General features: G+C 35.5%; 104 protein-coding genes, 3 tRNA genes and 1 pseudogene (1 of these 108 running past the window's edge). 51 read left to right on the plus strand and 57 right to left on the minus strand.

The features are described 5' to 3' along the window. Together ACZIX2_RS00005 and ACZIX2_RS00010 are read right to left on the minus strand one after the other, a co-directional pair. Nucleotides 1–2,646: pseudogene (locus tag ACZIX2_RS00005) on the minus strand (hypothetical protein); the annotation flags it as partial. Nucleotides 2,647–3,426: 780 nt separating this feature from the next. Further along, on the minus strand, nucleotides 3,427–5,340 hold the full coding sequence (locus ACZIX2_RS00010) for an ABC-F family ATP-binding cassette domain-containing protein (protein WP_463338022.1): 1,914 nt from the start codon (nucleotides 5,338–5,340) through the stop codon (nucleotides 3,427–3,429). Nucleotides 5,341–5,403: 63 nt separating this feature from the next. On the opposite strand from ACZIX2_RS00010, the gene ACZIX2_RS00015 reads away from it, so the two are divergent. Then, complete coding sequence (locus ACZIX2_RS00015) at nucleotides 5,404–5,781, plus strand: DUF983 domain-containing protein (protein ID WP_463338023.1); 378 nt, start codon at nucleotides 5,404–5,406, stop codon at nucleotides 5,779–5,781. Between the two features lie 8 nt (nucleotides 5,782–5,789). Here ACZIX2_RS00015 and ACZIX2_RS00020 read toward each other — a convergent pair whose 3' ends face one another. The 7 genes from ACZIX2_RS00020 to topA all read right to left on the minus strand — a co-directional run bounded on the left by ACZIX2_RS00020 (nucleotide 5,790) and on the right by topA (nucleotide 15,430). Beyond that, the gene (locus ACZIX2_RS00020) at nucleotides 5,790–6,836 is read right to left on the minus strand and encodes an NAD(P)/FAD-dependent oxidoreductase (RefSeq protein WP_463338024.1); all 1,047 of its coding nucleotides are present in this window, start codon (nucleotides 6,834–6,836) and stop codon (nucleotides 5,790–5,792) included. 76 nt (nucleotides 6,837–6,912) lie between these two features. Further along, on the minus strand, nucleotides 6,913–7,905 hold the full coding sequence (gene porN / locus ACZIX2_RS00025) for a type IX secretion system ring subunit PorN/GldN (protein WP_463338025.1): 993 nt from the start codon (nucleotides 7,903–7,905) through the stop codon (nucleotides 6,913–6,915). Nucleotides 7,906–7,947: 42 nt separating this feature from the next. Next, nucleotides 7,948–9,486, minus strand: coding sequence for a type IX secretion system motor protein PorM/GldM (gene porM, locus ACZIX2_RS00030; RefSeq protein ID WP_463338026.1), 1,539 nt, complete (start codon nucleotides 9,484–9,486; stop codon nucleotides 7,948–7,950). Between the two features lie 52 nt (nucleotides 9,487–9,538). Further along, the gene (gene porL, locus ACZIX2_RS00035; RefSeq protein WP_463338027.1) at nucleotides 9,539–10,183 is read right to left on the minus strand and encodes a type IX secretion system motor protein PorL/GldL; all 645 of its coding nucleotides are present in this window, start codon (nucleotides 10,181–10,183) and stop codon (nucleotides 9,539–9,541) included. 50 nt (nucleotides 10,184–10,233) lie between these two features. Then, nucleotides 10,234–11,634, minus strand: coding sequence for a T9SS ring complex lipoprotein PorK/GldK (gene porK, locus ACZIX2_RS00040; RefSeq protein WP_463338028.1), 1,401 nt, complete (start codon nucleotides 11,632–11,634; stop codon nucleotides 10,234–10,236). Between the two features lie 121 nt (nucleotides 11,635–11,755). Next, nucleotides 11,756–12,907 (minus strand): formimidoylglutamase, encoded by a 1,152-nt coding sequence (locus tag ACZIX2_RS00045; RefSeq protein WP_463338029.1) that lies wholly within the window; start codon nucleotides 12,905–12,907, stop codon nucleotides 11,756–11,758. 6 nt (nucleotides 12,908–12,913) lie between these two features. Continuing rightward, nucleotides 12,914–15,430 (minus strand): type I DNA topoisomerase, encoded by a 2,517-nt coding sequence (gene topA / locus ACZIX2_RS00050; protein WP_463338030.1) that lies wholly within the window; start codon nucleotides 15,428–15,430, stop codon nucleotides 12,914–12,916. A 309-nt stretch (nucleotides 15,431–15,739) separates the two neighbouring features. On the opposite strand from topA, the gene miaB reads away from it, so the two are divergent. From miaB to groL, 7 genes are all read left to right on the plus strand, one after another. Continuing rightward, nucleotides 15,740–17,185 carry a tRNA (N6-isopentenyl adenosine(37)-C2)-methylthiotransferase MiaB gene (miaB, locus tag ACZIX2_RS00055; RefSeq protein WP_463338031.1) on the plus strand — a complete coding sequence of 482 codons (1,446 nt, stop codon included), beginning with the start codon at nucleotides 15,740–15,742 and terminating at the stop codon, nucleotides 17,183–17,185. A 76-nt stretch (nucleotides 17,186–17,261) separates the two neighbouring features. Beyond that, nucleotides 17,262–18,515, plus strand: coding sequence for a sigma-54 interaction domain-containing protein (locus tag ACZIX2_RS00060; protein ID WP_463338032.1), 1,254 nt, complete (start codon nucleotides 17,262–17,264; stop codon nucleotides 18,513–18,515). A gap of 80 nt (nucleotides 18,516–18,595) precedes the next feature. Next, complete coding sequence (locus ACZIX2_RS00065) at nucleotides 18,596–19,099, plus strand: LptE family protein (RefSeq protein WP_463338033.1); 504 nt, start codon at nucleotides 18,596–18,598, stop codon at nucleotides 19,097–19,099. 26 nt (nucleotides 19,100–19,125) lie between these two features. Beyond that, entirely contained in the window at nucleotides 19,126–19,953 is an 828-nt protein-coding gene (locus ACZIX2_RS00070; protein WP_463338034.1) for a tetratricopeptide repeat protein, read from the plus strand. Between the two features lie 2 nt (nucleotides 19,954–19,955). Continuing rightward, entirely contained in the window at nucleotides 19,956–20,285 is a 330-nt protein-coding gene (gene secG, locus ACZIX2_RS00075; RefSeq protein ID WP_463338035.1) for a preprotein translocase subunit SecG, read from the plus strand. 141 nt (nucleotides 20,286–20,426) lie between these two features. Continuing rightward, complete coding sequence (locus tag ACZIX2_RS00080; RefSeq protein WP_073241214.1) at nucleotides 20,427–20,702, plus strand: co-chaperone GroES; 276 nt, start codon at nucleotides 20,427–20,429, stop codon at nucleotides 20,700–20,702. A gap of 84 nt (nucleotides 20,703–20,786) precedes the next feature. Then, nucleotides 20,787–22,418 (plus strand): chaperonin GroEL, encoded by a 1,632-nt coding sequence (groL, locus tag ACZIX2_RS00085; protein ID WP_463338036.1) that lies wholly within the window; start codon nucleotides 20,787–20,789, stop codon nucleotides 22,416–22,418. A gap of 123 nt (nucleotides 22,419–22,541) precedes the next feature. Here the strand turns inward: groL and ACZIX2_RS00090 are convergent, their stop codons facing one another. From ACZIX2_RS00090 to xrtF, 8 genes are all read right to left on the minus strand, one after another. Then, nucleotides 22,542–23,225 (minus strand): DedA family protein, encoded by a 684-nt coding sequence (locus tag ACZIX2_RS00090; RefSeq protein ID WP_463338037.1) that lies wholly within the window; start codon nucleotides 23,223–23,225, stop codon nucleotides 22,542–22,544. 145 nt (nucleotides 23,226–23,370) lie between these two features. Then, the gene (locus ACZIX2_RS00095; RefSeq protein ID WP_463338038.1) at nucleotides 23,371–23,712 is read right to left on the minus strand and encodes a heavy-metal-associated domain-containing protein; all 342 of its coding nucleotides are present in this window, start codon (nucleotides 23,710–23,712) and stop codon (nucleotides 23,371–23,373) included. A gap of 25 nt (nucleotides 23,713–23,737) precedes the next feature. After that, nucleotides 23,738–25,747, minus strand: a complete 2,010-nt coding sequence (locus ACZIX2_RS00100) for a TonB-dependent receptor plug domain-containing protein (RefSeq protein WP_463338039.1) — start codon at nucleotides 25,745–25,747, stop codon at nucleotides 23,738–23,740. A gap of 70 nt (nucleotides 25,748–25,817) precedes the next feature. After that, on the minus strand, nucleotides 25,818–26,225 hold the full coding sequence (locus tag ACZIX2_RS00105) for an HYC_CC_PP family protein (protein WP_463338040.1): 408 nt from the start codon (nucleotides 26,223–26,225) through the stop codon (nucleotides 25,818–25,820). Between the two features lie 51 nt (nucleotides 26,226–26,276). After that, nucleotides 26,277–27,632: an MBL fold metallo-hydrolase RNA specificity domain-containing protein gene (locus tag ACZIX2_RS00110; RefSeq protein ID WP_463338041.1), complete on the minus strand. Its 1,356-nt coding sequence runs from the start codon at nucleotides 27,630–27,632 to the stop codon at nucleotides 26,277–26,279. A 90-nt stretch (nucleotides 27,633–27,722) separates the two neighbouring features. Continuing rightward, nucleotides 27,723–28,550 carry a restriction endonuclease gene (locus ACZIX2_RS00115; RefSeq protein ID WP_463338042.1) on the minus strand — a complete coding sequence of 276 codons (828 nt, stop codon included), beginning with the start codon at nucleotides 28,548–28,550 and terminating at the stop codon, nucleotides 27,723–27,725. A 60-nt stretch (nucleotides 28,551–28,610) separates the two neighbouring features. Continuing rightward, nucleotides 28,611–29,054, minus strand: a complete 444-nt coding sequence (locus tag ACZIX2_RS00120) for an exosortase F system-associated membrane protein (protein ID WP_463338043.1) — start codon at nucleotides 29,052–29,054, stop codon at nucleotides 28,611–28,613. Beyond that, nucleotides 29,029–29,577, minus strand: coding sequence for an exosortase family protein XrtF (xrtF, locus tag ACZIX2_RS00125; RefSeq protein ID WP_463338044.1), 549 nt, complete (start codon nucleotides 29,575–29,577; stop codon nucleotides 29,029–29,031). Before xrtF ends, ACZIX2_RS00120 begins: the two co-directional genes overlap by 26 nt. Before the next feature lie 73 nt (nucleotides 29,578–29,650). On the opposite strand from xrtF, the gene ACZIX2_RS00130 reads away from it, so the two are divergent. The 6 genes from ACZIX2_RS00130 to rpe all read left to right on the plus strand — a co-directional run bounded on the left by ACZIX2_RS00130 (nucleotide 29,651) and on the right by rpe (nucleotide 36,180). After that, the gene (locus ACZIX2_RS00130) at nucleotides 29,651–30,106 is read left to right on the plus strand and encodes a GAF domain-containing protein (protein WP_463338045.1); all 456 of its coding nucleotides are present in this window, start codon (nucleotides 29,651–29,653) and stop codon (nucleotides 30,104–30,106) included. A gap of 34 nt (nucleotides 30,107–30,140) precedes the next feature. Next, the gene (locus tag ACZIX2_RS00135) at nucleotides 30,141–31,085 is read left to right on the plus strand and encodes an energy transducer TonB (RefSeq protein ID WP_463338046.1); all 945 of its coding nucleotides are present in this window, start codon (nucleotides 30,141–30,143) and stop codon (nucleotides 31,083–31,085) included. Nucleotides 31,086–31,243: 158 nt separating this feature from the next. Beyond that, nucleotides 31,244–31,513: a 30S ribosomal protein S15 gene (gene rpsO / locus ACZIX2_RS00140; protein WP_463338047.1), complete on the plus strand. Its 270-nt coding sequence runs from the start codon at nucleotides 31,244–31,246 to the stop codon at nucleotides 31,511–31,513. 247 nt (nucleotides 31,514–31,760) lie between these two features. After that, entirely contained in the window at nucleotides 31,761–33,893 is a 2,133-nt protein-coding gene (locus tag ACZIX2_RS00145) for a polyribonucleotide nucleotidyltransferase (RefSeq protein ID WP_463338048.1), read from the plus strand. A 320-nt stretch (nucleotides 33,894–34,213) separates the two neighbouring features. Next, nucleotides 34,214–35,077, plus strand: coding sequence for a sigma-70 family RNA polymerase sigma factor (locus tag ACZIX2_RS00150; RefSeq protein WP_112113433.1), 864 nt, complete (start codon nucleotides 34,214–34,216; stop codon nucleotides 35,075–35,077). 395 nt (nucleotides 35,078–35,472) lie between these two features. Beyond that, nucleotides 35,473–36,180, plus strand: coding sequence for a ribulose-phosphate 3-epimerase (rpe, locus tag ACZIX2_RS00155; protein ID WP_463338049.1), 708 nt, complete (start codon nucleotides 35,473–35,475; stop codon nucleotides 36,178–36,180). 54 nt (nucleotides 36,181–36,234) lie between these two features. Here the strand turns inward: rpe and ACZIX2_RS00160 are convergent, their stop codons facing one another. The 16 genes from ACZIX2_RS00160 to mraZ form a co-directional block, all read right to left on the minus strand. Next, on the minus strand, nucleotides 36,235–36,654 hold the full coding sequence (locus tag ACZIX2_RS00160; protein ID WP_463338050.1) for a CBS domain-containing protein: 420 nt from the start codon (nucleotides 36,652–36,654) through the stop codon (nucleotides 36,235–36,237). A gap of 144 nt (nucleotides 36,655–36,798) precedes the next feature. After that, a tRNA-Arg gene (locus ACZIX2_RS00165) sits at nucleotides 36,799–36,872 on the minus strand. Nucleotides 36,873–36,888: 16 nt separating this feature from the next. Next, nucleotides 36,889–37,338: a GatB/YqeY domain-containing protein gene (locus ACZIX2_RS00170; RefSeq protein WP_463338051.1), complete on the minus strand. Its 450-nt coding sequence runs from the start codon at nucleotides 37,336–37,338 to the stop codon at nucleotides 36,889–36,891. A gap of 192 nt (nucleotides 37,339–37,530) precedes the next feature. Next, the gene (ftsZ, locus tag ACZIX2_RS00175; RefSeq protein ID WP_463338052.1) at nucleotides 37,531–39,483 is read right to left on the minus strand and encodes a cell division protein FtsZ; all 1,953 of its coding nucleotides are present in this window, start codon (nucleotides 39,481–39,483) and stop codon (nucleotides 37,531–37,533) included. 75 nt (nucleotides 39,484–39,558) lie between these two features. Continuing rightward, nucleotides 39,559–40,953, minus strand: a complete 1,395-nt coding sequence (gene ftsA / locus ACZIX2_RS00180; RefSeq protein WP_463338053.1) for a cell division protein FtsA — start codon at nucleotides 40,951–40,953, stop codon at nucleotides 39,559–39,561. Between the two features lie 6 nt (nucleotides 40,954–40,959). Beyond that, entirely contained in the window at nucleotides 40,960–41,682 is a 723-nt protein-coding gene (locus ACZIX2_RS00185; protein WP_463338054.1) for a cell division protein FtsQ/DivIB, read from the minus strand. Then, on the minus strand, nucleotides 41,669–43,018 hold the full coding sequence (murC, locus tag ACZIX2_RS00190) for a UDP-N-acetylmuramate--L-alanine ligase (RefSeq protein ID WP_463338055.1): 1,350 nt from the start codon (nucleotides 43,016–43,018) through the stop codon (nucleotides 41,669–41,671). Before murC ends, ACZIX2_RS00185 begins: the two co-directional genes overlap by 14 nt. 31 nt (nucleotides 43,019–43,049) lie before the next feature. After that, on the minus strand, nucleotides 43,050–44,141 hold the full coding sequence (gene murG / locus ACZIX2_RS00195; RefSeq protein ID WP_463338056.1) for an undecaprenyldiphospho-muramoylpentapeptide beta-N-acetylglucosaminyltransferase: 1,092 nt from the start codon (nucleotides 44,139–44,141) through the stop codon (nucleotides 43,050–43,052). A 42-nt stretch (nucleotides 44,142–44,183) separates the two neighbouring features. Further along, on the minus strand, nucleotides 44,184–45,473 hold the full coding sequence (locus ACZIX2_RS00200; RefSeq protein WP_463338057.1) for an FtsW/RodA/SpoVE family cell cycle protein: 1,290 nt from the start codon (nucleotides 45,471–45,473) through the stop codon (nucleotides 44,184–44,186). 61 nt (nucleotides 45,474–45,534) lie between these two features. Continuing rightward, nucleotides 45,535–46,866, minus strand: coding sequence for a UDP-N-acetylmuramoyl-L-alanine--D-glutamate ligase (murD, locus tag ACZIX2_RS00205; protein WP_463338058.1), 1,332 nt, complete (start codon nucleotides 46,864–46,866; stop codon nucleotides 45,535–45,537). Nucleotide 46,867: 1 nt separating this feature from the next. Then, nucleotides 46,868–48,097 (minus strand): phospho-N-acetylmuramoyl-pentapeptide-transferase, encoded by a 1,230-nt coding sequence (mraY, locus tag ACZIX2_RS00210; RefSeq protein WP_463338059.1) that lies wholly within the window; start codon nucleotides 48,095–48,097, stop codon nucleotides 46,868–46,870. Between the two features lie 5 nt (nucleotides 48,098–48,102). Beyond that, complete coding sequence (locus ACZIX2_RS00215) at nucleotides 48,103–49,566, minus strand: UDP-N-acetylmuramoyl-L-alanyl-D-glutamate--2,6-diaminopimelate ligase (protein ID WP_463338060.1); 1,464 nt, start codon at nucleotides 49,564–49,566, stop codon at nucleotides 48,103–48,105. Next, nucleotides 49,563–51,569 carry a penicillin-binding protein gene (locus ACZIX2_RS00220; protein WP_463338061.1) on the minus strand — a complete coding sequence of 669 codons (2,007 nt, stop codon included), beginning with the start codon at nucleotides 51,567–51,569 and terminating at the stop codon, nucleotides 49,563–49,565. The genes ACZIX2_RS00215 and ACZIX2_RS00220 overlap by 4 nt, the downstream gene beginning before the upstream one ends. Continuing rightward, entirely contained in the window at nucleotides 51,560–51,907 is a 348-nt protein-coding gene (locus ACZIX2_RS00225) for an FtsL-like putative cell division protein (protein WP_463338062.1), read from the minus strand. Before ACZIX2_RS00225 ends, ACZIX2_RS00220 begins: the two co-directional genes overlap by 10 nt. Before the next feature lie 3 nt (nucleotides 51,908–51,910). Beyond that, the gene (rsmH, locus tag ACZIX2_RS00230; protein ID WP_463338063.1) at nucleotides 51,911–52,807 is read right to left on the minus strand and encodes a 16S rRNA (cytosine(1402)-N(4))-methyltransferase RsmH; all 897 of its coding nucleotides are present in this window, start codon (nucleotides 52,805–52,807) and stop codon (nucleotides 51,911–51,913) included. Beyond that, nucleotides 52,794–53,267 carry a division/cell wall cluster transcriptional repressor MraZ gene (mraZ, locus tag ACZIX2_RS00235; RefSeq protein WP_463338064.1) on the minus strand — a complete coding sequence of 158 codons (474 nt, stop codon included), beginning with the start codon at nucleotides 53,265–53,267 and terminating at the stop codon, nucleotides 52,794–52,796. The genes rsmH and mraZ overlap by 14 nt, the downstream gene beginning before the upstream one ends. Before the next feature lie 367 nt (nucleotides 53,268–53,634). Between mraZ and ACZIX2_RS00240 the strand changes: the two genes are divergently transcribed. After that, complete coding sequence (locus ACZIX2_RS00240) at nucleotides 53,635–54,408, plus strand: alpha/beta fold hydrolase (protein ID WP_463338065.1); 774 nt, start codon at nucleotides 53,635–53,637, stop codon at nucleotides 54,406–54,408. A 17-nt stretch (nucleotides 54,409–54,425) separates the two neighbouring features. Continuing rightward, the gene (gene yihA, locus ACZIX2_RS00245) at nucleotides 54,426–55,046 is read left to right on the plus strand and encodes a ribosome biogenesis GTP-binding protein YihA/YsxC (protein WP_463338066.1); all 621 of its coding nucleotides are present in this window, start codon (nucleotides 54,426–54,428) and stop codon (nucleotides 55,044–55,046) included. Between the two features lie 83 nt (nucleotides 55,047–55,129). Here the strand turns inward: yihA and gldC are convergent, their stop codons facing one another. Together gldC and gldB are read right to left on the minus strand one after the other, a co-directional pair. Beyond that, nucleotides 55,130–55,465, minus strand: a complete 336-nt coding sequence (gldC, locus tag ACZIX2_RS00250) for a gliding motility protein GldC (RefSeq protein WP_463338067.1) — start codon at nucleotides 55,463–55,465, stop codon at nucleotides 55,130–55,132. Then, nucleotides 55,465–56,421: a gliding motility lipoprotein GldB gene (gene gldB / locus ACZIX2_RS00255; RefSeq protein ID WP_463338533.1), complete on the minus strand. Its 957-nt coding sequence runs from the start codon at nucleotides 56,419–56,421 to the stop codon at nucleotides 55,465–55,467. Before gldB ends, gldC begins: the two co-directional genes overlap by 1 nt. Nucleotides 56,422–56,659: 238 nt before the next feature. Here gldB and nadE point away from each other — a divergent pair, with 238 nt between their 5' ends. After that, complete coding sequence (gene nadE, locus ACZIX2_RS00260) at nucleotides 56,660–57,460, plus strand: NAD(+) synthase (RefSeq protein ID WP_463338068.1); 801 nt, start codon at nucleotides 56,660–56,662, stop codon at nucleotides 57,458–57,460. A gap of 90 nt (nucleotides 57,461–57,550) precedes the next feature. Further along, nucleotides 57,551–58,180 (plus strand): LuxR C-terminal-related transcriptional regulator, encoded by a 630-nt coding sequence (locus tag ACZIX2_RS00265; protein WP_463338069.1) that lies wholly within the window; start codon nucleotides 57,551–57,553, stop codon nucleotides 58,178–58,180. Between the two features lie 52 nt (nucleotides 58,181–58,232). On the opposite strand, the gene dnaG is transcribed toward ACZIX2_RS00265, so the two are convergent. From dnaG to ACZIX2_RS00290, 5 genes are all read right to left on the minus strand, one after another. Then, nucleotides 58,233–60,209 carry a DNA primase gene (gene dnaG / locus ACZIX2_RS00270; RefSeq protein WP_463338070.1) on the minus strand — a complete coding sequence of 659 codons (1,977 nt, stop codon included), beginning with the start codon at nucleotides 60,207–60,209 and terminating at the stop codon, nucleotides 58,233–58,235. 113 nt (nucleotides 60,210–60,322) lie between these two features. After that, entirely contained in the window at nucleotides 60,323–61,366 is a 1,044-nt protein-coding gene (locus tag ACZIX2_RS00275) for a hypothetical protein (protein WP_463338071.1), read from the minus strand. A 39-nt stretch (nucleotides 61,367–61,405) separates the two neighbouring features. Then, nucleotides 61,406–62,038 (minus strand): hypothetical protein, encoded by a 633-nt coding sequence (locus tag ACZIX2_RS00280; protein WP_463338072.1) that lies wholly within the window; start codon nucleotides 62,036–62,038, stop codon nucleotides 61,406–61,408. After that, nucleotides 62,025–62,585: an RNA polymerase sigma factor gene (locus tag ACZIX2_RS00285; protein WP_463338073.1), complete on the minus strand. Its 561-nt coding sequence runs from the start codon at nucleotides 62,583–62,585 to the stop codon at nucleotides 62,025–62,027. Before ACZIX2_RS00285 ends, ACZIX2_RS00280 begins: the two co-directional genes overlap by 14 nt. A 134-nt stretch (nucleotides 62,586–62,719) precedes the next feature. After that, the gene (locus tag ACZIX2_RS00290; RefSeq protein ID WP_463338074.1) at nucleotides 62,720–63,697 is read right to left on the minus strand and encodes a polyprenyl synthetase family protein; all 978 of its coding nucleotides are present in this window, start codon (nucleotides 63,695–63,697) and stop codon (nucleotides 62,720–62,722) included. A gap of 250 nt (nucleotides 63,698–63,947) precedes the next feature. On the opposite strand from ACZIX2_RS00290, the gene ACZIX2_RS00295 reads away from it, so the two are divergent. Then, nucleotides 63,948–64,829 carry a hypothetical protein gene (locus ACZIX2_RS00295; protein ID WP_463338075.1) on the plus strand — a complete coding sequence of 294 codons (882 nt, stop codon included), beginning with the start codon at nucleotides 63,948–63,950 and terminating at the stop codon, nucleotides 64,827–64,829. A 48-nt stretch (nucleotides 64,830–64,877) separates the two neighbouring features. Here ACZIX2_RS00295 and rlmN read toward each other — a convergent pair whose 3' ends face one another. Next, nucleotides 64,878–65,921 carry a dual-specificity RNA methyltransferase RlmN gene (rlmN, locus tag ACZIX2_RS00300; protein WP_463338076.1) on the minus strand — a complete coding sequence of 348 codons (1,044 nt, stop codon included), beginning with the start codon at nucleotides 65,919–65,921 and terminating at the stop codon, nucleotides 64,878–64,880. A 328-nt stretch (nucleotides 65,922–66,249) separates the two neighbouring features. Here rlmN and ACZIX2_RS00305 point away from each other — a divergent pair, with 328 nt between their 5' ends. The 8 genes from ACZIX2_RS00305 to ACZIX2_RS00340 all read left to right on the plus strand — a co-directional run bounded on the left by ACZIX2_RS00305 (nucleotide 66,250) and on the right by ACZIX2_RS00340 (nucleotide 73,722). Beyond that, a complete protein-coding gene (locus ACZIX2_RS00305; protein ID WP_463338077.1) occupies nucleotides 66,250–66,816 on the plus strand; it encodes a YceI family protein in 567 nt (188 codons plus the stop codon). Nucleotides 66,817–66,827: 11 nt separating this feature from the next. Beyond that, on the plus strand, nucleotides 66,828–68,252 hold the full coding sequence (locus ACZIX2_RS00310; protein WP_463338078.1) for a hypothetical protein: 1,425 nt from the start codon (nucleotides 66,828–66,830) through the stop codon (nucleotides 68,250–68,252). 4 nt (nucleotides 68,253–68,256) lie between these two features. Continuing rightward, nucleotides 68,257–68,808, plus strand: coding sequence for a hypothetical protein (locus ACZIX2_RS00315; protein ID WP_463338079.1), 552 nt, complete (start codon nucleotides 68,257–68,259; stop codon nucleotides 68,806–68,808). A gap of 601 nt (nucleotides 68,809–69,409) precedes the next feature. Continuing rightward, nucleotides 69,410–69,976, plus strand: coding sequence for a YceI family protein (locus ACZIX2_RS00320; protein WP_463338080.1), 567 nt, complete (start codon nucleotides 69,410–69,412; stop codon nucleotides 69,974–69,976). Nucleotides 69,977–69,988: 12 nt separating this feature from the next. Continuing rightward, nucleotides 69,989–71,353, plus strand: a complete 1,365-nt coding sequence (locus ACZIX2_RS00325; protein WP_463338081.1) for a hypothetical protein — start codon at nucleotides 69,989–69,991, stop codon at nucleotides 71,351–71,353. Nucleotides 71,354–71,360: 7 nt separating this feature from the next. Beyond that, a complete protein-coding gene (locus ACZIX2_RS00330) occupies nucleotides 71,361–71,912 on the plus strand; it encodes a hypothetical protein (protein WP_463338082.1) in 552 nt (183 codons plus the stop codon). 217 nt (nucleotides 71,913–72,129) lie between these two features. Then, a complete protein-coding gene (locus tag ACZIX2_RS00335; RefSeq protein ID WP_463338083.1) occupies nucleotides 72,130–72,885 on the plus strand; it encodes a LamG-like jellyroll fold domain-containing protein in 756 nt (251 codons plus the stop codon). A 195-nt stretch (nucleotides 72,886–73,080) separates the two neighbouring features. Beyond that, nucleotides 73,081–73,722: an O-methyltransferase gene (locus ACZIX2_RS00340; protein WP_463338084.1), complete on the plus strand. Its 642-nt coding sequence runs from the start codon at nucleotides 73,081–73,083 to the stop codon at nucleotides 73,720–73,722. Nucleotides 73,723–73,776: 54 nt separating this feature from the next. Here the strand turns inward: ACZIX2_RS00340 and ACZIX2_RS00345 are convergent, their stop codons facing one another. The 3 genes from ACZIX2_RS00345 to ACZIX2_RS00355 form a co-directional block, all read right to left on the minus strand. After that, the gene (locus ACZIX2_RS00345; protein ID WP_463338085.1) at nucleotides 73,777–74,346 is read right to left on the minus strand and encodes a phosphatase PAP2 family protein; all 570 of its coding nucleotides are present in this window, start codon (nucleotides 74,344–74,346) and stop codon (nucleotides 73,777–73,779) included. Then, on the minus strand, nucleotides 74,346–74,750 hold the full coding sequence (locus tag ACZIX2_RS00350) for a twin-arginine translocase TatA/TatE family subunit (RefSeq protein WP_463338086.1): 405 nt from the start codon (nucleotides 74,748–74,750) through the stop codon (nucleotides 74,346–74,348). Before ACZIX2_RS00350 ends, ACZIX2_RS00345 begins: the two co-directional genes overlap by 1 nt. Nucleotides 74,751–74,930: 180 nt before the next feature. Continuing rightward, nucleotides 74,931–76,217, minus strand: a complete 1,287-nt coding sequence (locus tag ACZIX2_RS00355; protein ID WP_463338087.1) for an acetyl-CoA hydrolase/transferase family protein — start codon at nucleotides 76,215–76,217, stop codon at nucleotides 74,931–74,933. 194 nt (nucleotides 76,218–76,411) lie between these two features. Here ACZIX2_RS00355 and ACZIX2_RS00360 point away from each other — a divergent pair, with 194 nt between their 5' ends. The 5 genes from ACZIX2_RS00360 to ACZIX2_RS00380 are packed head-to-tail and all read left to right on the plus strand — an operon-like array spanning nucleotide 76,412 to nucleotide 82,192. Beyond that, a complete protein-coding gene (locus ACZIX2_RS00360; RefSeq protein WP_463338088.1) occupies nucleotides 76,412–77,035 on the plus strand; it encodes a leucine-rich repeat domain-containing protein in 624 nt (207 codons plus the stop codon). A gap of 56 nt (nucleotides 77,036–77,091) precedes the next feature. After that, nucleotides 77,092–77,769, plus strand: a complete 678-nt coding sequence (locus ACZIX2_RS00365; RefSeq protein WP_463338089.1) for a TetR/AcrR family transcriptional regulator — start codon at nucleotides 77,092–77,094, stop codon at nucleotides 77,767–77,769. Continuing rightward, nucleotides 77,769–79,427 carry a peptidase domain-containing ABC transporter gene (locus tag ACZIX2_RS00370; protein WP_463338090.1) on the plus strand — a complete coding sequence of 553 codons (1,659 nt, stop codon included), beginning with the start codon at nucleotides 77,769–77,771 and terminating at the stop codon, nucleotides 79,425–79,427. The genes ACZIX2_RS00365 and ACZIX2_RS00370 overlap by 1 nt, the downstream gene beginning before the upstream one ends. A gap of 3 nt (nucleotides 79,428–79,430) precedes the next feature. After that, complete coding sequence (locus tag ACZIX2_RS00375) at nucleotides 79,431–80,786, plus strand: HlyD family secretion protein (RefSeq protein ID WP_463338091.1); 1,356 nt, start codon at nucleotides 79,431–79,433, stop codon at nucleotides 80,784–80,786. Beyond that, nucleotides 80,786–82,192 (plus strand): TolC family protein, encoded by a 1,407-nt coding sequence (locus ACZIX2_RS00380; protein WP_463338092.1) that lies wholly within the window; start codon nucleotides 80,786–80,788, stop codon nucleotides 82,190–82,192. Before ACZIX2_RS00375 ends, ACZIX2_RS00380 begins: the two co-directional genes overlap by 1 nt. A gap of 50 nt (nucleotides 82,193–82,242) precedes the next feature. On the opposite strand, the gene ACZIX2_RS00385 is transcribed toward ACZIX2_RS00380, so the two are convergent. Then, nucleotides 82,243–83,472 carry a DUF445 domain-containing protein gene (locus ACZIX2_RS00385; RefSeq protein WP_463338093.1) on the minus strand — a complete coding sequence of 410 codons (1,230 nt, stop codon included), beginning with the start codon at nucleotides 83,470–83,472 and terminating at the stop codon, nucleotides 82,243–82,245. 191 nt (nucleotides 83,473–83,663) lie between these two features. Here ACZIX2_RS00385 and map point away from each other — a divergent pair, with 191 nt between their 5' ends. The 6 genes from map (at nucleotide 83,664) to pruA (ending at nucleotide 91,880) form a co-directional block, all read left to right on the plus strand. Further along, nucleotides 83,664–84,482: a type I methionyl aminopeptidase gene (gene map / locus ACZIX2_RS00390; protein ID WP_463338094.1), complete on the plus strand. Its 819-nt coding sequence runs from the start codon at nucleotides 83,664–83,666 to the stop codon at nucleotides 84,480–84,482. Nucleotides 84,483–84,627: 145 nt separating this feature from the next. After that, nucleotides 84,628–85,392: a class I SAM-dependent methyltransferase gene (locus tag ACZIX2_RS00395; protein WP_463338095.1), complete on the plus strand. Its 765-nt coding sequence runs from the start codon at nucleotides 84,628–84,630 to the stop codon at nucleotides 85,390–85,392. A gap of 89 nt (nucleotides 85,393–85,481) precedes the next feature. Next, complete coding sequence (locus ACZIX2_RS00400) at nucleotides 85,482–88,388, plus strand: DEAD/DEAH box helicase (RefSeq protein WP_463338096.1); 2,907 nt, start codon at nucleotides 85,482–85,484, stop codon at nucleotides 88,386–88,388. Nucleotides 88,389–88,433: 45 nt separating this feature from the next. Beyond that, the gene (locus ACZIX2_RS00405; RefSeq protein ID WP_463338097.1) at nucleotides 88,434–89,681 is read left to right on the plus strand and encodes a type IX secretion system plug protein; all 1,248 of its coding nucleotides are present in this window, start codon (nucleotides 88,434–88,436) and stop codon (nucleotides 89,679–89,681) included. A 62-nt stretch (nucleotides 89,682–89,743) separates the two neighbouring features. Further along, nucleotides 89,744–90,130, plus strand: a complete 387-nt coding sequence (apaG, locus tag ACZIX2_RS00410) for a Co2+/Mg2+ efflux protein ApaG (RefSeq protein ID WP_463338098.1) — start codon at nucleotides 89,744–89,746, stop codon at nucleotides 90,128–90,130. A gap of 121 nt (nucleotides 90,131–90,251) precedes the next feature. Further along, complete coding sequence (pruA, locus tag ACZIX2_RS00415; protein WP_463338099.1) at nucleotides 90,252–91,880, plus strand: L-glutamate gamma-semialdehyde dehydrogenase; 1,629 nt, start codon at nucleotides 90,252–90,254, stop codon at nucleotides 91,878–91,880. 216 nt (nucleotides 91,881–92,096) lie between these two features. Here pruA and rsmG read toward each other — a convergent pair whose 3' ends face one another. Continuing rightward, entirely contained in the window at nucleotides 92,097–92,726 is a 630-nt protein-coding gene (gene rsmG, locus ACZIX2_RS00420) for a 16S rRNA (guanine(527)-N(7))-methyltransferase RsmG (protein WP_463338100.1), read from the minus strand. A gap of 108 nt (nucleotides 92,727–92,834) precedes the next feature. Between rsmG and ACZIX2_RS00425 the strand changes: the two genes are divergently transcribed. Together ACZIX2_RS00425 and ACZIX2_RS00430 are read left to right on the plus strand one after the other, a co-directional pair. Next, nucleotides 92,835–93,929: a fatty acid desaturase family protein gene (locus ACZIX2_RS00425; RefSeq protein WP_463338101.1), complete on the plus strand. Its 1,095-nt coding sequence runs from the start codon at nucleotides 92,835–92,837 to the stop codon at nucleotides 93,927–93,929. Nucleotides 93,930–93,965: 36 nt separating this feature from the next. Then, nucleotides 93,966–95,153 (plus strand): pyridoxal phosphate-dependent aminotransferase, encoded by a 1,188-nt coding sequence (locus ACZIX2_RS00430; RefSeq protein ID WP_463338102.1) that lies wholly within the window; start codon nucleotides 93,966–93,968, stop codon nucleotides 95,151–95,153. Between the two features lie 118 nt (nucleotides 95,154–95,271). Here ACZIX2_RS00430 and ACZIX2_RS00435 read toward each other — a convergent pair whose 3' ends face one another. Next, entirely contained in the window at nucleotides 95,272–96,402 is a 1,131-nt protein-coding gene (locus ACZIX2_RS00435) for an ATP-binding protein (protein ID WP_463338103.1), read from the minus strand. A gap of 402 nt (nucleotides 96,403–96,804) precedes the next feature. On the opposite strand from ACZIX2_RS00435, the gene ACZIX2_RS00440 reads away from it, so the two are divergent. The 5 genes from ACZIX2_RS00440 (at nucleotide 96,805) to ACZIX2_RS00460 (ending at nucleotide 101,144) form a co-directional block, all read left to right on the plus strand. Continuing rightward, complete coding sequence (locus tag ACZIX2_RS00440) at nucleotides 96,805–98,682, plus strand: peptidase U32 family protein (protein WP_463338104.1); 1,878 nt, start codon at nucleotides 96,805–96,807, stop codon at nucleotides 98,680–98,682. A gap of 156 nt (nucleotides 98,683–98,838) precedes the next feature. Beyond that, nucleotides 98,839–99,159, plus strand: coding sequence for a DUF6370 family protein (locus ACZIX2_RS00445; RefSeq protein WP_463338534.1), 321 nt, complete (start codon nucleotides 98,839–98,841; stop codon nucleotides 99,157–99,159). Further along, nucleotides 99,160–99,735 (plus strand): Crp/Fnr family transcriptional regulator, encoded by a 576-nt coding sequence (locus ACZIX2_RS00450; protein ID WP_463338105.1) that lies wholly within the window; start codon nucleotides 99,160–99,162, stop codon nucleotides 99,733–99,735. A 125-nt stretch (nucleotides 99,736–99,860) separates the two neighbouring features. Further along, nucleotides 99,861–100,577, plus strand: coding sequence for a pirin family protein (locus ACZIX2_RS00455; protein ID WP_463338106.1), 717 nt, complete (start codon nucleotides 99,861–99,863; stop codon nucleotides 100,575–100,577). A 42-nt stretch (nucleotides 100,578–100,619) separates the two neighbouring features. Beyond that, the gene (locus tag ACZIX2_RS00460; protein ID WP_463338107.1) at nucleotides 100,620–101,144 is read left to right on the plus strand and encodes an NADPH-dependent FMN reductase; all 525 of its coding nucleotides are present in this window, start codon (nucleotides 100,620–100,622) and stop codon (nucleotides 101,142–101,144) included. A gap of 132 nt (nucleotides 101,145–101,276) precedes the next feature. On the opposite strand, the gene ACZIX2_RS00465 is transcribed toward ACZIX2_RS00460, so the two are convergent. Both ACZIX2_RS00465 and ACZIX2_RS00470 read right to left on the minus strand, forming a co-directional pair. Further along, the gene (locus tag ACZIX2_RS00465; RefSeq protein WP_463338108.1) at nucleotides 101,277–101,834 is read right to left on the minus strand and encodes a hypothetical protein; all 558 of its coding nucleotides are present in this window, start codon (nucleotides 101,832–101,834) and stop codon (nucleotides 101,277–101,279) included. A 404-nt stretch (nucleotides 101,835–102,238) separates the two neighbouring features. Further along, complete coding sequence (locus tag ACZIX2_RS00470) at nucleotides 102,239–102,790, minus strand: sugar O-acetyltransferase (protein WP_463338109.1); 552 nt, start codon at nucleotides 102,788–102,790, stop codon at nucleotides 102,239–102,241. 330 nt (nucleotides 102,791–103,120) lie between these two features. Between ACZIX2_RS00470 and fabD the strand changes: the two genes are divergently transcribed. Continuing rightward, the gene (fabD, locus tag ACZIX2_RS00475) at nucleotides 103,121–103,993 is read left to right on the plus strand and encodes an ACP S-malonyltransferase (RefSeq protein WP_463338110.1); all 873 of its coding nucleotides are present in this window, start codon (nucleotides 103,121–103,123) and stop codon (nucleotides 103,991–103,993) included. Between the two features lie 141 nt (nucleotides 103,994–104,134). Next, nucleotides 104,135–104,386, plus strand: coding sequence for a hypothetical protein (locus ACZIX2_RS00480; protein ID WP_463338111.1), 252 nt, complete (start codon nucleotides 104,135–104,137; stop codon nucleotides 104,384–104,386). A gap of 39 nt (nucleotides 104,387–104,425) precedes the next feature. Here the strand turns inward: ACZIX2_RS00480 and ACZIX2_RS00485 are convergent, their stop codons facing one another. From ACZIX2_RS00485 to ACZIX2_RS00500, 4 genes are all read right to left on the minus strand, one after another. Further along, nucleotides 104,426–104,743, minus strand: coding sequence for a hypothetical protein (locus tag ACZIX2_RS00485; RefSeq protein WP_463338112.1), 318 nt, complete (start codon nucleotides 104,741–104,743; stop codon nucleotides 104,426–104,428). Beyond that, nucleotides 104,731–104,928 carry a hypothetical protein gene (locus ACZIX2_RS00490; protein WP_463338113.1) on the minus strand — a complete coding sequence of 66 codons (198 nt, stop codon included), beginning with the start codon at nucleotides 104,926–104,928 and terminating at the stop codon, nucleotides 104,731–104,733. Before ACZIX2_RS00490 ends, ACZIX2_RS00485 begins: the two co-directional genes overlap by 13 nt. Nucleotides 104,929–105,047: 119 nt before the next feature. Then, nucleotides 105,048–106,061, minus strand: a complete 1,014-nt coding sequence (gene galE / locus ACZIX2_RS00495) for a UDP-glucose 4-epimerase GalE (RefSeq protein ID WP_463338114.1) — start codon at nucleotides 106,059–106,061, stop codon at nucleotides 105,048–105,050. A gap of 99 nt (nucleotides 106,062–106,160) precedes the next feature. After that, entirely contained in the window at nucleotides 106,161–107,291 is a 1,131-nt protein-coding gene (locus ACZIX2_RS00500; RefSeq protein WP_463338115.1) for a DegT/DnrJ/EryC1/StrS family aminotransferase, read from the minus strand. Between the two features lie 142 nt (nucleotides 107,292–107,433). On the opposite strand from ACZIX2_RS00500, the gene ACZIX2_RS00505 reads away from it, so the two are divergent. From ACZIX2_RS00505 to ACZIX2_RS00515, 3 genes are all read left to right on the plus strand, one after another. Further along, nucleotides 107,434–108,666, plus strand: a complete 1,233-nt coding sequence (locus tag ACZIX2_RS00505; protein WP_463338116.1) for a 3-deoxy-D-manno-octulosonic acid transferase — start codon at nucleotides 107,434–107,436, stop codon at nucleotides 108,664–108,666. A gap of 156 nt (nucleotides 108,667–108,822) precedes the next feature. Beyond that, nucleotides 108,823–110,979: a S46 family peptidase gene (locus tag ACZIX2_RS00510; protein WP_463338117.1), complete on the plus strand. Its 2,157-nt coding sequence runs from the start codon at nucleotides 108,823–108,825 to the stop codon at nucleotides 110,977–110,979. A gap of 170 nt (nucleotides 110,980–111,149) precedes the next feature. Then, on the plus strand, nucleotides 111,150–111,368 hold the full coding sequence (locus ACZIX2_RS00515) for a hypothetical protein (RefSeq protein ID WP_463338118.1): 219 nt from the start codon (nucleotides 111,150–111,152) through the stop codon (nucleotides 111,366–111,368). A gap of 120 nt (nucleotides 111,369–111,488) precedes the next feature. Here the strand turns inward: ACZIX2_RS00515 and ACZIX2_RS00520 are convergent, their stop codons facing one another. The 4 genes from ACZIX2_RS00520 to mutS all read right to left on the minus strand — a co-directional run bounded on the left by ACZIX2_RS00520 (nucleotide 111,489) and on the right by mutS (nucleotide 114,849). After that, nucleotides 111,489–111,836: a DUF1508 domain-containing protein gene (locus tag ACZIX2_RS00520; RefSeq protein ID WP_463338119.1), complete on the minus strand. Its 348-nt coding sequence runs from the start codon at nucleotides 111,834–111,836 to the stop codon at nucleotides 111,489–111,491. Nucleotides 111,837–111,921: 85 nt separating this feature from the next. Then, a tRNA-Leu gene (locus ACZIX2_RS00525) sits at nucleotides 111,922–112,007 on the minus strand. A gap of 14 nt (nucleotides 112,008–112,021) precedes the next feature. Next, a tRNA-Gly gene (locus ACZIX2_RS00530) sits at nucleotides 112,022–112,094 on the minus strand. A 142-nt stretch (nucleotides 112,095–112,236) separates the two neighbouring features. Beyond that, a complete protein-coding gene (gene mutS, locus ACZIX2_RS00535; RefSeq protein ID WP_463338120.1) occupies nucleotides 112,237–114,849 on the minus strand; it encodes a DNA mismatch repair protein MutS in 2,613 nt (870 codons plus the stop codon). Between the two features lie 149 nt (nucleotides 114,850–114,998). On the opposite strand from mutS, the gene ACZIX2_RS00540 reads away from it, so the two are divergent. Further along, nucleotides 114,999–115,343: the 5' portion of a DUF1573 domain-containing protein gene (locus tag ACZIX2_RS00540; protein ID WP_463338121.1), read on the plus strand. Its footprint extends 99 nt past the window's final position; only the first 345 of its 444 coding nucleotides appear in the window; the start codon lies at nucleotides 114,999–115,001; its stop codon lies off the right edge, out of view.

Consider the following 115,343-nt stretch of genomic DNA (forward strand, 5'->3'; position numbering starts at 1 on the left):
ATTAGAAGCATTTGTTGCTGTGATTGTATATGAGGTTCCATCGATACCACCTGTGATAACACCTGATGCGCCAACTATCAATCCTGATGGTGTGGACGTATAGGTCAAGTTGGCATCGTAAACACTCAGTACATTGCTAGCCGCTGATGCGCAAGTAGCTGCGGTTACTGTAACTGTGGGTTGAGTGGGTCTAGGATTAACTGTAATTATGCCAGAAGTAGAGGCTGGAGTACAACCACCAGTAGTGTTTACTGTATAATTGAAGGTTCCAGCAACCGAGGGAATACCGCTAATAGTAACTACATTTCCAGACCAAGCTCCAGAAACACCAGTTGGCAAACCAGAAAAAGTTGCTCCTGTTGCTCCTGTCGTGGCTAAGGTTATATTAGTAATTAGACTATTAATACAAACTGTTTGATTTGATCCTGCTGCAATAGTATTCAAAGGCGTAACAGTTACTGTGACAAAAGGAGTTGGATCTGACTCTCCTAATGTTGTGATTGCAATCCTACGGTATCTAGTCGTTGCATTTAAACCCGCTGGGACATCGTAGGTTTCCGAAGTACCTCCAGATATTGCAGTCCATGTACTAAATGGACTAACAGAACTTTCCCATCTATAAGTGATAGTCCCAACACCTGTTGCAGAGACAGCACTTGTAAATGCGGCTGGATTACCTCCACTACATATAGTTTGATTTGCTGTAATTGAACCAGGTAAAACAGTAACTCTTACATAAGCTGTCGCTTTATCACAAATAGTTGGAGTTACACCTGTAGAACATAATTCATATTCTATTGGATAAACTCCATTAACTGTCCCAGATTCAACAGTAATAATACCTGCAGCATTAATTTTTAGTGGACCTTGTGTTTTAGGTGTCACAGTTGTATTTGAGCTTGTCACTGCAATTCCGTCCAAGAGATCATTAGCTTTAACAGAAGTAGCTAGAGTAGATCCCGAAATTACTGTTGCAAATGGTGAAGCTAAACTGCCATCATTAACTGCATCGATTGGAATACAATTTACTTGATAAGGAGTTGAAGCAACTGATAACCCACAAGCTTTTGTTCCTGCTACCGAATAAGAACCTGTTTCAGTAGGAACATAAGTTTGACTAGTAGCTCCAGGTATTAAAACATCATTCAAATACCATTGATAAGGCGCCAAACCAGGTTCAGCAGTTAATGCCGTTACACAACCCGCTCCATTAAGCGTTGGAGGATTTTGCTGAGTAGAATTATCATTGTAAGATGACAGATAAGATGCCATGGAAAAACCACCTCCTTGTTGCACCATACTAACACTCATTCGTACTGCCGAAGTAAATACAAGATTTGTAGGATTCGATAACTGAGTATTGGTAAAATCAATCAAATAAAAACCAGAAGTTCCTATTTGTCTTCTTGTCCCAGCAATTGTTTCAAGATCTGTACTATTCATGAAAACTTTTTCTGTCGCACTATTTATCAATACATAACCAAAATATGGTAAATCGTTGTTATTGTAACGAGTAAATTTTTTAGTTTCTACTCTAAACGATCCAGTACAAGAACTAACCGGAGCTACACAAGCCATATCCACCTCACAACCTTCAGCAGTTCCAGAGTAAACCATAATTTTCTTATCCGATGAAATAACAGACGCTGAATATCTAACACCGTCTATTCCATGAAAAATACTTTGAAAGCTACCCGCTGTAGCTAAAGTATACGTGTTAGTAGCTGTAATAGCTCCAGAAGTGTCTACAGTATTTACTACAACCGTAGTATTATCTTCAGTTGCAATAAATATAGTTTGTTCAGGAAAATTAAGGTTGGTACTAGTACCTTTTGAAGTTCCATTACCTCTAACTACTAAATAATTAGTCCCTAAAACACGAACTGGAGGAATTTGATTTAATACAGCATCTCCACAAGCAGGTGCTTGATCCCTCCACTGACCTGAATTCATCACAACAGGTTTAGAAGCTGTTACCAAAGAACCTATAGCAGATTGAAAAAGATACGATTGGCCAGCATTTAGGGTAACCAAAGTAGATCCGTTAACCGAAACTACTGTGTTGTTATCGATTGCCATAACGGAATAAACTGGTGCAGAAGCAGCCCCGCTATAATTGTATAACCCCGCAAAATTAGAACGGTAATACCCTACTCTAAAGGATGAACCAATTGCTTCATTACCATAGCTAGACAATGAGGAATTCCCTTTTATTCTATCTGGATTTCCCCCATTTACTGCATCACTTTCTACATTCCTAACAGATACAGCAACTGGTAAAGTACTGGTAAATATTAAACCTCTATCATTATATTTTGTATTAATGGCATTGGCTGGTTTTGTTGCTGGATCACCAGTAGGTCTAAAAGCAACTGGTGTACCAGAAGTTACACTTAAAGTTGTTATAGCTGTACCATCACTCTTTGTTATCGTTACACTAGCCGTTCCTGAAGCTGAGGACACAATAAACTCATTGGCATTAGAAGAATAATCCCAGGGTGCAGCAGCAATATAATGTTTGGTCGAGTACTGAGAAAAAATTGATTGAGTACAGAAAATCAAAAAAAATAAGAAGAAAATTTTATTTACGCTAAAGTTGAATAAACCAAAAGCATTAAAATAATGTGGGGTAAATTTTTTAATCATAAATAAATTGCGATTCAAATTTGTTGATAAGTTTTTTTTTAAAGTAATACTAAAGGCTATTTTTAAAAAAAAATTGGAGAAAAAACCAACCATTACCTTAACTCTAAACAAGAATATATACGTAGAATTAGTACTACAAAAAACAACTTTTTTAAATAGCAAATTTAACAGTATTTTTATCATAACATAATTATTATTAGACTTTTAAGTAAAAAATCGATTAAATGCATAATTATATCGACGAAATGCATCTTGAGTATAAAATCTATTAATTACATTGAAATTTTATGCACAAAAAATATGACAAAATGATTTTGTATTTCAATAAACATGTTTTTTTTCTTGTTAATAAAACTAATCAAAAAGATAGCAATTGTTATAAAAACGTGTTCATTTACCATAATCTATAATTATGATTATAAAATAGTTACAAAAAACTAGCCAGTGTAAAGTTGAATCCAACTTAAAAAAGAAATACACCTATCAATAGAAGTAAAAAATAATTTAACAACATTATTATACTAAAGTAAAAACACTAAAAAACACTTATAAATCAAGGAAAAAGGAAAGTAAAAGAAAAACTTCAAGTCATCATTTCAAAAGCATAATTTTTTTTGTTATGAAATAAAAAAAATAGTTTTTTTTTTAAAAATTGGAAGTTATTCCAAAAAATGGAAAAGATAGAAAGCAAAAAATAATGCATGACTTGAGTATAAAAGCCCTAAGACTTAGAAATAAAGACCAAGCCAAAATGGTAAAAAAAGGTTTTAATATTAAATCCTACAACTGATCTATTGCTTCTTGCACTTGTTCCCAATCCATTAATAATTGCTCTAATTCTTCTTTCTTTTTGTTATATGCTATGAAGAAATTAGCATCTTCGATGTGTTTATCATAATTAGAAACCAACATCTTGTCATCGTGTTGGATGTCTTTTTCTAATTGGGCAATTTGAGATTCAATCTTACTGAGTTTATTGTACAAGGCTTTGTTTTTTTTCTGGTCCTCATAAGAAGTCTTTGCCTTGTTGCCTTCTTTTGATGGATCTGTCTTTTGAGTTTCTTTCTTTTCTACTTCACGCATATTCTCTAAATTGCGTTGTTCAAGAAAAAAGTTGATATCGCCCAAATATTCTTTAATATTCTGGTCCTTGAATTCATACACAATATTCGACATTCCTTGCAAAAAATCACGATCGTGAGATACTAACAACAAAGTTCCTTCAAATTTTTGAAGAGCAGTTTTCAATACGTTTTTCGACTTGATGTCTAAGTGATTAGTGGGTTCATCCATCAACAACACATTGATGGGTTGCAGTAATAATTTACACAAAGCCAAACGGTTTCGCTCACCTCCTGAAAGTACTTTAACCTTTTTTTCCACATCGTCGCCTCTAAACAAAAAAGCGCCTAACATGTCTCTAACCTTCATTCGATTGGTATCATTGGCCGCATTTTCCATGGTCTCTAAGAGGGTAATTTCGCCATCTAAATATTCGGCTTGATTCTGTGCAAAATAGCCAAGCTGCACATTGTGACCTAACTTAATGGTTCCTTCATAGTCAAACTCATTAACTAACGCTTTAATCATAGTAGACTTACCCTGACCATTCTGCCCAACAAAAGCAATTTTACTTCCGCGCTCAACCAAAAGATTAATGTCCTTTAATATAGTTTTGTGTCCATATTTTTTTGTCAAATGCTCAACTTCAACCACCACTTTTCCGGGTTCTTTTGAAACAGGAAAAGCAATACTCATCACCGAATTATCATCTTCATCCACTTCAATCCGCTCAATTTTATCAAGTTTTTTTATGAGAGACTGTGCCATTGAAGCTTTTGAAGCTTTAGCTCGAAATTTTTCTATCAATTTCTCGGTTTCTTCTATTTTTTTGGCTTGATTTTTTTGGGTAGCCAATTGTTTTTCGCGAATCTCATGACGCAATGCTAAGTACTGAGTGTAAGGCTTATTAAAGTCATAGGCTTTCCCTAAAGAAATTTCGATGGTACGGTTCGTTACATTGTCCAAAAACATCTTATCATGGGATACAATTACTACCACACCCGGAAAATTACGTAAAAATCCTTCTAGCCAAATGATACTTTCGATATCGAGATGATTCGTAGGCTCATCTAATAATAAAATATCATTGGACTGAAGTAACAACTTAGCCAACTCGATACGCATTCGCCAACCACCGGAAAAGGTATCGGTTTGATTATCAAAAACCTCGCGTTTAAAACCTAACCCTAAAAGAATTCGCTCGGTATCACCAACATAATTATATCCCCCTAAAAGTTCAAAACGATGGGTTAAATCGGATAATTCTTCAATAAGTTGACCATAAGATTCACTTTCATAATCTGTACGCGTCACTAACTCATGATTAATTGCAGCCAATTTCTTTTCAACCGCTTTGATTTCAGTAAATGCTTCATAGGCTTCTTCCAAAACCGTTCGTCCGCTTTCAAAATCAATATCTTGGCGAAGAAAACCAATTTTCACTTCTTTCTCTAGAGCAATATTTCCTGAATCGGGGGTGATATCACGGGCTAAAATCTTAAGCAAGGTAGATTTTCCAGCTCCATTTTTTCCAACAAGTCCTACCCGATCCCCAGCACCTAAGCGAAAAGTAATTTCCTCAAACAAATACGTTCCACCAAAAGCAACCGATAAATTGTGAATATTAAGCATAATAAGTGACAAATGTTACATTAAAAAAATACGGAATTAGTACTTTTATAAAAATTTTTGCAAATGTTAAAAAAAGGATCCAAACTATATAGTATTTTAACAGGAACTTGTCCGAAATGCCACAATGAGAGCATGTATGAAGACCCAAACCCGTTGAATTTGAACAAAATTTTAAAAATGAACGAGCATTGTAGTCATTGCGGTTTACGGTATCAAATTGAGCCTTCTTTTTTCTATGGGGCTATGTATGTCAGCTATGCTTTAAATGTTGCCGTTGGGATTGCCGCTTTTATTGTTTCATTTCTTATTTTAAAAACCAGTTTAAAGACTTCCTTCTTTGTGATTTTTGGAACATTGATATTACTTTTTCCTTGGGTATTAAGAGGATCTAGAAATCTTTATATTAATTTTTTTGTAAAATACAATCCTCCAAAAAAGTAAGGCCTACTTTACTTTTGTTTTAAAAACCTACTCCAATGCATTTCTTTAGATAATGGCACTTGTTCTTCTATATGGAGAAACAAGGATTTGGCTAAAGCTGGTCCCATCATTACTCCTCGAGTGCCCAAACCATTCAAAATATGCAATTGTGGATGTGATGAGTGTGTACCAACCAAAGGTCTTCGATCTCTCACCGTTGGTCGTATTCCGGCCAAGTGTTCAACAATTTCAAAATCGCATTGAATAAGTTCTTGTATTCTTTGAATTAACTCAAGCCTTCCTTCTGCAGTTGGAAGATCTGTCTTGTCTTTCCAATTATAGGTTGCTCCAACCTTAAATAAGTGATCGCCTAAGGGTAGCAAAAAAATACTGGTATTTACAATACAATCAATGGATAAATTGCGTGCTTTTATAATAAACAATTCTCCTTTTGTCCCATCTAAAGGCAAATAGTTGAAAAACGGATTTTGATGTAAACCAAAACCTTCAGCAAAAATAATGTGTCTAGCTTGTATACCTTGATAAGAAATACCTTCGGTTGTAAAAAGAATATCATCATAAGAAAATGTGTTCGACTGCAAGAAACCCTCTGCAAACAAATATTGACGATACAACTTCAACAATGCCGCAGTATCTACGTATCCCGTTTGCAGCACCTCACCATATCCATACGGAGCTTCAATACCTTCAAAAGACGGATATTGTAATGTGGTAGAAAGATAGGGTGCTAGAGTGGCTTTATCTGCCGCTACAAACCAATTATTTTGCTCTTCAACAGAAAAAAATTTCCTAAAAATGGGCATTGGAGTATCCAATTGAATTTTAAATTGTTGATGCAAACCCTCATAAAAACTATGCATTTCTTGCAGTTGTTCCTTGGCACACCAAACTTCTGAAAACCGTTTAAGAATCACAGGATTGTAAAGCCCGCCAGCAATTTTGGAAGAGTTTTGAGAATCGTTCTCAAATACTACTATTTTTTTTTGATGCTGTAGAGCAACCTGCGCAAAGGAAATACCAGCAAGACCAGCGCCAACAATTATATAATCTACCATATTTAGATGTAAAAAGAATACCAAATAAAAAACTCTTACTTAAAGTAAGAGTTTTTAGTTAATCATAATGATGCTATTAATAATTCCACATGTCTTGCTCGAAGTTGCGGATTTTTTCTTTAATTCTTTCAGATTCCAACAATTGATTTTGAGAATTGTCTTTCATATATTCTTCAATCAAACGATCTCCGTATACATTTTCTTCTTTATAAACAACCGCATTAAATCGACGTGAATTTAAAATTTGATCAAAAGAAATTGGCATAGATGAGTTTTTCTCATTAAATGCTTTGGCCTCATGCAATACTTCTCTAGCAGCAGGGAAGAATATCCAAAACAATTCGATATAGTCCTTTTCGGCATTGTTCATGGTAAATACATCAGGTGTAACTGGACAAATACCAAGTAAACGATATTTCAACTCACTTTGACGTTTATCAAAATACCAAAACCCTTTGATTTTGTATTGAGCAACATCTTGAGAAGTAAGATCTTGTTTTACTATGTACTCTGCTGGAATACTTTTAGTAGGACCAACTGTTTCATCTACATAAGTTACTTTTTTATTCTTTCCTGTACCAGTTACCACTTTTTTCTTAACTACTCTAGTACGATAAGCGTCTGGATCTTGGTTAATCAATTCACGTGCTGCATCAGTAGTATCAATACGAGACAATGAAGCTTGAATATCTTTATAGGCTTTTTTGGTATTAAAATAACTATCGGTATAGACTTCAGTAATTTTACCCGATTTAATAGCTTTGGTCAAAACATCATATAATGAGCGACGATCTGGACCAATATTAGCAGTATCTATAGGGAAATACAATGGAAAATTAATTTTTTCACTTAAATCAATGATTTCCCAAGTTGTTTTTCCCATCAAAATGTCGCGATCATGCACATAACCGTAAGCTAAAGGTTTGTCATTATCAGAAATCAACTGAGCAGCTGTTTTAAGACCTATTTCGCTTGGAGTTTTAGCATTTAATAAGTTAGATTGTGCATAAACACATCCACTCCCTAAAAAGGTTACTACTGCTACTATAAAAATTCTTACATTCTTCATGGTGTCCTTAAATATTTAAGTAGTTACAATCGTCCTACTCTATTATTGAATTTCAAAGATTACAGGTGCAGTTCTTGGCAACAAATAACTACCAGCACCTACTAATTTTGTTTTAATTTCAGAAATGGTCACTTGATCACCTCTTCCTGCTCTTGTTAAAGCAGATTTACATTGAGCGTTCAATTTGTTTCCAGATACAACCACCGTTGGTTGACCAGCAATCTTGAAGTTAAAACCAACTACGTCTAAACCAACTTCAAAATCAAAGTCAACTAGTTTAGCACCAATAGTGGCTACTTCAAGGTTAGATTTTGGTCCTTTTACTACGCCCATTTCTCCACGAATTGTTCCAGAAGGCCCAGGAATTCCTTTAATACGATACACTTTTTTATCGTTGGCCACTTTACCATCTGACATTTTTCCTGATACATTGATCACTACTTCAGATCCAGTACCTGGTCTCATTTCGTATTTTCCATTACCCACTTTAGTCAAACCAGGTGCCGATGCAGTTACATCTTTATCAGAAATACCCGCAAAAGAAATTGACATTGGGTTCACTACTCCACGATACACTACATTCATTTTATCTGCAGAAATCGTAGCTGAATTAGGTCTTGGCACTACAACATATTTCCCTGAAAATTTCAAAGGAATAGTTTTTCCGTCTTCTAAGAATGAAAATTGTCCATTAATGTTTTGTTCTCCCACTCCACCTGCTGTAAGAGAAATTACCGCTTGACCATTTTCTAATCTTCCAGGACCTTGGAAAGAAGTAGGTTTTGTATTTTCATCATATCTACCTAAAACCACTTTACCTTTTACTTGTTCACCTTGGAAATAAGCATTTTTATCCAATACTACAATTGCTTGATAGTTACTATAAGAAGCTGCTTGTACAGCTGCTTTTCCTAAAGCTGAATTATAAACATCCGTTTCTGCTTTTTTTACATCAGCTTGCCATGCAGATAATTTAGCCAAAGAAGCCACCGCTGGAAATCCTTTGAAGTGATAAGATAAAAACTTAATCTCATTTCCTTCTTTATCTTTTACATCGGCAACGCTAAATTTACTATCAATTTCGCCTACTATAGCAGCATATTTTTTGTCTGTTCCTAAAGCGGCTTTCATATCAGCTTTGTACTTTTCAATTGTCGCAATAATTTCTTTACCTTTTTCAGTGTAACCTTCACCAATGAACCAGTTGTCGATGTTATCACCTTTGTCCATACTTTCGTAAGGCAATTTACCAGTAGTTTCTTCTGCTGTAAAACCATTAAGTACTTGGTCTTTTAAAGTAGCTATATAAGCATCAAAGTTTTTAGATATTGCTTCTACCTTGTGTGCTGTTTGAGCAGCAATAGCAAATTCTCCTTTAGCCTCAGCAGCTTTGGTATCAATTGCTGTTAATAGCGCTTGATTATTTTGAGTTGATGCTGTATTTGCGTTTTCAAATTTTTCATTCATTAATCCAAAAGCAGATAATACTTCTTTGGACATGTTCATTGCTAACATTGCGATGAAAACCAGATACATCAGGTTAATCATCTTCTGTCTAGGGGTTAATTTTCCTCCTGCCATTTTTCTCGAATAATTAGTTTTTAATAAATGTAATAATTAAGTATATCACTAATTATCCTTTGTTGCTCATTGCAGAAAGCATTCCACCATATACATTATTTAAAGATGCGATGTTGGCAGTCATCGAAGCCATTTGCTCTTTTAATTTAGCAGCATTTTCAGCTATTTCTTTATTAGCTTCCGCATTTCTAGAAGCGCTTTCTAATTGTACTTTATATAAACTGTTCAAAGATTCCATTTGAGCGGCAGCCATTGAAAGCTCTTCGCTGTATTTTTTAGTTGAAGCAATAGAATCTACTGTTGGAGAAATTGCCTTGGCAGCTCCTTCAAAGTTTTTGATACTTGTACCTAAACTTGCCATCAACTCAGAGTCAATTTTAGCTTCTTTCAACATAGCATCTAATTTTTGAGACAAAATGCCCTGAGCGTCTACTTGCTCTTCTTTTTTAGCTTTTGGTTTAGCCTGACCGTTTGCCAATTCAGGATACACTAAAGTCCAATCCAATTCTTCTTCTACTGGTTCAAAAGCAGACAAAGCAAAGATAGCAGCTTCGGTCACTAGTCCAATTGACAACATCAATGTACCAGTAAGAGGTCCTATTTCAAAGTGAGTAATTTTGAATAATGCACCAATAATTACTACTGCCGCTCCCATACCGTAAGCGAAATTCATTGTTTTTTTACTTAGTAATGCCATAATAATTTGATTTTAGGTTTGATTGTTTAGATTTGGTTTATTTTATTTATTTATTTTTTTCTTTTGTTTCCTGTTACTTGGGTTCCCATATAATCTTGTACGGTTCTGAAACCAATAAAACTTCTTGCAGAATCAGCATATTCAAAATCCCTTGTGCTTACTTGTAGGAAATAAGCAACATCTTTCCATGAACCTCCACGAACTACTTTACGTTTATTTTTAGCATCAGAAACATTTGGATTCATCGTTGATACGTATTCAAATCCGTTAGGATCGTAAGCATCATTTGTCCACTCAGCTACGTTTCCAGCCATATTGTATAGATTATAACCGTTAGGCTCATAGGATTTGGCCTCTACGGTATACAAAGCATTATCCGCTGCATAATCTCCACGGCTAGGTTTGAAATTAGCCATAAAACAACCTCTATCGTTTTTAGTATAAGGTCCTCCCCAAGGGTAAGTTGCAGACTCTAGACCACCTCTTGCTGAATATTCCCATTCTGCCTCAGTGGGTAATCTAAAATTGTTAATTAAATCTCTTCCTTTCTGTTTGGATTTGATGTAGGTATTTTTGTTTTGTGTTCTCCAAGCACAGAAAGCTTTTGCTTGTGTCCATTTCACACCAACTACAGGATATTCACCATAAGCTTTATGCCAAAAGTAATCGTTGTGCATAGGTTCGTTATAAGAATAAGCGTAATCTTTGATCCAAACTGTAGTATCTGGATACACATTGATTTCTTCTGTTCTGATAAAATCTTTTCTGGAACCCTTTTTAGCTTTTGCAGCCGCTTGGATATCCATCCATGTGTATTTATACTTCAATTTGTTTACATCGATAGTTCGCAAACCATTATAAGATTGATCGATAGGCAAATACATTGAATCCATCACCTCAGCATAATATTCATCTGGGTATTTTTTGGTATCCTTGATTAGTTTTACTTTACGATTTAATTTTCTGTTAGCATAAGGATCCGCTTCTGTACCTACACTATAGTAGTTTTCATACATGTATTTGTCATAGGCAGTCATTTTGGCTGGATCAGCATCGTTGAAAGCAAAATCGCCAATACTACCTGCATTTTTTCCTTTACCTGTTGCTGCTGCTTTTTGGCCACTTTCATCAGCAAGTATAGCTAGACGCACTCTAATCGTTGAATCTTTTACCCATTCTACAAAAGATCGGTATTCACTATTGGTGATTTCGGTTTCGTCCATGTAAAATGAACGCACGGTAACGGTTTTGGTTGGGGCATCATCGACCGCAGCGACATCGTTTTCCGATTTTCCCATTATAAAAGAACCTCCTGGAATTAATGTCATTCCATAAGGTTTTTCTGGGTGCCACTTTCCACCTTTAACTCCAACTAACTCACCTTTATCGCTTGATTTACCACAGCTCATTAACAAGGTTAAAAATGCCGCTAAAACAATGACTTTTTTCATACAAATTTGGGGGGGTTAACATTTCATTTTTTAAAGTTTGTAAACCTATTTATTATTTTTCAAATAAACAATATCTTCACAAAACAAATAAATATTTTTTTTAACTGCTTTTTAACTTAATTTAAACACAATTTTTGCGTTGTGCCTTCCACCATCGTTCCGGTACCACTTGGTTGCAAGCTCCTAGATACTCCTCATAAGAACAGGGTAACAACGTGTTTCTTTTTAATTTATTGTTGCCTTGTGATAAAAAAGGAATTTCGATCCACCATCTTTCTGTTTTATGGCTTTTGAAAAACACCAATTCCTCATCATCCAAAGGCACAATATACTTGATATAGTTGTCTTTTGTACCAAAAGGATATTCCCCAGAACGATATTGATATCCTTCTAAAAAATACCATATAATTTGAGCAATTAACACCGCCTCTGATGCGGAACTCTCTTGATTGAATATTCCAAATAACGAAACTTTGTCGCTAATCCCGGCATATCGAGACAAAGCACAAATTTCTTTACCATTAAAACCATTAGGAACAAAGTAAGAAAAATTGCCAGAATCTGAAGACTTAACAGACTTTAAATCCAAGCTCACGATATCAGCATCGCGAAATACAGGCTCAGAAAGCGCTATATTGTTTGAAATCTCGCCTAATCTATAGGCATCAAAATACAACTTCTCTATCAAATCGATTTCTTCTTGAGAGTTATAGTACGTTTGATAGCCAATATTACAATAGTTAAACAAATTATTGGGCGCATCCAAAATCATCTTAGTCAAATAGGAATCGCTAGACAGTTCATCAGTTTCTTTCCCAAAATCAAACTTACTGTCTATGGTAACTAAATTTACCATTTGTTCTAGTTCATCAAAAGAGCGATACAAAGCATAAGTTAAATCTTGAGAACCTCCAATTATTATTGGCACTATTCCTTTTTTAATGAGACTTGCCACTACTTTTTTTAGTGCAAAATAGGTATCATTTATTGTGTTCCCTTCTAAAATATCGCCCAAATCAGCTAGTCCAATATTCCAATTTCCTAAATGCAAATCATAAAGTGATCTTCTTACCAAAGTCAAATCGACTCTGGAATGCCCATCTACATTTCCTCTGTTTTCCAAAACTCCTACTATGGCAATTTTGACAAGATCAAGATTAGGAAATGCATCATTGGTATGCAATTGCAGGACACCCCCTATTTGATGTTTTGACAATTGGTCTTTAAAACCAATTAATTCTTCTTTGATAGGTACAAGAAAATCAAATTCCATGGCTTACTATTTTTTGGTCGCGGTTTTTTTGGCTGTGGTTACTTTTTTGGTTGCCGCTTTTTTGGCAGTTGTTTTCTTTGCGGGCGTTTTTTGAGCAATCAACTCTTTTACCTCATTCAAGGTGAGCTTTGAAGCATCCACCTCTTTTCCTAATTCAATTTTAAGTTTACCTTTAATAACTACCGATCTTCCCCAACGGGCTTTTTCAACAACTATCCCTTCTTCTTCCCAATTATGAATTACTTTGTCTATATTTTTCTGGAGTTTATCTTCAATTAAGAAAGCGATATCCTCTTTCGAAAGATTGTCAAAATCAAATTTTTTAGAGACATTGATAAATATGCCGTTCCATTTGATAAATGGACCAAAACGCCCTGTCCCTTTTTGAACACTCTCACCCTTATAGACTGCAATTGGCGCATCAGCAAGCGCTTTCGCTTCAATCAACTCCTTTGCTCTTTCTATAGTAACATCCAACGGATCTTCTCCTTTTGGCAATGAAATAAAAACGGCTCCATGTCTAACATAAGGTCCAAAACGACCGTTGCTTACCTCTACTTCTTCTCCTTGATATACTCCTAAATTTTTAGGCAACAAGAACAAATTCAAAGCTTCTTCTAAAGTAATATTGCCTATATTTTGCTCGTTGCGCAAACTGGCAAATTTTTTATCTTCGTCCTCAGCATCACCAATTTGTGCCATAGGGCCAAATTTCCCTAATCGAACAGAAACTGGTTTTCCGGATTGCGGATCAACACCTAAAATTCGTTCTCCACTTTCTCTATCGGCATTTGCCTCAACATCTTTAACATTAGGGTGGAATTTATCATAAAACTCCTGCATCATCTTGGCCCACTCTCTGTTCCCTTCAGCAATTTCGTCAAAATCTTGCTCCACTTTGGCCGTAAAATTATAATCCAATATGGATCCAAAATTCTTAACTAAAAAATCAGTAACTATCGTTCCTATATCTGTTGGCACTAACTTCCCTTTATCCGAACCAGTGTTTTCTTTGAGTGTTTTTTCTTCAATTTTTGCCGCTTTGAGTGTCAGCTGAGTATATTTGCGCTCTTGTCCCTCAAGTGTACCTTTCTCGATATAATTTCTATTGATAATGGTAGAAATTGTTGGCGCATAAGTAGAAGGTCTACCTATCCCCAATTCTTCTAACTTTTTAACCAAAGATGCCTCAGTGTATCGTGCCGAAGGCCTTGAATAGCGCTCAGTAGCCGTTATATAAGAGTTAGACAATGCTTCATTCACCTTTAAAGCAGGCAACATTCCTTCTTGCTCTTCTTCGTCTTCATCACTGCCTTCAAGATAAACTTTCAAAAAGCCTTCAAAAAGCAAAACTTCTCCCGAAGCCACAAATATTTCTGAATGATTATTAGCTTCTATCTTAACATTAGTTCGTTCCAATTCGGCATCACTCATTTGTGAAGCCAAAGTTCTTTTCCAGATCAAATCATACAAACGCGCTTGATCTCTATCTACATTAACCGTATGCAAGGACATATCGGTTGGACGGATGGCTTCGTGAGCTTCTTGAGCTCCTTTGCTTTTATTGGTAAAAGTTCTCGGTTTTGAAAATTCTTTACCGTAGGATTTTACAATTTCGGCTTGAGCCGCTTCCATTGCCTCTTTGGAAAGATTTACACTATCGGTTCTCATATAAGTGATTAACCCCGCCTCATATAATCGTTGCGCCAATTGCATCGTTATTCCCACTGGCAAATACAGTTTCCGAGCGGCTTCCTGTTGTAAGGTTGAAGTAGTAAAAGGTGCCGCAGGTGATTTTTTGGTAGGTTTTGTTTCTAAATCACCTACTTTATAAGTAGAATTGGCATTTTGATTCAAAAAAGCTAACGCTTCCTCTTTGGTAGCAAAGTTTTTGGGCAATTTGGCTTTGACCATTTTCCCTGCCTCATTAACAAATTCAGCCGAAACCGAATAACTCGCTACAGGAACAAAATTTTGAATTTCTCGTTCGCGCTCCACGATCAAGCGCACAGCTACTGACTGAACACGGCCTGCCGATAGTCCTCCTTTTATTTTTCGCCATAAGACTGGTGAAAGCTCATACCCTACCAAACGATCCAAAACACGACGCGCTTGTTGGGCATTAACTAAATTATAATCTATTTCTCTTGGATTATCTATCGCCTTTAAGATAGCGTTTTTAGTAATTTCATGAAAAACAATACGTTTGGTTTTTTTAGCATCCAATTTTAATTCTTCTGCCAAATGCCAAGATATAGCTTCTCCTTCGCGGTCCTCATCACTTGCCAACCAAACCGTTTCGGCATTTTTAGAAAGTGTTCGAAGCTTACTCACCAAGGCCTTTTTATCGGACGAAACTTCATATTTCGGTTTAAAACCATTAGCCACATCCACTCCTATTTCTTTGGAGGGCAAGTCGGCTATATGACCATAACTTGACTCCACTTGAAACTCACTTCCGAGAAATTTTTCGATTGTTTTGGCCTTTGCAGGAGACTCCACTATTACTAAATTCTTTGCCATATCCAATTTGTTTATGTCGGCAAAAGTATAGGATTTTTTTAAATATCGTGTTTAAACTACTTTAAAAGTCGATTTTAAAGGATGAATCACACAATAATTTGCAATTCAAGACCACGGATTTTTTAACTATTTGACAATGGTTTCCAGCGGAAGTCAACTAATAAATAGTACATTCTGTAAAAAAAATACTCTTTGTTGAAAAAAGTAAAAAAATAATACGGATACAATTCCAAAAACAATGTTAATTCTCAGTCTGACATCTTGTCATATATGCTGAAATTCTATTATATTTGCGCTTTTAAAAGACCCATGGAAAAGATAATTGAAGAAAGCAAACAAGGCGAAAGTCTTGTGTTAGAAAACAAACCAGAAAACACAAAAAAATTGTTTATTGAAAGCTATGGTTGCGCTATGAACTTTTCGGATAGCGAAGTTGTAGCTTCTATACTCTCCACAAACGGATACAACACTACCTCTGTTCTAGAAGAAGCAGATTTGGTATTAGTCAATACTTGCTCTATCAGAGATAAAGCAGAACAAACCATTCGTAAACGCTTAGAAAAATACAATGCCGTTAAACGCATTAACCCCAAAATGAAAGTTGGTGTTTTGGGTTGTATGGCCGAACGTTTGAAAAGTAAATTCCTAGAGGAAGAAAAAATTGTGGACTTAGTGGTGGGTCCCGATGCTTACAAAGATTTGCCCAACTTATTAAATGAAGTAGAAGAAGGAAGAGACGCCATCAATGTCATCTTATCTAAAGAAGAAACCTACGGCGACATTACTCCGGTGCGTCTAATGTCTAACGGAGTTACCGCTTTTGTTTCAATAACTAGAGGTTGCGACAACATGTGCACCTTTTGCGTGGTTCCTTTTACCAGAGGGCGAGAACGCAGTAGAGAACCTCAAAGCATCCTTACCGAGATTGAAGGTCTATGGAAAAACGGCTATAAGGAAGTTACACTCCTAGGTCAAAACGTAGATAGTTATTTATGGTACGGAGGTGGACTTAAAAAAGATTTTGTAAATGCCTCTGAAATGCAAAAAGCTACAGCAGTTACTTTTGAACATTTATTAGAAATGGTTGCGGTGGCTTTCCCGAAAATGAGAATTCGATTCTCTACTTCAAACCCACAAGACATGCACGAAGAAGTATTGCACGTAATTGCCAAATACCCTAACATTTGCAGACACATTCACTTACCGGTACAATCTGGAAGCAATAGAATTCTAAAAGAAATGAACCGCTTGCATACGAGAGAAGAATACCTAGATTTAATTCGAAAAATCGAAACAATAATCCCTCGTTGTGCTATTTCTCAAGATTTAATTGCTGGATTCCCAACAGAAACCGAAGAAGATCATCAAGATACTCTAAGCCTAATGGAAGCCATTAAATACAGTTTCGGTTATATGTACGCTTATTCTGAACGCCCAGGAACTCTAGCCGGACGAAAAATGGAAGACGACGTACCTGAAGCAACCAAATCAAGACGTCTACAAGAAATCGTTGACCTGCAACAAGTGCATTCAAAAATACGTACCGATGAATTCTTAGGCGAAATTGTCGAAGTGCTAATAGAAAAAGTATCCAAAAGAAATGCCGAAGAGTTTTCTGGTAGAAACTCTCAAAATGTTACCGTAGTTTTCCCAAAAGAGAACTATAAAATTGGAGACTTTGTAAATGTAAAAGTAGAACGCTCAACAGGAGCTACCCTTATTGGAAAAGCTATTGGGTATAGTGACATGAATTAATAGTTTAATTTTTTTAAGGTTTGCCTTATTTTTTAAAACCATTTCAACCTTAACCAAAAACATTAAACAAATAACAATGGAAACCGTTCAAGCGATAAAACAGCGATTTGAAATAATTGGAAATGATCCCAAGTTGAATCGTGCCATAGAAAAAGCGATTCAAGTAGCACCTACTGATATTTCGGTTTTAGTTTCGGGAGAAAGTGGTGTGGGAAAAGAAAACATACCAAAAATTATTCATAGCCTCTCCCACAGAAAACACGGAAAATACATAGCGGTAAACTGTGGTGCTATACCCGAAGGGACTTTAGACAGTGAGCTTTTTGGACATGAAAAAGGGGCCTTTACCGGAGCAACCAATACCCGTGAGGGCTATTTTGAAGTAGCCGATGGAGGGACAATTTTTTTAGATGAAGTAGGAGAACTCCCCTTGACCACCCAAGTACGTTTATTGCGTATCCTTGAAAATGGAGAATTTTTAAAAGTAGGTTCCTCTCAAGTACAAAAAACCAATGTTAGAATTGTTGCTGCGACTAATGTAAATCTTTTTGATGCCATAGAAAAAGGAAAATTCAGAGAAGACTTATATTACAGATTGAGCACCGTAGACATTTTCTTACCTCCGCTGAGAGACCGAAAAGACGACATCCATTTATTGTTTCGAAAATTTGCTGCCGATTTTGCACACAAATACAAAATGCCGCCTTTGAAACTCGATGATAATGCTGTTCAATTGTTGCAAAAATTCAGATGGAATGGAAATATTAGACAACTTAGAAACGTAGCAGAACAAATCTCTGTTTTAGAAACCAAACGCGAAATAAGCGCTAGTACTTTACAATCGTATTTACCGTTAGAAAATAGCAATCTACCCTCGGTTATCAAAGACCAAAAAAGCGAAAGCGATTTTAACACCGAAAGAGAAATTTTATACAAAGTCCTTTTTGACATGAAAAGCGATTTGCATGATTTGAAAAAACTCACGTTAGAATTGTTGCAAAATGGTAGCTCAAAAGTACAAGAAACCAATCAAAACTTGATTCAAAAAATCTATGGTTCTAAAATGGATGCTGATATCGAGTACGAAGAACAACCCAGAACATCGGTAATAGCCACTCCAAACATTGAAACTAATTATCAAGAACCCGAGGAAAACTATCTTTTTGCCGAAACTATAGAGGAAGAAGAAATTCTTAAACTAGAACAAAAAGAAATCGAGTTGATCAAAAAATCGTTAGAAAAGAACAAAGGCAAACGTAAAGCGGCTGCAGATGAATTGGGCATTTCCGAAAGGACTTTGTATAGAAAAATCAAACAATTCGATTTATAAATCAACAAAAAACAATTCCAATTCGTTACTTTTGATTCTTCTGATTGAAAAAAAATGCAAATTGCTTTCAGCTCATATTTATGAAAAAAATAATCTTACTTAATACAACCCTTTTTATACTATTGTTTAGCAGCTGTGGAGTCTACAACTTCACCGGTTCTGGAAAAATTGACGCGAAAACTTTTCAAGTGAATTTCTTTCAAAACAATGCCGAATTGATAGAACCCGGAATTGACAGAACTTTCACCTTACAATTACAAGACTTAATTCAAAATCAAACCAATTTGAATTTGGTAAATAATGGAGGCGAATTAGTATATGAAGGTGAAATTACGGATTACAGAATCAGCCCAATGACGGCAACAGCCGATCAAAAAGCAGCTCAAAACCGATTAAAAATTAGAATCAATGTTCGCTTTACAAATAAGAACAAAGAAACAGACGATTTTGAAAAATCTTTTGAGTTTTTCTATGATTATCCTGCAGATCAACAACTTGTAGGCAGCACATTAAACACTGCTCTTAAAGAAATTTTTGACCGTATCGCACAGGATATTTTCAACGAGTCATTAGCCAAATGGTAACACTTACCTAAACCAACTATTTTAAAATGAACGTTACTGATTTTACTTTCTTGATAAACAAACCCGAGACGATCAACAGCGCCTATACAGACGCTTTAGATACTATAGTTCAGGATTTCCCCTATTTTCAGTGCGCAAGAGCCATTCGTCTCAAAGGACTTTTCAATCAAAATAGTTTCAAATATAATTATGCTTTAAAAGTAACTGCGGCTCATACCACTGACCGATCCGTTTTATTCGACTTCATTACTACCGACAACTTTCCGACTTTCCCATCGGACAACTACGATAGTAAGAATATCGAACTAATGAATATTGAGGTTGTTGGCAGTGAAATTGTACCCTCAAAATCGCTTCAAGAACAACACAAAGAAGCGCTGGAGAGATCCATTTTGAGTTCTATCAACAAAGCTACGCTAAATAGCGCAGAAGAAACCTCTTCCCAAATTTTTGGAAAACCGATTGATTTTACAACCAACGAAAAACATTCCTTTCAAGAATGGCTTACTTTATCCCGAGTTCAACCTATTGACCGTTCTTTACCTCCTCCAACGATTAGCCAAGAGGAAGAAGAAAAAAAGAAAAAAGCTGCCTTAATTGATAAATTTATTGAGACAAATCCAAAGATATCCCCAATAAAAGCCGGAAGTGCACCTGCAGTGCAATTTAACTTAAACACTTCCGACAACACACATTTAATGACCGAAACTTTAGCAAGAGTTTATTTGGAACAAAAAAAATATCAGAAAGCAATTCAAGCCTATGAAATTTTAATTTTGAAATATCCAGAAAAAAGTAGTTTCTTTGCAGACCATATAGCAGAAATAAAGATTTTACAAAATAACAATAATTAACAATGAGCACATTTTCAATTTTTTTAGTTTTAATAACTATTGTATGTTTTTTACTAGTAGTAGTAATTATGGTTCAAAATCCTAAAGGAGGCGGACTATCTTCAACTTTAGGAGGATCTCAAATGTTAGGAGGAGTACAAAAAACTACTGACTTCTTAGACAAAAGCACGTGGACTTTAGCAACTATTTTGATTGCTTTAATTATACTATCTAGCTTAAGTTTCACAAGTACTGTTGGCGATTCTGGTTCCAAAATTATCGAGAAAACAGAAAGTGTTGCTCCTCAAGCTGCACCAATTCAAAATACACCTGCTGCTCCAGCAAAAAAATAAATAAATGTTTTAAAGTATGAATGCCAGCTTGTCAAAGCTGGCATTTTTTTTAAGAAAAAATGGCAGTCTATGGGGCTTGGCATAATTTCTGAAATTGAAAAAAGCAATTAAAAAATTCATGTATAATAAAAACTTAAAACCATGGCATTAAACATTAAACCACTTTCGGATAGAGTGCTAATTGAACCAGTAGCCGCTGAAACAAAAACAGCATCTGGAATTTTTATCCCTGATACCGCTAAAGAAAAACCTCAAAAAGGAACTGTAGTTGCTGTTGGTAACGGAACTAAAGACCACACAATGACAGTTAAAATTGGAGACACTGTTCTTTACGGAAAATATGCAGGCACAGAATTAAAATTAGAAGGTACCGATTATTTGATTATGCGCGAAGATGATATCTTGGCAATAATCTAAAATTTTGTTTCAAGTTTCAGGTTTCAAGTCTTGAAATCCCAAAATCTTTACACAAAAAGTTTAACATAAAACAAAATAAAAAAAATGGCAAAAGATATAAAATTTGATATTGAAGCGCGTGACGGTTTAAAACGCGGTGTTGACGCATTAGCAAATGCAGTAAAAGTAACTCTTGGACCAAAAGGTCGTAATGTTATTATTGGAAAATCATTTGGCGGGCCAAACGTAACCAAAGATGGTGTTACCGTTGCAAAAGAAATCGAATTGAAAGACGCTCTTGAAAACATGGGAGCACAAATGGTAAAAGAAGTAGCTTCAAAAACCAACGACTTAGCAGGTGACGGTACTACAACTGCAACTGTTCTTGCACAAGCAATTGTAAAAGAAGGATTGAAAAACGTTGCCGCAGGTGCTAATCCTATGGACTTAAAAAGAGGAATCGACAAAGCCGTTGAAACTATCGTAGCCAATTTAGCCAAACAAGCTAAAGTGGTAGGAAGCGATTCTGAAAAAATCAAACAAATTGCTTCTATTTCTGCCAACAATGACGAAGTAATTGGTGAATTGATCGCTAGCGCTTTCGCTAAAGTTGGAAAAGAAGGTGTAATCACTGTTGAAGAAGCTAAAGGAACAGAAACTTACGTTGATGTAGTAGAAGGTATGCAATTCGACAGAGGGTATTTGTCTCCTTACTTCGTGACAAATCCAGAGAAAATGGAAGCCGAATTAGAAAATCCATACATCTTATTATACGATAAAAAAGTATCATCTTTAAAAGAATTACTTCCTGTATTAGAGCCAGTAGCACAATCAGGTAAACCATTATTAATTATCGCTGAAGATGTAGACGGCGAAGCTTTATCTACTTTGGTGGTTAACAAATTGAGAGGTGCCTTAAAAATTGCTGCTGTAAAAGCTCCAGGATTTGGAGACAGAAGAAAAGCAATGTTAGAAGACATCGCTATTTTAACTGGTGGTACAGTAATCTCTGAAGAAAGAGGATACACTTTGGAAAATACAACTATCGAAATGTTAGGTACTGCTAACAGAGTAGCTATCGACAAAGACAACACTACTATTGTAAATGGTGCTGGTGATGCAGAATTAATCAAAAACCGTGTGAACCAAATCAAAGGTCAGATGGAAACTACAACATCTGAGTACGACAAAGAAAAACTACAAGAACGCTTGGCCAAATTGGCTGGTGGTGTTGCCGTACTTTACGTAGGTGCTGCTTCTGAAGTAGAAATGAAAGAGAAAAAAGACCGTGTTGACGATGCTTTACACGCCACTCGTGCTGCTGTAGAAGAAGGAATCGTTGCTGGTGGTGGTGTAGCTTTATTGAGAGCTAAAAATGAATTAGCTTCTCTTAAAGCTGATAATGCCGACGAAGCTACAGGTATCCAAATCGTGGCTCGTGCCGTTGAAGCTCCTTTGAGAACTATTGTAGAAAACGCTGGTTTAGAAGGTTCTGTGGTAGTAGCCAAAGTAATTGAAGGTTCAGGCGATTTTGGTTACAATGCCAAAACAGATGAATATACCGATATGTTGGCTGCAGGAATTATCGATCCTAAAAAAGTAACGCGTGTAGCTTTAGAGAATGCCGCTTCAGTTTCAGGTATGATCTTGACTACCGAATGTGCTTTAATCGATATTAAAGAAGACGCTCCTGCTGGCGGAATGCCAATGGGTGGCGGAATGCCAGGAATGATGTAATAGCATCAAATTCCAATGCAAAAAAAACCAAATTACAATTTGGCCCATATAAAAAAATCCGAAGTTTTTCAACTTCGGATTTCTTGTTTGTATATCATTTGATTTGAAACAATCGCAAATAAATTAATCCTCTTTTGGTTCTGGTCGCTTTTTCAACATTTTCATAAAAACAGGGAAAGTTGAAACAAGAATAATTCCAATTACAATAAACTCAATATGTTTTTTCAGATCGATACCGTATTGTAGAAAAACACCATACAAATAATGCCCCGCGAAGATGAGCAAAAATGCCCACATAAAAGAGCTTAAGATATTAAAGAACATGAATTTCTTTTTGTCCATCGACACAATTCCGGCAACAATAGGTGCAAACGTTCTAAAAATCGGTAAGAATCTAGCATAGATAATAGCTTTACCTCCATACTTATCAAAAAAATCTTTAGACTGCAACAAATATTTTTTCTTAAACCAAAAAGTATCTTCTTTTTTAAATAAGTAATAGCCGCTTTTAGCACCAAACCAATACCCTACGGTATTCCCAAAAATACCCGCTATGGCGACTAATATCGAAAGCAAAGTAACATTAAATAAATCGCTATTTACATTGATAACATTTTCCACCAGACTTCGGCTATAAATGCCCGATAAAAATAGCAAACTATCACCTGGCAAAAAGAATCCAGCAAATAAACCTGTTTCAGCAAATACAATAAACAATACTACATACAATCCAATCTGAACCCCTCCTACACTTAAAGTAATATAAAACTCAGGATTTAATAATTGGGTCCATTCAAAATTAGTCATAGTTGTATTGTTTTGGGTATTTATAAGCCGTGAAAATAGCTATTTTATAACAAAGCAGCAAAATTTAACCCGATTTTAAAATTTTATTAACGATTCTATAAAAAAACACCCAAAAATGAATTTGGGTGCTCAAAAAATTAACTAATTAATCTCTTTCATACATACAACATGCGTGTAAATTTTCATAATCTTCTTGCGTTGCTTTAAACTCATCCGTGTCATGACCAACTTTTGCAATAGCTTTCTTTACGTCTTTCAAAGAACATTTCTCTTCGTTTAAAATTAAAGTCAACTTATGGGTTGGTATGTCCCAAACCGCTGACTTCACTCCTTCTACAGATAAAGCTGCTTTTTGAATTCGCTTCTGACACATCCCACAATTACCATTTACCTCGGTTACTACCTTGGCATTTTTATTTTTTTTCTCTTGGGCTTGAGCAGTCATACCTACCAAAGCCATCATCATAATTAAAACTATTTTTTTCATAATTTCTTGATTTATATTTTGTTTGTTATTTAATTTTAAAACGTAAACCCGCATAATACATTTGACCAAAAATAGGCGCATAGACTATTGAAGCATCAAAATTGGGACCAAATGGATTATCGGCTCCAAGTATTGCTTTTTCTTGTCTGTAATTCCCAATATTCTCCCCTCCTAAATAAACTTCAAAATTTGAGGAAAACACATGAGTGATTTGCGCATTTACCAAACTATAAGCTGGAGAGAATTCAGGTAATTGATCTTGAATAGGATTAGAAGAGGTTGTTGGCAATTGCTGTTTCCCTAACCAATTATAAGTGGCATCAAAACGCCATTGATGTCCTTTTTCCGTTCTCACTGTAGCATACTCTAAATTCCCAAAAAATCGGTGTTTGGCTTGCAAGGGTCTTTGAAAAACACCTGACAAATATTGCGTTTGAATATCATAATACTTGTAGGCCGAACGCATATTGAAACGAGGAGCAATTTCATAATTGAATTCTACTTGCAAACTAGTTGCGAAAGATTTTCCTTTTAAATTATAAAACAACACTTGTTGTGGCGAATTCATGACATCAACCACGGCTTGATTTTGAAAATCGGTTCGATACAAGTCAAATCCAACATCGCCACCACGACCAAACAACTGAAATTTTTGATTAAAACTAACGCCATAATTCCATGCTATTTCTGGATCTAATCCATATACCTCCCCTTCTGTGTCCAAAATTGAAACCACTCTAGAACTAGCCAACAACGATTGATTTTCAGCAAAAATATTGGCCGCACGTTTTCCTCTACCTGCAGACAATCGGAATACTGCATTTTCCCACGGATTGTATCTCAAGTGTAATCGAGGGGTTACAAAAGCGCCCAAACGATTGTGCTGATCTACGCGACCACCCAATACTATACTGAAATTATCATCATTGTCGTAGGTATATTCAAAAAAAGCCCCCACCGAGTTATCAATTCTACTAAAATCTCTTGTTTGAAGAAACTCTGAATAATTATCGTAAGCAAAATTAATTCCCGTAGCAAACTTATGTTTAGTGTTGTTGATTATCGAATTAAAAATAAGGTTAGAATAAAAACTACTTTGTTTGATGTCATACGTTCTCAACCCATAATAGGAATTTTGATCATGAATGGTAAAAGCATTTTGAAAACCAATACTTTGAAAAGGCATGTCTTTGAAAACATAACCTACTTTTGTTGCCAAATCTAATCGCTGTGTATTAATTTCAGACCCCCAGTTATTAGTAGTTCCACGGTCGCTATCAGGATTAAAATCTACTTCGCCTGCTTGTTTTTTATCATTCATATACCTTAAATTGATAAAGCTAACCAGACCTTTATCAGCATCATAATACTGATAACGATTCATCACATTGACTTGTTTAGCCAAAGGATTATCCATGAATCCATCGTTGTTTTGATCCATTTTTGACACACGCGTATTTCCATGAACAAACAAGCTACTACTCCACTTATTTGATAATTGTGTATTGAAATGTGTGTTTAATTCAAATCGAGAATCGGTAGATCCGTAGGCATTCAAAAAGAAAGGAATGTCATTGATTGGTTTAATCAACTCGGTATTAATTTGCCCCGAAATACTTTCAAAACCATTGACCACACTACCTGCGCCTTTAGTAATTTGAATACTTTCGATCCATGTGCCTGGAGTAAATGACAATCCATACGCTTGAGAAGCCCCTCGAACCGAAGGCACATTTTCCTCAGTAATCATTAAATACGGACTCGTGAGACCTAACATTTTAATTTGTTTGGTTCCAGTTAACGCATCCGAAAAATTAACATCAATCGATGGATTGGTTTCAAAACTTTCGGCCAAGTTACAACATGCCGCTTTGAGTAATTCTTTGCTAGTTACAAGCGTAGTATTGCTTGTAAGGGTATAGGATTTGAGCAATCCTTTTCGCTTTTTTACCACTTTCACTTCCTCTAGATTTTCTTGTGAAAAAGCAGAAGACGCAAGAAAAAGTGCTCCTAAAAGCAACATAATTTTTTGCATAATTATACTAAATATTAGATTAAAAAAATATCATTAGCCCAATAAGGGCTTGCTTTTTTTAAACTAATAATCAGGCGTAAAATATATACTGATGATACAGTTGATAAAGTGGAGGCGCATTGATGGCCACATAAAAATCATTAACAACTGTTTTTTGAATTTGTGGTGTCGTAGCACGAACAATCGATTGCTGAATTGGCACAATAAAAGGCGCCATTAGCTCAAATAAAACAATTTTAACTGTTGCGTTATCTGATTTTTTTTCAAAATGCACCACTTTGTCCTTACAACAACTATCCTTTTCTATGAAAGTTGTTTTTTCACAGCAGCCCTCTGGCTCTGTCAAAGATAAAAGTTCCGAATGCAAACTTATTGCAGCTATAGATCCGCCACAATAATGCACATTAAAAACAACTCCTATATTGGAAACCAATAATAGAAGTGCTAAAAAAATACTTGTGCTCTTTTTCACATTCATGCCACAAAATTATTCAATACATTAACAAAATATGTGTTTTTTTTGTTAAAATTACAATTCAAATTCTTGCCCCATAATTGGAACAACACAATCAAAGCCCAAACGTTCTTGTATTTTTATCCTCAATTCATCAGAAGCCTGATTCTCTCCATGAATCAAAAATACCTTCTTGGGTTTGTTTTGCAAAGCAGAAAGCCATCTCAACAAATCATTTTGATCTCCGTGCGCTGACAATCCTTCAATTTCAAGAATAGTAGCTTTCACTTCGTAATATTTTCCATGAATTTTAATCTCCTTAGCTCCTTCTAGCAATTTTCGTCCTCTTGTTCCTTCCGCTTGAAATCCAATTATAATAACTGTGGTTTCTGGCAGACCAATATAACGCTCTAAGTAACTTAACACACGACCTCCGGTTATCATCCCACTAGCCGCTATTACCACTTTAGGCTGATTGTTATAAATCATTTCTATTGTATCCTTATAGTCGGAAATCATGGTAAACATTTTACACATCCCAACATATTCTTCTGGTTTAAGCTTATGCCATTTCTTATTGTTTTCAAAAACATCGAGCACACTGATACCCATAGGCGTATCGATAATATATGGAACTAACGGAATACGATCCTCTTGCCTTAGTTGCCACAACAAAAACATTACACTTTGAGCTCTTTCAACAGCAAAACTGGGAAGAATAACCGTTCCACCTTTGGCAATTGTATTATTGATATAAAGTTCTAATTCCAATTTTGGATCTGTAGAAGGGTGTAATTTATTACCATAAGTACTTTCAAGAAAGATATAATCGCCACGGGTGGGCTTAGTAGGCGAATACATCAAAACATCATTATCCCGACCAATATCTCCTGAAAAGACCACATACTTATCCTCTAAAAACAACTCAATTGTGCAGGCCCCTAAAATATGACCCGAGTTAGTAAAAACAGCCTCAATTTCTGCATCCAAAGCTATTGCCGTTTTGGTTTGCACGACACGAAATAGCGGAAAAACCTTCTCCACTTGCTCTACTGTATATAAGGGCTCTGCCAATTCATGTTTGGAATATTTTCCTTCATTGGCTTTAGCCGCTTCTTCTTCCTGTATTTTAGCACTATCTAACAAAATCAATTTGGAGATTGCAGCCGTAGGGCTTGTACAATAAATTTTACCTTTAAACCCTTGATTGACCAACCTAGGCAACCACCCACAATGATCTAAATGACCATGAGTTAGTAATACAAAATCAATTGTAGAAGGCAAAACTGGCAAAGGTTCCCAATTCAGCTCCCGTAATGGCTTCAATCCTTGAAACTGCCCACAATCAACCAATATTCGAATTCCGTGGCTCTCGACTAAGAATTTAGAACCTGTAACAGTTCCTGCTCCTCCTATACATTTGATTTTCATAGGTGTAATTTTAAATTATTAGCTGTTCTTTTTAAATACCTTTCAACATATGGACATGATCAGAATTGGCATTCTAACTTACAACCCTACTCAGTTCTTACACAAATCATTAACCTCTTTTAACACCCTTTGCATTCGAATTGAACTTAATCCTAAATCCGTCAAAGCGTTCTTGTTTTTCAACAAATCTTCGACGACGATGTATCCTAAATTCAACAAAAATTCTTTTTCTGCCATTGATAAAGTGGTCATACAAGTAATTGGATATAGTTTACTAGCATCAACAATGGTCTTCAATCCTTTGTTTTCAGGAAAATTCCAACTTAACAAATGCAAACCTGAACATTGTGCAAAATCTATAGCGTCAGTTGTAAAACGATTATTTGTAACTATCCAACAACTATTTAAAGTAGTTGAATCCTCAAAAAACTCCTGCGGACGCGCTTTCAAATCGTTAAATCGAGACAGAATATACAAGGGTACTTTTACATCAGAAGCAGCTTCTCTTCCTTCATGAAACTTACATTCCACCATTCCGAATTCTATCGCATTATGAATCAAAATATCAATTTCATGCGAAACACATTTGCCTTGTAAAATTAAATTGGATTGAGTACGATAACGCTGATATTCAAATAATCTTGCAATAAATTTTTCGAAATAGAAACCTGCTGGACCTAATAAGCGAATGGCTTCACGTAAATTATACCGCGCTGCATGGGCATTGCTGTTTTTCTTGAGTAAAGAAAACGCCATTTTATAAATTTGCTTGGTAGCAATACCCTCGTATAGTTGCAAACGGATGGTTGCTATGATTTGATTAGCCTGCTCTTGACTAGCACCAGCTTTGAGCAATGATTTCATGAGTTTATGCGGAATAAAATCCACCGTGTCACCAGAAAACTTAACTATCTTCATCAGAATTTCAATTTATAAAATACAACCTTAATTACTACTTAAAGGTACGCAATAAATTGTCTACTCATTCAATTTCTGATAATAAAAAGCTGGTATAAAAAGAACTAACAATAGGGGTTGTATTAAAAAACGACGCAAATAAAATAACAAGAGATAATTTGGACTCGTTGTCCCATATAACATTCCAAAAAAAACGAGAATTAAAACAACAAAGAACACCAAATACAACAGTGATGAAAACACCACTATTTCCTTATCATTAAAAATGACATATAATATCAGGATTGAAAGTATACTATTGATCGCATAACGAAAAAGGATGCCAAAAAAAAGATAAAGACTATTCATTTCAGGCAAAGGTAAATTAGCATATTCGCCCTTAAAGAATTCCAACAAAGGATCATAAAACAATTGAGACTCAAATGCACGCACCAATCCTAATAAAGCCACTAAAAGGGTAAACCAAAAAAGTTTAATTTTATTTTGAACCAGAAGCTTTAGCATACTTAGAAAAGATTGAAATCCACACTATCCATAAAAGAAAAACTACTCCATAAATCACCAACGGAAATAATACCCCGTGCAACAAATGGGTATGTTCAGGAAAATAATACAACAGCAAACTCAACGCTGCAATTCTAAAAACATTTAACAAATACAACAACGCACTTCCTAAAACAACATAAAAAAAAGTAACACTAAATTTCCCAGCAAATGCAATTACAAAAGAAACAAAAAGAATGATTACACTTACCGCATTACACCCCTCAATTATTCGCACTGTATCTTTTTTTAGCACACGAACTACTATCCCCATAGAATCGGACCAATAAACACTTGAATTGTTCTCCATAGCATACAGCACTTTTTGAGTGTGACTTGCCACCATTTGAGTTATCCCATCTACTTGCTTTGAACCATAACCCTCCAAATACCATTGATAAAGCATCGTCATGCCAACATAGACAAACAGAAAAATCCCCACAAACTGCAAAAAAGATTTATAACGTGACCAATATTTTCTCAAAATCAATTTTTTTCCAAATTTATACATTTATAATAGCGTCATTAAATACTTTTGTATAAAAAAAACAAAAAACATGAGCTTTATAGAATTAAAACCAAAAGTAATTGCAATTACTCAAAATACAACCTTAACAAGAGATGAAAAACTCTTAGAAATTTGCCAACTTTTGAATCAATCCATTGACTACTACAATTGGGTAGGATTTTACTTCGCCAACCACGATACCAAAACCTTACACTTAGGGCCTTATGTAGGAGCCGAAACAGACCACACCGTTATTCCTTTCGGAAAAGGAATTTGCGGACAAGTAGCTGAATCGAATGCCAACTTTGTAGTTCCTGATGTTTCAGCCCAAGACAACTACATTGCCTGCAGTTTTACTGTCAAATCTGAAATTGTAGTGCCTCTATTTGTAAACGGCGTAAACATTGGTCAAATTGATATTGATAGCCACGTTATCGACCCATTCACAGAAGCCGACGAACGATTCTTGGAATTTGTAAATAATGAAATTGCAGCTCTATTCTAACATTTAAGAACCAAACAAAAACCAAACTATAAGAATGAAACCAAAACCTATTCAATTATTTTTATCAATACTATTTTCAACCTTCATTTTCGGTCAAAATAATCTTGACAAAACCATTTATTTCGATTCTATTTGGTCAGAAACAAATGAAAATAATTTCCAGTATTATCGAATTGTAAAGGACTATTACAAAGAAAAAGATAGCTATAAAATTTATGACTACTATAAATCAGGAGTCATACAAATGGAAGGATACTCAAAAACCAAAGATTACCTTACTTACGAAGGTGAATTTATTTTTTATTACGAAAATGGCAATAAAAAAACCAGAACTAATTATGTAAAATCCAAATTACTAGGCCCGCATGAAGAATGGTACGAAAATGGATTAAAAAAACTTGAGGGAGAGTATTTAAAATCAGAAGATAGAATTACAAATGTTTTAAAAATCAATCAATTTTGGAACCGTGATAATAAGCAAACAGTAAAAAACGGAGAGGGATTTTATCAAGAAATTGAAACTAATTTTTCAGAATCTGGCAATATTAAAGACGGCCTAAAGGATGGCGTTTGGGAAGGAGAATACGACAAACGAAAAAGAAAATATGTAGAAAAATATAAAAAAGGTAGATTGATAACAGGCAAAAGTACTGATGAAGAAAACAACAATTATGAATACCGTGAGTACGAAACCCCACCAATTCCAAAAAATGGCATTAATGATTTTTACAAATTTTTAGCAAAGAACTATGTAATTCCAAAAGGACATGAAAAAACTCGAGGCAAAATATATACTCAGTTCATAGTTGAAAAAGATGGCTCGATAGTTGACACAAAGACTATAAAATCCCTCGCTCCTGAGTTAGACCAAGAAGCTATAAGAGTAATTAAAAGTTATGAGAATTGGATACCAGCAAAACAAAGAGGACAATTTGTTAGAGTTCTTTTTTCAATTCCAATCACATTAGCAGGAAACTAATACATATTTATATACAATTAGCCACAACATCAACTCAATCGCAATATTTTTTTTTAAAAATATCAAAAGAGTATTATTTTTCAAAAATAAACACTACTTTTGCACCCGTCGTACAATAGCTGTACGACATACATAACAATCATTTAAATAATATTAGCATGTATTTAACTAAAGAAGTTAAAGCGGAAATTTTCGCGAAACACGGAGGAAAAGCAGAAAACACTGGATCTGCAGAAGGACAAATCGCTTTATTCACACATAGAATTAGCCACCTTACTGAGCACTTGAAAAAAAATCGTCATGATTTCAACACGGAGCGTTCTTTGGTACTTTTAGTAGGTAAAAGAAGAGCTTTGCTAGATTACTTGAAGAAAAAAGATATCAACAGATACCGTGAAATTATCAAAGTATTGAATATTAGAAAATAATCAATAAACTAAAGAGGTGCGAAAGTGCCTCTTTTTTTATTTAAAAAAAAATCAGCGCAAGAGCAACAAAATCAACTGAAAACCATAAGGATAAGTAGCTATTTTTTCATAAATATATGGTTTCCATTTGCTATATTTGCTCTATTAAAAAAGTATGGTTTTTCATTGGGTTTTAGACAACAACTACACACAACAACTACAACTACAACACAACTAAAACCCATTGTTTAATCACAAAATAAAAAGTATGATTCCACAAGTTTCAAGAGAAATTATCGATTTAGGAGATGGCAGAAGCATCTCAATCGAAACCGGAAAATTAGCAAAACAAGCAGACGGATCTGTAGTAGTTAGAATGGGAGATGCCATGTTATTGGCCACTGCCGTATCAGCAAGAACCTCAAACCCAGGAGTAGACTTCTTACCCTTAACAGTTGATTATCGTGAAAAATTTGCCGCAGCTGGTCGTTTCCCTGGTGGGTTTTTCAAAAGAGAGGCACGTCCAAGCGATAGCGAAGTATTAACTATGCGATTGGTAGACCGTGTACTCCGTCCACTTTTCCCAGACGATTATCATGCCGAAACCCAAGTGATGATTCAATTAATGTCTCATGACGACAATGTAATGCCCGATGCATTAGCTGGACTTGCCGCATCTGCCGCACTTGCTGTCTCTGACATTCCATTCTACAACTTAATTTCCGAAGTACGCGTTGCACGCGTAAATGGAAAATTAGTTATCAACCCAAGTAGAGAAGAATTAGAACAATCCGATATCGATATGATGGTAGGAGCTTCTAAAGATTCTGTAGCCATGGTAGAAGGCGAAATGAAAGAAATTTCAGAAGCCGAAATGGTAGAAGCGATTAAATTTGCACATGAAGCTATCAAAATTCAAATTGAAGCTCAAGAACGATTAAGAGTAGCTGTAGGATCCCCTGCATACAGAACCTACGAAGAAGAAAAAGAAGACGAAACCATTTACAGCAAAGTAAAAGCCGCTGCTTACGACAAATGCTACGCCATTGCACAAGAAGCCTCTGGTAAAAGCGAAAGAAGCGAAAAATTTGCAGCCGTAAAAGAAGAAGTTAAAACTCTTTTTACCGAAGAAGAATTAGCTGAAAACGGTGATTTAGTTAGCAAATATTTTTACAAAACTAATAAAGAAGCTGTTCGCAATGTAATTCTTGAAAAAGGATTGCGTCTTGACGGAAGAAAAACAACAGAAATTAGACCTATTTGGTGCGAAATTGATTATTTGCCATCTGTACACGGATCATCAATTTTTACCAGAGGAGAAACTCAAGCTTTGGCTACTGTAACTCTTGGAACGTCAAGAGAAGCCAACGTAATTGATTCCCCTTCTGAACAAGGAGAAGAAAAATTCTACTTACACTATAACTTCCCTCCTTTCTCAACCGGAGAAGCAAAACCTTTAAGAGGTACTTCTAGAAGAGAAGTTGGACACGGAAACCTTGCACAACGTGCATTAAAAAACATGATTCCTGCAGATTGCCCTTATACTATTCGTGTAGTTTCGGAGGTTTTAGAATCTAACGGTTCATCATCTATGGCAACAGTTTGTGCTGGAACAATGGCCTTAATGGATGCTGGTGTACAAATGGTAAAACCAGTATCAGGTATCGCCATGGGACTTATCACAGACGGAGAAAAATTTGCCGTATTATCAGACATCTTAGGAGACGAGGATCACTTAGGCGATATGGACTTTAAAGTTACAGGTACAGCAGACGGAATTACTGCTTGCCAAATGGATATCAAAATAGACGGATTACGCTATGATATCATGGAACAAGCCTTAGGTCAAGCTCGCGATGGACGTTTGCATATTTTAGGAAAAATAACAGAAACTATCAACACCCCAAGAGCAGACGTAAAAGCTCATGCTCCAAAAATTATTACCAGAACTATTCCTGGAAACTTTATTGGCGCATTAATTGGACCTGGAGGTAAAGTAATTCAAGAACTTCAAAAAGCCACAGGCACTACTATCGTAATTAACGAGGTAGACGAACAAGGTGTAATTGAAATTCTAGGTACTGATCCAGATGGAATTGAAGCTGTATTAGCAAAAATCAACTCAATTACTTTCAAGCCTCAAATGGGAGAAGCATACGAAGTAAAAGTGATTAAAATGCTAGATTTTGGAGCCGTTGTAGAATACACTGCAGCTCCTGGAAACGAAGTTTTATTACACGTTTCAGAATTAGCATGGGAAAGAACAGAAAACGTTTCAGACGTAGTAAAAATGGGAGATGTATTTCAAGTAAAATACTTAGGAATCGATCCAAAAACTAAAAAAGAAAAAGTTTCTCGTAAAGCTTTATTGCCTAGACCTCCTAGAGAAGAAAAAAAATAATAGGTAATTAATTCAAGGTTAATGTTCAAAACCTCTTATTCTCATTTGAATAAGAGGTTTTTTTTTGACCCTCGTTTGCATTTTAAAACAGAATTCCATAAACCAACTTCATTACATAGAAACCCAAGCTCTACCCCCCCCCATTTAACCCCTAGTTCACTCTCAGAACATCAAAGACCTACACGCTTTTTAGTGTTGATTTTCAAGCACTTATTATTTTTTTACACATTTTTTTTATTAAATTTTGAATTAAATGTAACTTTTTAGGGAGTTAGTACGTATAAAGATTTGTACACCTAACAAACAAGGAAACAAATACCATGAGACAACTTAAAATCACCAAGCAGGTTACCAATCGTGAAACCGCATCCTTAGACAAGTACTTACAAGAAATTGGAAAAGTAGACTTGATTACTGCCGACGAAGAAGTAGAATTAGCACAACGAATAAAAGCCGGTGATCAAAGAGCTTTAGAGAAACTAACAAAAGCGAACTTACGTTTTGTTGTTTCGGTAGCAAAACAATATCAAAATCAAGGATTAACTTTACCTGATTTGATAAACGAAGGAAACTTAGGACTCATAAAAGCAGCCCAACGCTTTGATGAAACACGTGGTTTCAAATTTATTTCTTATGCCGTTTGGTGGATTCGCCAATCTATTCTTCAAGCTTTAGCCGAGCAATCAAGAATTGTACGTTTACCATTAAACAAAATTGGCTCTATCAATAAAATCAACAAAATGTATGCTTTGTTAGAACAATCTAACGAACGCCCACCTTCTGCCGAGGAAATTGCCAAAGAACTTGACATGACCGTAAATGACGTAAAAGAATCGATGAAAAACTCTGGTCGTCACTTATCTATGGACGCCCCTCTTGTAGAAGGAGAAGATTCTAACCTTTATGATGTATTACGTTCAGGAGAATCTCCAAATCCAGATAGAGATTTGATTCACGAGTCACTTCGCACCGAAATAGAACGTTCTTTAGAAACATTAACTCCTAGAGAAGCTGATGTTGTTCGTTTATATTTTGGACTAGGAGACCAACACCCAATGACTCTTGAAGAGATTGGCGAAACATTTGATTTGACACGTGAACGTGTACGTCAAATTAAAGAAAAAGCAATTCGCAGATTAAAACACACCTCAAGAAGTAAAATTTTAAAAACTTATTTAGGTTAAAATACAAAATCAAATTCCTTATCTTAGTGGTATTTGAGCTTTACCGTTAACGACAGCCTGATTAACTGTTCGTTTTTTGATTGATGATTGAAAACTCCGGCTGATTACCGGAGTTTTGTTTTTTTGCAAGGCAAACAAAACTACGGTCAATTCGCTTCGCTCGGGTATCCGGAGTTTTTTTTTTTACAAGGCAAACAAAACTACGGTCAATTCGCTCCGCTCGGGTTTCCAGAGTTTTATTTTATTTAAATCTATTGTCAAAAACCACTTCTTGTTTACCACAAAATAAGTCAAGCAGCGATTCCCTCTTCAAGAAATAGTATACAACTGAATAACTTTAAATACTTTCTTTTTTTGAAATAAAAAAAGCTAATTTTGCAAAAAACAACAACACAATGACTAGTAAAACTTTAAACATTCAAAAAAACAACGATTCTCCTAACAAAAACACTTTGATAGCTCCATCTGTTCTTGCTGCTGATTTTGCTAATTTACAAAGAGACATCGAAATGATCAATCATAGCCAAGCAGATTGGTTTCATATCGATATCATGGACGGTGTTTTCGTGCCTAACATATCTTTTGGAATGCCCGTTTTAGAAGCTATCACCAAGCACGCTAAAAAAACGATAGATGTACATTTGATGATTGTTGACCCTGATCGTTATATCAAAACTTTTTCGGATTTAGGAGCCAACATTTTGACAGTTCACTATGAAACCTGTACACATTTACACCGAACATTACAAGCTATAAAAGCCGAAGGAATGCTTGCCGGTGTAGCAATCAACCCTCACACTTCTATAGACCTTCTAGAAGATGTTATTAACGATATTGACTTAGTTTGCATAATGAGCGTTAATCCTGGATTTGGCGGCCAATCATTCATAGAAAACACTTACAACAAAGTCAACAAACTAAAAGACTTGATTATTAAAAAAGAAGCCAATACAATTATCGAAATTGATGGAGGGGTAACTGACAAAAACGCGGTTCAATTGGTAGAAGCTGGAGCAGATGTACTGGTAGCTGGTAGCTTTGTTTTCAAAGCAGAAAACCCAACCGCAACAATAGAAAACTTAAAAAAAATTACTTCTTTCTAATTGAAGTAAAAAAATCAAAAAAGTCGGTTGTTGCTTTGCTTCAACCGACTTTTTTCAATAATTATCTATCATAAACCAAAGCAAATCTGTTGTAGTTACGATTCCTACAAGCAAATCACCTTCGCAAACTGGTAAAGCGTGAAAATCGTTATGCGTTAAGATTTCCGCTGCTTCCTTAATAGTCGTTTCTGGAGACACCGTTTTGACTTTTTTCACCATTACTTGCTCTACAGAAAACATATTATACACTGTGGTATCTACCACTTCATCCTCTTCATCTATAGCATCGGCAAAAGAAATACGAAGCAAATCCGTATAACTTAAAATACCCAATATTTTATTTCCTTTTACAACAGGAATATGCCTAATTTTATGATGCTTAAATAAACTTTCAGCCTTCGTTAAATCATCTGTTAGATGAAGTCTAACCAGATTTTTCGACATGATTTGAGAAACGGGAACACTATTAATCATAACCTTATTTTTTAGATACTTTCAAATTTAGCATTAAAAAAAAAGGAAACAGATGATGAATATCAAGCTGTAATTAAAAAAAAATGAATATATTTAGATGTAAAAAACAAAAAGGGACAAGATTTAACTCTTATCCCTTTTGTGTGACCGCGGAGGGGTTCGAACCCCCAACCCTCAGAGCCGAAATCTGATATTCTATCCAGTTGAACTACGCAGTCGATATTTTTCTAAAAATTAACTCAATAACTTCTTAACAATTGTGGAGATTGTTTTACCATCAGCCTTACCAGCTAGTTGTGCTGAAGCCAAGCCCATCACTTTTCCCATAGCTGCCATACCTGAAGCGTCATTTTCGGCAATAATTTTAGCTACAACAACTTCTACTTCCTCTTCGCTTAATTGAGCTGGCAAAAACTTTTCTATAACAGCCGCTTGTAACAATTCTGGCTCTGCTAAATCTGCTCTACCTTGTTGAGTATAAATTCCAGCACTATCCTTTCTTTGTTTTACCAAACGTTGCAACAACTTAATTTCTTCTTCTTCTGAAATTTCCTCTTTTGCACCGCTTTCTGTTTGCGCCAATAAAATTGCAGATTTAACAGCTCTCAAGGCTTCTAAAGCCATAGTATCTTTTGCTTTCATGGCGTTTTTAATTTCGTCCATGATACGTACCGATAAACTCATTATTTAGGTATTAATGTTTTGTAAAAACTAATGATTTAATACTTTGGAGTAGAATAAAAACTCAAAAGTTGTGCAAATTTAACCATTTTTTACGGCAAAACCAATACTTTATTACGACATGTATTTAGATACGACCTAAAAAAACAAAGCCTGATAAAATTCAGGCTTTGTAGTCGTTTTGATATCAATATTTTAATCTACATTATCATGCAAATATGAATTATTCGAACGCAATTGCAAATCATTATTGCTATCAACACTTAAAGAAATTCTAGAATTTTGATTTGTTGCAGGCGAAGCCGTCAAATCAATACCTGATCTTTTGTAGGCAGGCTCTCTTTCCAACTCATCAATTTTAGAAATGTTGTTGTGGAACTTATAATTGAACTCTTTAAGTTTTTTTCTTCTTTCTTCGGCTCTAAATCGCAAAGTCTCTTCAATTGTCATTTCTAGCGGAGATACTTTCTCATTTGGAAATTCAAATGGCTCTACAGCTTCAACTTGCTTCAATGTAATGTTTAACTCAGCAGGAACTTCAACCTCTTGCTTGGCTTGAGGTTTTGACTTCATGAATTCGTTCTCCACTTCCATATACTCTTCTAGAGAATAGCGCACCACCCCCGATTGATTCATTTCGGTTACCGGAACAACCTGAACTGGTTCTACCACAAAAATATCTTTTGCTTCGGCTGTCAATTCATGAATTGCTTTTTCTTCTCTATTTGGCGTAGTATTCGCTACAAAAGTAGGCTGTGGCTGAACAGGCAAATCAAAAGAAAAAGTAGATTGTTTTGGTGCCTCTACCACCGTATTGACTGGCATTTGAACTTCTTCTTTAGATGGAAGCGAAATTGTAAAATCCAAATCTTCAATTGGGGAAACAATTTCAAAAGTCACGTCTAAATTTTTAATAAATTCAGTCATAACAATTAAATCATCTTGATTTAAATTTGGTTTAGCTTCAGATAAAACCACTGGTTTCTCAGCTTCCACTTCCTCATTCAATTCGAATACAACTCGTTCCTCAATCTCTTCTGTTTTGGTCTTATTTACATCAAAGGCAACCACAGGTGTATGCATCAGATGATGTTCGCTTTTTTGCTCATCACCTAACGTATGGATAATTTTTTTAGGTTCGGTATTTACGATTTCATTTTGTTGTTCAACATCAAAACCGGTTGCAATAATGGTTACAGAAATAGCATCGGCTAACAATTCGTCTTCCCCTACTCCCATAATAATATTTGCATTATGTCCAGCTTCATTTTGAATATGATCATTGATCTCTCCAATTTCATCAATTGTAATCTCGTTTGTACCCGAAACAATTAACAACAATACATTTTTAGCACCAGTAATTTTGTTATCGTTTAATAACGGAGAATCCAAAGCCGCAATAATTGCTTCTTTAGCTCTGTTTTCACCAGTTGCCGATGCCGACCCCATAATGGCGGTACCACTATTATACAGTACTGTCTTAGCGTCACGCAAATCGATGTTTTGCGTATAGTGGTGCGTAATTACTTCAGCAATACCTCTTGAAGCAGTCGCTAAAACTTCATCAGCTTTTGAAAAACCAGCTTTAAAACCTAGATTTCCATAAACTTCTCTTAATTTATTGTTATTGATTACAATTAATGAATCAACTTGTTTCCTTAATTTTTCAATACCAACCAATGCTTGCTCTTGACGAACTTTTCCTTCGAAAAGAAATGGCAAAGTAACGATACCAACAGTAAGGATATCTCTTTCCTTGGCCAATTGAGCAATTACAGGTGCAGCACCAGTACCAGTACCACCCCCCATACCAGCAGTAATAAATACCATTTTGGTATTGCTATCGAGCATTTTTTCAATTTCACTAATACTTTCAATAGCCGATTGATGTCCTACATCTGGGTTTGCCCCAGCACCAAGACCTTCGGTTAAATTCACACCCAATTGAATTTTGTTGGGAACAGGGCTATTATGAAGTGCCTGAGAATCTGTGTTACAAACTATAAAGTCAACACCATTAATTCCCTGCTTAAACATATGGTTAATAGCATTACTACCACCACCTCCTACGCCAATAACTTTTATTACACTTGATTGGTTTTTGGGTAAATCAAATGAAATGCTTCCAAATTCTGAATTGTCTGTCATCTTATTGGGTTTTTAATTTCTTATTATTTTATTAAGCACTTTTTTTTGGGACAAAAAGGGCAAATATAATTCGGTTTACTCAGCGTTTTCTAAAAACTCTTTGATTTTTTTTACGTATCGGTCCAAAAAGTTTTCTCTAATTTTGTCTTCTGTGGAAATTACAGGAATCTTTTCTTCTACAACTTCCTTAGGCTCATCTACATATTGATCTTCGACTCTTGGCTTTGATTCTTCTTGCTCTGGAGTAGAAAATACGTTAGCCCTTTTTCCATAAGTAGGATTAGATTCAATTTTGAACGCACTTTGGCTATTTTTGGCAATACTATTCATTACCAATCCAACAGCAGTCGCATATAATGGACTAGAAATTTCTTCATCGGAATTTCCCGCAAGATGTTCATTAGGATACCCTATACGAGTATCAATACCCGTAATATACTCAACCAACTGTTTAATATGTTTGAGTTGCGCTCCTCCACCAGTTAAAACTATTCCAGCAATCAATTTCTTTCTTGGCTCTTCGTGTCCATACAATTTGATTTCATTGAAAACTTGCTCAATGATTTCCACCACTCTAGCGTTGATGATTTTCGACAAATTTTTCAATGATATTTCTTTTGGCTCTCTACCTCTAATACCAGGAATCGACACAATTTCATTGTCTTTATTTTCTCCTGGCCAAGCGGAACCAAACTTCACTTTAAGTAATTCAGCTTGTTTTTCAACAATAGAACAACCTTCTTTTATATCCTCTGTAATCACATTACCTCCAAACGGAATTACCGCTGTATGACGAATTATACCGTCTTTAAAAATAGCCAAATCAGTAGTTCCACCACCAATATCAATCAAAGCTACACCTGCTTCTTTTTCTTCTTGAGACAAAACCGCATCTGATGAAGCCAGCGGTTCCAAAGTCAATCCTGACAATTCGATACCTGAGCTTTGAATACATCTACCAATATTTCTAATAGAAGAAGCCTGACCTAAAACAATATGAAAACTGCTTTCCACTCTGCCTCCTGCCATTCCAACAGGCTCTTTTATATCAGACTGACCATCAATTTTAAATTCTTGAGGCAATACATGAATAATTTCTTCGCCAGGCAACATTGCTAATTTATGAACTTGACCAATCAAAAGTTCAATATCGGCCTCACCAATCACTTCCTCTGGATTATTTCTACTGATATAATCACTATGTTGGATACTACGAATGTGTTGCCCAGCAATACCCACCACAACGTCTTTTATCTTGTAGCCAGAATCTGCTTCCGCTTCTCTTACAGCTTGCTGAATAGATTGAATCGTTTGCACAATATTATTTACAACTCCTCTGGCCACACCAAGGCTTTTGGATTTTCCAACACCCAAAATTTCCAACTTACCATACTCATTTTTTTTGCCAATCATGGCAACAATTTTGGTTGTTCCAATATCTAGACCTACCGCAATACTCTCTTTTTCCATTTTCTATTATTTTGTACACACTACTTGTTCTGCAAATCGAAGATCAATTTTTTTATATTTAAAAATTGAACTATCTACTATTACTTTTTGAAAAAAAGCTTTATAATTTTTGAATTTTTCTTCTTCATTGACCAACTGACCAAAATCAATTTTAAAATCGAAGTTTCTATTCAACATTACCAGACTACCATTAGGCATGATTTGTATTCCAATGATGTTCTTTTTTAAAAAATCATCATCATAAATCTTGCGAAGTAAATCCGTAAACTTTTCTCTATTTTTTTGTTGTATTTCCCCAGAAACAAGTACAACTCTCGCTGCATAATTTGAAGACAAAGGCATTTCATTTCCTTTGTAGTCAATATAATACGAAAAACCATTTCCATTCACCCTTGCTATAGGGGTTTTCTGTTTTACTACAGCCTTTAAGACACCATCAATGCTCACTGATACTTCCGATTGTTCAATCATCGCATTAGCATTTATGGTTTTTTCGAGTTTATTCAAATCTAAGGCATCTCTTCGAATTGTTTTAGGGTCAGCTCTATTTTCTATTAACAATTTATTAACCGCTTTTTGTTGAACAAACAACTGATTTTCTCCAACAAAAACAACTTCGGTTTTAGTAATTTTCCGATTCAAATTTTTGTTATTGGTAAATGAATACAGAAAAATAATACCAACCAACAAAAGCAATAATCGTATTGTTGACCAATTAATTCTTTTCATTTAAAGCCATTTTTATCGTTGGAACCATTTCTCCTAAGTCACCCGCTCCGATGGTAACGATAACAGTTGCATCAGAGGCTTGAATTAAAGGAATTAACTCTACTTTTTCAACTACTTTTTTATTGTCATTAGACATTTTGCTCATCAACCATTCAGAAGTAATACCTTCTATTGGCAGTTCTCTAGCTGGATAAATATCTAGTAATAAAATCTCATCAAAATTGGATAAACTTGCTGCAAAATCATCTGCAAAATCTTTTGTTCTACTAAATAAATGTGGCTGAAATACAGCTAGAATTTTTTGAGTAGGATACAATTCTCTCACCGCTTGATGAACAGCATTGATTTCGGTTGGATGATGCGCGTAATCATCGATGTACACCAAATCAGGTCGTTTGATTTGATAAGAAAAACGTCTTCTAATTCCTGCAAAAGTTGACAAAGCTGTGGCAATCACCTCATTTGGGATGCCGAAGGTTTTTGCCATAGCTAAGGCCATCAACGCATTCATTAAATTATGTCTTCCTGGCAAATTAAAACGTAAATCTTTAATAACTTCATGAGGAGTTTGTACATCAAAAACATAACTAGCGTCTTGTATTCTGATATTAAATGCACTAAAATGCGCTTCTTCATTGATAGCACAAACCATACCTTCTAATGGCAATCCTTTAGCGATAAAAAGTTGAGATTTATCTTCAATTTTATCCGCAAATTCTACAAAAGAAGATTCAATCGCTTCACTTGTACCATAAATATCCAAGTGATCTGCATCCATAGAAGTAACACAAGCAATGTTAGGATGAAGGTGTAAAAAAGAGCGATCAAACTCATCTGCCTCCACCACGGTAATACTTTTACCGGAGCCAATTAAATTAGAATTATAATTTTCTACTATGCCCCCAACAAAAGCTGTAACATCTGCGCCACTTTGAAACAAAATATGACCTAAAATACTTGAAGTGGTCGTTTTACCATGTGTACCTGCTACTGCAAAACTAAAGGTATCCTTAGTAATGATACCTAATACTTCGGCACGTTTTTTTACTTCAAAATTATTATCAAAAAAGTAACGCCATTGTCCGTGTGTTTTTGGAACAGCTGGAGTAACTATCACTAAGGTATTATCTGCCTTATAATCAACAGGAATCAATTTGAGATCATCTTCAAAATGAATAGCAATGCCACTTTCAATTAATTCATTAGTAAGCATTGAAGGTGTTTTATCATAGCCCGCCACATTTTTTCCAATATTTTGAAAATAACGAGCTAACGCACTCATTCCAATGCCTCCAATTCCAATAAAATAAACGTTTTGAATTTGATTTAAGTTCATCTTTACCTGATTTCTCGTTATTTGTTATAATTTAATTTCGAATCAATTTTACAATTTCATCGACAATCTGCATCGTCGCCATTGGTAAGGCCAAATTTTTGATGTTTTCGCCTAACATTTGTTGCTTGCCTTCGTCTTTTAATAGGGCTTCAATCACAATTCCAAATTCTTCATCCAAATCCTTTTCATGGATCATGATAGCTCCTTTTTTATCCACAATAGCTTGAGCATTTTTGGTTTGGTGATCTTCTGCCACATTAGGCGAAGGAATAAAAACAACCGGTTTACCTACAATACACAATTCGGATACTGAAGAAGCACCAGCCCTCGAAATAACAATATCGGCAGCAGCATACACTAAATCCATACGCTCTATAAAAGCTACTACTTGTACTAAATCAGATTGGTATTTGCTGTAATCCTCTAAATACAATTTGCCACATTGCCAGATAATTTGCACTTCTTGACCGAGAAGATGTTTTAATTCTTTTTCAATTAATTGATTTATCCTTCTTGCACCTAAACTTCCACCCAAGACAAGAATTGTTTTTTTCTTTGGATCCAGTTTAAAATACGCAAGAGCTTCCTCTCGTTTACTCGAAACATCAATTAGATCTTGTCGAACTGGATTTCCGGTCAATATCATTTTCTCTTTTGGAAAAAAACGATCCAAATTTTCGTAGGCTACGCAAATTTTTGCTGCTTTTTTACTTAATAATTTATTGGTTATTCCTGGATATGAATTTTGCTCTTGAATTAGAGTAGGAATATTTAGGCTATTAGCTACATTCAACAATGGGCCACTAGCAAAACCTCCGGTACCAATCACAACATTGGGTTTGAAAGCCTTTAATATCTTTCTAGCTTCCCATAAACTACTAATTAATTTTACTGGAAATAATGCATTTTGCAATGTCAATTTGCGTTGTAGGCCTGCTATCCACAAACCTTTTATTGGATAACCTGCTTGCGGAACTTTTTGCATTTCCATTTTATCTTTGGCACCTACAAAAAGAAATTCAGCCTCTGGAAACCGTCTTTTAAGTTCATTGGCAATAGCAATGGCTGGATAGATATGACCACCCGTACCACCTCCGCTCAATATGAATTTTAATTTTGACATACTAAATACAAAAAATAAATTAATACTTACCTACTTATTATCCTAACGTTCAAGAACAGGCTTCATTGGATTTGCCTTTTCCTCAATTGAATACTCCTCATGAGATTCTTGCGCATCCCATTCTAGTTGATTGTCTATTAACTTTTGTAGCGCTTCTTCACGCATTTGTTTTTCTTTGAGCTCTTGTGCAATTTCTTCTTCTTTTTTGGTCACACTCAAAATGATACCTATGGCAATACATGTCATCCAAATAGAAGTACCTCCACTACTTATCAACGGCAGTGTTTGCCCTGTAACTGGAAGTAATTCAACAGCAACTGCCATATTTATCAAAGCTTGAAAAATCATTGGAAACCCCAATGCTATGACAATAAGTTTCCCGAATAGGGTAGTAGCTTTTTGTGAAGCAATAACAAAACGGAATAACAATAAAAGATATATTGTTAAGATTGTTAAACCACCTATCAATCCCCACTCTTCAACGATAATGGCAAAGATAAAATCAGAGGAGGATTGAGGTAGAAAATTTTTTTGAACACTTTTCCCGGGACCCAAACCATAAATACCACCAGAAGCAATAGCCGTTTTGGCTTTTTCAATTTGATAGTTATCTTCTTCGGAACTATTCGATTTAAAACGTTCAATTCGACTTTCCCAAGTTGACACACGACTAAACAGTTTAGAATCCGGAAAGGCTTTTGCTAGTAAAAGAAAAAACAACAAACTGATTACACCTGCCCCTAAAATAGCACCGATATACTTTACCGGATATTTACCGATAAAAGTCAACATAATCACCATTGCAAAAATCAAAGCAGTGGTAGAAAAGTTAGAAGGTAAAATCAAGGCTAGTGTGATAAAAACAGGCAACCACAAATCGATTAAAGAAGACTTAAAATCAACTTCCGTTTCTCTTTTCTTAGACAAAAAGCGGGCCACAAAGGTAAACAAAACTATAGCCGCTAAAGTAGACGGTTGAAAAGTTATATTGGTAAATGGAATTTGTATCCAACGGCTTGCATTGGCACCAGCAATCACAGTCCCTTTCACTAACGCATAGAACAGTAAAAACCAAACAAATACAAGTCCAAATCGAGAGATTGACCTAAAATAGAGGTAGGGTATTTTGTGTACCCAAAAAATAATTAGAAACCCGATACCAACATGCATCAAATGCTTTAACAAGTATCCTAAGGTATTTCCCTTACCCAAACCAATATAGGCTAAATTACTACTAGCACTAAAAACTGGCATAAAGGAAAAAACAGCCAATAGGGCAACAAATGCCCAAATACCGCGATCTCCTCTTAATTTATTGATAAGGTTTTTCATTGTTATTTTGTAAAACTCAGGTTTAAAACCAGAAATCTTTCAATTAAAATTTTAAAATAGACTACAAATTATATACAGCTTGTTTGAATTGGCGGCCACGATCCTCATAGTTTTCAAACAAATCAAAACTTGCACAAGCTGGTGACAACAATACCGCATCGCCACGTTCTGTATAACGCTGAGCCATTCGGACCGCATCGTTCATAGAATTCACTTCAATTAAATCATCAACCACGTTTCCAAAAGCAGCGATAATTTTGGCATTATCAATACCTAAACAAATAATCGCTTTCACTTTTTCGCGAACTAAAGGCATCAATTCATTATAATCATTGCCTTTATCAACCCCACCTACTATCCAAACGGTGGGCACATTCATACTTTCTAAAGCAAAATAGGTAGCATTAACATTGGTTGCTTTTGAATCATTTATGTACTGTACATTTTGCACTTTCAATACTTTTTCTAAACGATGTTCTACTCCTTGAAAATTGGATAAACTTTCGCGTATAGTAGCATTTCGAATCTGCATTAACTTGGCCACTGAAGTAGCTGCCATAGCATTTTTCATGTTATGCTTCCCTTCTAAGGCAATCTGATCAATTTCAACAGAAAACTCATCGTTATTTACTTTAACTTCCATAATGTTGTTGTTTAAAAATGCTCCTATTTCTTGCATAGTAGAAATAGAAAATGGTAATAATTTTGCTTTGGTTTTGTTAGTTTTTAGCCATTGTTTAGATGCTTCATCATCAGCATCATAAATCAGATAATCTGATTCGGTTTGATTCATCGTTATTCTAAACTTTGAAGCAATATAATTTTCATAAATGTATTCGTATCTATCTAAATGATCCGGGCTTATATTGGTAATGATTGCAATGTGTGGTTTATAATTGATGATGCCATCTAATTGAAAACTACTTAGTTCAAGCACATAGACATCATAATCTTCTTCGGCTACTTGCCATGCAAAACTTTTTCCAATATTTCCACCCAATCCTACATGTAAACCGGCTGATTTCAACAAATGATAAGTCAGCATAGTTGTAGTTGTCTTTCCATTACTTCCAGTTATACCAATGGTAGTAGCATTTGTAAAAGGTGCCGCAAATTCTATTTCAGAAATTACTTTTATCCCTTTCTCAATTAACTTCTTCACTATTGGAGCTTTGTCTGGAATTCCAGGGCTCTTCATTACTAAAGTAGCATTCAAAATCAAGTCTTCGGTATGCTGCTCCTCTTCCCAAGGAATTCCATATTGATCTAGAATCGTTTTATAACTAGGTTTAATTTTTCCAAAATCAGACACAAAAACTTCATAGCCTTTTTTCTGACCTAAAATTGCTGTTCCTACGCCACTTTCTCCTCCACCAAGAATTACTAAACGCATATTATCTCAATTTTAAAGTTACTATCGATAAAAGAGCTAGCATAATAGCAACGATCCAAAATCGGGTAACAATTTTACTCTCATGGTAGCCTTTCTTTTGATAATGATGATGAAGAGGAGACATAAGGAAAATTCGTTTTCCTTCTCCAAATCGTTTTTTGGTGTATTTAAAATAGGTTACCTGAAGTACTACTGAAAAATTTTCCACTAAAAAGATACCGCACAACAAAGGAATCAACAACTCTTTACGAACTGCAATAGCCAACACAGCGATAATCCCACCAATCGTTAAACTTCCGGTATCACCCATAAAAACAGATGCTGGATAGGAATTATACCATAGAAATCCGATTAAGGCTCCCACAAATGAAAAGATGAAAACCGTCATTTCACCCGAATGAGGAATGTACATGATATTCAAATAGTTTGAGAAAATAATATTTCCTGAAACAAATGTAAAAACCCCGAGTGCAAAAACGGAAACCGCAGAAGTACCAGCCGCGAGTCCATCAATTCCATCGGTTAAATTGGCACCATTGGAAACTGCTGTTATAATAAATATTACTACGGGAATAAAAATTAGCCAAGCCCATTTTTCGTATCCTTCTCCTGTCCATGCTAATAACTCAGCATAATCGAACTCATTATTTTTAAAAAAAGGAATAGTCGTTGCAGTAGATTTTTCCTCCACTGGCGCAGGCAACACCACGGTTTGTGTTGCAGATTTAAAGACATCCATTTTTCCTGTATCGGTTCTCACAGTAACCACTGGACTAAAATACAATACAGAGCCAACAATTACTCCCAATCCTACTTGTCCAAAAACTTTAAAGATGCCTTTTAGTCCTTCTTTATCCTTTTTGAAAATCTTAATATAATCGTCAATAAATCCAATTGTACCCATCCACAAAGTTGTTACAATCAACAAAATAATATAGATATTTTGTAGTCTAGCAAACAACAATACTGGCAATAAAGTAGCAAAAATTATGATTAATCCCCCCATAGTAGGAGTTCCAGCTTTTTCGTTCTGACCCGCTAATCCCAACTCTCTAACGGTCTCACCTACTTGTTGTTTTCGCAAAAATCCGATGATTCGTTTACCATAAATAGTAGACAACAGCAAAGACAACATAAACGCCAAAGCTGATCTAAAGGTTATGTATTGAAATACTCCTGTACCAGGAATATCCAATGTTTTGTGCATGTATTCGAATAAGTAGTACAGCATATCTTCTATTTATTAAGTTGTTCTAAAATTTCTTTCACTATTTTCATATCATCAAAATCAGTTCTAACTCCTTTGATTTCTTGATAAGTTTCATGTCCTTTTCCTGCTATTAAAATAATATCATTTGGTTGCGCCAATTGACAAGCAGTCTTTATGGCTTGCAAACGATCAGCTATTATCAATACTTTTTTATGGTTTTGTGGAGCCACTCCTGCTTCCATTTCCGATAGAATAACATTAGGATCTTCATCTCTTGGATTATCAGAAGTCAAAATGGCTTTATCACTTTTCTCTGAGGCTATGCCTCCCATAATAGGTCTTTTGGTTTTGTCTCGATTTCCACCACAGCCCACTACTGTAATCAATTGTTCGTTACGAGTACGTACATCGCTTATGGTATTGATCACATTTTCTAAGGCATCAGGGGTATGAGCATAATCTACTATGGCCGTTATTTTTTGATTTGACACAATAAACTGGAATCGCCCCGAAACACTTTCTAATTCAGACAATAATCGAAGCGCTTCTAAACTGTCCATTCCCAATTCTACTGCAGCTCCGTAAATAGCCAATAAATTATAGGCATTAAAAGTTCCGATTAATTTTACCCAAACTTCATTTTCGTTGATTTTCAACAACAAGCCTGAAAGTTGGTTTTCAAGAATCAAAGCTTTGTAATCTGCATATGATTTTAGGGCATAAGTACGTTTTTGAGCTTTTGTATTTTGAATCATTACCGCCCCGTTCTTATCGTCAACATTGGTCAACACAAAAGCCGATTTGGGCAAAGTATCAAAAAAGGATTTTTTAACATCTCGATACTCCGCAAAAGTGGGATGATAATCCAAATGATCATGAGTCAAATTGGTAAAAATTCCCCCTACAAAATGTAGTCCTTCTGTTCTTTTTTGATGAATCCCATGAGAACTTACTTCCATAAAACAATAGTCAACCCCGGCTTCAATCATCTTATTGAGATAAAAATTGATGGTCAATGAATCGGGAGTGGTATGTGTTGCCTTATATTCTGTATCATCAACAACAATTTTTACGGTAGAAATCAATCCTACTTTAAAACCTGCTTTTTGGAAAAGTTGGAACAACAATGAGGCAATCGTGGTTTTTCCGTTAGTCCCGGTGATACCGACTAACTTTAACTTTTCTGAGGGGTTTTCATAAAAATTTGCAGCCATTTGAGCCAACGCTGCATTGGTATCATCTACACGTACATAGGTGATATCAGGTATAAACTCTGTTGGAAAAGTATCACAAACTATAGTTTTAGCACCTAATTCAATAGCTTTAGAAATATAATCATGACCATTAGACACAACCCCTCGAATGGCTACAAATACGTCTCCTTCTTTAATCGCTCTGGAATCAAAATGGATTTGATTGACCGCTCTGTCAGTAGCCCCGTGAACTCCTTCTATAGCTACTTTGTATAATATATCTTTTACTGTTTTCATGATAATTCTAAAACTATAGTTGTGTTTTTTTGAAAAGATTCTCCTGCTTGAAGGGATTGTTTTTTTACTTTTCCAATTCCATTTGCTCTAACTTTTAATCCTAAGTTTTCAAGTAAAGCAATAGCATCCATACCCGTCATCCCTTTAACATTAGGCACCGATTTGTATTTTTTTAGAGATTTTTCCCTATAAGAAAGATAACTTTTTTCTTGATTTTGAATTTTTCGATTTAAATTTTTTATCTCATTTGTTGTGGGCGAATCGGTAAATATTTTTTGAGCGATTCTTTTAAAAACAGGTCCCGCTACATCGGCTCCATAATAATTGTTCTTGCTCGTATTGGGTTTATGTACCACTACAATACAGGAATATTTTGGATGATCAGCTGGAAAATACCCCACAAAAGAGGAAGCATAATATTTCTCTGCTCCTCCTGATTTGGCATAATTTACTTGAGCTGTACCTGTTTTGCCAGCCATAGAAAAATCTTTAGAATACAGCTTAGAACCCGTACCTCTTTTTACAACATTTTCCAATACCGCTTTAACTTTTTTGATAGTAGCATCGGAGCATATTTTAGGATTTATAACTACTTTATCATACTTTTTGATAGTATTGTTCCACTCTTTAATTTCGGAAACAAACAATGGTTTCACCATTTCTCCATTATTGGCTACAGCGTTATAATAGGTTAAGGTTTGCAATGGAGTGACAGACACACCATAACCAAAAGCCATCCATGGCAAGGATATTTTAGACCATTTAGGGTCAGAAGGCTGTGGTATATACGGTTTACCTTCCCCTTTAAAATTAATTCCCAATTTTTTATATAACCCATAAGAATTGATGTGATTTACAAATCTTGCGGGGTTCGACTTATAATTATTGTACACGGCTTGTACCATTACGGTATTTGAGGACACTTCAAAACCTTTGGCTAAAGAAATTTTACCATATCCACCTTCGTGAGAATCTCTAACAGAGCGTCCAAAATACTTAATCACACCACCCTTACTATCAAAAACAGCACTTGTATCAACCAATTTATCCTCTAGTAAAGCCATTAAATCAACTAATTTAAAGGTAGATCCAGGTTCATGTGATTCTCTTATTGCATAATTCAAACGCTCAGAATACTCTCCAGTTGCTTCGTTTCTTCCCAAATTTGAAATAGCCTTTACATAGCCTGTTTGTGTTTCCATTACAACTACACAACCATGATCTGCTTGATATTCTTCTAATTGTTTCAATAAAGCATGGTGCGCTATATCTTGAATAAACACATCAATAGTTGAAATAACATCATATCCATCTTGAGGTTCTATTTGATTGACATCACTTATAGGCTTCCATTGTCCTTTGGCAATTTTTTGTTTTAAAATCCTTCCATCTTTTCCGTTTAAGTATTTTGAGTAAGCCCCTTCTACTCCCACTAAATTTTCATTTCCGTAAGCATCTTTACCTATGTAACCAATGGTTCGTTCGGCAATTTTTCCTATTGGATGTTCTCTTACCGTTTTTTGTTCTACTATAAATCCGCCTTTGTAGGGGCCTTTATTGAAAATTGGAAATCCTTTGATAGCTACATATTCTGTATAGCTTAAACTGTTTGCAATTAAAAGATACCTGCTTTTATTAGCTCTTGCTTTTCTTAAATCTCTTTCGATATGCTCTGAAGATTTATTCAAAAGCCTACCAAGTGAATCTGCTAAAAGTTTTACATTTTTCTCAAAAACTTCGGTTTTGGGAGCTACTGCATCAAAACGTATGGTATAATTAGGTATAGAAGTAGCCAATAAACTACCGTCAGCCGAATAAATGTTCCCTTTATTGGCTGGTATTACAAAATTTCTTACTGTACGCTCTTTGGCTAGTTTTCGATAATAATCTCCTTCTACCCATTGAATATTAGTGAGCTTAATAGCAATTAAGATAGCCCCAAATAAAAGTAAGAAAGCTACTAGATAAATACGGTACATAATGTGTTTATCTTCTACTGCCATATTTTTTCAAAAAAAGTTGGTTCTTTTTCTTTGTTTACTTTGATTTTTACTGGTGGAACCGAAGAGGGAAAAATTTGCTTTAATTCCATTTTTCTTGATACTGTTGATTCCATTTTTAACTTCATTAACTCTGATCGCTTGTCTACAAATTCAGAACGAAGTTCTTTTACTTCATTATTTAGCTCATTAATTTCAAACACTTTTTGCTCAAATCGCTGTGTATTTCCTATCATTATAATGGCAAGAAATATCAAAAACACAATAAAACCCCAATTCTTGACTGCATCATCATCAATCAAAAATTTTGCTTTTAATATGGCATATATTCTTTGCTTCATAGGTTACTTCTTTTTCGCAATTCTCAATTTGGCACTTCGGGCCCTGTTATTTATTTTTATTTCCTCCGCTGTTGGCACGATTAGCTTTCCGATGGTTTTAAATGGAACCGAAAAATTTCCGTAAAAATCTCGCTCAGGTTCTCCTTCAAACATGCCATTTTTCATAAATCGCTTTACCAATCTGTCTTCAAGTGAATGATAAGATATCACGCTCAATCTGCCTTCTGGTTGCAAAATTTCTAAGGACTGCTCCAAAAATTCTTTCAACACTTCCATTTCTTGGTTCACTTCAATTCGAATGGCTTGATAAATCTGCGCTAGTACTTTATTTCTAACTTTTTCAGGCAGATATTTTGCTAATATCGCTTTAAGTTCTTCGGTGGTTTTAATGGGGCGTATGCTTCTTGCTTCTATTATTGTTCTAGATAGCGCTGGAGCATTTTTAAGTTCTCCATAATCAAAAAAAACTCTCCTTAAATTAGCATCATCGTATTCATTAACCACTCTATAAGCGTTCAAATCATTTTTCTGACTCATTCGCATATCTAAATCCGCGTCAAATCGAGTTGAAAAGCCTCTTTCGGCTACATCAAATTGATGGGATGACACCCCTAAATCGGCCAATATACCGTCTACGGCTTTTACCCCATAAAAACGTAAAAAGCGTTTGATGTATCTAAAATTCTCATTTATTAAAGTAAACCGTTCATCAGGTAACGCATTGGCTAACGCATCCTCATCTTGATCAAACGCAAAGAGTTTCCCGTTTGGACCTAATCGTCTAAGAATTTCTGCTGAATGCCCGCCTCCTCCAAAGGTAACATCAACATAAATACCATCAGGTTTAATGTTCAACCCATCAACCGTTTCTTTTAGCAAAACTGGATTATGATATTCCATGCTCATATGTATTATTGTTACCCATTACTTCTTCGGCTAATTGCGCAAAATCGATATCATCGCCACTGATTGATTGCTCATACAACTCTTTATCCCAAATTTCAACTATAGTTACTGCTGATGAAAACACCACGTCTTTGGTAATACTAGCAAACCCAACTAAATCCTTAGGAATAAGCATTCTACCTAACGCATCTATTTCTACCACTTTAACCCCTGCTGTAAAACGACGAATAAAATCATTGTTTTTTTTAGAAAATTTATTCAAACTGTTCACCTTTTTCATCACCAAATTCCATTCGGCCATAGGATACAATTCTAAACAAGATTGAAACACGGAACGCTTCAAGACAAAGCCGTCTTGAAGTGAGGAAGCCAATTGCTTTTTTAAAGGAGCAGGCAGCATAACCCTTCCTTTCGCATCGACTTTGCACTCATAGGTACCAATGATTGCGTCCATTTCGTTTGTTAAAGTTTGTATAAAGCAAAATTAAATAAATTTTTACCACTTTTTACCACTTTATACCACTTTGTTGATAAGTTTACTCTTTTTGCTTCCTAATCCCTTAAATAATGGACAATCAAATAGTTAAAGCGGCCCATTTTTTTTAGTAGGAAAGTTAACAAGTAATAAAAAACTACGGAAAAACCATCACAAATCAAATGAGGTTTTTTTTAACAAAAAGGTTAAATTTCAACCAAAGCATCTCGTAATTAATAGTATAATTGACAATAGCATCATTAATAAAGGAAAAAGAAAAGCATTCAATTTTTATTAATCGAATAAACCTTATATTTGCCTCAAAAGAAATTGAGTTATAGAATACATGGAAAAACATTATAAAATAGACGGAAAATATAGCTACTACGAAGCTGGAGAAGGCATACCAATTGTAATTCTTCATGGATTAATGGGAGGATTAAGTAATTTTGATGCCGTAGCAAGATACTTTTCGGAAAAAGGATATCGAATCATTATTCCTGATCTACCCATTTATACTCAAAACATATTAAAAACTAACGTTAAGAGCTTTGCTGTATTTGTGAAAAATTTCATCACACACAAAGGCTTAGACCGTGTTATCTTACTAGGTAATTCTCTAGGAGGACACATTGCATTATACCATACCAAAATGTTTCCTGAAAAAGTGGCCGGCTTAGTATTAACGGGAAGTTCTGGTTTATACGAAAGCGCCATGGGTGATAGTTATCCTAAAAGAGGCGATTATGAATATGTAAAGAAAAAAGCCCAAGACGTTTTTTACAATCCAGAAATTGCAACAAAAGAATTAGTAGATGAAGTTTTTGAAACAGTAAATGATAGGGTAAAACTTATCAAAACATTGACCATTGCTAAAAGCGCAATTCGTCATAACATGGCCAAAGATTTACCCAAAATGCATGTTCAAACATGTATCATTTGGGGTAAAAATGACAAAGTTACGCCACCGAATGTGGGGGAAGAATTTCACAAATTGCTCCCCAATTCTTCCTTATATTGGATAGAAAATTGCGGGCATGCAGCCATGATGGAGCACCCAGATGAATTCAATAAAATCCTAGATCATTGGTTAACCAATACGCACCTTGCGGCTCATTAATTAAAAGCGCCATAACCATGAAAATTAACACTGCTGAGTTCATAATAAGCAATTCTGATGTTAGCAAATGCCCCAAGGACTATTTGCCGGAATACGCCTTTATAGGTCGTTCCAACGTAGGCAAATCCTCTTTGATCAACATGTTAACCAATCATAAGAAACTAGCTAAAACCTCAGCTAAACCTGGAAAAACCCAATTAATCAATCACTTTTTAATTAACAAAAATTGGTTTTTGGTTGACTTACCTGGGTATGGTTACGCAAAAGTTTCTAAGAAAACCAAAAATGTTTTTCAAAAATTCATTACCGATTATTTTGAAACAAGAGAACAATTAGTCTGTGCGTTTGTTCTAATTGATGTTAGACATGAAGCTCAAGCCATAGATGTCGAATTTATGAGCTACATGGGCGAAAGCGAAATTCCGTTTTGTATTATTTTCACCAAAGCTGACAAAATCAGTAAAACCAAAATTGATTCAAATATAGCTGCATATAAAAAACAAATGCTGGCCAATAATTGGGCCGAAATGCCCCCTTATTTTGTTACCTCATCACTAGAGTCAACAGGAAAAGAAGCACTCTTGAAATATATTGATGAATTAAATCAAAATATCTTCAAAAACAGCTCACCTCTTTAATTATACAAAACCCCAAATTATAATCAAATTGACTAAAATTTGGGGTTTTTAATTATATATTATTTACTTCAACTCTTACTTGATTATTTCTTTAACTCAAGTTTTTCTGCGAAATAATCACAAAAATCCATCATCGTATCTGCCATTTTTTCTTCATTTGTGGCCCTTTTAAAGGTTTCGGCCATAGACACTAGTGTTTGATGGAAAAAAATTTTCATTTCATCTACTGGCATATCTTTGGTCCACAAATCGATACGCATACTTTCTTTGTGCACACTATCCCAAACCGATAATAAAATTGCTTTGGCTTCTTGTGTCTCTACCCCTCCCTCTTCAGCAGTCCAAAATAATTTTTCTGGAATTCTGTTCTCATCAAGTTCAACTTGAAATTTTATCTCTGATGTGCTATTTTTTGACATTATTTTTTGGGTTTATATTTAGATTTTTCAAAAACTTCTTTTCCTCTTGTAGACAACAATTGAGCAACTGTCACCTCATTGTTTTTCATATACGATTGTACTATTTGCCAACCTATCCAGGCTCCCACTTGCCCGGGTGATTCGTTATCAATTTCTAAATAAAATTTAGAAAAAGGGGCAGGATTAATAAATCGGGGGGCTAGTTTTACATCTGCGCTATACAAGATTTCTTTCTCGATAAAATAACGCCAGATGTATGTTTCATTTTCTTGACACCAAGTCATTTGTTCCGGTGTGTATCCTATCAACACCTCTGTTGGTAGATTTGGCAACAATAATTCTTTAACATACAACTCTTTTCCGGCATCGATCATTTGTTCGACAAACGTTTTACTATTTCTAGTATCTATTTTGGTTGCTAAAAAACTTGAAGCAATATCTGGTAACAAATTTTTGGTTTCTAAATTTTGTTCAATATATGCTGGAAATTGATAAAACTTATGATCTTTCCCTAGGTATAACTCCAAAGGAATCACTATTAAACTATCAGCATAGATGGCTCTTGTGGAATAATCCATTTCCGAAACAAGCGTATACACTTTTGGTTTTGGAGTTTTGGGAAAGTAAAATTGGATATGACGATACAAGTCTTCAATATCTTTGTGAATAGGCTCAAAATTTTTATACTTCTTTTGTACTTCAGCATACAATTCCCTCCATTGTGGATGCTGCATTTTTTCGACCCAAACCGCATCTTCTACATTATCAGGGAAAAATACAGGATATTTCTCCTTCAATTGATTTAAATTTTCAGGTTTTGAATCAAAAAAAGCTTGATCAAATCGTTCCAACTTTAGTTCAACTGGAATTTCTTCTATGGCTTTTTCTTCTTTTGACTTTTTATCACAAGACCAAAACAAGCAACAGATAGCCATGGGCAACAACAAAAATTTCATATCAATTACTATTTGTATTTTCATAAAATTAAAACCACCAAAGTCGTATTTAAGAAGAATCCCAAAAACAATGATGCTTTATTGAAAAAAGAAAAAATGGGAAAAAATTACAAAAACAAAATCGTCTCCATCCAATATTAAAACAAAGGAAAAAGAACTATTTCATATATATTATTTAATTTAGCCTTTTATTTTTTTTGCAAATATACATTCCTGCTTTTTAAAAACATTCATTAATATGACCAAAAAAAACGCACTCCCCGTTGAAAACGTAACGGAACAAATTGTCACTTGGCTTAGCAATTACGCAAAAAGCGCACACACAAATGGATTTGTGATTGGAATTTCTGGCGGCATTGATTCTGCTGTAACCTCTACCTTATGCGCTCTTACTGGTTTAGAGGTGCTTTGTATAGAGATGCCAATACACCAAGCCCCATCGCAAGTAAATAGAGCGCAAGAGCACATTCAACAACTTTGTGAACGATTTCCAAACGTTCGAAAAGCCTCTTCGGATCTAACCGCTGTTTTTGAAACTTTCAAAAAAGCTGTACCAACGCATGAGAACGAAGCCAAAATGAATTTGTCATTGGCCAATACAAGAGCACGATTGCGCATGAGCACCTTGTACTATTATGCTGGTATTTATGGATTATTGGTGGCAGGTACAGGCAACAAAGTAGAGGATTTTGGTGTTGGATTTTATACAAAATATGGAGACGGAGGCGTTGATGTAAGCCCAATAGCTGACTTAATGAAATCCGAAGTATATGCTTTGGGACACTACTTAAAAGTGCCTCAGTCTATTTTAACCGCCGCCCCTACCGATGGATTATTTGGAGACAACCGTACCGATGAAGACCAACTTGGCGCTTCTTATGATGAATTAGAATGGGCTATGGAACAAAATGACAACGGAAAAACCATATCTGATTTCACCGGTAGAGAAAAAGAGGTTTTTGCCATATTCAAAAGACTCAACACCGCTAACCAACACAAAATGAACCCAATACCAGTTTGTCTCATAAATAAAAATTGAAAAAAAATTCTGTTTTCTGACTAATGATTGTATTTTTTTTACTACATTTATGAAAATTTTTTGAAAGACAACTCTTAAAAATTAAATACCATGATAAAAGTTTGTTTAGCTGATAATTTTCCGGTTACCCATTTTGGGGTAAAATCCTACTTTAAAGACCACGATGAAATTTCTATCGTTGCCAACGTAGGTAATTTTGCGATGGTTCAAGACTTGCTTCAAAACAAAGATATTGATGTTCTAGTTATTGATCTTGATCTTGAAGGGTTGGCTAGTATTTTTGAAATTAAAGCCCTTTTAAAAAATTACCCCAACACCAAGATTATTATTTACAGTAACCTGTCAGAACAAATTTATGCTCCAAATGCCATAAAAGCTGGAGTTTCAGGTTACGTACATAAAACAGAAAAACTTGAAACTTTAGGACAATCTATTGTTAAAGTACATGAAGGGAAAATTATCATCAACGAAAGTGTTCGAAAAAGCATGGCATTGATTGCTAAACAAAGTAAAAGCGAACGTCTTTATCGCAAATTATCGAACAGAGAAATCGAAGTTTTACGCTATCTGAGTGACGGTAAGAAAAACCATGAAATTGCTGATATTCTTTCTTTAAATGAGAAAACTATAAGCACTTACAAACTACGTTTGTTGACCAAGTTAAACGTAACCAATTTATTAGACTTAGTTAATAAAGCCAAAACATTAGAAATAGTATAATAGTTCTTATACCGTCTTTATAAAAAAATGGAAACCAGTGGTTTCCATTTTTTTATATATAGGTCGAACGAATTCTACCTATAGCCCCTGTCAAATTAACTTTCAGTTTATTGTAGTCATTAATCATCACCATCAACTCGTCCCGATTTGCATCTGGATTAGTAGTAAATTCACTCATCAAATCGGCAATCAGTTTATTAATTAAATATTCTCTCAGAGAAATTATAGTTTCTGACGTGTCTTGATTTACCGTTTGTTGTTTTTGCTTTACAAAAATATTTTGCCCCTCCCAATTATGGAGCACATTTTGCTCTTCTCGCATCAAAATGTCGGTCACTTCTTGGGCGTACTCTTGATTCAAATTCTTCAGAAACAGCCCCACCCCATCGGATTCATTTTGAAGATAAAACGACATTAAATCATTAAATACCGCTCTAAACAGAGGATTCGTTAATTCTACTTCATCTTCTTGTAAACTCAAATAAATTCGTTGATAAACTTTGTATTCTTTTTTTTCTACAACCTCTACTATATCTCCATCAGCATTAGCTTTAAAAAATACGTCTTCAAAAATTTCGGTTTGATGACCATACAACAATAAGATTTCAATAATTTTTCTTTCCAACTGATATTGAATATCAATTTTTTCAGCTTGTGAGGGAGCACTGTTTTTAACTACTTCAAAAGCTTTTTGATCATGTTTTTGTTTTTTACCAACATCGGCAATATCTTTTTGAACTAATTGTGCCAAAGTACTTACCAAGACTTGCTCAGAAATATCCATTATCCTTGAACATTCTTGCAAATAAATCTCTCGTTGAATGCGATCCGGAATTTTGGATATACTAGTTACCATGTCCCGAATTAAATCCGCTTTTTTTATAGGATCATTTTTTGCTTCATCCATTAACAGAGAAGCTTTGAACTGAATAAAATCTTTGGCGTTTGCATTCAAATAGGCCACTAAATCATCATACGATGTTTTTCTGGCAAAACTATCTGGATCCTCTCCGTCTGGAAAAGTACACACTTTAACATTCATCCCCTCTTCTAGAATCAAATCGATACCCCGAATAGAAGCGCGTAACCCCGCAGCATCACCATCAAAAAGCACCGTAATATTCTTGGTCAAACGATTTATTAATCGTATTTGATCTGGAGTAAGAGCCGTACCTGAAGAAGCTACCACATTTTCGATACCAGATTGATGAAACTGAATCACGTCGGTATACCCTTCAACTAAATAACAATTGTTTTGTTTTGCAATGGCTTGTTTGGCTTGAAAAATACCATAAAGCACTTTGCTCTTATGATATATCTCACTTTCAGGAGAATTGAGATATTTTGCAACTTTTTTGTCGTTCGTTAAAATTCTCCCTCCAAATCCAAGGGTCCTGCCCGACATACTCTGAATAGGAAACATCACTCTTTCTTTGAACCGGTCAAAAGGTCGATCGTCTTTAGGTATAGTCAGTCCCGTGCTTTCTAAGAAATTCAACTGATACCCTTTTCCTAAAGCTTCTTTCGTAAACACATCCCACCCCTCAGGTGAATACCCTAAACCAAATTTCTTGATAGTATCCTGAGTAAATCCTCTTTCTTTAAAATAAGAATAACCAATAGCTTTGCCTTCTTCGGTATGCAAAAGAGTATGATGGAAAAAGTTTTTGGCAAATTCAGACACTAAAAACATACTTTCTCGAACATCGGTATTCGCTTTTTCAGCATCGGTTTGTACCGTTTCTTCGATTTCGATGTTGTATTTTTTAGCCAAATATCTAATAGCTTCAGGATACGTAAAATGTTCATGCTCCATTAGAAAAGCCACAACATTTCCTCCCTTACCAGAACTAAAATCCTTCCAAATTTGTTTTACAGGCGACACCATAAACGAAGGAGAGCGCTCGTCCGAAAATGGACTTAAACCTTTCATATTGCTCCCAGCTCGTTTTAATTGTACAAAATCGCCAATTACTTCCTCTACACGAGCAGTTTCGAAAACCGTATCTATGGTTGCTTTTGAAATCAAATGAATAAATGGTTAAATTATAATTTTCAAAGATACAAAGTTAATCTTTGATTTAATATACGAAAAAAGTGCCCCCACAAGAGAAGCACTTTCAAAAAAAATCCAATTCAAAACTAGTTTAAATCAAAACGTATTCCCAATGAAATATTATTTTGATCTTGAATATTATTTTCAAATAGCGGATTCAAATCATACTTTAAATAGAGACTTGTGGATTTATACCCTACATAGGTACTGAGTCCATAAATAAAATTTGAAGTATTAAAATTCGCTTTGGTTTTTTCGTACACTTTAGTATCGTCTAATCGATATTCGAGTTTTTGTTTTGTTTTCAAATTAATCCCTGCATATCCCCCGATTCCAAATCGAAAAGAACGATGGGTTCTAAAATATTTTTTATCGTCGTGAAAGCTACTTCCGGAAAAATCAAACTCTAAATGCATTGGCAAAACTAAATTGACATTTCTAAACCGAGATTCTTTTAATCGATACGGTTGAGATTCTAATACTGTTTGGTCTCCATTCACCACAAAACTGCGATCATTGGTTGGTCTTAAATTATTGTATTGTACCGAAAATCCATATTTTAAATGCAACAAGTTATGCTCTTTTAAAATTCGGGTATTGTAAGTACCTCCCCACTCGTAAAAATGGGAACCCATAAATTTAAAATCATCGTCTTGCAAAGTACCGTCTACCAAAATATTATTTAATCCCGCTGCAAAAACAAATTGAGAAGTAGTACGTTTTTCTCCGAATCGTTTCTGTTTCTTTTTTTTCCTAAAATCCAAATCGTCATCCCATTGTATAACTATGGTTTTAACAGAATCTTTTTCTTTGATTTTTCCGTCTACTTTTAGCTGTACTAATTCTTTTAATTTTTGTTGCTCTTTGGCTACTTTCGACTCAATTGCTATAGCTCTGGCTTGAGCCAATACTTTCTTTTTTTCATCGGCTTGATCTTGCGAAATGGCACCATTTTGCAATTGAAGATTTACGGCTTCAATTTCCTCTTTCAATGCTTTTTTTTCTTCTTTAGTAATCGTTTCGATGTTATCTGCGATCTTTTTTGCTTGCTTTTCAAACGTTTCTTGACCAAACATTTTAGCGGCAAAAAAACACAATAATGTAGCTAGGTAAAGGGTTAAATTTCTCATGATTTTTTTGATTTGTTTTTTGATTGATGATTGAAATAATTATTCTTGATTGTTTCTATTAGCCAAAGCAACTTTTACGGTTTGATAATTTTTATTGACTTTGGCAATTACTTTTTCTCTAAATGAGAGTTCTAATTCGCCATCAACTTGAGACAATAGTACCTCAGGGTCTACTTTCACTTTTGATTCAGCCACAACAATTGGCGTATCTATTGATTTTATCTCCTGAAAACCAACAGCCTTTTTATTTTCATTTTGAACGGAACCGATGCGTTCATTCGGGGATACACTTTCGAGGTTTGATTCGTTTGACATATGAAGTACTTTGTGCACAGTACTGGGTTTTATAGCAACTATGGGTTGTTTTTGATGAATTGGTTTTGAAAAATTGGGTTGCAAAATAGTTTTAGCAGGCATATTGTCATTATGACTTTCTTTTGTTACGATTTTGGATGGCGTATTTTCAATTGCATTTTGTGGTGACAACAGAAAATTCAATAACAAAGCTGCACTTATAACACTTGCCGCAACCCACCAAATTGGGAACTGCTTTTTAGGTTTTTCCTGAGCCGAAAGCAAGGCATCCAATCGATTCCATGCTTCAATAGAGGGCTGTATGTCTCTATGAGCTAATATATCTTTGGCTTGTTGTTCAAAATTATCTTGTCCCATTTTCTTTTGATTTTAAAATGTTAATTTGATGTTGCAACATCTTTCTCGCATGTGATAATTGTGATTTTGAGGTACCTTCTGAAATACCAAGTATGGATGCAATTTCATTATGCTTATAGCCTTCAATAGCATATAAATTGAAAACCATTTTATACCCTTCTGGTAATTTATCTATTAAAAATTGGATTTCATCCAAAGAAAATTGTTGGTCCAATGCATCAAAGGATGTTTCCTCAAAAGACTCTTCCTCTGTATATTCCATTTTTTGATGCACTCTTAAATATGAAATACATTCATTAATCATAATTCTTCTTACCCATCCTTCAAAACTTCCTTTATGTTCAAAGTTTTTCAAATGCATAAAAACTTTCATAAAGGCTGAAATCATTACATCTTCGGCATGATGAAGATCTTTTATATACTGTCGGCAAACCCCTAACATTTTTGGTGAAAATCGTAAATACAATTGGTGCTGTGCTTGTCGATTTTGATCAACAGCCAACTGTATTAGTTTTTTTTCTTCATGATATAGAGGGATTACTTTCATTATTTCTTCAGCCCAATTGAATAATTATCGTTTCTATGAGTATAGACGATTAAAAATATGAAAAGGTTGCATCAAGTTTAATTTTTTTTAAAAAATTAACTTAACGAATTAATTCACAATAAGATAGACTTGGATTATTTTTTCCTTTCGATAACGTAATTTACCATTAAGGTCAGAGCCGATTTATACTCTGAAGTTGGGAAAGCACTCAATAACGTTAATGCTTCTTCTTGAAATTCCAACATTTTTTGTTCAGCATAGGACAGCCCTCCATTGTTAACGACAAAAGCAATAACTTCTTTTACTCGTTTTTTGTCTTTGTTGTGGTTTTTAATCGAATTGATCAACCAACTTTTTTCTTTTGGAGTACAAGTATTAAGTACGTGAATAAGTGGCAAGGTCATTTTTTGCTCTTTGATATCAATCCCGGTAGGTTTACCAATTGCATCGTCTGTGTAATCAAATAAATCGTCTTTTATTTGAAACGCCATTCCAATTAATTCACCAAACTTGTGCATTTTTTGGACCACCTCTTCGTTTTCTGTAACCGATCTTGCTCCTAATGCACAGCATGCGGCGATAAGAGTTGCTGTTTTTTTTCGGATGATTTCGTAGTATACCTCTTCGGTTATATCAAGTCTTCTGGCTTTTTCTATTTGTAACAATTCGCCTTCGCTCATTTCGCGAACGGCTACTGAAATAATGCGAAGTAAATCAAAATCGCCATGATCTATTGAAAGCAACAAGCCTTTGGACAACAAATAATCACCCACCAAAACAGCAATTTTATTTTTCCACAACGCATTAATAGAGAAAAAACCTCTTCTCCTATTGCTATCGTCTACAACGTCATCATGTACTAAAGTAGCGGTATGTATTAGCTCAATCACACAAGCTCCACGATAGGTTCTTTCTTCGATCAAACCGTCTGAAACCATCTTTGCAGTAAGAAAAACAAACATAGGGCGCATTTGTTTTCCTTTTCGATTCACTATATAATAGGTTATTCTATTCAGTAACGCGACTTTGGAAGACATTGATTCATAGAACTTTTTTTCAAAAAGTTCCATTTCATTAAAAATGGGCTGTTTTATTTGAGAGGTAATATTCATAATGGCTTCAAATATAACACTTAAATTAAAAATAATCTAAATAACCATTTTTAAAAAACAAAAGAGTGTGGTTGTCATACTAAAAAAAAGGGGGAAACGTTACGTAACAAGAGGCATCTAAATTCAAACATTATTTTTTTACATATGAATAAGACGCATTCTATTTTGAATTGAACACCTGAATTGAAATTACGATTAAACCTTTTTTACATATAAATGTCTTAGCAACATAACCTTTAAATTATTTATTATGAAACTAAAAATTTGGAAAGTTACAGCAGCAATTGTTTTGACTGCAATGTTAAGTTGTCAAAATTCAGACGAGCCAGTAGATAATGGCACAACTACTTTATCAAACACCGAAGTGGTCTCTGATGTAGTTATGGATAATATTGTTGACGATGTTTCGACAATAACAGAAGATCAATTTGGAGTACAACAAAGTTTTAGCAGCAAAAGCACGGTTCCATTTAAAAGCTTATTACCCGAATGTGCCAAAATAACTACAGAGTTATCACAAGGAAAATGGACTCGAATAATTGATTTTGGAAGCTTAGGATGCACATTACCCAATGGCAATGTATTGAAAGGAAAAATCATTATCACTTTTGCGAATGATTTCACTTCAAAAGAACAAGCGATTAATTTCACTTTTGAAAATTTCTATCATAATGACAATAAAATTGAAGGTAGTCAATCCATAACTAGAACCTTAAAAACATCGGCTTTGCTTGCAGAAATACACCCTGTTACCACCCTGAATCTAAAATTAACCATCACTGATGCTGCAGGTCAAACCTATGAAAGAACAGGAACAAGAGTAAGAGAAATGGTAGAAGGATATGCTACTTTAGGCAATTGGGAAGACAACGTGTTCTTGGTTTGGGGTAGCGGAAAATCTAAACTAAAAAACGGGATAACAATTAGCAACACCATCAATGATAACCCTTTACGTTATGTTGCCTCTTGCAAACTTCCATTCCCAACTAAAGGAACTATCATCCACACTAAAACAAGTGCCGATAACACTGTAATTAAAGAGACAAAAGTAGACTTTGGAAACGGCAACTGCGATAAACTTGCCACCATCACTATTGATGGAATCACTAAAGAAATTGAGTTGAAAAAATAGTAACTTAAGAGTCATAATCAAAAAAAGAAGGGAATCTCCCTTCTTTTTTTATGCTTCTTTGTTGGCTAATTGACCACAAGCAGCATCAATATCTTTCCCTCTACTTCTTCTAACTTTAACCACAACCCCAATAGATTGAAGCGCTTTAATGTAGGCATTGATGGCCTCTTCATCAGCTTGTTGAAACTCTCCATCATCAATCGGATTGTATTCGATTAAATTCACCTTACAAGGTACATATTTACAAAATTTGACTAAGGCCTCAATAGATGCATGATCATCGTTAATGCCTTTCCAAACGACATATTCATATGAAACCTTGCTTTTGGTTTTTCGATACCAATATTCAAGTGATTCGCGCAATTCTTTTAATGGAAAATTGGAACTGAAAGGCATAATTCTGGCTCGAACAGAATCAATAGCTGAATGCAAAGACACGGCCAATTTAAACTTAACTTCGTCGTCGGCCAATTTCTTAATCATTTTGGGGATTCCGGAAGTAGATACCGTAATTCGTTTTGGCGACATGCCCAACCCTTCTTCAGAAGTGATCATTGCAATAGCCTTGAGAACATTATTATAATTCATCAAGGGTTCTCCCATCCCCATAAAGACAATATTAGACAATGGACGACCATAATAAAGTCTGCTTTCTCTATCAATTGCTACAACTTGATCATAAATCTCGCCAGGTTCTAAATTTCGCATCCGCTTTAATCGAGCAGTAGCACAAAAATTACAATCCAAGCTACATCCCACTTGACTCGACACACATGCGGTTGTACGGGTCTCGGTTGGAATTAAAACAGATTCTACAATTAAGCCATCATGCAGACGAACGGCATTTTTTACCGTACCATCATCGCTTCGTTGCATCGTATCAACCTTAACATGATTAATGACGAAATGTTCTTCTAATAAAATACGAGTCGCCTTGGACAGGTTAGTCATATGGTCAAAACTGTGTGCTCCTTTATGCCACAACCATTCATAAACCTGATTCCCTCTGAAAGCTTTATCTTTTTGATTTACAAAAAAAGAACGTAAATCCTCTTTTGAAAGTGCTCTTATGTCTTTTTTTTCGATTTCCATAGTGCAAAGGTATCAATTTTTGACGGTTTACTATGTAGGTTAGAAAATTCCAACTCCTTATTTAAAAAAATCAATTAGATAACCATCTTAAGAAAAACAAGGTCTTCACAGCCAAACACCTAATAAACGTTAACACAATAATTATATGTCAAAACCTACAAATGTTAATTTTTTCAAAAATTTAACACAACTGACAATTATCATAAATTCCTAACTAAATCCGGAATAAATTTGCTATATCAATAACAAAAAACCACAATACTAAGAATTAAACAAATTTGTTTTGAATTTAAAGTTAATTTATTAATAACATAACCTTGTTTTTAACATGAAACGTAAACCAATAATTTCAAACTTATTAACACTTGCTTTAGTTTTCTTTTGCATTTCAGTTAATGCCCAAAAAAATTTGAATCTAGACAACAAAACCAGTTTTTCCGTATTTGGAACTTCAACTCTTCATGATTGGGAGATGGTTTCGACAGCAAAAACAGGTAATGCCAACCTAACTATTAGCGATTCAAAAGTTTCGGACATCAATGCCATCAACATAGACCTTCCTGTAGAAACTATTAAAAGCGGGAAAAGCGGTATGGACAAAATTGCTTACGAAACACTAAATTCCAAAAAATACAAAACCATTAAATATGTTCTAAAATCAGCTTCTAAAGTAAACGAAACTACTTGGAATTTAGTTGGAACCTATTCCATTGCAGGAGTTTCAAAAGAGCTCAACACAACCATAAAAGTATCAGTAGTAAATGGAGTTGTAAACATACAAGGATCAAACAAAATTACTTTTGATGAATTCAAAATGAAAGCACCAACTGCCTTACTAGGCACTATAAAAACCGGTAATAATCTTACCATCAAATTTAACCTTAATTTTAAATAAAAAGAACCAATATGAAAGTAGTTTATTTTTTAGCAGCCGCTTTATTTAGCCTAACTGCTGCACAAGCACAAGACCGATTTGGACAAATCCAAAACTTAATTCCTAGAGACAAAACAGGAATCAACCAATTTGATGTTAAAAAAGACTCTGTAGAGTACAAAGGATTAAGTATCGACATTGGAGCTGCATTTGCGCTACAATTTCAAGCAATAAATTCATATAATGGACAAAAAGAAGGTTCATTTCTTACTCCAAATGGTTCTCAAGTTACGGGATATAGATTAAATAATCTTGCTAACAACCTGAACCTTCCTACAGCAAACATGACCATTGGCGCTCAATTATACGATGGGGTTCGTGTAAATTTAGATTTATACTTAGCTGCTAGACACCATAATGAAACATGGGTAAAAGGAGGGTATTTACAAATTGACAAATTAGATTTTATCCGTGAAGGATTCTTAGAAAACTTCATGAGATATGCGACCATCAAAATTGGTCAAATGGAAAACAACTATGGGGATGCTCACTTTAGAAGATCTGACAATGGTAACGCTTTTATGAACCCATTCATCGAGAGTAACATTATGGATTCATTTACTACAGAACCAGGTATTGAAGTTTACTATAATAGAAGTGGCTTAGTGAGTATGATTGGTGTAACCAACTCTAAATTGAACCAAAACGTTGTTGAATTTGTTCCATCTGCTCCAACAGCAGCAGCTCCAAACCCTAATACTACTGTTAGTCCAACAATTTTAGCCAAATTAGGATATGACAAACAATTGAACGATGATCTTAGAGTACGTTTAACAGGATCTCTTTATCACTGTGCAAATACTAGCGGAAACTTATATTCTTCTGAAAGAGCCGGTAGCCGCTACTATGGTGTTATGACAAATCAAGCTTATACAAATGCAGCACTAATTAATGCCGCTACAAACCCTAAAGGTACTGTAGACAATAACCACACAAAAGATCCTCAAGGTAACCATACAACTGGCCGATTTAATCCTGGATTTGGAAACAAATTAACCTCAATTATGATTAACCCATTTGTAAAATACAAAGGTTTAGAGTTTTTTGGAACATATGAAAGAGCTGAAGGTGGAAAAGGGAAAGGTATCGATGCAACTCGAGTTGTAAATCAATTTGCTGCTGATGTTGTATACAGATTTGGTAGCACAGAGCAATTTTATGTTGGCGGTAGATACAATGTAGTTTCTGGAGAATTAGACAATACTAATTCAAAAGACGCTTCTATCAACCGTGTTGAAGCTTCAGCAGGTTGGTTCATGACTAAAAACATCTTAGCTAAATTGGCTTATGTAAACCAAAACTATAAAGATCATGACCAATTTGTAGGAAACAACGTAAACAACTTATACGAAGGAAAATTCAACGGGTTAATGTTTGAAGCCGTTATTACATTCTAAGTAAATGAACAATAAATTGTTAATGGTGATTTTGGGTGGAGTACTTCTCATATTTACGGGAAGTGCACCACCCAATTTCTTTATAAACGAAAATAGCATCGTTATTCAAAAAATTGAAATCAACATTACGGGTCTATCCACAGTTGGAAAATATAATTGCAGCACCACATATTATAAAAAGGACACCATTTCGCTAAATCTCAATCAAAAAAATAGTTTACGTGCCGAAATACCAATGATCAAGTTTGATTGTGGCAATAGAATTATGACCAAAGATTTACAAACCACAGTTAAAGCAAGGCAATTTCCAGCAAGTATCGTTACCCTTACTGACTTAAAAAGCTTTGGTAACCATTATAAATGCCAACTTAATTTTGTTATCACAAACAAAACCATTCGTTACAAAGATTTTGTATTATCTAAAAACAATAATAAACTCCAAGGAGTAATGGCTTTAAAATTTTCAGATGTTGGTCTTATCCCGCCAGTAAAAATGGGTGGTTTAATTAAAGTCAAAGATGAAATTGAAGTATATTTTAGCCTTTATAAATTGTAACAATTGAGATACAATGCAAAACAATACCCAATCTTGTATAAAAACAAGTAAACTCAAGGCTCTCCTTAAAATTTAATCCAATTGTACAAACATTTACATCACCTATCAGGTGATTTTTTTTTTCTCTTATCCTAACATAGAAAAGCTACTTCCTTTTGCTACGTTTTTTAGACGATATACAATTTGCAAAAATCAACTTCAACAACCAGAAACCATGCTAAATCCATTGGAATTTACGAAAGATAAAACTCACATAAATTTTAGTATTATTTAACAACTACCTTAGGTTAGATTTTTCCCATTGATTTGTAAACTAAAAATTGCCCTTGAAAACCAACCCATAAGCTATTCATGTAAGATTTTACACTAGTGCAATGTTAACAAAAATGACAAATTAAACTAAATAAAACCAAAATTCAACACACGAAATCGTTGTAAAAACAGATAAAAGATTAAAATATCTTAATGTATGATATATATCAGGTTTTAGCATTTGCCTTGGTTCTAATTTTGCATATATATCAATATAATTATCGTTTTCTATTTATTAATCAAAAATAAGAACATAATTTCATTAATAATTCAATAAAATCTAGAATCCATGAAAAACAAATCCTTGAAATCTGTTTTTTTATCCTTGAGTTTTGCCCTTGTCAGCTTTACAATGTCTGCTCAAAAAAACTACACTTTAGATAACAAAACTAGCTTTACTGTAGCTGGTACTTCTACGCTTCACGATTGGACAATGACCTCTGCAGCTAAAAATGGAACAGCCAACTTAACTGTTGAGGGTTCAAAAGTTGTTGACATCAACGCCATAAACATTGATTTACCAGTTGAATCTATTAAGAGTGGCAAAAGTGGAATGGACAAAATTGCTTATGAAACTTTAGAAACTAAAAAGCACAAAACCATTAAATATGTACTAAAATCAGCTACTAAAGTGAATGAAACTACTTGGGACTTAGTAGGAACTTTTACCATTGCAGGAGCAAGCAAAGTGTTAAAAACACAAGTAAAAACTTCAGTTGCAAACGGTATTGTTACCATCAAAGGAACTGAAAAAATTACATTTTCAGAATTTGGCATGAAAGCCCCAACAGCTTTACTAGGTACTGTAAAAACAGGACAAAATCTTACCATAAATTTCAACCTTAATTATAAATAAATTCAATAAAAAATGAGAGCAATCTATTTTTTGGCAGCCGCTTTATTTAGCATCACTGCCGTACAAGCGCAAGATCGTTTTGGACAAATTCAAAATTTAATTCCAAGAGATAAATCAGGTATCAACCAATTTGATGTTAAAAAAGATTCTACAGAATTTAAAGGTTTAAGCATTGATTTAGGAGCGGCTTTTGCTTTACAATTCCAAGCGTTGAATTCTTTTAACGATCATAAAAACTTGACAGGAAATTTAGCTTCTTATAGACTAAACAACCTTTCAAACAACTTCAATTTACCAAGTGCTAACATGACCATTGGTGCTCAATTGTATGATGGGGTTCGTGTTAACTTAGATTTGTATTTAGCATCAAGACACCACAATGAAACTTGGGTAAAAGGAGGTTATTTGCAAATTGACAAATTAGACTTCATTAAAAAAGATTTCTTGAAAGACTTCATGAAATATACAACAATCAAAATTGGTCAAATGGAGAACAACTATGGTGATGCGCACTTTAGAAGATCGGATAATGGAAATGCTTTGATGAACCCATTTGTTGGAAACAACGTGATGGATTCATTTACTACAGAAATGGGAGCTGAGGTTTACTACATCAGAAACGGATGGGTAAGTATGTTAGGAGTTACCAACTCTAAATTGAACCAAAACGTTGCAGAAGTTAAACCAGGTTCACCAACTCAAAACACAGTAATTAGTCCAACTATTTTAGCTAAATTTGGATACGACAAACAAGTAAACCAAGATTTAAGAGTAAGATTAACTGGATCATTGTATCATTCAGCTAACTCAAGCGGTAACTTATACTCTTCTGACAGAGCTGGAAGTAGATTTTTTGGTGTGATGACACACGATAAATATACTGGTGCAAATGGTCAAACTGTAGACAACAACTTTGATCCTAAATCAAACTACACTACAGGAAGATTTAATCCTGGATTTGGAAACTGGGCTACATCATATATGATTAATCCATTTGTTAAATACAAAGGTTTAGAAGTATTCGGTACTATTGAAATCGCAAATGGAGGAGATAAAAAAGGAGTTGACGAAAAACGTACCGTTAACCAATATGTGGGAGATATCGTATACCGTTTTGGAGAAAATGAAAGATTTTACGTTGGAGCTAAATACAATTTAGTTACTGGAAAATTAAGCAATGCTGATACACAAAACTTTAACATCAACCGTTTTGAAGCTGCAGCTGGTTGGTTTATGACCAAAAACATTTTAGCTAAGTTAGAATATGTAAATCAAAATTATAAAGATTTCAGCCAATTTGATGCTGCTGGAAACCCTAATGATTTATACGGTGGAAAATTCAACGGTTTGATGTTTGAAGCTGTTATTTCTTTCTAATACATGAATGAAAAATAAATTTATCATAGGAATTTTGGGTGCTGTACTTCTCTTTACTTTGGGAAGTGCATCACCCAATTTTTATTTATCCGAAACTACCCTTTTTGTAAATAAAATAGAAATCAACATCACTGGATTATCGACAGTTGGCCGATACAACTGTAATTCTACTTTTTACAAAAAAGACTCCATTGTGCTTAATCTATCACAAAAAAATAGTCTAAAAGCCGAAATACCAATGGTCAAATTTGATTGTGGCAATAAAATCATGACCAAAGACCTACAAGCTACTGTAAAAGCAACACAATTCCCGTCAAGTACAGTAACCCTAAGCGATCTAAAACCTTTAGGTAATCACTACAAATGCAATCTTACTTTCTTAATTACAAACAAGATCATACGATATAAAGATTTTACGCTAACAAAAAACAACAATAAACTTCATGGCAAAATTGCCTTAAAATTTTCTGATATTGGGCTTGCTCCACCAGTAAAAATGGGCGGCTTAATAAAAGTAAAGGATGATATTGAAATTCAATTTAGTCTACATCAAAATTGAGTTTTCGTTGGCTAGTAAAACTTAGCCTTTACTCCTTTTTCCCTAGTACTTATGGAGTACTTTTTATAACAAAAACCATTTTTCTTGTTAAAATAAAAACAAAATAACGCGTCTAATCGTGTTTTTTTGTTGTTTGTCGATTATTTTCTTAAAGAACAACTAAAGAAAGTATTTTTGGTAAAATAAATCTTAATAATTTTATTTTTAGCCATTTAACATGTTCAAAGCTGTCCTTTTAAGCCTCTTTTTTTTCACTACTTCCCTTTTAGCTCAATCTCCAATTCATGAATTCAATTTTGATGGCACCTTAGCCAATCAAAACAGATCTGCAACTTTTTATGGCAATGCAAAATTTACTAAAGATCGGTTTGGCACAAAAAACAAAGCAATATTTCTAAAAGATGAAAGTTTAATAGCAAATATTAGCAATATACCTCAACATAATTCTCCTCGAACAATTTCTATTTGGATAAAATTCAACAATATAAACGACTCTAGTTATATTTGGAGTTATGGTACGGCGGCAAACAATGCCTTTTGTGGACTTATTCATCAAGGCACTTCAAATAATGAATCTCCCATTTGTGTTGCTTCTTGGGGAAATAACAATGATTTTGTAACTGCTGTTTCTTTAGAAAAAGAAGTTTGGTACAACTACACCTATGTATATAATGGTAAAACGGGCACTTTGTATCGCAATGGCTCACTCATAGCAACATTTAATGAACTATTTAGAAACACTATAGAATCTATTTTCAAAATTGGAAATGTAAATTCCATTGTAAGTATCAATGCCGATATCGATGATATCAAAATTTATAACATTGCCTTATCTTCAGTGGAAATTAGCAAACAATATGCCTCTGGAGCCGCTTTAATAAAACAAGAAACTTCAAAAGTAGTAAACATAAAACCCAATAAAACTATTCCTAAAAAACTAAACACAACGAATTCTCTTGTGCTTAACAAATAACAACAAGCTTCCCAAAAAGGACTATCGAGCTAAGACATAAGTTTTATGTTTTAGCTCGATTTTATTTTAATTAAATAATTAAAAAAAACTGTCACAATACTTATTATGTTATTCCCTTTTTTTAGTTAATGAAATAAAGAGACAAATTTGATGGTGAATTAATACCTTTGTAGCCTAAACAAAAAAACATCTCTAATGCATTTTTTATCACAAGATTTAGAAGACTATATTGAACAACATTCCGAAAAAGAACCTGTACATTTGGCGGCTTTAAACAAGGAGACGTACCAAAAAGTACTTTTACCAAGAATGTTAAGTGGTCATTTTCAAGGACGTGTATTAAGCATGCTTTCCAAAATTATTCGCCCAAAAAACATATTGGAAATTGGAACCTATACTGGATACTCCGCTTTGTGTTTGTGCGAAGGCATGCAAGAAGATGGACAATTACACACTATCGATATTAAAGAAGAATTGGTTGATTTTCAACGAAAACATTTTGACAAATCACCTTGGGGAAGACAGATTACTCAACATTTAGGAGAAGGGACTACAATAATTCCAACTATTGATTTAACTTTCGATTTGGTTTTTATTGATGCTGATAAAGAAAATTACATCAATTACTTCGAACTAATTGTTCCAAAGATGAACAAAGGTGGTATTATTTTATCAGACAATGTTTTATGGAGCGGAAAAGTGGTAGAACCTTTGCAAAAAAACGATATAAGTACGAAAATTTTGTTAGAATACAATCAACTTTTGGCTACCGATCCTAGAGTGGAAACCGTTTTACTTCCGATAAGAGATGGTTTAACAGTGAGTCGAGTATTATAACTACGTACTTAATTGTTTAAGTAACCCAATACCTACCGTGATAGTTTATCCAAACTACATTTCCTTTGGATAATATTTTTTTTGCATTAATAGGTAAATTTTGTACGTCAAAAAACCAAAAACGCCTCCACACAAATAACCAGTAAATATATCTAAGGGATAATGCAAACCTAAGTAAATCCGACTGTAGGCAAAAACTAAGGGCCATAAAAAAAGGAAGCCAATATATTTTATTTTATTCCTAAAAAGTAAGTAAATAAAAGTTACTACCGCCATAGAATTGGCAGCATGCCCGGAAAAAAAACTAAACGAATTTCTACTTTGTACAATTCTAATAAAGGAATTAATTTCCGTATTATTACAAGGGCGCAATCGTTGAAAAGAATGTTTAAACAGATTGGTAGTTTGATCAGTACAAGTGATCAAAACTGCGACAAAAAGCAGTAATAATAAACTCTGTTTGAGCCCAATCTTGCTATAGATCAAGTAAAGAATTAAAATAAATAAAGGGGTCCAATTAAGCTGTTTGGTCACAAACAACCAAAAACCATCATAGACAGGAGATCCTAAACTATTTAAAAAAACGAACAACCGTACATCAAACGCTTCAATTGTTTCTATCATTATGATTGTCTTTTTATAGGTCCGTCGTAGTCATCCGAAAGCGTATCGGTTGTTTTTTGATCAGTTTGAGGTGTATGATCCACAACATCTAATGCACTATTTACATCGGAAGTTAGTTCATTGGAAAATTTCGTAAGAGAGTATTCTGTGTCTCCTAAAATATTTTGTTTGGCTTTTTCAATTTCTTGTGTAATTCCTCCCGATATATCGTTTAACGTTTTTTGATCAAAACCATTCTCTTCAGCCCCTTTTTGAATCTCGTATTTAATATCATTGGTTGCGTTTTTTAGTTGAGCCATAGCTTTACCCATAGTTCGTGCAATTTCAGGCACTTTATCAGAACCAAACAACATTAAAACGATAAACATGATAAAAACGAGTTCTCCTCCTCCTATTCCAAACATATGATAACTTTTTGAAGCGACAAATATATTAATTTTAAAAATGAAGCCTTTGAATTATTTCACAAAATGGTCTTTAAATGACAAATGAATACAGAATTATCCCTAAGTAGATATATAAAAAAACGCCACTTAATTAAAAGTAGCGTTAATCATTAATAGTTATATTATCAAATCAACAACTTAACATAATACTTTTGAAGGGTGTAACAATTCAAAATAGGCTTTGTCGATAGATTCTTGATGGTCTGGATGAGCGATATTAATCATTTGCTTGGCTCTTTCTCTCAATGTTTTTCCGTACAAATCCGCAACGCCATACTCTGTAATAATATATTGAACATGTGAACGGGTCGAAACTACGCCGGCTCCTTGTTTTAAATAAGGCACAATTCGACTTTCTCCTTTTTTGGTCGTTGAAGGAAGTGCAATTATGGCTTTTCCACCATCGCTCAAGGAAGCCCCTCGTACAAAATCCATTTGGCCTCCCACTCCAGAATACATAGTTGCACCAATAGAATCCGCACAGACTTGACCAGTTATATCAACCTCAATTGCTGAATTTATAGACACCATTCTAGGATTTCTTCTAATTTTGGCGGTATCATTAACATAACAAGATTCTCTAAGTTCAATAAATGGATTATCGTTTACAAAATCGTACAGTCGTTTTGATCCTATTAAAAAGGTGGAAAGCACACGCCCAGGAGTCACCCCTTTGTAATTGCAATTGATAACATTTTTCTCGATCAAATCAATTGCACCATCCGAAAACATTTCGGTATGCAAACCTAAATCCTTATGATTCATTAAATTGGCCAAAGCTGCATTTGGAATAGAACCAATACCCAACTGCAAGGTACTTTTGTCTTCGATCAAATCAGCTATATATTTCCCTATTTTTGCTTCTAATGGCGATATAGGCTCTGGCTCAACCTGATAAATTGGACAATCTACATTTACCAAATAATCAATTTCTGAAACGTGTAAAATACCATCGCCAAAAGTTCTAGGCATATTGGGATTAACTTGCGCAATTACGGTTTTTGCACATTCGATAGCCGCAACAGCCGCCTCAACCGAAACCCCTAAAGAACAATAACCATGAATATCAGGTGAAGAAACCTGTATAAAAACAACATCCAATGGCACGACTTTTTTACGAAACAAGCGAGGTAATTCGCTCAAAAAAACAGGAGTATAAGATCCGTTACCAGCATGGAGAGTATGTCTAACATTCTTTCCTATAAAAAATGAATTTACGTGAAAACTAGCCGCCAATTCAGGATTAGCATATGGAGCTGGTCCTTCGGTATGCAAATGACAAATCTCCACATTGCGCAACTCAAATGCCCGATCGGTTAAGGCTTTCGTCAGTACATTTGGGGTTGCCGCTGCGGCATGTACATACACTCTATTGTTGGACTGAATTACCTTTACAGCTTCTTCAGCACTTACATATTTTTCCATAACACTTACTTTTATTTTCTTAAAGTTACAACAATTCGAACGCATTAGAAAACAAAACCTTAGCTTTTTTTGGTTTCCTCATTAATCAATCACTAAAAAAAAGTTAATTTTTGCAAAATTAAAAGCATTACTATTAACTTTGTGTAGTATACAATCACAGCACAACATTTTTACTTACAAAAAAACTAAACCTTATGAAAACTAAAATACCATCAATGCTCTTAGTTTTCTTTTTTGTGGCTCAAAGTTGGGCACAAAAAAAAGAATACACTAGTTGGGAACAAGCGATAAAAGAACCCGAAAAAGTCTATCGCTTGAATTTGAGCAATCAAAACATCCCGTTAGACTCTCCGATTTGGGCTAAATTTAAAAACTTGGAGTACTTGAATTTAAGTAACGATGGTTTACAATCGCTCCCAAAAGGTATTTTAAACTTAAAGAATTTAAAAGTTTTGGAACTTAGTGGCAACAAATTCAGCAATGTTCCTCCTGAAATTAGCAAATTGGAAAGTTTGGAAGAGGTATACTTAAATGAATTCAAATCGATTAATTTGCCACAAAGTTTAGAAGCGCTAGCCAAACTTCCCAATCTCACCATGTTGCACTTAGAAAACAACAATTTAGATCGTTTACCTGCAGAAATCGCTATGTTAAAAAACTTATCACAACTGTACTTGAATCAAAATCGATTTAAAGAAATACCGAAAGAAATCAGAGGATTACAACATCTACAACAGTTAGATATTAAAAACAATCCTATCAAAATACCCATGAATTTACAAGAAGATTTGAACTTTGGCTTTCGAATCAATTTTTAATTCTATGGCTGCATGAAAATAATTTTAATCAATTGAAATAATTCTATATTTTTTTTATGGATAGCATTTTAACCAATATCAAAATTCAAATCAACAGCAAAATTTTCGTCAAAGATCCTGAAACTTCCGCCTTAGGAAAAAAGATCATCGAGAACAGCATAATACTCATTAATGAAATTGGCTTTGAAGAATTTACTTTTAAAAAACTTGGCGAATTAATCGGCTCGAATGAAAGTTCTATTTATCGGTATTTTGAAAACAAACACAAACTCTTAGTGTATCTAAGTTGCTGGTATTGGACTTGGATGGAATATCGATTGGTTTTTTCAACAAATAACATTTCAGATCCTCTGGAAAAACTTACTAAAGCCATCCAAATTGTCACCGAAAAAATAGAAGACGATCAATCGACAACACACATTAATGAAAGTATTTTAAACCAAATTATAATTCAAGAATTCACCAAAACACTTCACACCAAAGAAGTAGACGAAGAAAATAGAGAAGGTTTTTTCTTAATTTACAAAAGAGTTAATGCCAGAATTGTATCTATGGTTGAAGCCGTAAATCCGGACTATCCTTATGCAAAAAGCTTGGTTTCTTCTATTTTGGAGGGTGCTTCGCATCAACACTTTTTGATGAATCATTTGAAAACCATCACTAATTGTACTCCTCAAATTAGTCCCACTGATTTTTATACCCATTTAGTAACCTCTCTTTTAAAACGCAACTAATGACTCCTTTACAACGCTATTTAAAATTATTACTCCTTGATAAAAAAGATATCTATCAAATATTTTTCTATGCCATATTCGCAGGATTTGTCAGCCTATCTTTACCCCTTGGAATACAGGCCATTATCAACTTTATACAATCTGGTAGAGTTACTGTTTCATGGATTGTTCTAGTTGTATTTGTTGTGATAGGCGTGGCTTTGGTTGGGATTTTGTCCTTAATGCAACTTCGTATTACCGAAAACTTACAACAAAAAATATTTGTTCGCTCGTCCTTTGAATTTGCTACTCGTCTACCAAGAATAAAGTTTGAAGAACTTTACGATACTTATCCTCCGGAACTTGCCAATCGCTTTTTTGATACCATGACCATTCAAAAAGGGTCATCCAAACTCCTTGTTGATTTTTCGGCTGCCTTATTACAAATATTATTTGGGATACTTTTATTGTCATTTTATCACCCCTATTTCATTATGTTGGGGGTTTTGTTACTGATATTACTCTACTTAATTTTTAAATACTCTTATTTTATTGGTTTAGACAACAGTTTAAAAGTCTCTAAATACAAATATAAAGTGGCTGGATGGTTGCAAGAAATGGCTCGCAACAATTATAGCTTTAGGAGAGAACGCAATTATGATTTTGCCTTGCAAAAAAATGATCATTTTGCTACTGAATACCTTCATTATAGAGAATCACTTTTTAGTGTACTGAAGAGACAATTTAGCCATCTTATCGTTTTTAAAATGGTCATTACGGCTAGTTTACTTTCAATAGGAGGTTATTTAGTAATTTCGCAAGAAATGAATATTGGACAATTTGTAGCCGCTGAGATTATCATTTTGTTGGTTATAAACTCTGTTGAAAAAATTATTTTAGGTTTAGAAACCCTATATGATGTATTAACTGCAGTAGAGAAGATTGGCTTGGTAACCGATTTAAGTATGGAAGAAGACACCGAATACGACAGCAACAAATGCTATCATGCCATCTCATTAACCACCGAAAAATTAGGTATTCAATTTCCTGGTAGTACCTCAAAAATTTTGGGAAAAATCGACATAAAAATTGATCAAGGCGAACGCATTTTTATAGATGGTAAAAACGGATCTGGAAAAACCACATTAATCCGAATTTTGTCGGGCTTGTTACAACCTACTGAAGGCGCAATGTTCATCAATGACGATACGTTTAAGAAAATTAATCTAAAACAATACCGCTCTCAAATTGGCAACATCATTCATAGCGAAACCCCTTTTGAAGGAAGTATTTTGGATAATCTTATTTTCAACACGCCAAATTACTCTGATGAAGAAATAAAATGGGCTTTAGATGGGGTACAACTTACCAATTATATCAAATCCTTACCCAAGGGACTAGATACCCCCATTTTCCCCGAAGGACAACAATTGTCCTCTTCCAATGCACAAAAAATTCTCTTAGCCAGAAGTATTATTAGTAAACCTAAAATATTATTTTATGAAGATCCTACTGATGCTATGGATGAAAAAATAGCAAACGAAATCATTGATTTTCTCACCTCTGAAGAAAACAAATGGACCATTGTAGTGTCTTCAAAAAATCCGTATTGGAAAACCAAATGTACCCGTCATATCACAATGGAAAAAGGAGTTCTCATTTCTGATCAAAAACTATAATTTATGCTTAATATTTCAGACGACAATTCTACACGCTCGAAAGCCTTTAAAAAATACAAAACCGTAAACGATTTAGGGAATAGACCGCATTATAAAATTCTAAACCGCATCATTAGTGCAGTTAGTATATTAGCGCTTATCTCAATGTTTTTACCTTGGACACAAAATATTTCTGGCTCAGGTGCAGTGACTACTTTAAAACCCAATCAACGCCCTCAGTCCATTCAGAGCGTTATTTCAGGTCGTATCGAAAAATGGTACGTAAAAGAAGGAGATTATGTGGAGAAAGGTGATACCATCATGTTCATTTCCGAAATTAAGGAAGATTACATGGATCCTAACTTGGTGGCCAATACCAAAAATCAAGTGTTGGCCAAAAAACAAGCTTTGCAATCCTATGGGTCTAAAGTTTCAGCTTTATCCATTCAAATTCAAAACATTGAAAATGAAAAAAAATTAAAACTAGAACAAGCTCAAAATAAGATCCAACAAGCTCGTTTCAAAATCAAAAGCGATTCTATAGATTTAGAAGCCGTAAAAACGCAATTAAAGATTGCCAACACCCAATACAATCGTGCTGTTCAATTGAATAAAGAAGGGCTAAAACCTCTTACCGATGTAGAGGAAAAAAGGCTCAAACAACAAGAAGTTGAAGCCAAAATTATCACACAAGAAAACAAACTTTTAACCAGCAAAAATGACCTGATCAATGCCAAAGTAGAAATTGGCAGAATCAATGCTGAATATGGTGAAAAAGTCTCCAAAGCACAAAGCGATCAATTTACCGCTTTGAGTAATCAATTTGACACCGAGGCACAAGTCAACAAACTTGAAAATCAATATGCCAACTATAGCATCCGAAATGGCATGTATTACATCAAGGCGGTTCAAAGCGGTTACATCAATCGAGCAATACAAGCCGGGATTGGTGAAACCATCAAAGAAGGCACCCCTATTGCCACTATCATGCCTGCCAACTACGATATTGCTGTAGAAACCTATGTTAATCCAGTTGACTTACCTTTGATTCGTAAAGGTGAAAAAATAAGGGTTTGGTTTGATGGGTGGCCTACGATTGTGTTTTCGGGTTGGCCCGAAATGTCATACGGTACTTTTGGCGGCGAAATTGTGGCTATCGAAAACTTCATCAGTGACAATGGAAAATTCAGAGTACTCATAGCGCCTGACCCTAAAGATCAACAATGGCCAAAACAATTGCGTGTAGGTTCTGGCGCACAAACTATTGCCTTACTCAACACTGTTCCGGTTTGGTTCGAAATTTGGAGAACGCTTAATGGTTTCCCTCCAGATTATTACAAAACCAATACCAAAGAAAAAACCAAAAATGCCAAAAAATAATGAAAAAGATAATCGTTGTTTTTTTATTTATTACTAAGTGTGTTTTTGCACAAAACAATACGCCCACAAACCCAACTTTGAGTAACGAATTTAGTTATAGTGAGTTTTTAGGTTATGTCAAAAAATACCACCCTTTGGTAAAAAATGCGAATTTAGAAATCACTCGTGCTCAAGCGAATTTAATGATGGCTCGAGGAGGATTTGATCCAAAAATTGAAGTAGATTTTGACAAAAAACAGTTCAAAGACAAAGACTATTATTCCATCCTTAACAGTAGTTTCAAAATTCCTACATGGTATGGTATTGAATTAAAAGCCGGTTTCGACAATAACGAAGGCTTGTATTTGAACCCTCAAAATACAGTACCTAATCAAGGACTAACTTCCTTTGGCATCAGTATACCAGTAGGTCAAGGTTTATTTATTAACCAACGTATGGCCGATGTTCGTAAAGCCAAAATGCAAGTAAAATTAAGCCAAGCCGAAAGAAAACTAGAAGCCATTGCCATTTTGTATGACGCATCCGTTGCTTATTTTAATTGGAAAAAAAATTATGACGAAGTGCAATTGTACAAAGTGTACAAACGCAATGCCGAGATTCGATTCAAAGGTATCGAAACACTGATACAACAAGGTGATAAACCCGCCATCGATAGCATTGAAGCAGGCATCATTGTCAAAAATAGAGCCTTGAGTTTGGAAGATTCTCAATTAAAACTAACTAAGGCTAGACTTGAGCTTTCTAATTATTTATGGCTGGATAACAACATCCCTTTGGAACTTTCGGAAAACTTACATCCAGAACAACAATTGGCATTAACTATCCAAGAAACGTTACGCACCAACGATCTGCAAAATCAGGATTTCTCCATTGCCGATCATCCTAAAATCTTTGCTCTTGAACAAAAAATTGATTTGCTCAATGTAGACCGAAAACTTAAAGCCAATGCGCTTTTACCCAAAATTGATCTGAGTTATTCCTATCTCTCCGAGCCCAGTTACATCGATAACTATCAGTTTAATGATTACAAAATAGGCGTCAATTTTGCGTTCCCTTTGTTTTTGAGAAAAGAAAGAGGTAGTTTAAAGTTAGCACAATTCAAAGTCCAAGAAGTCCAAAACAACTTGAACCTAGAAAAAGTACAATTGACCAACAAAATCAATGCGCAAAAAACCGAAATCAACTCACTTTTTAAACAACGTAATTTGATTGATGGTTTGGTCAAAAACAACCAATCAATGTTGCAATCCGAAGAACGATTGTTTTCGTTTGGTGAAAGCTCTTTATTTTTGTTGAACACCAGAGAGAACAATCTAGTTTCGGCACAGTTGGCGGCAATTGCTCTAGAAAATCGTTTTTTAATTTCAAATTCGGAATTATTCAGAATCATGGCCAATCCGGATTAATCCTAGGCCATCCTAATTAAAAAAAGAGCTCTTTTGGGAGCTCTTTTTAATTATATTAATGTTGTTAAAAAATATATCAAAAGCCCGACCAATCCACCAACAATGGTCCCGTTGATTCGGATAAATTGCAAATCTTTACCTACCTGAAGTTCTAATTTTTCGGTTACTTCCTCAGCATTCCATCCCTTAACCGTAGAAGCGATTAATTCGCCAATAGCATGCTTATTTTTGATTAACACCTCCAACACATCATGTTTAACAAAAAGATTTATTTTTTCTCTCATCAAAAAATCTGAAGCTATATTTTTTCCAAATTGCTGAAGCAAACTCACTATACTTCTTTGAATCAAAGAAGCATCACCTTTGGCAATATCTTCGATAATTCCTTTTTTTACCTCGTCCCAAATTCCTATCAAGTAGGATTGTACTTCTTCTTTTTGAACAAAATCTAAGACCGTTTCATTAACTTTTTTTTGCAATTCAGGCGTGGTTTGTAGCTCCATTACAAATTCCTGAATATAGGAATCGATGCGTTCTCGAACTTTACTTTCAGGGTAACTGGCTTGTTCTAAAAACTCATACAATCCATTAAAAATGGCAGTAGTAATTTTTTTGTCTGCTAGTCCGAATGTCAAAAAAGGAGTCGACTTTTTTACTTTCTCCTCAATAACATCTTTATTGTTTTGCAATTCAACCAATAAAGTTTTCAAAACATTTGTAACCAACTGTTGTTGTTTTTTGCTTTTAGACAAAGCTTCTAAGCCTATTGCAATCCATTGGCTAAAATTGATGGTACGCACCCTTTTTTGAAATTGCTCTTGAACAAATCTTTGAATTTCGTCATCATCAATACTTTTTAAAATCGAAGGCAAAACATGTTCAACAATTAGACTACCTACCATCAAAGCATTTTTTTGCTCAGCCAACCAATATGCTGCTTTTAATCCAGGATTGAATTGATCTACTTTGAGTTCTAAATTCTTTTTCACTAAAAATTCTTCCGAAACAAAACTCCCTAAGTTATCGCCAATACTATCTTTATTTCTTGGGATCAATGCCGTATGAGGAATCGGAATACCTAGAGGATGTTTAAACAAAGCCACTACCGCAAACCAATCGGCTATTCCACCTACCATTGCCGCCTCTGCAAAGGCTTTCAATGCTCCCCATTTAAAATAAAGACCAACCAAGTAAAGACCAAAAGCAATTCCTAAAACCAATAAAGCAAAGCGCTTCATTTTGATTAGTTCTTTTTCTTTATGATTCTTTGGGTTATCCATTGTGCTTCTATTAACATCTCATAGCTAAGTTATTGCTTTTTTCCACTTGATTTACATGCAAAATGAAGTTAGTCCATTCTATTGTTTAAAATAACATTTTAAAATTCGGGGTTTAACTCAAATTAAAGAAATGCTCCTTTCGATAAATTATTTTAAAAGTCGTACTTTTGCCCACTGAAAATTTAGCTGCTATGATTATTGTAAAATCAAGAGAAGAAATTGAATTGATGCGCGAAAGTGCTTTGATTGTTTCCAAAACGTTAGGAATGATTGCCTCCGAGATTAAAGAAGGAGTGACTACTTTATATTTAGACAAATTGGCCGAAGCATTCATTCGTGACCACGGTGCAGTACCGAGTTTCTTGGGATTGTACGGTTTTCCGAATTCGTTGTGTATGAGCCCAAATTCTCAGGTTGTACACGGTATCCCGAACAACAAACCGCTAGAAAATGGAGATGTGATTTCGGTGGATTGTGGGGCTTTCAAAAATGGATTTCACGGTGACCACGCCTACTCTTTTGAGATTGGCGAAGTGGCACCTGAAACGAAAAAATTATTACAGGTTACGAAGGAATCGTTGTATGTTGGAATTCGCGAGTTCAAATTAGGAAATCGCGTGGAAGATGTAGGAAATGCGATTCAGAAATATACCGAAGCCCACGGTTATGGCGTGGTTCGTGAATTGGTAGGTCACGGTTTAGGGCAGAAAATGCACGAAGACCCCGAAATGCCAAACTACGGCAAAAGAGGTCGCGGTAAACTTTTTGTAGAAGGTATGGTGGTGGCCATCGAACCGATGATTAATATGGGTACCAAAAACATCAAACAACACAAAGACGGCTGGACCATTACTACTGCCGATGGAAAACCAAGTGCTCATTTTGAACACGATGTGGCCATCATTGACGGAAAACCTGAAATTTTATCGACTTTCAAATACATTTACAAAGCACTTGGCATTGAAAGCGATGAAGAAGAGGAGTTTAGAAAAGTGCCTTTGGTGGTGTAAACACTAATTGCACGAATTTGAATTAAGACAATATCTACTGAGATTGCCAATAAATTATAATTCAAAAATTTCAAAAAATAATATAAAACGATTCATAAACACCGCTAGAGAATTCTAAATCTTTGTGAATCTTAGTGTAACAACTATGAAAAGACTTTTCAAAACCGTACTCAATACCATTCCGCGTCCCTTATTAATTCGTTTGAGTTATGTGGCGCGACCCATCATTGCTTTTACCTTAAAAGGTGACAAATTTACGGACCCAATTGATGGCAAAAGCTTTAAATCGATGTTGCCTTACGGATACGAAACGCAACGCAACAACGTGCTTTCACCAAGTACGCTTTCGCTAGAAAGACACCGCTTGTTGTGGTTGTACCTCAACGAGCAAACGGACTTTTTTACAGCACCCAAAAAAGTTTTGCATTTTGCTCCTGAACAAGCTTTTTATAAATTGTTTCGCAAACAAAAAAACTTGGACTACACTACTACCGATTTGTTTTCGCCTTTGGCAGATGTAAAAGCAGACATTTGCAATTTACCGTTTGAAGACAATCAATACGATGTGATTTTGTGCAATCACGTTTTGGAGCACATCCCAAACGATACCAAAGCGATGCAGGAATTGTATCGCGTGTTGAAACCGGGTGGAATGGCTATTTTGCAGATTCCACAGGACTTAAATCGTGAAGTGACCTTTGCCGATGACTCGATTACCGACCAAAAAGAGCGCGCCAAAATATTTGGACAATACGACCACGTGCGCATTTATGGTCGTGACTATTTTGACAAATTAAGAAGCATTGGTTTTACCGTAATCGAAGAGGACTATACCCGGAAAATTGCTCCTGAACTGGTAGAAAAATACTGTTTGGCCAAAGGCGAAATTATCCCGGTTTGTTTTAAATAAACTTTGACAAATCAACACGAATGTCACGAATTAGCACGAATTGTTTTGGTGTAATTTGAGTTAGTTTACCATCAATCACAAATAAACTTTTGGAACCCGAAAATCATTTCCAGTTTTGCTTTGACATCAGTTTCGAAGCGAGACTCAATTACTATATTCCTACTGCCTATGTAGTTGGGCATACGGATACCATTACCTATTTAGAAAAAAAAGCAAGTCCAGAAGTCCTAAAAAGTATGGGTATAATTCTGGGAAACTTGGATGCTGCAACACAAAAAACAGTATCTCTTTGTGAAGTACTCCAACCTGAAGCCCTGTTTAAGAAATACCGAACTAAAAGCAAATCGGCCAAAAACATTGAAGATTTACTTAAAGACGAGAAACTAAAATTCGGCATTGAGCAGTTTATAAAAATAAGCTTAGCGCAATTTTATACGTTAGTAAAAGAGAACGATTTCCCCCTTTCGCTGAACTTGGGGAAAGATAAAGATTTTCGTATCAGCCGTATCGCTACTCAAAATCCATCCTTAACAACCAAACTGCATTTTGACAAACACGACAACGGGATTTCGTACACCTTACAACTGAAAGATGCTGATACTACATTTTACCCCTCGAATACTAAAATTACACTTTTATTAGACGAGCCAGCTTGGGTTGTGGCACATCATAAACTGTATCAACTACTAGACATCAATTCGAAAAAAATCACGCCTTTTTTGACCAAAAAAGTCGTGGAAATCCCCTCAAAATTAGTGCCCGATTATTTTGAAAAATTCATTAAAGACATAGCCAAAAAAGTAGACATTACGGCTACAGGATTTGAAGTCATTACTCGCGAAACCATACACAATTGTACACTACAATTGGTCTATGATTTTTTCAAAAACAACTATTTCATTGGGCTTTTATTTGATTATGACGGCTATGTGTTTGATGCCACCAAACCCAAAAACACGCACTCAGAAATTGATCTAAAGGATTTGAACAACATCCAATTGGTACAATACAAACGAAGCCAAGCTGAAAATAATTACACCCAAGCCTTATTGGATTTGGGTTTAAGCAAAAACGAAAACAATGTATTTGGACTTACTCAAAACACAACAAATCAAGACGCTTTCGCCAGTATTCAGTGGGCTATCGAAAATAAAGAAAAGCTAGAATCCTTAGGTTTTTCATTAGAAAATTTAAAAATAGACGGAAAGAAAATCGATAGCAATACCGTAACGATTACATTCTCCAACACCATTCAAAACGACTGGTTTGACATCAAAATGACGGTGGTTTGTGATGATTTTGAATTTAACTTCAGCGAGTTGATTCCGAATATAAAAAACAAAAATCGTCTGTTTGCCTTACCCAACGGAAATTACTTTTTGATTCCGTCAGAATGGATGACGCGCTACAGTGCGATGGCAAAATTAGCCAAAATCAAAAATGGAAATCTTGCGGTGCTCAAAAGTAATTTTGCGGTTTTTGAAGACATTCCACAGTTGAAACAGTCCTTGCACGTCAAGGAATCCGTTCAATACCAACCTTCGCCTTTGGTTAAAGCCACCTTGCGACCGTATCAAATAGAAGGGGTACAATGGCTTTTGGAACACTACAACAACGGATTAGGCGCTTGCTTGGCCGATGATATGGGATTGGGGAAAACATTGCAAACCCTATCCACGCTGGTCGCGGTACAAGAAAAACTAGAGGTTGAAAAAGCCGAAAACATTCAGCTCGATTTGTTTGGCAACGAAATTCCTGTAGCCAAAGAATACTTAAAAGCGTTAATTGTGCTTCCCTCCTCTTTGGTGTTCAATTGGTACAATGAAGCTAGAAAATTTACACCACATTTTCGAAGAATTCAGTATGTAGGTCAAGACCGAAAAATACTATCTAAAAAATTAGAAAAATACGACTTGATCTTTACCAGCTACGCCGTAGTGTCGAGAGATCTTTCGATTTTAGAAAAATACCAGTTTCGCTATTTGATTTTGGACGAAAGTCATTACATCAAAAACAAAAATTCGAAAATTTTCAAAGCCATTAATCAACTGCAAACCACTCATAAAATCTCGTTGAGCGGCACGCCGATTGAAAATTCATTGGACGATTTGTGGTCTCAAATGCAATTTATCAATCCAAATATTTTGGGGAGTTATGCTTTTTTTACTGAACATTACAAATTTCCGATTGAGAAAAAACAAGACGAAAACAGTCTCGCAGAACTCAAAACCTTGGTGAGTCCCTTTATTCTAAGACGCACCAAAGAGCAAGTTTTAAAAGACTTACCGGAACTCTCTGAACAAGTTTTCTATTGTGAAATGGAACCCGAACAAGAGAAATTATACGAAGAAGAAAAGTCGAAAGCGAGAAACGCCCTTTTAAAAACCGATGGCTCAGGCATTGACAAAATCAATATTATCAATACGTTGATGCGTTTGAGACAATTGAGCAATCACCCAAAAATGGTCGATGCCACCTCCGAAATGGATTCTGGAAAATATATGGCGGTGACGCGTTATTTGGAAACCTTGGTACAGTCCAATCAAAAAACGATAGTGTTTAGTTCGTTTGTCTCGAATTTAGAATTTTATAAGAAATGGAGCCTCGAAAACAAGATTGATTTTTGTGAACTCACGGGCGCTACTCCTCAAAAAGAGCGCGCCTATCAAGTTCAGAAATTTCAAGAACAAGAGCGCGCAAAATTGTTTTTTATTTCCTTAAAAGCGGGTGGCGTGGGGCTCAATATTACCAAAGCTTCTTATGTTTTGTTTTTGGACCCTTGGTGGAATCCCTTTGCCGAAAAGCAAGGTATCGGTCGTGCCCATCGCATTGGACAGCTGAACAAAGTGAATGTAATTCGATTCATCACTAAAAATACAGTGGAGGAAAAAATCATTCGTTTGCAAGAAAACAAAAAACTGCTTTCGGATGCGTTGCTTGATGAACAGCACATCAGCCCAGAACTTGAAGAAAATTTAGATTTTATTTTAACCTAAAAACCATTTCAATAAATACTTATCTTTACTAGAAATTTAATTGAAATGAGAAAAATTTCTGTTGCCTTACTTTTATTGATCTATTCATTTGTTGATGCCCAAGTACTTCAAGAAATAACACCACCTTATAACATTAAGACTATTTCCTTTATGGATAATGGCCAGAATGTCATTCCTGTTTTTAAATTAGGTGAGTCATTTGAGTTGCATTTTGATGATTTGTTTGGCAATGACGTTAATTATTATTACGAAATTATACATTGTGACTACAATTGGAAACCTTCGGAAATACCCAAACAAGAATACCTAAAAGGCCTCGACAATCAAAGAATAATCAATCAAATCAACTCTTTCAATACCCTTCAAATCTATACCCATTACCAATTAAATATCCCAAATCAATTTTCTCAGTTAATCATCAGCGGAAATTATATTATCAAAATTTTGAACGAAGACCGAGAGGTAGTTTTTTCTAGAAAATTTATTCTCTATGAAGATCTGGCATCGGTACGTTTACAAATAAAAAGAGGCAGAAATTTGAATACTATAGAAAGCAAACACAATTTGGATTTCTCTATAACATCAAAGAGTCTAACTTTTCAAAACCCTTTGCAAAATGTAAAAGTTTTGCTGTTACAAAACCGTCAATTCAACACGGGTATCAAAAACATTCCTCCACAATACACTATAGGCAACGAATTAATATACAAATATGATGTAGAAACTCAATTCTGGGCGGGCAATGAATTTCGTTTTTTTGACAATAAAGACATCCGAAATGCTTCTAACAATATTGCCAAAATAGATTCAAATGGAGCCATATACAATGGATATCTATTTACAGATGAAGCACGTGCCAATTTCCCTTATAGTTTTACCCTAGATGCGAATGGTAATTTTGTGGTGCGTAATTTAAACGCTGCCAATTCGACTACCGAAGCTGATTACGCTTGGATTTATTTTTCTTTATCAGCACCAAGTTTACCCGCTCAAAAGAACATCTATATCAATGGTATGTTCAATAATTACGCATTAACTGAAGAAAACAAAATGGAGTATAATGAAAAAAGGAATGTGTATGAAAAAGCCATGTTGATTAAGCAAGGTTTTACCAATTACCAATATGTAGTTACCGATAAAAAAGGCAATATTGAAGAAGAAAACAGAGTGGATGGGAATTTTTTTCAAACTGAAAATGAATATGAAGTAGTAGTTTACTACAGAGAAAACACGCAACGCTTTGATCGCGTCATAGGATTTGTAGCTTTGACTTCTGTAAATGTTACCAATTAGTTAAATATAAAAAAGTACATTCTTTTTTTGTAAATTTGTTAACGATAAAAGAATTATCATCGATGGTTTCACAAATTACAAAAGGCATAAAAATTTCGGTAGTTACTAGTTTTGAAGGCACCTATTTCAAAAACTACAAAATTCATTTTGCCTTTCGCTACCAAATCACCATCGAAAATCATAGTAAAGACTCCGTTCAACTTACTTCGCGTCATTGGGAAATCTTCGACTCATTAAATTATAATGAAATCGTAGATGGCGAGGGTGTTATTGGTAAAAAACCAGTTTTAAAACCTGGAGAACAATATACATATAGCTCTGGATGTTTATTATCGTCTCCATATGGTGCTATGAAGGGTCATTTTAATATGATCAATTTTACTACTACAAAAACGTTCAAAGTATTTGTCCCTACATTCAAGTTATGTGCTTCTTTTGCCTTGAATTAATTTGACTTTTATTTAAGATTTAAGAGTTAAAATTAATATTTACTTTGTATTTTTGCTTCAATTTTAAGGCAAAAGCCTGATTTTTATTGTTTTTCATTTTTTAATACTTAAATAAAAAAATATGCTAAAAGGATTTTTTAACGTACCCAAAGCGGTGAATGAGCCTGTTAAAGCTTACGCCCCAAACTCCCCAGAAAAAGCAGCAGTTCTTGCAGCATACAAAGCCATGTGGAATTCAAAAATTGACGTTCCTTTATACATTGGTAGCGAAGAAATCAAAACGGGTAATACTAGAAATATGACCGCTCCACACGATCACCAACATGTGGTAGGAACGTATCATTTAGCCGAAAAAACACATGTTGAAAAAGCCATTGCTAGCGCTCTAGAAGCCAGAACAGCATGGGCAAATATGGCATGGGAACAACGTGCAGCTATTTTCTTGAAAGCTGCCGAGTTGATTGCTGGACCATACAGAGCCAGAATCAATGCTGCAACTATGATTGCGCAATCTAAAAATATTCACCAAGCCGAAATTGATGCAGCTTGCGAGTTGATCGACTTTTTACGTTTCAACGTAGAGTTCATGACTCAAATTTATGCTGACCAACCTAAATCGACTTCTGATATGTGGAACCGATTAGAATACCGTCCACTAGAAGGATTCGTATACGCGATCACTCCATTCAACTTTACCGCTATCGCTGCCAATCTTCCAGCAAGTGCTGCTATGATGGGTAACGTAGTAGTTTGGAAACCTAGTGACAGCCAAGTATTCTCTGCAAAAATCATCATCGATGTATTCAAAGAAGCAGGAGTTCCTGATGGTGTAATCAATGTGGTTTTTGGAGATGCTTTAATGGTTACTGATACGGTTCTAGCAAGTCGCGATTTCGCAGGAGTTCACTTTACAGGTTCAACACATGTATTTAAAGATATTTGGGCAAAAATTGGAACGAACATTCACCATTACAAAACCTACCCAAGAATTGTAGGAGAAACTGGTGGTAAAGATTTCGTGGTAGCGCATCCAAGTGCTAATGTAAAACAAGTAGCGACAGGAATTGTTCGTGGCGCTTTCGAGTTCCAAGGACAAAAATGCTCTGCTGCTTCAAGAGCTTATGTGCCTCAAAGTATGTGGCCAGCCTTAAAAGAACAATTGATTACCGATGTAAAATCAATGAAAATGGGATCTCCAGAAGATTTCAGCAACTTCATTACAGCCGTAATTCACGAAGGTTCTTTTGACAAACTAGCTAGCTATATTGATCAAGCTAAAAAAGATGCAGATGCTGAAATTATTGTTGGTGGAAATTATGATAAATCCGTTGGGTACTTTATCGAACCTACCATTATCGTAACCAGCAATCCAAAGTACACGACTATGGAAACCGAATTATTCGGTCCTGTAATCACCATCTATGTTTACGAAGATGCCAAATGGGCAGAAACCTTAAAATTGGTAGACACCACTTCTGAGTATGCTTTAACAGGAGCTATCTTCAGTCAAGACCGTTACGCCATCGAAGAAGCAACTTTAGCTTTACAAAATGCCGCAGGTAATTTCTATATCAATGACAAACCAACAGGAGCTGTGGTAGGTATGCAACCGTTTGGTGGCGCTAGAGCTTCAGGAACCAACGACAAAGCAGGTTCTGCCTTGAACTTATTGCGTTGGGTTTCTCCAAGAACAATCAAAGAAACTTTTGTAACACCAGAAGATTACAGATATCCATTTTTAGGAGAATAATTTTCTAAACACAACTATTTAAAAACCCCACATAAATCAAAATTGATTTTTGTGGGGTTTGTTGTTTACTCTATTTTAGCAACAGCTTCAAAAGGCATTTTGGCCAGCAAAGTCCCGCTGTCCGCTATATCTTGCTTTCCGAACCCCGTCAAGCAAGGATGCCGGTACCATCGGGGTTAAAAGGATAAATGGGTTTGTTTTTGTAAGCAATAAAAATTACACCACAAACTTCAACGGTAAGTGCACCACTTTTTTGGTTTCAAAAAATTCATCTTCAAAAATGTCGGCCAAATTGTATTCGGTCGCATTTGGAAAATCCTTTAGCTCCTCGGTCAAATCGCCTCCTTTTAAATACAAAATACCATTTTTCAATTCGTGTTTGTGTTGCTTTTTGATTTTCGTTTTTACCCAAGAAACAAAATCTGGCATATTGGTCACCGCTCGGCTCACAATAAAATCAAAATCGCCTTTTACATTTTCAGCGCGAATTTGTTCTGCCTTTACGTTTTTCAGCTCCAAAGCTTCAGCAACTGCTTGTACTACTTTTATTTTTTTGGCAATAACATCAATCAAATAAAAACGCGTTTCTGGAAACAAAATCGCCAAAGGAATTCCAGGAAATCCACCTCCAGTACCTACGTCCAACACATAAGACCCTGGTTCAAACTTGTTTATTTTGGCAATTCCTAACGAATGCAAAACGTGTTTGGTGTATAAGGCATCAATATCTTTTCTGGAAATAACATTGATTTTCTCGTTCCAATCATGGTATAAAAAATCCAATTTGGCAAATTGCTCTTTTTGCAAGTCGGTCAAATCAGGAAAATACTTTAGAATTTCATTCATGGTAAAAATTTTTAACAAAAGTACTCAATTTTAAATGGAAATTTTTAAGTCGTTTATACAGATGCAACAATTTTTAATCTATACATTTGCATATATTTAAAATTTCAAATGAATACTATTACGCCCACATTCTCCAAACAAGATAATGCAAAATTTTTCAGAACACTTAACTCACGGGTTAACAACTATTTCAAAGAAAACAATATTGCCAAAACCGGCAATTGGCAATTACACTTAAAAGCCATCATCCTGTTTAGTGTTTTCTTGGCTCCTTATTTCATCATTTTGACCCTAGAATTACCATTATGGGCACATTTGTTACTCACAATTGTCATTGGAATTGGGATGGCAGGGGTTGGTATGAACGTGATGCACGATGGAAATCACGGCTCGTATTCTTCAAAAAGTTGGGTAAACAAATTCATGGGAGGCACAATCTACATTTTGGCCGGAAACGTGTACAATTGGCAAGTACAACACAATGTATTACATCACACTTACACGAATATTCCTGGACACGACGAAGACTTAGATGCGGGTAGAATCATTCGATTTTCGAAGGCTGCCAAATGGTATTCCTTTCATCGTTTTCAACATTATTATTCCATTTTCTTGTATGGCTTATTAACCTTCAATTGGGCATTAACTACCGATTTCAAACAAATGAAAAGTTATTTGAAGCGAAAACTATCGTATGGCGAAGCGAAAAGTCCCAAAATTCTTTGGACCACTTTGATCATTACAAAAATCATCTATGCTACCGTTTGGATTGTTTTACCAATTGTAATTGGCATTACTTGGTGGAAAGTTTTACTAGGCTTTTTCGTCATGCACTACACTGCCGGATTAATTTTAAGCGTGGTATTTCAATTGGCACACGTGGTAGAGGAAACCACCAATCCGTTACCCAATGAAAATGGAGAAATCGAAAATACTTGGGCCATTCATCAGTTGTTTACTACCACCAATTTCGCTCCAAAAAATTGGTTAGTAAATTGGTATACTGGAGGTTTGAATCATCAAATCGAACACCATATTTTTCCCAACATTAGCCACATCCATTACAGCAAGATTGCTAAAATTGTAAAGGATACAGCCAAAGAATGCAACCTACCCTATTACGAATACAAAACCATGCGTAGTGCAGTAATTGCTCACTTCAAGCATTTGAAAGATCTTGGGAAGAATCCAGAATTAGCCTAATTTTTTTTTGAAATATTAATTACTATTATCTAACAAATGAATCCACTTTCAGACAGAATTAACAACCTCGCTACTTCACAAACCCTAGCGATGGCCGCATTAGCAAGAGAATTAAAAGCACAAGGCAAAGACATTATCAGTTTAAGTTTAGGGGAACCTGATTTTAACACCCCTGACTTCATAAAAGAAGCCGCCAAAAAAGCCATAGACGAAAACTACAGCACCTATACCCCTGTAGAAGGTTATGCAGAATTAAAAGAGGCCATTTGTAGAAAATTCAAGAGAGATAATAACCTAGACTACAAACCTTCTCAAATTGTAGTTTCTACAGGTGCCAAACAATCGTTGTACAACATTGCTCAAGTAATGTTAAACGATGGTGACGAAGTAATTTTACCAGCGCCTTACTGGGTTTCTTATTATGAAATCATAAAATTATCAGGTGGTGTTCCTGTAGAAGTTCCTACATCTGTAGAAACCGATTTCAAAATCACACCAGAACAATTAGAAGCAGCCATTACTCCTAAAACAAAAATGATGTGGTTCTCTTCTCCTTGTAACCCTTCAGGTTCAGTGTACAACAGAGAAGAATTGACCGCTTTAGCTAAAGTATTAGAAAAGCATCCAAATATTTATGTAGTAGCCGACGAAATCTATGAGCACATTAATTTCTCAGGAACTTTTTATAGCATTGCCTCTATCCCTGGCATGTTAGAAAAAACCATCACTGTAAATGGAGTAGCCAAAGCTTTCGCCATGACCGGTTGGAGAATTGGTTACATTGGTGCCCCAGAATTTATCGCCAAAGCTTGTACTAAAATCCAAGGTCAAGTTACTTCTGGCGCCAACAGTATTGCGCAGAGAGCAACCATAACTGCTGTAGATGCAGATCCATCGGTCTTAAAAGATATGGTACAAGCCTTCCACAGCCGTAGAGATTTAGTAGTAGGTTTATTAAAGGAGATTCCTGGTGTCAAAATCAACGTTCCAGAAGGTGCTTTCTACGTTTTCCCAGATGTTTCTTCTTTCTTTGGAAAAACACTTAGAGGAACTGAAATTAAAGATGCTAATGATGTATCGATGTATCTTTTGGCAGAAGCTTGTGTAGCAACTGTAACAGGAGACGCTTTTGGAAATCCAAATTGTATTCGTTTCTCATATGCTACCAGTGAAGCTTTATTAACCGAAGCTTTAAAAAGAATCAAAGACGCTTTGGCTGGATAAACCAAAGTGCTACTGCTTTAGTAAGCCTCAAGGATTATTTCTTGAGGCTTTTTTTTGTGACCTAAAACAATTTTGGAACCTTGACTTGCCTCAGTGAGAAAGGGACAACTTACTAAAATTACATCAAAAAATCCTCTATGGTATTTGGAGTAATCACCAAAGTGGTTTGAGGTAGATAATTATCCAAAAAGGTTTTGGAAAACTTTGCATTCGCTTTGTTTATATTCCATTTGAATTCAAAAGCCGAAAAAGCGCCATCTGTTTCTTCAACCCAATCTATTTCTTGCTGTTGGTAGGTACGCCAAAAATAATAGCGCCCGTGCCAACGTTCATAATTAAGTTTTTTTACTCGTTCAGCAACTACGAAATTTTCCCATAATGCTCCGGTGTCCTGACGAAATTCGAGTGATTTGAAATTGCCAATGATCGCATTCCGTATACCATTATCATAAAAATAAACCTTTCGTGAGGTGTTCAACTCGTTGCGTACATTTCTACTTAAGGGCTGCAATCGAAATACCACAAACGCCTTTTCCAACAAACCGATGTAATTTTCTACTGACGCCCTGTCGACACCAACCGTTCTCGAAAGTTCGTTATAATTCACCTCCGAACCCAACTGCAACGCCAAAGCCAGTAATAGTTTATCTAAAACTTCCGGTTTGCGAATACCCTGATATTGCAACAAATCTTTGTATAAATAACTCCCTGCGATTTGTTTTAAAACAGCCTCACTTTCAATAGGATGCGTAATCACCTCGGGATACATCCCGTAAATCATATAGCGTTGCAAATTCTTTTTATGGGTCAAATAGCCAAAATGATTTTGAAGCTCCAACCACGTCAAAGGAAACAAATTAAACTCCCATTTTCTTCCTGTTAAAGGCTCATTTATTTCATTGGCAATCTCTAAAGCGGAAGAACCACTTACGATCAATCGCACTCCTTTTATTTGATCGTGAATGATTTTCAAAACCATTCCTATGTTTTTTATTCGTTGTGCCTCATCAAAAAAAACAGTAGTATAATCGCCAATAATTGTCCGCAATTTGTTTTCTCCGGCATTTTCTAACCACAATCTATCTTCTGAATCGTCTCCATTGACGAAAAGATAGTTCCCTTCGGCTTCACAAAGCGACCGAATCAAAGTGGTTTTTCCTACTTGGCGAGGTCCGATCACAATCAATACCTTGCCAGAATCCCATTTTGCCAGTACATTTTCTTTGAGTGTTCTGTTTATATCCACCATATCCCTCTATATTTCAATTCATTAATTCCAAACAAAGATAGTAAAAACACCAGAATTCAACTATTTAATCTACAATTTAAATAAAAATATGAGATTATATTCTGCAATTTATATATAATTATAAGATTACGTTCTATTATTTATATATAAAAAACAGATTACACGAGTTGTTTTTTAATAGAATACAATGAAAATAATTCGGTAGAAAGCATAAAAAATTACATTAATTCAATTGCCAACGTATACTTATTTCGATTGTAATGAAGTCGACTATTACAATTTGTGAATAAGAGTAGGCGTCAATCACCAAAAAAAACCAATCTAGAATTAGAAATCTTAACTTTTTTATAAGACCTTTGCACACTTTTTTTGAGGAAATCGACAAAAGCTAAAGTTGTAATAATGAAGAAGAAGAAAATAGAAATACTAGCGCCTGCCAAAGATTTAGTTCATGGTATGGCCGCCATCAATGCTGGAGCCGATGCTCTTTACATTGGCGCACCAAAATTTGGCGCCCGATCTAACGCCACCAACCCCATCAACGATATTGCAGAATTGGTGAAATATGCCCATTTATTCAACGTGCAAGTATTCGTAGTTATCAATACCATTTTGTATGATAACGAACTAGAAGAGTGCCGTCAAATGATTTGGGAATTGTACGAAATTGGTGTAGATGCGCTAATTGTTCAGGATATGGCTGTTTTGGAAATGGAACTCCCTCCTATCGTTTTACATGCTAGTACTCAAGCCAACAACCGTGATCCTCATAAAATCAAATTTTTGAAAGAGGCTGGAATGAAACGCGTGGTTTTGGCCCGGGAATTGAATTTACACCAAATCAAAGAAATTGCCGATACCGCCGATGTTGAGTTAGAATTCTTTGTAACGGGTGCGCTTTGTGTATCATTTAGCGGTAATTGTTATATGAGTGTGGCCAATGGAGAGCGCTCTGCCAATCGTGGTTCGTGTGCCCAAAACTGTCGTTTGCCTTACAACTTAATTGATGGTAACGGTGAAACCTTAATCAAAAACAGTCACTTACTTTCGATCAAAGATTTTGACGTTTCCGACCAAATTCCAAATTTAGTTGAAGCAGGAATTTGCTCATTCAAAATCGAAGGCCGTTTGAAAGACATTGTTTATGTAAAAAACAACGTGTCGTATTTACGTCAAAAATTAGACGCTTTCTTAGAAGGAGACGGCTATGACAACTACACCAAAGCTTCTTCTGGAACGTGTACCTATACTTTCGACTCAGCTCTAGACAAAACCTTCAATCGCGGATATACAGATTATTTTGTCAACGAAAGACATCAATCCATTGGTTCTTGGGAAAGTCCAAAATCAAAAGGACAATACATTGGTAAACTCGTTAAAACTATTGGGAAAGCTTACGAAATCGAAAACGGTGAATTCCTAAACAATGGTGACGGCCTTTGTTTCATCAACGAAAACAACGAAGCAGAAGGACTTTACATCAACAAAGTAGAAAACGGTTTGGCGTATCCTAATGTTTTGAAAGACATCAAACCTGGAACTTTCATTTATCGCAACAACGATGCCGCTTTCATCAAATTGGTAGCTCGAGAAGATAGCGCCGTGCGAAAAATTAGCACTAGTTTATTACTCACCGAAAACGAAGAAGGTTTCGAACTAATTGCAACCGATGAAGATGGCAATGTTAGTACCGTTACTTTAGTTCATGCCAAAGAACGCACCAAAAACAATGAATCCTTAGCAGAAAATTTCAAAGCCAATTTGGCCAAAACAGGATTCACACCATATAAAGCTGATGAAATCAACGTGATTTTTTCAGACAATTGGTTCCTTCCGATTTCCAAAATCAACGAAATGCGAAGAACCGTTCTAGAACAATTGTCAGAAATACGATTGAAAAATTACCATCGCGAAGAGCAACAATTGGTAAAAACAGAGCATCCTTTTCCTGAAACCAAATTGGATTTTACCTATAATGTTTCGAACAAATTGGCACGTAAATTCTACGAACGTCACGGCGTTACCGAAATAGAAAAAGCCTTTGAATTGCAATGGGACCCTGGAAAATCACGTGTAATGACCACGAAATATTGCATCAAATATGAGTTGGAACGCTGTCCAAAATACCACCGCGAAAACATGGACAAAAAGGTAAAAGAACCTTTGGTATTAAAACAAGGCGAATTGGAATACAAACTCAAATTCAATTGCAAACCCTGCGAAATGGAAATTTGGGAAAAAGATGCCGAATTTGAAATCGAAGAAGATCATTTTCATTAGAATTTAACCGTTAAGTGCGCAAAAGATTATATAAGGTTCGCAAAGAGTTTATCATACAAACTTTGCGAACCTTTTTTATTACTTCAAATTTAACTTGCGAACTTTGCCGTTAAATACCTATTTTTGAAAAAAACTAACACTATTTTTATAGCACTTATGAAAAAATTAATTACTCTTTTTGTGGCATTATTCAGTTTTGTGGTTTCCGCTCAAGAAAAAAAAGAAACTCCTAAGAAACAAATTGTAGAGGCTTCTTGCGGGCAATGCCAATTTGGTATGGAAGGAAAGGAATGTGATTTAGCCGTTAGAATTGAAGGCAAAACGTATTTTGTAGACGGTACTCACATCGACCAACATGGAGATGCGCACGCGGAAGATGGCTTTTGTGCTAAAGTAAGAAAAGCCGAAGTGGTTGGTGAAGTTGTTGACAATCGCTTTAAGGTTACGTATTTCAAATTGTTGCCCGAAACAAAATAAATGGGCTTAATCCTCCAAAATATTGCCAAACACGTGGCCTTAACCCCCGAGGAAGAGGCCTTATTTTTGTCTAAAACAACGACACAAAAGCACAAAGCCAAATCGGTTTTACTCCATGCTGGCAAAGTAGCAGATTGCACGTATTTTGTGAATTCAGGGATTTTGAGAAGCTTCACTATCAACGACAACATTATCGAACACGTATTGCATTTTGCCTGCGAAGGCTGGTGGATGGCCGACATGTACAGTTATATTTCTGGAAAACCCGGCCACCTTTTTATTGAAGTACTTGAAGACGCCGAAGTTGTCATTCTGACCAAAGAAAACCATCAAGAACTCTACAAAGCCCTACCCAAACTAGAACGCTTTTTCAGAATACTCGCCGAGAATTCCTTAGTGACCCACCAAGAACGCTTGATGGATAATTTGAGCTTGACCGCCGAAGAACGCTACGAAAAATTCTGCAAAAAATACCCCACTCTAATTCACAAACTCCCTCAAAAACACATCGCCTCCTATATTGGCGTTACGCCTGAATTCTTTAGTAAAATGAAGAGTAGGTTATTGAAGAAGTAAATAGCAGCCCATAATCTAGTGAACAGTCCCGAGCACTAAGTACTTTTTTCTTAATCTAGGTTAAGTAACTTTTCCTCACAACGAGTATACCTTTGTATTGTAGTAATCACTAAATTTATACGAAGATGAAAAAATCAGTTGTACATACCGCAGATTCAAGAGGACACGCTAACCACGGATGGCTGAATGCTTATCACAGTTTTAGCTTTGCTAGTTGGTACAACCCCGACAGAATTCAGTTTGGAATGCTTCGCGTTTTGAACGATGATACTGTTGCGGCAGGAATGGGTTTTGGTACACATCCACACGATAATATGGAAATCATCACCATTCCGCTAGAAGGCGATTTGGCGCACAAAGACAGTATGGGCAATGCCGCAACAATCAAAACGGGCGATGTACAAGTAATGAGTGCGGGAACGGGTATTCAGCACAGTGAATTCAACCCGAATGCAGACCAACAAACCAAATTATTCCAAATTTGGTTGTTCCCAAAATACCGCAATGTAGCACCTCGTTACCAACAAATCACTTTGGACGTTACCGAGCAAAAAAATGATTTTGCACAAATTCTATCACCAAATCCTGACGATGCGGGGGTGTGGATTCATCAAGATGCTTGGTTTTATTTGTCTGATTTTGATGCCGATTTTTCTAAAAAATTAGCCTTACAAAAAGAAGGTAACGGTTTTTACATTATGACTATTGAGGGCGAAATAGAAGTCAACGGAGAACAACTAAGCAAAAGAGATGCCCTTGGAATTTGGGATACTCCAGAAATTGACATCAAAGCCACAACAGCTGCTAAATTTTTGGTGATGGAAATCCCGATGGAACAATAAAAAAAGTAATTAGTGATAAGTAAATAGTAATCAGTAAAAAAAATGAAAAAAATACTAGCCTTTGGCGCATCCACTAGCACAACATCAATCAACAAACAATTGGCAACCTATGCCGCACATCAATTCGCCAACGCAACTGTTGAAGTTTTGGATTTGAACGACTACGAAATGCCTATTTTCTCAATAGACAAAGAAACCAACAATGGAATTCCACCATTAGCGCACGATTTTTTTGCCAAACTGGGCAGCGCAGACCTTATTGTCATTTCGTTTGCGGAACACAATGGCGCCTATTCAACTGCTTTCAAAAATATTTTGGATTGGACTTCTCGCATCAATGGTAAAAACTTTCAAGAAAAACCAACGCTTTTACTCGCTACTTCACCCGGACCACGAGGAGGTGCTTCGGTTTTGGAAATGGCCAAAAACAGATTCCCTTTCCAAGGAGCCGATGTTAAAGGTGCTTTTTCGTTACCGAGTTTTGCCACCAATTTTGATACAGAAAAAGGAATCACCAACGAAGAGCTGAAAGCACAATTGTTAGAAATTATTGCTTCAATAGAGTGAGAAGTGAAAAGTAATTAGTAAAAAGTGATTCGTGATTTTATTTCGTAATCACTTTTTGTATTTAAGACCACTATGAATTAAGATCACAAATTCACATTCAGAATTCACAATTCATAACTCATAACTTATAATTCACAACACCTTCTCCATCGCTTCTATAGCTTTATAAAAATCAATGGGTTTTACTTCTTCAAAAAAGTCTATTTCGTGGGTATGGGGCAAGAAATCTGAAATAATACGTACAATAAAATCTTGTGGTTGTTTTAAATACATAAAGGTATAATCTTCCATATTCACCACGGTGCGTTCGGCCAAATTAGTCGTTTTCACAAATTTGTCCGAAGTTAACGAAGACAAACAAAGCAAGTTGGTTTTGGGTTCCGATAAAATAGGTTTGCCGTTTTCGAACAATTGTCCTTCGTAACCATAAAGCGAAGCATTGGTGATTTCTATTGGCATTCCTAATTGTAATTCGGAAGGAAGGTTTTCGGGTTTTCCTACGATGGCAGCAAAGCCAATTAACACACACAAATCGTGCGGAGGCAAATGCATCATGGCTTTGGCGGTGGTTTCTCTTCCCACTCCAGAGATAACGATTTGGTAGTCATTTTGTAAAGATGGAAAGCGTTGCAAGGCATTTTGCACTTTCTCGGCTTCGATTTCCATTGGGGTAAGTAGGATAACTTTCATATGCAGTTATTTATTGACTTTTATAGGTCATATGTAATTCGCATATCTTCATTGGTATTTGCGTCCAATTTAAGATAATATGACTGTCCGCTATGTGTGCCAGCAATGGAACGCGGATGACACGGATGGTACGGAATTTCGCTGATTTATATATAAAAATCCGTTTAAATCTGCGTCATCTGCGTGTTATTTTTATTATTGGTACAAGTAACGGATTGTCAAATAAGATAATGCTCATTTCATAGATTAAATTTATTTTAGGGATGTTGGCCAATCAAGCCCTTTCTTGCCTTCTAGCCCCGGGAGGAGCAGCATCCTTTGTGGCCGGGGTTCGGCAGCAAAGATACAGCGGATGACGGGACTTTGCCTATAAAAATGCCCTTTCTTTCTGCTCCTAAAAAGGATTACTGCAACTTTCGAATGACCCGCGCAGGATTGCCTACAGCCAGCGAATGTGCCGGAATATTCTTGGTCACCACCGAGGCTGCGCCAATCGTGCAACCGTCGCCAATGGTCACTCCTGGGCAAATCACGGTATTGCCGCCTATCCAGCAATCGTCGCCTATTGTGACGGGTTTAGATACCTCGAAAGTGCGTCGCTCCACAATATTTAAGGGATGCGAGGCGGTGTAAATATGCACGCCTGGTCCAAAAAACACGTTGTTACCAATGGTGATTTTCATGGTATCGAGCACCACACAATTGAGGTTGAAATACACATTTTCGCCCGTGTGAATGTTGTACCCATAGTCGCAACGAAAGGGCGGTTCTATGTACAAACGCTTGTGCGCATTGGGCAGCAATTGCTTGAACAACCCGCGTGTTTTGCCGTTTACAATATACTCGGCATTGATTTGTTGGAGCATCTTTTTGGCCCACAATCGCTCTTGCACCAACTGTTTGTCGTTGCTGAGATAGGATTCGCCAGCGAGCATTTTTTCTTTTTCAGAAGTCATACCTTTGAAGTTATTGAATTTTAAAATTAAAATGATTTGGGCGTGCCCCGAAGTCTCGTTTTTTTCAACGAGACTTCGGGTCGCGCTGTACGTTCCCGCTTTTTTCCCTTCAATTGCCTATGGTTAAACCATAGACAATTGAAGGAAAAAAGAGCTCCACTGCCATCGCTCACGCAAAAAACGTCCTCGTAAAGATAAACAATCCATCATTTCACTACAGGTTCAGTAAAGAAATTCAACTTCAAAAGAGCATTTTGCCAAAAAACACTATTTTTGTTGCCCAATTGGTTTACGAAACGACCAATTTTTTAAACATTTAAACTAAAAAAAATGAAAGCATACGTTTTTCCAGGTCAAGGCGCACAGTTCACAGGAATGGGCAAAGACTTATATGAGAACTCTCCATTAGCCAAAGAATTATTCGAAAAAGCCAACGAAATTTTAGGTTTCCGCATCACCGATATTATGTTTGAAGGCACAGCAGAACAACTAAAAGAAACCAAAGTAACACAACCTGCGGTGTTTTTGCACTCGGTTATTTTGGCTAAAACTTTAGAAAATTTCCAACCTGAAATGGTGGCTGGACACTCTTTGGGTGAATTCTCTGCCTTGGTGGCTAATGGTGCATTATCTTTTGAAGACGGATTGAAATTAGTTTCTCAAAGAGCTTTGGCAATGCAAAAAGCCTGCGAAATCACTCCTTCTACGATGGCAGCCGTTTTGAACCTAGACGACAAAATAGTAGAAGACATTTGCGCTTCTATTGATGGTGTTGTGGTTGCGGCAAACTATAACTGTCCTGGTCAATTGGTGATTTCTGGGGAATACAAAGCCGTAGAATTGGCTTGCGAAAAAATGAAAGAGGCAGGTGCCAAAAGAGCCTTGATTTTACCTGTTGGTGGTGCGTTTCACTCTCCAATGATGGAACCAGCTAGAGAAGAATTAGCCGCAGCTATCGAAGCGACTACTTTTGCTACTCCAATTTGTCCTGTGTACCAAAACGTAACAGCAAGTGCGGTTTCTGACCCTAACGAAATCAAGAAAAACTTAATCATTCAGTTGACTGCTCCAGTAAAATGGACACAATCCGTACAACAAATGATTGCTGATGGAGCAACACTTTTTACCGAAGTAGGTCCTGGAAAAGTATTGACCGGACTGATTGGAAAAATCAATAAAGAAGCCGCTACGGCAAATGCTTAAAAATGATACAAAATGGTCATTCTGTTTGCAGAATTAATGACCCAAACTTTTAAAAAGAAGAATCCTCATGAAATTTTATTTGTGAGGATTTTTTATTTACCTTTATTCAATGTTTAACACAAACCTTAAAACCCATTGATTATGAGAAAACTAATTTTAGGATTGGCATTTATAGCCTTGGTAACGGTATCTTGTAAAGAAGAAACCAAAGAAAAAATGGACGAAGCTAAAGAAGCAGTAACAACTGAAGTGGAAGCAAAGATTGACACTGCAAAAGCAAAAGTTGATAAAGCTGTAGATTCTTTGGAAGCCAAAACAGATAAAGCACTTGAAAAAGGCGCTGAAAAACTAGACAAAGCGGCCGACAAATTAAAAGAAGCCGCTAAAAAGTAATAAAAAAGCCGAATCTCAAAGATTCGGCTTTACTTTTATTTACAACTCGGTTGCTTCTTCGCAATGATTATTACTTATTCCTGTAATCAAAATAGCGGATGCTTTCTTTTCGAAAAAAATATACCAAGTAGTTCTTTTATTCGATTTGTAAAAAATATAATAGGTACCTAAATGAGAAAGTGCTAAAGGTGTTTTTTTATGCGGAAAACTAGCTATTTCTGAAACTATAAAGTCAACAATTTTATTTACATAAACTTGCGCATTCTCACTATAGCTAAAATATTCTTCTTCAAAAAGCACATATACTAATTGATCCAAATAATTCGAAACCTTATCCGCAAAAATTATTTTTTCCAAGGATAGGCTTTTATTCTTTTGAGCATCTCGGCTTTGAACTCTTCTGGAGTCAATCCATTAGCGAACTCGGTATCGAAATCAAATGTTGCTCGATCTATTCCTTTCGGCTTCACCTGCGAAGATTCATAAACCACAGCTGGTTCTTCTACTTTGGGCAATTTTGAGGATATTTTTTTAGCGCTCATTCCTTTATATTTTTACCTAACGAATTTACAAATAGTTCTTTAAAGAAAAAAACACCAAATTATCAATCGATACTTTGGTGCTTCTTACTGATTACTTTTTACTGATCACTGGATACTATCTATGATCGTATTTTTTGTTCCCATTTCCAGGCACTTGCCATTGCTTCATCGAGTGTTGACTCGGCTTTCCATCCCAAAACCGTATTGGCTTTGTGTGTATTGGCATAAGCTTCAGTAATATCTCCTTCTCTTCGAGGCATAATTTTATAGGGCAATTTTTGGCCACTTACTCGCTCATAACTCTGAATCACTTCGAGCACCGAACTTCCTGTGCCTGTTCCAAGATTAAAAGTTTCTACTTTGTCTGTATTTTTCTTTTCTAACAAACGTTCTAGCGCAACAACGTGGGCTTTGGCCAAATCCACTACGTGAATATAATCGCGAACCGCTGTACCATCAGGCGTTGGATAATCGTCTCCAAAAACCGATAATTCTTGGCGCAATCCAATACCCGTTTGTGTGATAAAAGGCACTAAATTTTGTGGCACACCAATAGGCAATTCTCCAATTGAAGCACTTGGATGTGCCCCAATAGGATTGAAATAGCGCAATAAAATCGCATTGATAGACGACGCTTTTGCAGTATCTCTGATGATTTCTTCTCCAATTTTTTTGGTATTCCCGTAAGGTGACATCGGTTGTTGTACAGGAGCATCTTCGGTAATAGGCATTTTTTCGGCCTGACCATAAACGGTACAAGAGGAACTAAATATAAAAGAAGCTGCCTCTTTTTGCTGCAATTCTTGCAAAAGATACACTAAGGCTGCAATGTTGTTTTCGTAATACAATAACGGATTCTCAACACTTTCTCCTACCGCTTTGGAAGCGGCAAAATGAATGACTCCAGCAATATCTGAATATTCTTTAAAGAAGGCCTGCACGGATGTTTTGTCGCGCATGTCAATATTTTTGTAATGCGGTGCAATTCCCGAAATACTTTCTATCCTTTTTAGAACGTCGATAGATGAATTGTATAGATTGTCGATTATGACTACTTCAAATCCTTTGTTTTGCAATTCTACTACGGTGTGAGAACCGATGAAGCCTAAGCCTCCTGTAACTAATATTTTCATTAATGATTGGTTATGGTTAGCCCTGATGGAAGCGGCATCCTTGCTTGGCGGGGTTCGCCAAGCAAGATACAGCGTACAGCAGGAAATAGCTCCTAAAAATTATTTTAAAAATTCTAAAACGCTGTCTGTAATAAATTTAATTTGCTCGTCATCAAGCTCAGTATGCATGGGTAAAGACAACACTTCTTGCACCAACTGATTCGTAACGGGGAAATCTTCTTCTTTGTAACGTGTATCCAAATAGGCTTTTTGTGCGTGCAAAGGAATTGGATAATAAATCGCACATGGAATGCCTTTATCTAACAAATACTGCATCAATCCATTGCGATCTGCGTTGATGATTCGTAAGGTATATTGATGAAAAACATGGCAATCGCAGCTATCGCAAATACTTGGCGCAATGATATTAGCGTGATCTTGAAAAGCCAAGGTATATTTGCGAGCGGCATCTTGACGCGCTTTATTGTATTGATCTAACAACGGTAATTTGGCATTCAAAACTGCTGCTTGAATACTATCCAAACGCGAATTTACCCCCACTACATCGTGATGGTATCTTTCGTACATTCCGTGGTTTACGATTCCGCGAAGGGTGTGTGCTAAAGCATCGTCGTTCGTAAAAATAGCGCCACCATCACCATAACAACCTAAGTTCTTAGAAGGAAAAAAGGAAGTCGCTCCTACATGACCGATAGTCCCAGCTTTCTTTTTGGTACCATCTGAAAATTTGCAATTGGCACCAATAGCTTGTGCATTATCTTCGATTACATATAAGTTATGCTCATTAGCCAAAGCCATAATCGCTTCCATATTGGCCGCACGACCAAACAAGTGTACGGGTACAATCGCTTTGGTTTTTGGAGTAATGGCTTTTTTGATTGCTTCTAGAGAAATGTTCATGTTATGCATATCAACATCTACCAAAACTGGGGTAAGTTGTAATAATGCAATCACTTCTACCGTCGCTGCAAACGTAAAATCGGCAGTGATTACTTCGTCTCCAGGCTGTAATCCCAATCCCATCATAGCAATTTGCAACGCATCGGTACCATTGGCACACGGAATGACATGTTTTACACCCAAATACGTTTCTAATTCTTTTTGAAAAGTATGCACTTCTGGCCCGTTGATGTAAGTATTCGTATCTAAAACGTTTTGAATTGAGCTATTTACAACGTCTTTTATTTTATCATATTGACTTTTTAAGTCAACCATTTGGATTTTTTTCATTGAAAAATAATTTAAAGTTTGAAAACAAAACAGGATTCCCCTACTCCATTTTCTCAAAAAAGTGCAACAAAAATAGTCATTTAATGCCTTTGCACAACGAAAAAACCGCAAAGAAACTGTATTTTAGCCAAAATTTAACCCTATGTTTTTTTTATACAATTGCCTTGTTCTTATCGCGGGAGTACTCTTAAAAATCTTAGCTCTTTTTAGTTCAAAAATGGCTCTTTTTGTAAAGGGTCGCAAGGATATTTTTAAGACTTTAGCAGAAAAAATTCAACCCAACGACAAATCCATCTGGTTTCACGCCGCATCCTTAGGCGAATACGAACAAGGGCTTCCTGTCATTGAAAAAATAAAAGAAAAATTCCCTTCCCATAAAATTATAGTCACTTTTTTTTCTCCTTCAGGTTACGAGGTGCGAAAGAACAATACTGTGGCTGATTGCACGGTTTATTTGCCATTGGATACTCAAAAAAATGCTAAACAATTCATTGAGTTAACCCATCCCGAACTGGTTTTCTTCATAAAATACGAGTATTGGCCGAATTACTTGAACGAACTCAAAAAACGACACATCAAAACCTATTTGATTTCTGGAATTTTGAGAGAAAATCAAGCCTTTTTTAAATGGTACGGCGGTTTTTACAGAAAAGCGCTAAACGCTTTTGATTTCTTTTTTGTGCAAAACGAATCCTCCAAACAACTCCTACAAAGCCTTGGTCACCAAAACGTTTTGGTATCTGGAGACACGCGTTTTGATCGGGTAAGCACCATTTTAGAGAAAGACAACACCCTAGATTTTATAGCCGAATTCAAGAATAACAAAACCACAGTTGTAGTAGGGAGTTCTTGGCCAAAAGACGAAGAAATTATCGCCCAATACATTAACGAATACAGCAATGAAAACGTAAAATTCATCATTGCTCCACATAACATCAAAGCAGAACAAATAGCAAAACTAAGAGAACAAATTACAAAACCAACGGTCTTATTTTCCGAAAAAGAAAATCAATCCTTATCCAACCAACACGTTTTTCTTATTGACACCATTGGGATTTTAACCAAAATCTACAGTTATGCCGACGTAGCTTATGTAGGTGGTGGTTTTGGAAATCCTGGAGTTCATAACATTTTAGAACCCGCTACGTTTGGAATTCCCATCGTTATTGGACCTAATTATTCTCATTTTGCCGAAGCTATTGCCTTAGTTAACGCACAAGGTTGCATTTCCATCAAAAACGCACACGAACTCGCCGAAATATTTAACAAATTGTTAAAAGACAATATGATTCGCAAGGAAAAAGGCGAAATTTGTAGTTCTTTTGTCAAAGACCACAAAGGAGCCACTCAAACAATTATAAACCATATTACATAATGTCCATTTCAACAACTAGAAAATGGCTATACCCCATTTTTAAAGAACCTATAGATTAATTTTTTTAACCTTATTGCCCCAACATCCATTGGTATTCCCATTTTAAGAATCGACTCAATAAAATCATATTTCAAAAACTCAATTCAAATCCTTACTATGAAATTTTTAAAACTATTATTAGTCCTTTTTGTTGTTCAAACCTATGCCCAACAAGGGGGCATGTGGATTCCTTCCTTACTAGAAGGTATGAACGAAAAAGAAATGAAAAGCTTAGGCATGAAAATGTCGGCCAAAGATATTTATGACACCAACAAATCAAGTTTAAAAGATGCCGTACCTCAGTTTAATGGTGGATGTACCTCGGAAGTAATTTCTCCTAAAGGTCTTTTATTGACCAATCATCATTGTGGTTATGGTCAAATTCAATCGCACTCTAGCACAGAACACGATTATCTAGCCAATGGTTTCTGGGCCTATAAAATGGAAGACGAATTACCCAATAAAGATTTGGTAGTTACTTTTATTGTGCGAATTGAAGATGTTACCACTAAAGTATTAGAAGGAGTTGCCGCCTTGGCAAACGAAGCCGACAAACAAAAGAAAATACAAGACAACATTACCCAACTAAGCAACACGCTCCCAAAAGAAACTTGGCAAGAAAACAAAATACGTACGTTTTATGAAGGCAATCAATATTTACTTTTTGTAACCGAAACCTTCAAGGATGTTCGATTAGTAGGAGCACCGCCTTCTTCTATTGGAAAATTTGGGTCGGATACCGACAATTGGGTTTGGCCACGACACACAGGTGACTTTTCACTTTTTAGAATTTATGCCGATAAAAACAATCGCCCCGCCCCCTATTCCAAAGACAATGTTCCTTACACTCCAAAACACTTTTTACCCGTTTCTTTAGACGGTATTGCCGAAGATGATTTTACATTGGTATTTGGATATCCCGGAAAAACCAATGAATACCTACCTTCAGTAGCCATCAACCAAATTGCAAATGAACTGAATCCCGCTAAAATTGAAATCAGAGAACAAGCCTTAAAAGTAGCCGATGGTTTTATGCGCAAGGACAATGCAATTAAAATTCAATACGCTTCAAAATACGCTGGTACGGCAAATTATTGGAAAAAATGGAAAGGAGAAACCCTTGGTATCAACAAATCAGATGCTGTTGCCGTGAAGAAAGAAGCCGAAAAAAAATTTCAGGAAAATGTCATCAAAGCCAACAAAACAAAAGAATACGGAAATCTATTGAGTGATTTTGAAAAAAACTACACAGCAATAGCTCCTTATGCATTGGCACGAGAGTACTTTAACGAAACCGTACTTAGAAACACTGAATTATTGACAGTAGCCTTCAAATTCTACCAATTAGAACAAATACTTAATACTAAAGGTGAACAAGCCTTCACAGACAGAAAAAACAATCTATACAATGGTTTAGGCGATTTCTACAAAGATTTCAGCCCTCTTGTGGATGAAAAGGTTTTTGAGCAACTCATATCACTATACACTACAAAATCGCCCAAACAATTTTTACCTCAAGAGTTACATCAAATTGATGCCAATCAACTATCAAAAAACATCTATTCTAAATCCAAACTCACTTCTTTTGCTGGCGCCAAAGAATTACTAACGGGTGACACCAAAACTATTTTAAGCAACCTCAACCAAGACCCTGCTTTTAATTTGGTAAAAATCATGGCCAACTCCTATTTCAATAATGTTGCTCCAACATACGACAATTTGAACTTAAAAATAACGGCCTTACAACGTGACTATATGAAAGCACAATTGGAATTAGGCAAAAACGCAAGACTTTTTCCTGATGCCAATAGCACCCTAAGAGTAACTTACGGAAAAGTAAAAGGATATGAACCAAGAGATGGAGTATATTATAATCCCGTAACCTATTTAGAAGGGGTTATGGAAAAATACATTCCCGGAGATTACGAATTTGACGTTTCTCCAAAACTTATTGAACTCTTCAAGAACAAACAATATGGCAATTATGCCGAAAACGGAAAACTACCCGTTTGCTTTATTGGCACCAATCATACTACAGGAGGCAACTCAGGAAGCCCAGCACTTGATGCCAAAGGTAACCTTATTGGATTGAACTTTGACCGTGTTTGGGAAGGCACCATGAGCGACATTTATTACGACCCTAGCATATGTAGAAACATCATGGTAGACATACGTTACGTTCTATTTATTATAGACCAATATGCTGGTGCCAAAAACTTAATTGAAGAACTTCAATTGGTGCACCCAAAAAGAAACAAAAAAAACAAACCATAACCTTTAAAATTAATGGGCTACATTTTGATTTTTTTTTGGCATAGTATTTGAAATATAGCTCGACGTGTGCAAAGAATATATTTTAAAAAAAATATGAAAAAATATATTGCGTATTAATTTTTTTATATCTTTGCCACGAATTAATAATTAACCTTTATAATAAAATTAAGATGAAAAAAGTATTTTTAAGTTTAGCTGCTGTAGCTGTTTTAACTGTTGTATCTTGTAAAAAAGCTGAAGCTCCTGCTGAAGAGGCTGTAGCTGTTGATTCTGCTGCTGTAGCTGTTGATTCTGCTGCTGCTCCTGCTGTTGATTCTGCTGCTGCTGTAGTTGATTCTGCTGCTGCTCCTGCTGCTGCTCCAGCTGCTGAAGCTCCTGCTGCTAAGTAATTTTAAAATTACAGAAAAAAATCAAGCCATCCATGTGATGGCTTTTTTTTTGCTTCAAAAACAAAAAAAAGCCCAAGAAATTCCTGAGCTTATTTATACTTTTATTAACACTTCCAACCATCAATCTGGAAACACGAAATTATTTTCAGAGAAATCCAATATCTCAGCCGAAGCCGCTGTATTTTTCACCTCTTCAATTCCTTTTTCTACTCGCAACTCCGTTGTATATTTTCGACTGTTTGCCAATAGACGGCCTTCCAACCAAAGCTGAAACCAAAACTTACCTTTGGACGATTTCATTTTAACAAAAACCACCGCATCCATTGCACGCTTTAAAGACTCAATATCTTCCTCTCCCTCAAATTTCAGCTCATAACTTTGACTCGTAAAAATCACCTTCCCTTTTCGAGAAGTAAACACAAATTTATAAGTTTCATTAAAACGCTTGCTGATCACAAAAGCCCCCATCGTATTCTATTATTTCACTAGCTATATTAGACAAAATCCTTCACAAAAGAGCAAAAAAAAACCCCTTCAAAAGAAGAGGTTTTAGTACTCAGAGCGGGACTTGAACCCGCACGAACATTGCTGTTCACTGGATTTTAAGTCCAGCGTGTCTACCAATTTCACCATCCGAGCATTATGTGATGTTGAGCGAAAAACGGGGCTCGAACCCGCGACCTCGACCTTGGCAAGGTCGCGCTCTACCAACTGAGCTATTTTCGCATTTCAAATTTTAAAAGAACCGCAGTACTTGTTTCGTATTGCGGTTGCAAATTTAGCACAAATATTCAATTAAACAAGCCTTTTTTGGAAAAAAAATTCAAATAAAATATAACCTTCTGATTCCGTTTTAATTAAAATTGAATTATTTTTTAGTCAACATCCTTTTAATTTCATTAAGCTTCATTAAAGCTTCCATAGGGGTAATCGAATTAATGTCGAGCTGAACAATTTCATCTTTAATCTCTTCCAACAATGGGTCGTCAAGATTAAAAAAGCTCATTTGGATAGCCTCATTAGCATTAGCTGCCTTCACTCCATTCAGAGCTGCACCCGAGTGATCTTTTTCTAGTTTTTTTAATATTTTTTGAGCCTTCAACACCACTAACTGTGGCATACCCGCCATTTTTGCCACATGGATACCAAAACTATGAGCAGATCCACCTTTGACCAATTTCCGAACAAAAAGCACTGTATCTTTCAATTCTTTGACCGCCACATTATAATTTTGAATGCGACCCAACGACTCACTCATTTCATTCAACTCGTGATAATGGGTAGCAAAAAGCGTTTTGGGCTGCGCAGGATGTTCGTGCAAAAACTCAGCAATGGCCCATGCAATTGAAATCCCATCATAGGTACTGGTTCCTCGACCAATTTCATCTAAAAGTACTAAACTTCGATCCGATATATTGTTCAAAATGGAAGCCGTTTCATTCATTTCAACCATAAATGTCGATTCTCCCATCGAAATATTATCAGAAGCTCCTACTCTAGTAAAAATTTTATCAACCACACCCATTTTTACGCTCTCTGCCGGCACAAAACTTCCCATTTGCGCCAAAAGCACAATCAAAGCCGTTTGTCGCAAAATAGCCGACTTCCCAGACATATTGGGACCCGTTATCATAATTAACTGCTGCGTATCTCGATCCAAATACACATCATTAGCAATATAAGGTACCCCAACAGGCAATTGTTTTTCAATCACAGGGTGTCGTCCGTTTTTAATATCCAATTCAAAAGAATCATCCAATTCTGGACACACATATTGATTTTCAATAGCCAATTGAGCAAAAGAACACAAACAATCCAATTGAGCCACCAAATTAGCATTCATTTGAACCGGCTTTATGTAGGTAGCCATCCATTGTACCAATTGCTCAAATAATTCGGCTTCAATTTTTTGAATTTTTTCTTCGGCACCTAAGATTTTAGATTCGTATTCTTTTAGCTCTTCAGTGATGTAACGCTCTGCACTTACCAGCGTTTGTTTTCTAATCCACTCACAGGGCACTTTATCCTTGTGCGTGTTTCGAACTTCGATGTAATAACCAAATACGTTATTGAAAGAAATTTTTAAAGACGATATCCCAGTTCTTTCCGATTCTCTCTTTTCAATTCCCTCTAAAAATTCTTTACCCGAAGTAGAAATAGCCCTTAATTCATCCAATTCTTCATGCACCCCTTTTGCTATGGCATTCCCTTTTGCTATAGCCACAGGCGCATCTTGATTTAAGGTAAATTTTATCTTTTCTCGCAACAAATCGCAACTATGCAAATTATCACCAATCACCTTAACCGCTTCTTGAGAACTTTGAAGTGCTAAATGCTTAATAGGCAATATTGCATCCAATGATTCCTTAAGATAAATTACTTCTCTAGGAGAAACTTTTCCTGTAGCTATTTTGGAAATGAGTCGCTCTAAGTCCGAAATTTGTTTGATTTGATGCTGCAATTGCTCCAAAACCTCTTGGTTCTCTTTCAGATAGGACACTACCTGATGCCTACTTCTCACTTTGGCGATATCTTTTAACGGCAACGCCAACCATCTTTTCAACAAGCGTCCACCCATTGGCGAAAGCGTTCGATCAATTACATCCAATAGCGTAACCGCATTAGGATTGTAACTGTGATACAACTCAAGATTGCGAATAGTAAAGCGATCCATCCACACATAAGCATCTTCGGCTATACGCTGAATCGATGTAATATGCTGTACTTTATTATGCTGGGTTTCGGAAAGATAGTACAATACAGCACCAGAGGCCACAATACCATCTTTCAAATCTTCTACTCCAAAACCTTTTAGAGAAACGGTCTGAAAATGCTTGGTTAACGATTCAAAAGCATAGTCTTCTTTATAAATCCAATCCTCCAGATAAAAAACATGAAACTCTTCACCAAAAGTTTCTTTGAAGGCATTTTTATTAAACTTAGGAACTAATATTTCACTTGGATTAAAATTTTGCAGTAATTTATCGATATATTCTCCATTGCCTTGTGCAGTTAAAAACTCACCTGTTGAAACATCCAAAAAAGACACTCCAATATTTTTGTTTCCAAAAAAAACCGAGGCTAAGAAATTATTCGTTTTAGATTGCAACACTTCGTCGTTTAAAGCCACCCCTGGAGTTACTAACTCCGTCACACCGCGCTTTACGATTGTTTTGGTCATCTTAGGGTCTTCGAGTTGATCACAAATGGCTACTCGAAGTCCAGCCTTCACCAATTTAGGCAAATAGGTATTTACTGAATGATGTGGAAATCCTGCCAAAGCCGTTTCGGTTTCTGTTCCTGCCCCTCTTTTGGTTAAAGTAATCCCTAGAATTTTGGAAGCACGAATAGCATCTTCCCCAAAAGTTTCATAAAAATCCCCTACTCGAAACAACAAACAAGCATCCGGGTATTTCCTCTTTATCTCATTGTATTGTTTCATTAACGGCGTTTCTTTAACGCTTTTATCTTTTGCTGCCAAAATTTGGATGGTATTTAGATTAAAAAAATAATAGGTCAGCGAATTTATAGATTTTATAATGAATAATAAAAGGATTAAAAAATTAATCGAATTTTAAGTTTGCATATTATTTTTTTATATAGATTTGCGTGTACTAAAAAATTTAACCTATGAAAAAGATATTTGTCCTTTTATTCGTTTTCGGTTTAGGATTAGCCACAGCTAATGCTCAAGAAACTGCCAAAAAAGCTAAAAAAGCAAAAACTACAGCTACAGCAAAAGTTCAAGGTGCTGGCATGGTTTTCGTGAACGAAACTATCGATTATGGTACTATTGCACGTAATGCAGATGGTAAACGTGAATTTGTATTTACCAACAATGGCAATGCCCCATTAATCATTACAAGCGCACAAGGATCTTGTGGTTGCACCGTACCTAGTACTCCAAAAGAGCCAATTTTACCAGGAGCAAAAGGATCTATTGGAGTAAAATATGACACCAACCGTGTTGGTCCA

It is taken from the genome of Flavobacterium riviphilum (assembly GCF_055231795.1).

Excerpts from the sequence above, each read along its gene's own strand:
- ACZIX2_RS00010 (WP_463338022.1), bottom strand. The coding sequence starts at position 5,340 with ATGCTTAATATTCACAATTTATCGGTTGCTTTTGGTGGAACGTATTTG.
- ACZIX2_RS00015 (WP_463338023.1), top strand. The coding sequence starts at position 5,404 with ATGTTAAAAAAAGGATCCAAACTATATAGTATTTTAACAGGAACTTGT.
- ACZIX2_RS00020 (WP_463338024.1), bottom strand. The coding sequence starts at position 6,836 with ATGGTAGATTATATAATTGTTGGCGCTGGTCTTGCTGGTATTTCCTTT.
- porN (WP_463338025.1), bottom strand. The coding sequence starts at position 7,905 with ATGAAGAATGTAAGAATTTTTATAGTAGCAGTAGTAACCTTTTTAGGG.
- porM (WP_463338026.1), bottom strand. The coding sequence starts at position 9,486 with ATGGCAGGAGGAAAATTAACCCCTAGACAGAAGATGATTAACCTGATG.
- porL (WP_463338027.1), bottom strand. The coding sequence starts at position 10,183 with ATGGCATTACTAAGTAAAAAAACAATGAATTTCGCTTACGGTATGGGA.
- porK (WP_463338028.1), bottom strand. The coding sequence starts at position 11,634 with ATGAAAAAAGTCATTGTTTTAGCGGCATTTTTAACCTTGTTAATGAGC.
- ACZIX2_RS00045 (WP_463338029.1), bottom strand. The coding sequence starts at position 12,907 with ATGGAATTTGATTTTCTTGTACCTATCAAAGAAGAATTAATTGGTTTT.
- topA (WP_463338030.1), bottom strand. The coding sequence starts at position 15,430 with ATGGCAAAGAATTTAGTAATAGTGGAGTCTCCTGCAAAGGCCAAAACA.
- miaB (WP_463338031.1), top strand. The coding sequence starts at position 15,740 with ATGGAAAAGATAATTGAAGAAAGCAAACAAGGCGAAAGTCTTGTGTTA.
- ACZIX2_RS00060 (WP_463338032.1), top strand. The coding sequence starts at position 17,262 with ATGGAAACCGTTCAAGCGATAAAACAGCGATTTGAAATAATTGGAAAT.
- ACZIX2_RS00065 (WP_463338033.1), top strand. The coding sequence starts at position 18,596 with ATGAAAAAAATAATCTTACTTAATACAACCCTTTTTATACTATTGTTT.
- ACZIX2_RS00070 (WP_463338034.1), top strand. The coding sequence starts at position 19,126 with ATGAACGTTACTGATTTTACTTTCTTGATAAACAAACCCGAGACGATC.
- secG (WP_463338035.1), top strand. The coding sequence starts at position 19,956 with ATGAGCACATTTTCAATTTTTTTAGTTTTAATAACTATTGTATGTTTT.
- ACZIX2_RS00080 (WP_073241214.1), top strand. The coding sequence starts at position 20,427 with ATGGCATTAAACATTAAACCACTTTCGGATAGAGTGCTAATTGAACCA.
- groL (WP_463338036.1), top strand. The coding sequence starts at position 20,787 with ATGGCAAAAGATATAAAATTTGATATTGAAGCGCGTGACGGTTTAAAA.
- ACZIX2_RS00090 (WP_463338037.1), bottom strand. The coding sequence starts at position 23,225 with ATGACTAATTTTGAATGGACCCAATTATTAAATCCTGAGTTTTATATT.
- ACZIX2_RS00095 (WP_463338038.1), bottom strand. The coding sequence starts at position 23,712 with ATGAAAAAAATAGTTTTAATTATGATGATGGCTTTGGTAGGTATGACT.
- ACZIX2_RS00100 (WP_463338039.1), bottom strand. The coding sequence starts at position 25,747 with ATGCAAAAAATTATGTTGCTTTTAGGAGCACTTTTTCTTGCGTCTTCT.
- ACZIX2_RS00105 (WP_463338040.1), bottom strand. The coding sequence starts at position 26,225 with ATGAATGTGAAAAAGAGCACAAGTATTTTTTTAGCACTTCTATTATTG.
- ACZIX2_RS00110 (WP_463338041.1), bottom strand. The coding sequence starts at position 27,632 with ATGAAAATCAAATGTATAGGAGGAGCAGGAACTGTTACAGGTTCTAAA.
- ACZIX2_RS00115 (WP_463338042.1), bottom strand. The coding sequence starts at position 28,550 with ATGAAGATAGTTAAGTTTTCTGGTGACACGGTGGATTTTATTCCGCAT.
- ACZIX2_RS00120 (WP_463338043.1), bottom strand. The coding sequence starts at position 29,054 with ATGCTAAAGCTTCTGGTTCAAAATAAAATTAAACTTTTTTGGTTTACC.
- ACZIX2_RS00130 (WP_463338045.1), top strand. The coding sequence starts at position 29,651 with ATGAGCTTTATAGAATTAAAACCAAAAGTAATTGCAATTACTCAAAAT.
- ACZIX2_RS00135 (WP_463338046.1), top strand. The coding sequence starts at position 30,141 with ATGAAACCAAAACCTATTCAATTATTTTTATCAATACTATTTTCAACC.
- rpsO (WP_463338047.1), top strand. The coding sequence starts at position 31,244 with ATGTATTTAACTAAAGAAGTTAAAGCGGAAATTTTCGCGAAACACGGA.
- ACZIX2_RS00145 (WP_463338048.1), top strand. The coding sequence starts at position 31,761 with ATGATTCCACAAGTTTCAAGAGAAATTATCGATTTAGGAGATGGCAGA.
- ACZIX2_RS00150 (WP_112113433.1), top strand. The coding sequence starts at position 34,214 with ATGAGACAACTTAAAATCACCAAGCAGGTTACCAATCGTGAAACCGCA.
- rpe (WP_463338049.1), top strand. The coding sequence starts at position 35,473 with ATGACTAGTAAAACTTTAAACATTCAAAAAAACAACGATTCTCCTAAC.
- ACZIX2_RS00160 (WP_463338050.1), bottom strand. The coding sequence starts at position 36,654 with ATGATTAATAGTGTTCCCGTTTCTCAAATCATGTCGAAAAATCTGGTT.
- ACZIX2_RS00170 (WP_463338051.1), bottom strand. The coding sequence starts at position 37,338 with ATGAGTTTATCGGTACGTATCATGGACGAAATTAAAAACGCCATGAAA.
- ftsZ (WP_463338052.1), bottom strand. The coding sequence starts at position 39,483 with ATGACAGACAATTCAGAATTTGGAAGCATTTCATTTGATTTACCCAAA.
- ftsA (WP_463338053.1), bottom strand. The coding sequence starts at position 40,953 with ATGGAAAAAGAGAGTATTGCGGTAGGTCTAGATATTGGAACAACCAAA.
- ACZIX2_RS00185 (WP_463338054.1), bottom strand. The coding sequence starts at position 41,682 with ATGAAAAGAATTAATTGGTCAACAATACGATTATTGCTTTTGTTGGTT.
- murC (WP_463338055.1), bottom strand. The coding sequence starts at position 43,018 with ATGAACTTAAATCAAATTCAAAACGTTTATTTTATTGGAATTGGAGGC.
- murG (WP_463338056.1), bottom strand. The coding sequence starts at position 44,141 with ATGTCAAAATTAAAATTCATATTGAGCGGAGGTGGTACGGGTGGTCAT.
- ACZIX2_RS00200 (WP_463338057.1), bottom strand. The coding sequence starts at position 45,473 with ATGAAAAACCTTATCAATAAATTAAGAGGAGATCGCGGTATTTGGGCA.
- murD (WP_463338058.1), bottom strand. The coding sequence starts at position 46,866 with ATGCGTTTAGTAATTCTTGGTGGAGGAGAAAGTGGCGTAGGAACAGCA.
- mraY (WP_463338059.1), bottom strand. The coding sequence starts at position 48,097 with ATGCTGTACTACTTATTCGAATACATGCACAAAACATTGGATATTCCT.
- ACZIX2_RS00215 (WP_463338060.1), bottom strand. The coding sequence starts at position 49,566 with ATGAAAACAGTAAAAGATATATTATACAAAGTAGCTATAGAAGGAGTT.
- ACZIX2_RS00220 (WP_463338061.1), bottom strand. The coding sequence starts at position 51,569 with ATGGCAGTAGAAGATAAACACATTATGTACCGTATTTATCTAGTAGCT.
- ACZIX2_RS00225 (WP_463338062.1), bottom strand. The coding sequence starts at position 51,907 with ATGAAGCAAAGAATATATGCCATATTAAAAGCAAAATTTTTGATTGAT.
- rsmH (WP_463338063.1), bottom strand. The coding sequence starts at position 52,807 with ATGGAATATCATAATCCAGTTTTGCTAAAAGAAACGGTTGATGGGTTG.
- mraZ (WP_463338064.1), bottom strand. The coding sequence starts at position 53,267 with ATGGACGCAATCATTGGTACCTATGAGTGCAAAGTCGATGCGAAAGGA.
- ACZIX2_RS00240 (WP_463338065.1), top strand. The coding sequence starts at position 53,635 with ATGGAAAAACATTATAAAATAGACGGAAAATATAGCTACTACGAAGCT.
- yihA (WP_463338066.1), top strand. The coding sequence starts at position 54,426 with ATGAAAATTAACACTGCTGAGTTCATAATAAGCAATTCTGATGTTAGC.
- gldC (WP_463338067.1), bottom strand. The coding sequence starts at position 55,465 with ATGTCAAAAAATAGCACATCAGAGATAAAATTTCAAGTTGAACTTGAT.
- gldB (WP_463338533.1), bottom strand. The coding sequence starts at position 56,421 with ATGAAATTTTTGTTGTTGCCCATGGCTATCTGTTGCTTGTTTTGGTCT.
- nadE (WP_463338068.1), top strand. The coding sequence starts at position 56,660 with ATGACCAAAAAAAACGCACTCCCCGTTGAAAACGTAACGGAACAAATT.
- ACZIX2_RS00265 (WP_463338069.1), top strand. The coding sequence starts at position 57,551 with ATGATAAAAGTTTGTTTAGCTGATAATTTTCCGGTTACCCATTTTGGG.
- ACZIX2_RS00275 (WP_463338071.1), bottom strand. The coding sequence starts at position 61,366 with ATGAGAAATTTAACCCTTTACCTAGCTACATTATTGTGTTTTTTTGCC.
- ACZIX2_RS00280 (WP_463338072.1), bottom strand. The coding sequence starts at position 62,038 with ATGGGACAAGATAATTTTGAACAACAAGCCAAAGATATATTAGCTCAT.
- ACZIX2_RS00285 (WP_463338073.1), bottom strand. The coding sequence starts at position 62,585 with ATGAAAGTAATCCCTCTATATCATGAAGAAAAAAAACTAATACAGTTG.
- ACZIX2_RS00290 (WP_463338074.1), bottom strand. The coding sequence starts at position 63,697 with ATGAATATTACCTCTCAAATAAAACAGCCCATTTTTAATGAAATGGAA.
- ACZIX2_RS00295 (WP_463338075.1), top strand. The coding sequence starts at position 63,948 with ATGAAACTAAAAATTTGGAAAGTTACAGCAGCAATTGTTTTGACTGCA.
- rlmN (WP_463338076.1), bottom strand. The coding sequence starts at position 65,921 with ATGGAAATCGAAAAAAAAGACATAAGAGCACTTTCAAAAGAGGATTTA.
- ACZIX2_RS00305 (WP_463338077.1), top strand. The coding sequence starts at position 66,250 with ATGAAACGTAAACCAATAATTTCAAACTTATTAACACTTGCTTTAGTT.
- ACZIX2_RS00310 (WP_463338078.1), top strand. The coding sequence starts at position 66,828 with ATGAAAGTAGTTTATTTTTTAGCAGCCGCTTTATTTAGCCTAACTGCT.
- ACZIX2_RS00315 (WP_463338079.1), top strand. The coding sequence starts at position 68,257 with ATGAACAATAAATTGTTAATGGTGATTTTGGGTGGAGTACTTCTCATA.
- ACZIX2_RS00320 (WP_463338080.1), top strand. The coding sequence starts at position 69,410 with ATGAAAAACAAATCCTTGAAATCTGTTTTTTTATCCTTGAGTTTTGCC.
- ACZIX2_RS00325 (WP_463338081.1), top strand. The coding sequence starts at position 69,989 with ATGAGAGCAATCTATTTTTTGGCAGCCGCTTTATTTAGCATCACTGCC.
- ACZIX2_RS00330 (WP_463338082.1), top strand. The coding sequence starts at position 71,361 with ATGAAAAATAAATTTATCATAGGAATTTTGGGTGCTGTACTTCTCTTT.
- ACZIX2_RS00335 (WP_463338083.1), top strand. The coding sequence starts at position 72,130 with ATGTTCAAAGCTGTCCTTTTAAGCCTCTTTTTTTTCACTACTTCCCTT.
- ACZIX2_RS00340 (WP_463338084.1), top strand. The coding sequence starts at position 73,081 with ATGCATTTTTTATCACAAGATTTAGAAGACTATATTGAACAACATTCC.
- ACZIX2_RS00345 (WP_463338085.1), bottom strand. The coding sequence starts at position 74,346 with ATGATAGAAACAATTGAAGCGTTTGATGTACGGTTGTTCGTTTTTTTA.
- ACZIX2_RS00350 (WP_463338086.1), bottom strand. The coding sequence starts at position 74,750 with ATGTTTGGAATAGGAGGAGGAGAACTCGTTTTTATCATGTTTATCGTT.
- ACZIX2_RS00355 (WP_463338087.1), bottom strand. The coding sequence starts at position 76,217 with ATGGAAAAATATGTAAGTGCTGAAGAAGCTGTAAAGGTAATTCAGTCC.
- ACZIX2_RS00360 (WP_463338088.1), top strand. The coding sequence starts at position 76,412 with ATGAAAACTAAAATACCATCAATGCTCTTAGTTTTCTTTTTTGTGGCT.
- ACZIX2_RS00365 (WP_463338089.1), top strand. The coding sequence starts at position 77,092 with ATGGATAGCATTTTAACCAATATCAAAATTCAAATCAACAGCAAAATT.
- ACZIX2_RS00370 (WP_463338090.1), top strand. The coding sequence starts at position 77,769 with ATGACTCCTTTACAACGCTATTTAAAATTATTACTCCTTGATAAAAAA.
- ACZIX2_RS00375 (WP_463338091.1), top strand. The coding sequence starts at position 79,431 with ATGCTTAATATTTCAGACGACAATTCTACACGCTCGAAAGCCTTTAAA.
- ACZIX2_RS00380 (WP_463338092.1), top strand. The coding sequence starts at position 80,786 with ATGAAAAAGATAATCGTTGTTTTTTTATTTATTACTAAGTGTGTTTTT.
- ACZIX2_RS00385 (WP_463338093.1), bottom strand. The coding sequence starts at position 83,472 with ATGGATAACCCAAAGAATCATAAAGAAAAAGAACTAATCAAAATGAAG.
- map (WP_463338094.1), top strand. The coding sequence starts at position 83,664 with ATGATTATTGTAAAATCAAGAGAAGAAATTGAATTGATGCGCGAAAGT.
- ACZIX2_RS00395 (WP_463338095.1), top strand. The coding sequence starts at position 84,628 with ATGAAAAGACTTTTCAAAACCGTACTCAATACCATTCCGCGTCCCTTA.
- ACZIX2_RS00405 (WP_463338097.1), top strand. The coding sequence starts at position 88,434 with ATGAGAAAAATTTCTGTTGCCTTACTTTTATTGATCTATTCATTTGTT.
- apaG (WP_463338098.1), top strand. The coding sequence starts at position 89,744 with ATGGTTTCACAAATTACAAAAGGCATAAAAATTTCGGTAGTTACTAGT.
- pruA (WP_463338099.1), top strand. The coding sequence starts at position 90,252 with ATGCTAAAAGGATTTTTTAACGTACCCAAAGCGGTGAATGAGCCTGTT.
- rsmG (WP_463338100.1), bottom strand. The coding sequence starts at position 92,726 with ATGAATGAAATTCTAAAGTATTTTCCTGATTTGACCGACTTGCAAAAA.
- ACZIX2_RS00425 (WP_463338101.1), top strand. The coding sequence starts at position 92,835 with ATGAATACTATTACGCCCACATTCTCCAAACAAGATAATGCAAAATTT.
- ACZIX2_RS00430 (WP_463338102.1), top strand. The coding sequence starts at position 93,966 with ATGAATCCACTTTCAGACAGAATTAACAACCTCGCTACTTCACAAACC.
- ACZIX2_RS00435 (WP_463338103.1), bottom strand. The coding sequence starts at position 96,402 with ATGGTGGATATAAACAGAACACTCAAAGAAAATGTACTGGCAAAATGG.
- ACZIX2_RS00440 (WP_463338104.1), top strand. The coding sequence starts at position 96,805 with ATGAAGAAGAAGAAAATAGAAATACTAGCGCCTGCCAAAGATTTAGTT.
- ACZIX2_RS00445 (WP_463338534.1), top strand. The coding sequence starts at position 98,839 with ATGAAAAAATTAATTACTCTTTTTGTGGCATTATTCAGTTTTGTGGTT.
- ACZIX2_RS00450 (WP_463338105.1), top strand. The coding sequence starts at position 99,160 with ATGGGCTTAATCCTCCAAAATATTGCCAAACACGTGGCCTTAACCCCC.
- ACZIX2_RS00455 (WP_463338106.1), top strand. The coding sequence starts at position 99,861 with ATGAAAAAATCAGTTGTACATACCGCAGATTCAAGAGGACACGCTAAC.
- ACZIX2_RS00460 (WP_463338107.1), top strand. The coding sequence starts at position 100,620 with ATGAAAAAAATACTAGCCTTTGGCGCATCCACTAGCACAACATCAATC.
- ACZIX2_RS00465 (WP_463338108.1), bottom strand. The coding sequence starts at position 101,834 with ATGAAAGTTATCCTACTTACCCCAATGGAAATCGAAGCCGAGAAAGTG.
- ACZIX2_RS00470 (WP_463338109.1), bottom strand. The coding sequence starts at position 102,790 with ATGACTTCTGAAAAAGAAAAAATGCTCGCTGGCGAATCCTATCTCAGC.
- fabD (WP_463338110.1), top strand. The coding sequence starts at position 103,121 with ATGAAAGCATACGTTTTTCCAGGTCAAGGCGCACAGTTCACAGGAATG.
- ACZIX2_RS00480 (WP_463338111.1), top strand. The coding sequence starts at position 104,135 with ATGAGAAAACTAATTTTAGGATTGGCATTTATAGCCTTGGTAACGGTA.
- ACZIX2_RS00490 (WP_463338113.1), bottom strand. The coding sequence starts at position 104,928 with ATGAGCGCTAAAAAAATATCCTCAAAATTGCCCAAAGTAGAAGAACCA.
- galE (WP_463338114.1), bottom strand. The coding sequence starts at position 106,061 with ATGAAAATATTAGTTACAGGAGGCTTAGGCTTCATCGGTTCTCACACC.
- ACZIX2_RS00500 (WP_463338115.1), bottom strand. The coding sequence starts at position 107,291 with ATGAAAAAAATCCAAATGGTTGACTTAAAAAGTCAATATGATAAAATA.
- ACZIX2_RS00505 (WP_463338116.1), top strand. The coding sequence starts at position 107,434 with ATGTTTTTTTTATACAATTGCCTTGTTCTTATCGCGGGAGTACTCTTA.
- ACZIX2_RS00510 (WP_463338117.1), top strand. The coding sequence starts at position 108,823 with ATGAAATTTTTAAAACTATTATTAGTCCTTTTTGTTGTTCAAACCTAT.
- ACZIX2_RS00515 (WP_463338118.1), top strand. The coding sequence starts at position 111,150 with ATGAAAAAAGTATTTTTAAGTTTAGCTGCTGTAGCTGTTTTAACTGTT.
- ACZIX2_RS00520 (WP_463338119.1), bottom strand. The coding sequence starts at position 111,836 with ATGGGGGCTTTTGTGATCAGCAAGCGTTTTAATGAAACTTATAAATTT.